The 115,343-nt window shown below is 33.3% G+C and carries 111 protein-coding genes, 3 riboswitches and 1 other annotated feature (2 of these 115 only partly in view); of the genes, 22 read left to right on the plus strand and 89 right to left on the minus strand.

Going from position 1 to position 115,343, the window contains the following annotated elements; all coding sequences use genetic code 11:
• The 3 genes from AC4CVH_RS04425 to AC4CVH_RS04435 all read right to left on the minus strand — a co-directional run.
• Positions 1–1,102: the 5' portion of a YibE/F family protein gene (locus AC4CVH_RS04425; protein WP_490786527.1), read on the minus strand. 77 nt of this gene lie to the left of the window's left edge; the window shows 1,102 of its 1,179 coding nt (coding positions 1–1,102); its start codon is at positions 1,100–1,102; the stop codon falls past the left edge of the window.
• 69 nt (positions 1,103–1,171) lie between these two features.
• A complete protein-coding gene (clpA, locus tag AC4CVH_RS04430; protein ID WP_490786528.1) occupies positions 1,172–3,400 on the minus strand; it encodes an ATP-dependent Clp protease ATP-binding subunit ClpA in 2,229 nt (742 codons plus the stop codon).
• Between the two features lie 2 nt (positions 3,401–3,402).
• On the minus strand, positions 3,403–3,702 hold the full coding sequence (locus AC4CVH_RS04435) for an ATP-dependent Clp protease adaptor ClpS (protein WP_490786529.1): 300 nt from the start codon (positions 3,700–3,702) through the stop codon (positions 3,403–3,405).
• Positions 3,703–3,976: 274 nt separating this feature from the next.
• Between AC4CVH_RS04435 and AC4CVH_RS04440 the strand changes: the two genes are divergently transcribed.
• The gene (locus tag AC4CVH_RS04440; RefSeq protein ID WP_490786530.1) at positions 3,977–4,705 is read left to right on the plus strand and encodes a TerC family protein; all 729 of its coding nucleotides are present in this window, start codon (positions 3,977–3,979) and stop codon (positions 4,703–4,705) included.
• A gap of 63 nt (positions 4,706–4,768) precedes the next feature.
• Here AC4CVH_RS04440 and AC4CVH_RS04445 read toward each other — a convergent pair whose 3' ends face one another.
• From AC4CVH_RS04445 to AC4CVH_RS04470, 6 genes are all read right to left on the minus strand, one after another.
• Positions 4,769–5,221: a PadR family transcriptional regulator gene (locus AC4CVH_RS04445; protein WP_490786531.1), complete on the minus strand. Its 453-nt coding sequence runs from the start codon at positions 5,219–5,221 to the stop codon at positions 4,769–4,771.
• A 6-nt stretch (positions 5,222–5,227) separates the two neighbouring features.
• A complete protein-coding gene (locus tag AC4CVH_RS04450; protein ID WP_490786532.1) occupies positions 5,228–6,079 on the minus strand; it encodes a DegV family protein in 852 nt (283 codons plus the stop codon).
• A gap of 134 nt (positions 6,080–6,213) precedes the next feature.
• Positions 6,214–6,966 carry a hypothetical protein gene (locus tag AC4CVH_RS04455; RefSeq protein WP_490786533.1) on the minus strand — a complete coding sequence of 251 codons (753 nt, stop codon included), beginning with the start codon at positions 6,964–6,966 and terminating at the stop codon, positions 6,214–6,216.
• On the minus strand, positions 6,966–7,664 hold the full coding sequence (locus AC4CVH_RS04460) for an ABC transporter ATP-binding protein (RefSeq protein ID WP_490786534.1): 699 nt from the start codon (positions 7,662–7,664) through the stop codon (positions 6,966–6,968). The genes AC4CVH_RS04455 and AC4CVH_RS04460 overlap by 1 nt, the downstream gene beginning before the upstream one ends.
• Positions 7,665–8,054, minus strand: a complete 390-nt coding sequence (locus AC4CVH_RS04465) for a GntR family transcriptional regulator (protein WP_490786535.1) — start codon at positions 8,052–8,054, stop codon at positions 7,665–7,667.
• A 164-nt stretch (positions 8,055–8,218) separates the two neighbouring features.
• Positions 8,219–8,482: a hypothetical protein gene (locus AC4CVH_RS04470; protein ID WP_490786536.1), complete on the minus strand. Its 264-nt coding sequence runs from the start codon at positions 8,480–8,482 to the stop codon at positions 8,219–8,221.
• Positions 8,483–8,734: 252 nt separating this feature from the next.
• On the opposite strand from AC4CVH_RS04470, the gene AC4CVH_RS04475 reads away from it, so the two are divergent.
• Together AC4CVH_RS04475 and AC4CVH_RS04480 are read left to right on the plus strand one after the other, a co-directional pair.
• Positions 8,735–9,757, plus strand: coding sequence for an AI-2E family transporter (locus tag AC4CVH_RS04475; protein ID WP_490786537.1), 1,023 nt, complete (start codon positions 8,735–8,737; stop codon positions 9,755–9,757).
• Between the two features lie 80 nt (positions 9,758–9,837).
• Positions 9,838–10,167: a hypothetical protein gene (locus AC4CVH_RS04480; RefSeq protein ID WP_490786538.1), complete on the plus strand. Its 330-nt coding sequence runs from the start codon at positions 9,838–9,840 to the stop codon at positions 10,165–10,167.
• 51 nt (positions 10,168–10,218) lie between these two features.
• On the opposite strand, the gene AC4CVH_RS04485 is transcribed toward AC4CVH_RS04480, so the two are convergent.
• The 10 genes from AC4CVH_RS04485 to AC4CVH_RS04530 form a co-directional block, all read right to left on the minus strand.
• Complete coding sequence (locus AC4CVH_RS04485; protein WP_490786539.1) at positions 10,219–12,105, minus strand: LTA synthase family protein; 1,887 nt, start codon at positions 12,103–12,105, stop codon at positions 10,219–10,221.
• 99 nt (positions 12,106–12,204) lie between these two features.
• Positions 12,205–13,758, minus strand: coding sequence for an ABC transporter permease/substrate-binding protein (locus AC4CVH_RS04490; protein ID WP_490786540.1), 1,554 nt, complete (start codon positions 13,756–13,758; stop codon positions 12,205–12,207).
• Entirely contained in the window at positions 13,758–14,885 is a 1,128-nt protein-coding gene (locus AC4CVH_RS04495) for a betaine/proline/choline family ABC transporter ATP-binding protein (protein ID WP_490786541.1), read from the minus strand. The genes AC4CVH_RS04490 and AC4CVH_RS04495 overlap by 1 nt, the downstream gene beginning before the upstream one ends.
• Positions 14,886–15,536: 651 nt before the next feature.
• A complete protein-coding gene (locus AC4CVH_RS04500) occupies positions 15,537–17,066 on the minus strand; it encodes a sensor histidine kinase (protein WP_490786542.1) in 1,530 nt (509 codons plus the stop codon).
• A 15-nt stretch (positions 17,067–17,081) separates the two neighbouring features.
• Complete coding sequence (locus AC4CVH_RS04505; RefSeq protein WP_490786543.1) at positions 17,082–17,762, minus strand: response regulator transcription factor; 681 nt, start codon at positions 17,760–17,762, stop codon at positions 17,082–17,084.
• 95 nt (positions 17,763–17,857) lie between these two features.
• On the minus strand, positions 17,858–18,418 hold the full coding sequence (locus AC4CVH_RS04510; RefSeq protein ID WP_490786544.1) for a DUF3867 domain-containing protein: 561 nt from the start codon (positions 18,416–18,418) through the stop codon (positions 17,858–17,860).
• 103 nt (positions 18,419–18,521) lie between these two features.
• Positions 18,522–19,508: an ROK family protein gene (locus tag AC4CVH_RS04515; RefSeq protein WP_490786545.1), complete on the minus strand. Its 987-nt coding sequence runs from the start codon at positions 19,506–19,508 to the stop codon at positions 18,522–18,524.
• 141 nt (positions 19,509–19,649) lie between these two features.
• Positions 19,650–19,838, minus strand: coding sequence for a hypothetical protein (locus tag AC4CVH_RS04520; protein ID WP_490786546.1), 189 nt, complete (start codon positions 19,836–19,838; stop codon positions 19,650–19,652).
• A gap of 124 nt (positions 19,839–19,962) precedes the next feature.
• Positions 19,963–20,415 carry an MBL fold metallo-hydrolase gene (locus AC4CVH_RS04525; RefSeq protein WP_490786547.1) on the minus strand — a complete coding sequence of 151 codons (453 nt, stop codon included), beginning with the start codon at positions 20,413–20,415 and terminating at the stop codon, positions 19,963–19,965.
• Positions 20,416–20,530: 115 nt separating this feature from the next.
• Positions 20,531–22,708, minus strand: a complete 2,178-nt coding sequence (locus AC4CVH_RS04530; protein WP_490786548.1) for a methyl-accepting chemotaxis protein — start codon at positions 22,706–22,708, stop codon at positions 20,531–20,533.
• 269 nt (positions 22,709–22,977) lie between these two features.
• On the opposite strand from AC4CVH_RS04530, the gene AC4CVH_RS04535 reads away from it, so the two are divergent.
• The gene (locus AC4CVH_RS04535; protein WP_490786549.1) at positions 22,978–23,361 is read left to right on the plus strand and encodes a NusG domain II-containing protein; all 384 of its coding nucleotides are present in this window, start codon (positions 22,978–22,980) and stop codon (positions 23,359–23,361) included.
• A 17-nt stretch (positions 23,362–23,378) separates the two neighbouring features.
• On the plus strand, positions 23,379–23,897 hold the full coding sequence (locus AC4CVH_RS04540) for a Gx transporter family protein (protein ID WP_490786550.1): 519 nt from the start codon (positions 23,379–23,381) through the stop codon (positions 23,895–23,897).
• A gap of 58 nt (positions 23,898–23,955) precedes the next feature.
• On the opposite strand, the gene rnfB is transcribed toward AC4CVH_RS04540, so the two are convergent.
• The 7 genes from rnfB to AC4CVH_RS04575 all read right to left on the minus strand — a co-directional run bounded on the left by rnfB (position 23,956) and on the right by AC4CVH_RS04575 (position 29,536).
• Positions 23,956–24,816, minus strand: coding sequence for an RnfABCDGE type electron transport complex subunit B (gene rnfB / locus AC4CVH_RS04545; protein WP_490786551.1), 861 nt, complete (start codon positions 24,814–24,816; stop codon positions 23,956–23,958).
• A gap of 24 nt (positions 24,817–24,840) precedes the next feature.
• Positions 24,841–25,422 carry an electron transport complex protein RnfA gene (locus tag AC4CVH_RS04550; RefSeq protein WP_490786552.1) on the minus strand — a complete coding sequence of 194 codons (582 nt, stop codon included), beginning with the start codon at positions 25,420–25,422 and terminating at the stop codon, positions 24,841–24,843.
• A complete protein-coding gene (gene rsxE, locus AC4CVH_RS04555; protein ID WP_490786553.1) occupies positions 25,422–26,072 on the minus strand; it encodes an electron transport complex subunit RsxE in 651 nt (216 codons plus the stop codon). The genes AC4CVH_RS04550 and rsxE overlap by 1 nt, the downstream gene beginning before the upstream one ends.
• Before the next feature lies 1 nt (position 26,073).
• Positions 26,074–26,625, minus strand: coding sequence for an RnfABCDGE type electron transport complex subunit G (locus AC4CVH_RS04560; RefSeq protein ID WP_490786554.1), 552 nt, complete (start codon positions 26,623–26,625; stop codon positions 26,074–26,076).
• Positions 26,626–26,629: 4 nt separating this feature from the next.
• Complete coding sequence (locus tag AC4CVH_RS04565; protein WP_490786555.1) at positions 26,630–27,628, minus strand: RnfABCDGE type electron transport complex subunit D; 999 nt, start codon at positions 27,626–27,628, stop codon at positions 26,630–26,632.
• 29 nt (positions 27,629–27,657) lie between these two features.
• Positions 27,658–28,980 carry an electron transport complex subunit RsxC gene (gene rsxC, locus AC4CVH_RS04570; RefSeq protein WP_490786556.1) on the minus strand — a complete coding sequence of 441 codons (1,323 nt, stop codon included), beginning with the start codon at positions 28,978–28,980 and terminating at the stop codon, positions 27,658–27,660.
• Positions 28,981–29,122: 142 nt separating this feature from the next.
• Entirely contained in the window at positions 29,123–29,536 is a 414-nt protein-coding gene (locus AC4CVH_RS04575; RefSeq protein ID WP_490786557.1) for a SoxR reducing system RseC family protein, read from the minus strand.
• A 520-nt stretch (positions 29,537–30,056) separates the two neighbouring features.
• Between AC4CVH_RS04575 and AC4CVH_RS04580 the strand changes: the two genes are divergently transcribed.
• The gene (locus AC4CVH_RS04580; protein ID WP_490786558.1) at positions 30,057–30,551 is read left to right on the plus strand and encodes a hypothetical protein; all 495 of its coding nucleotides are present in this window, start codon (positions 30,057–30,059) and stop codon (positions 30,549–30,551) included.
• Between the two features lie 6 nt (positions 30,552–30,557).
• Here AC4CVH_RS04580 and AC4CVH_RS04585 read toward each other — a convergent pair whose 3' ends face one another.
• On the minus strand, positions 30,558–31,661 hold the full coding sequence (locus tag AC4CVH_RS04585; RefSeq protein WP_490786559.1) for a D-alanyl-D-alanine carboxypeptidase family protein: 1,104 nt from the start codon (positions 31,659–31,661) through the stop codon (positions 30,558–30,560).
• 277 nt (positions 31,662–31,938) lie between these two features.
• Here AC4CVH_RS04585 and AC4CVH_RS04590 point away from each other — a divergent pair, with 277 nt between their 5' ends.
• Both AC4CVH_RS04590 and ytfJ read left to right on the plus strand, forming a co-directional pair.
• Complete coding sequence (locus tag AC4CVH_RS04590) at positions 31,939–32,370, plus strand: DUF2953 domain-containing protein (protein WP_490786673.1); 432 nt, start codon at positions 31,939–31,941, stop codon at positions 32,368–32,370.
• A gap of 19 nt (positions 32,371–32,389) precedes the next feature.
• Positions 32,390–32,818 (plus strand): GerW family sporulation protein, encoded by a 429-nt coding sequence (gene ytfJ, locus AC4CVH_RS04595; RefSeq protein WP_490786560.1) that lies wholly within the window; start codon positions 32,390–32,392, stop codon positions 32,816–32,818.
• Positions 32,819–32,878: 60 nt separating this feature from the next.
• Here the strand turns inward: ytfJ and AC4CVH_RS04600 are convergent, their stop codons facing one another.
• From AC4CVH_RS04600 to recQ, 18 genes are all read right to left on the minus strand, one after another.
• Positions 32,879–33,985 (minus strand): amidase domain-containing protein, encoded by a 1,107-nt coding sequence (locus AC4CVH_RS04600; RefSeq protein ID WP_490786561.1) that lies wholly within the window; start codon positions 33,983–33,985, stop codon positions 32,879–32,881.
• Between the two features lie 46 nt (positions 33,986–34,031).
• On the minus strand, positions 34,032–34,970 hold the full coding sequence (locus AC4CVH_RS04605; RefSeq protein ID WP_490786562.1) for a M15 family metallopeptidase: 939 nt from the start codon (positions 34,968–34,970) through the stop codon (positions 34,032–34,034).
• A gap of 90 nt (positions 34,971–35,060) precedes the next feature.
• A complete protein-coding gene (locus AC4CVH_RS04610; protein WP_490786563.1) occupies positions 35,061–37,088 on the minus strand; it encodes a methyl-accepting chemotaxis protein in 2,028 nt (675 codons plus the stop codon).
• A gap of 144 nt (positions 37,089–37,232) precedes the next feature.
• A complete protein-coding gene (locus AC4CVH_RS04615; protein ID WP_490786564.1) occupies positions 37,233–39,038 on the minus strand; it encodes a GTP-binding protein in 1,806 nt (601 codons plus the stop codon).
• Between the two features lie 14 nt (positions 39,039–39,052).
• Positions 39,053–39,853 carry a sulfate adenylyltransferase subunit CysD gene (gene cysD / locus AC4CVH_RS04620; protein ID WP_490786565.1) on the minus strand — a complete coding sequence of 267 codons (801 nt, stop codon included), beginning with the start codon at positions 39,851–39,853 and terminating at the stop codon, positions 39,053–39,055.
• Positions 39,854–39,896: 43 nt separating this feature from the next.
• Entirely contained in the window at positions 39,897–40,640 is a 744-nt protein-coding gene (locus tag AC4CVH_RS04625) for an ABC transporter permease (protein ID WP_490786674.1), read from the minus strand.
• Complete coding sequence (locus tag AC4CVH_RS04630) at positions 40,606–41,445, minus strand: ABC transporter ATP-binding protein (RefSeq protein WP_490786566.1); 840 nt, start codon at positions 41,443–41,445, stop codon at positions 40,606–40,608. Before AC4CVH_RS04630 ends, AC4CVH_RS04625 begins: the two co-directional genes overlap by 35 nt.
• Positions 41,446–41,459: 14 nt before the next feature.
• The gene (locus AC4CVH_RS04635) at positions 41,460–42,497 is read right to left on the minus strand and encodes an aliphatic sulfonate ABC transporter substrate-binding protein (RefSeq protein WP_490786567.1); all 1,038 of its coding nucleotides are present in this window, start codon (positions 42,495–42,497) and stop codon (positions 41,460–41,462) included.
• A 30-nt stretch (positions 42,498–42,527) separates the two neighbouring features.
• Positions 42,528–42,842 carry a 4Fe-4S dicluster domain-containing protein gene (locus AC4CVH_RS04640; RefSeq protein ID WP_490786568.1) on the minus strand — a complete coding sequence of 105 codons (315 nt, stop codon included), beginning with the start codon at positions 42,840–42,842 and terminating at the stop codon, positions 42,528–42,530.
• Positions 42,826–44,517, minus strand: coding sequence for an adenylyl-sulfate reductase subunit alpha (locus AC4CVH_RS04645; RefSeq protein WP_490786569.1), 1,692 nt, complete (start codon positions 44,515–44,517; stop codon positions 42,826–42,828). The genes AC4CVH_RS04640 and AC4CVH_RS04645 overlap by 17 nt, the downstream gene beginning before the upstream one ends.
• Entirely contained in the window at positions 44,514–45,101 is a 588-nt protein-coding gene (cysC, locus tag AC4CVH_RS04650) for an adenylyl-sulfate kinase (protein WP_490786570.1), read from the minus strand. The genes AC4CVH_RS04645 and cysC overlap by 4 nt, the downstream gene beginning before the upstream one ends.
• 115 nt (positions 45,102–45,216) lie before the next feature.
• Positions 45,217–45,327: riboswitch (SAM riboswitch) on the minus strand.
• Between the two features lie 36 nt (positions 45,328–45,363).
• Positions 45,364–45,597, minus strand: a binding site (T-box leader).
• A 98-nt stretch (positions 45,598–45,695) separates the two neighbouring features.
• A complete protein-coding gene (locus AC4CVH_RS04655; protein WP_490786571.1) occupies positions 45,696–46,160 on the minus strand; it encodes a YbaK/EbsC family protein in 465 nt (154 codons plus the stop codon).
• 84 nt (positions 46,161–46,244) lie between these two features.
• Positions 46,245–46,349: riboswitch (SAM riboswitch) on the minus strand.
• A 73-nt stretch (positions 46,350–46,422) separates the two neighbouring features.
• Complete coding sequence (carB, locus tag AC4CVH_RS04660) at positions 46,423–49,611, minus strand: carbamoyl-phosphate synthase large subunit (RefSeq protein WP_490786572.1); 3,189 nt, start codon at positions 49,609–49,611, stop codon at positions 46,423–46,425.
• 20 nt (positions 49,612–49,631) lie between these two features.
• Positions 49,632–50,696, minus strand: coding sequence for a glutamine-hydrolyzing carbamoyl-phosphate synthase small subunit (carA, locus tag AC4CVH_RS04665; RefSeq protein WP_490786573.1), 1,065 nt, complete (start codon positions 50,694–50,696; stop codon positions 49,632–49,634).
• Positions 50,697–50,710: 14 nt separating this feature from the next.
• Complete coding sequence (gene argF / locus AC4CVH_RS04670; RefSeq protein ID WP_490786574.1) at positions 50,711–51,718, minus strand: ornithine carbamoyltransferase; 1,008 nt, start codon at positions 51,716–51,718, stop codon at positions 50,711–50,713.
• A gap of 243 nt (positions 51,719–51,961) precedes the next feature.
• Positions 51,962–53,002: a DUF362 domain-containing protein gene (locus AC4CVH_RS04675; RefSeq protein WP_490786575.1), complete on the minus strand. Its 1,041-nt coding sequence runs from the start codon at positions 53,000–53,002 to the stop codon at positions 51,962–51,964.
• Positions 53,003–53,626: a class I SAM-dependent methyltransferase gene (locus AC4CVH_RS04680; RefSeq protein WP_490786576.1), complete on the minus strand. Its 624-nt coding sequence runs from the start codon at positions 53,624–53,626 to the stop codon at positions 53,003–53,005. It abuts the gene before it with no gap.
• 20 nt (positions 53,627–53,646) lie between these two features.
• A complete protein-coding gene (gene recQ, locus AC4CVH_RS04685; RefSeq protein ID WP_490786577.1) occupies positions 53,647–55,815 on the minus strand; it encodes a DNA helicase RecQ in 2,169 nt (722 codons plus the stop codon).
• 234 nt (positions 55,816–56,049) lie between these two features.
• Here recQ and AC4CVH_RS04690 point away from each other — a divergent pair, with 234 nt between their 5' ends.
• Positions 56,050–56,406, plus strand: coding sequence for a tetratricopeptide repeat protein (locus AC4CVH_RS04690; RefSeq protein ID WP_490786578.1), 357 nt, complete (start codon positions 56,050–56,052; stop codon positions 56,404–56,406).
• A gap of 21 nt (positions 56,407–56,427) precedes the next feature.
• On the opposite strand, the gene AC4CVH_RS04695 is transcribed toward AC4CVH_RS04690, so the two are convergent.
• The 3 genes from AC4CVH_RS04695 to AC4CVH_RS04705 all read right to left on the minus strand — a co-directional run bounded on the left by AC4CVH_RS04695 (position 56,428) and on the right by AC4CVH_RS04705 (position 59,801).
• Positions 56,428–57,618, minus strand: a complete 1,191-nt coding sequence (locus AC4CVH_RS04695; RefSeq protein ID WP_490786579.1) for a transglutaminase-like domain-containing protein — start codon at positions 57,616–57,618, stop codon at positions 56,428–56,430.
• A gap of 61 nt (positions 57,619–57,679) precedes the next feature.
• The gene (gene recX, locus AC4CVH_RS04700; RefSeq protein WP_490786580.1) at positions 57,680–58,522 is read right to left on the minus strand and encodes a recombination regulator RecX; all 843 of its coding nucleotides are present in this window, start codon (positions 58,520–58,522) and stop codon (positions 57,680–57,682) included.
• Between the two features lie 46 nt (positions 58,523–58,568).
• A complete protein-coding gene (locus tag AC4CVH_RS04705; protein WP_490786581.1) occupies positions 58,569–59,801 on the minus strand; it encodes a M16 family metallopeptidase in 1,233 nt (410 codons plus the stop codon).
• A gap of 160 nt (positions 59,802–59,961) precedes the next feature.
• Here AC4CVH_RS04705 and AC4CVH_RS04710 point away from each other — a divergent pair, with 160 nt between their 5' ends.
• Positions 59,962–61,548, plus strand: coding sequence for a DEAD/DEAH box helicase (locus AC4CVH_RS04710; RefSeq protein WP_490786582.1), 1,587 nt, complete (start codon positions 59,962–59,964; stop codon positions 61,546–61,548).
• 21 nt (positions 61,549–61,569) lie between these two features.
• Here AC4CVH_RS04710 and AC4CVH_RS04715 read toward each other — a convergent pair whose 3' ends face one another.
• The 3 genes from AC4CVH_RS04715 to AC4CVH_RS04725 are packed head-to-tail and all read right to left on the minus strand — an operon-like array spanning position 61,570 to position 63,515.
• A complete protein-coding gene (locus AC4CVH_RS04715) occupies positions 61,570–62,514 on the minus strand; it encodes a diguanylate cyclase domain-containing protein (protein WP_490786583.1) in 945 nt (314 codons plus the stop codon).
• Positions 62,507–63,148 carry a chemotaxis protein CheC gene (locus AC4CVH_RS04720; RefSeq protein ID WP_490786584.1) on the minus strand — a complete coding sequence of 214 codons (642 nt, stop codon included), beginning with the start codon at positions 63,146–63,148 and terminating at the stop codon, positions 62,507–62,509. Before AC4CVH_RS04720 ends, AC4CVH_RS04715 begins: the two co-directional genes overlap by 8 nt.
• Positions 63,135–63,515: a response regulator gene (locus tag AC4CVH_RS04725; protein ID WP_490786585.1), complete on the minus strand. Its 381-nt coding sequence runs from the start codon at positions 63,513–63,515 to the stop codon at positions 63,135–63,137. The genes AC4CVH_RS04720 and AC4CVH_RS04725 overlap by 14 nt, the downstream gene beginning before the upstream one ends.
• A gap of 341 nt (positions 63,516–63,856) precedes the next feature.
• Between AC4CVH_RS04725 and greA the strand changes: the two genes are divergently transcribed.
• Positions 63,857–64,321, plus strand: a complete 465-nt coding sequence (gene greA / locus AC4CVH_RS04730; protein ID WP_490786586.1) for a transcription elongation factor GreA — start codon at positions 63,857–63,859, stop codon at positions 64,319–64,321.
• A gap of 183 nt (positions 64,322–64,504) precedes the next feature.
• A complete protein-coding gene (locus AC4CVH_RS04735; RefSeq protein ID WP_490786587.1) occupies positions 64,505–65,350 on the plus strand; it encodes a YitT family protein in 846 nt (281 codons plus the stop codon).
• Positions 65,351–65,386: 36 nt separating this feature from the next.
• Here the strand turns inward: AC4CVH_RS04735 and AC4CVH_RS04740 are convergent, their stop codons facing one another.
• From AC4CVH_RS04740 to AC4CVH_RS04755, 4 genes are all read right to left on the minus strand, one after another.
• The gene (locus AC4CVH_RS04740; protein ID WP_490786588.1) at positions 65,387–65,617 is read right to left on the minus strand and encodes a glutaredoxin family protein; all 231 of its coding nucleotides are present in this window, start codon (positions 65,615–65,617) and stop codon (positions 65,387–65,389) included.
• A gap of 104 nt (positions 65,618–65,721) precedes the next feature.
• Positions 65,722–66,336: an ABC transporter ATP-binding protein gene (locus tag AC4CVH_RS04745; protein WP_490786589.1), complete on the minus strand. Its 615-nt coding sequence runs from the start codon at positions 66,334–66,336 to the stop codon at positions 65,722–65,724.
• Positions 66,337–66,371: 35 nt separating this feature from the next.
• A complete protein-coding gene (locus AC4CVH_RS04750) occupies positions 66,372–67,130 on the minus strand; it encodes an ABC transporter permease (protein ID WP_490786590.1) in 759 nt (252 codons plus the stop codon).
• Complete coding sequence (locus AC4CVH_RS04755) at positions 67,093–68,088, minus strand: ABC transporter substrate-binding protein (RefSeq protein WP_490786591.1); 996 nt, start codon at positions 68,086–68,088, stop codon at positions 67,093–67,095. The genes AC4CVH_RS04750 and AC4CVH_RS04755 overlap by 38 nt, the downstream gene beginning before the upstream one ends.
• 468 nt (positions 68,089–68,556) lie before the next feature.
• Between AC4CVH_RS04755 and AC4CVH_RS04760 the strand changes: the two genes are divergently transcribed.
• Genes AC4CVH_RS04760 through AC4CVH_RS04770 form a run of 3 tightly spaced genes read left to right on the plus strand, consistent with a single transcriptional unit; the run spans position 68,557 to position 71,890 of the window.
• Positions 68,557–69,618 carry a nucleotidyltransferase family protein gene (locus tag AC4CVH_RS04760; RefSeq protein ID WP_490786592.1) on the plus strand — a complete coding sequence of 354 codons (1,062 nt, stop codon included), beginning with the start codon at positions 68,557–68,559 and terminating at the stop codon, positions 69,616–69,618.
• Positions 69,619–69,643: 25 nt separating this feature from the next.
• Complete coding sequence (locus AC4CVH_RS04765; RefSeq protein WP_490786593.1) at positions 69,644–70,813, plus strand: glycosyltransferase family 4 protein; 1,170 nt, start codon at positions 69,644–69,646, stop codon at positions 70,811–70,813.
• Positions 70,814–70,816: 3 nt separating this feature from the next.
• On the plus strand, positions 70,817–71,890 hold the full coding sequence (locus tag AC4CVH_RS04770; RefSeq protein ID WP_490786594.1) for a glycosyltransferase: 1,074 nt from the start codon (positions 70,817–70,819) through the stop codon (positions 71,888–71,890).
• Between the two features lie 22 nt (positions 71,891–71,912).
• Here the strand turns inward: AC4CVH_RS04770 and AC4CVH_RS04775 are convergent, their stop codons facing one another.
• From AC4CVH_RS04775 to AC4CVH_RS04855, 17 genes are all read right to left on the minus strand, one after another.
• The gene (locus AC4CVH_RS04775; RefSeq protein WP_490786595.1) at positions 71,913–72,629 is read right to left on the minus strand and encodes an SDR family oxidoreductase; all 717 of its coding nucleotides are present in this window, start codon (positions 72,627–72,629) and stop codon (positions 71,913–71,915) included.
• A 27-nt stretch (positions 72,630–72,656) separates the two neighbouring features.
• Positions 72,657–73,667 carry an SPL family radical SAM protein gene (locus tag AC4CVH_RS04780; RefSeq protein ID WP_490786596.1) on the minus strand — a complete coding sequence of 337 codons (1,011 nt, stop codon included), beginning with the start codon at positions 73,665–73,667 and terminating at the stop codon, positions 72,657–72,659.
• Positions 73,633–74,460, minus strand: a complete 828-nt coding sequence (locus AC4CVH_RS04785) for a 5'-methylthioadenosine/S-adenosylhomocysteine nucleosidase family protein (RefSeq protein ID WP_490786597.1) — start codon at positions 74,458–74,460, stop codon at positions 73,633–73,635. The genes AC4CVH_RS04780 and AC4CVH_RS04785 overlap by 35 nt, the downstream gene beginning before the upstream one ends.
• Positions 74,461–74,538: 78 nt before the next feature.
• Positions 74,539–75,741: an NAD-dependent dihydropyrimidine dehydrogenase subunit PreA gene (gene preA / locus AC4CVH_RS04790; protein ID WP_490786598.1), complete on the minus strand. Its 1,203-nt coding sequence runs from the start codon at positions 75,739–75,741 to the stop codon at positions 74,539–74,541.
• Entirely contained in the window at positions 75,738–76,061 is a 324-nt protein-coding gene (locus tag AC4CVH_RS04795; RefSeq protein ID WP_490786599.1) for a hypothetical protein, read from the minus strand. Before AC4CVH_RS04795 ends, preA begins: the two co-directional genes overlap by 4 nt.
• 33 nt (positions 76,062–76,094) lie before the next feature.
• Positions 76,095–77,459 carry a dihydropyrimidinase gene (hydA, locus tag AC4CVH_RS04800; protein WP_490786600.1) on the minus strand — a complete coding sequence of 455 codons (1,365 nt, stop codon included), beginning with the start codon at positions 77,457–77,459 and terminating at the stop codon, positions 76,095–76,097.
• A gap of 29 nt (positions 77,460–77,488) precedes the next feature.
• Positions 77,489–78,976 carry an NCS1 family nucleobase:cation symporter-1 gene (locus AC4CVH_RS04805; RefSeq protein WP_490786601.1) on the minus strand — a complete coding sequence of 496 codons (1,488 nt, stop codon included), beginning with the start codon at positions 78,974–78,976 and terminating at the stop codon, positions 77,489–77,491.
• A 65-nt stretch (positions 78,977–79,041) separates the two neighbouring features.
• Complete coding sequence (locus AC4CVH_RS04810) at positions 79,042–80,268, minus strand: Zn-dependent hydrolase (protein ID WP_490786602.1); 1,227 nt, start codon at positions 80,266–80,268, stop codon at positions 79,042–79,044.
• A gap of 67 nt (positions 80,269–80,335) precedes the next feature.
• A complete protein-coding gene (locus tag AC4CVH_RS04815; protein WP_490786603.1) occupies positions 80,336–81,685 on the minus strand; it encodes an aminotransferase class III-fold pyridoxal phosphate-dependent enzyme in 1,350 nt (449 codons plus the stop codon).
• A 28-nt stretch (positions 81,686–81,713) separates the two neighbouring features.
• Complete coding sequence (locus AC4CVH_RS04820) at positions 81,714–82,862, minus strand: iron-containing alcohol dehydrogenase (protein ID WP_490786604.1); 1,149 nt, start codon at positions 82,860–82,862, stop codon at positions 81,714–81,716.
• A 158-nt stretch (positions 82,863–83,020) separates the two neighbouring features.
• Positions 83,021–84,262, minus strand: a complete 1,242-nt coding sequence (locus AC4CVH_RS04825) for a PucR family transcriptional regulator (protein ID WP_490786605.1) — start codon at positions 84,260–84,262, stop codon at positions 83,021–83,023.
• Positions 84,263–84,383: 121 nt separating this feature from the next.
• Entirely contained in the window at positions 84,384–84,971 is a 588-nt protein-coding gene (locus AC4CVH_RS04830; protein WP_490786606.1) for a protein kinase, read from the minus strand.
• A 77-nt stretch (positions 84,972–85,048) separates the two neighbouring features.
• The gene (carB, locus tag AC4CVH_RS04835) at positions 85,049–88,255 is read right to left on the minus strand and encodes a carbamoyl-phosphate synthase large subunit (RefSeq protein ID WP_490786607.1); all 3,207 of its coding nucleotides are present in this window, start codon (positions 88,253–88,255) and stop codon (positions 85,049–85,051) included.
• A 23-nt stretch (positions 88,256–88,278) separates the two neighbouring features.
• Complete coding sequence (locus AC4CVH_RS04840; RefSeq protein ID WP_490786608.1) at positions 88,279–89,328, minus strand: carbamoyl phosphate synthase small subunit; 1,050 nt, start codon at positions 89,326–89,328, stop codon at positions 88,279–88,281.
• A 348-nt stretch (positions 89,329–89,676) separates the two neighbouring features.
• Positions 89,677–90,018 carry a hypothetical protein gene (locus tag AC4CVH_RS04845; RefSeq protein ID WP_490786609.1) on the minus strand — a complete coding sequence of 114 codons (342 nt, stop codon included), beginning with the start codon at positions 90,016–90,018 and terminating at the stop codon, positions 89,677–89,679.
• A 240-nt stretch (positions 90,019–90,258) separates the two neighbouring features.
• Positions 90,259–91,704: an MDR family MFS transporter gene (locus AC4CVH_RS04850; protein WP_490786610.1), complete on the minus strand. Its 1,446-nt coding sequence runs from the start codon at positions 91,702–91,704 to the stop codon at positions 90,259–90,261.
• A gap of 56 nt (positions 91,705–91,760) precedes the next feature.
• The gene (locus tag AC4CVH_RS04855; protein ID WP_490786611.1) at positions 91,761–92,678 is read right to left on the minus strand and encodes a ribonuclease Z; all 918 of its coding nucleotides are present in this window, start codon (positions 92,676–92,678) and stop codon (positions 91,761–91,763) included.
• Positions 92,679–92,839: 161 nt separating this feature from the next.
• Here AC4CVH_RS04855 and AC4CVH_RS04860 point away from each other — a divergent pair, with 161 nt between their 5' ends.
• Both AC4CVH_RS04860 and iadA read left to right on the plus strand, forming a co-directional pair.
• Positions 92,840–93,826 (plus strand): biotin--[acetyl-CoA-carboxylase] ligase, encoded by a 987-nt coding sequence (locus AC4CVH_RS04860; RefSeq protein WP_490786612.1) that lies wholly within the window; start codon positions 92,840–92,842, stop codon positions 93,824–93,826.
• Positions 93,827–93,904: 78 nt separating this feature from the next.
• Positions 93,905–95,077, plus strand: coding sequence for a beta-aspartyl-peptidase (iadA, locus tag AC4CVH_RS04865; protein ID WP_490786613.1), 1,173 nt, complete (start codon positions 93,905–93,907; stop codon positions 95,075–95,077).
• Between the two features lie 14 nt (positions 95,078–95,091).
• On the opposite strand, the gene AC4CVH_RS04870 is transcribed toward iadA, so the two are convergent.
• Entirely contained in the window at positions 95,092–95,817 is a 726-nt protein-coding gene (locus tag AC4CVH_RS04870) for an ATP-binding protein (RefSeq protein WP_490786614.1), read from the minus strand.
• Between the two features lie 126 nt (positions 95,818–95,943).
• On the opposite strand from AC4CVH_RS04870, the gene AC4CVH_RS04875 reads away from it, so the two are divergent.
• Positions 95,944–96,618, plus strand: coding sequence for a Crp/Fnr family transcriptional regulator (locus AC4CVH_RS04875; RefSeq protein WP_490786675.1), 675 nt, complete (start codon positions 95,944–95,946; stop codon positions 96,616–96,618).
• Here AC4CVH_RS04875 and AC4CVH_RS04880 read toward each other — a convergent pair whose 3' ends face one another.
• The 6 genes from AC4CVH_RS04880 to AC4CVH_RS04905 all read right to left on the minus strand — a co-directional run bounded on the left by AC4CVH_RS04880 (position 96,619) and on the right by AC4CVH_RS04905 (position 103,304).
• On the minus strand, positions 96,619–97,377 hold the full coding sequence (locus AC4CVH_RS04880) for an iron-sulfur cluster-binding protein (protein WP_490786615.1): 759 nt from the start codon (positions 97,375–97,377) through the stop codon (positions 96,619–96,621).
• A complete protein-coding gene (locus AC4CVH_RS04885) occupies positions 97,361–98,632 on the minus strand; it encodes a dihydroorotase (protein ID WP_490786616.1) in 1,272 nt (423 codons plus the stop codon). The genes AC4CVH_RS04880 and AC4CVH_RS04885 overlap by 17 nt, the downstream gene beginning before the upstream one ends.
• Positions 98,629–99,849, minus strand: coding sequence for a M20 family metallo-hydrolase (locus tag AC4CVH_RS04890; RefSeq protein WP_490786617.1), 1,221 nt, complete (start codon positions 99,847–99,849; stop codon positions 98,629–98,631). Before AC4CVH_RS04890 ends, AC4CVH_RS04885 begins: the two co-directional genes overlap by 4 nt.
• Before the next feature lie 22 nt (positions 99,850–99,871).
• Positions 99,872–101,071, minus strand: coding sequence for a PucR family transcriptional regulator (locus AC4CVH_RS04895; RefSeq protein ID WP_490786618.1), 1,200 nt, complete (start codon positions 101,069–101,071; stop codon positions 99,872–99,874).
• 74 nt (positions 101,072–101,145) lie between these two features.
• Complete coding sequence (locus tag AC4CVH_RS04900) at positions 101,146–102,369, minus strand: MFS transporter (protein WP_490786619.1); 1,224 nt, start codon at positions 102,367–102,369, stop codon at positions 101,146–101,148.
• A 32-nt stretch (positions 102,370–102,401) separates the two neighbouring features.
• Positions 102,402–103,304: a dihydroorotate dehydrogenase gene (locus tag AC4CVH_RS04905; protein ID WP_490786620.1), complete on the minus strand. Its 903-nt coding sequence runs from the start codon at positions 103,302–103,304 to the stop codon at positions 102,402–102,404.
• 801 nt (positions 103,305–104,105) lie between these two features.
• Between AC4CVH_RS04905 and AC4CVH_RS04910 the strand changes: the two genes are divergently transcribed.
• Positions 104,106–104,921: a methyl-accepting chemotaxis protein gene (locus AC4CVH_RS04910; protein WP_490786621.1), complete on the plus strand. Its 816-nt coding sequence runs from the start codon at positions 104,106–104,108 to the stop codon at positions 104,919–104,921.
• Positions 104,922–104,960: 39 nt separating this feature from the next.
• Here AC4CVH_RS04910 and AC4CVH_RS04915 read toward each other — a convergent pair whose 3' ends face one another.
• Genes AC4CVH_RS04915 through thiS form a run of 4 tightly spaced genes read right to left on the minus strand, consistent with a single transcriptional unit; the run spans position 104,961 to position 107,709 of the window.
• The gene (locus AC4CVH_RS04915; RefSeq protein ID WP_490786622.1) at positions 104,961–105,578 is read right to left on the minus strand and encodes a thiamine phosphate synthase; all 618 of its coding nucleotides are present in this window, start codon (positions 105,576–105,578) and stop codon (positions 104,961–104,963) included.
• A complete protein-coding gene (gene thiH, locus AC4CVH_RS04920; protein WP_490786676.1) occupies positions 105,578–106,687 on the minus strand; it encodes a 2-iminoacetate synthase ThiH in 1,110 nt (369 codons plus the stop codon). The genes AC4CVH_RS04915 and thiH overlap by 1 nt, the downstream gene beginning before the upstream one ends.
• Before the next feature lie 18 nt (positions 106,688–106,705).
• Complete coding sequence (locus AC4CVH_RS04925) at positions 106,706–107,473, minus strand: thiazole synthase (protein ID WP_490786623.1); 768 nt, start codon at positions 107,471–107,473, stop codon at positions 106,706–106,708.
• 38 nt (positions 107,474–107,511) lie between these two features.
• The gene (gene thiS / locus AC4CVH_RS04930) at positions 107,512–107,709 is read right to left on the minus strand and encodes a sulfur carrier protein ThiS (protein ID WP_490786624.1); all 198 of its coding nucleotides are present in this window, start codon (positions 107,707–107,709) and stop codon (positions 107,512–107,514) included.
• Between the two features lie 120 nt (positions 107,710–107,829).
• A riboswitch (TPP riboswitch) is annotated at positions 107,830–107,939 on the minus strand.
• Positions 107,940–108,095: 156 nt separating this feature from the next.
• Here thiS and AC4CVH_RS04935 point away from each other — a divergent pair.
• On the plus strand, positions 108,096–108,647 hold the full coding sequence (locus AC4CVH_RS04935; protein ID WP_490786625.1) for a GNAT family N-acetyltransferase: 552 nt from the start codon (positions 108,096–108,098) through the stop codon (positions 108,645–108,647).
• Between the two features lie 43 nt (positions 108,648–108,690).
• Positions 108,691–109,587: a DUF2156 domain-containing protein gene (locus tag AC4CVH_RS04940; protein WP_490786626.1), complete on the plus strand. Its 897-nt coding sequence runs from the start codon at positions 108,691–108,693 to the stop codon at positions 109,585–109,587.
• A gap of 56 nt (positions 109,588–109,643) precedes the next feature.
• Here the strand turns inward: AC4CVH_RS04940 and AC4CVH_RS04945 are convergent, their stop codons facing one another.
• The 3 genes from AC4CVH_RS04945 to AC4CVH_RS04955 all read right to left on the minus strand — a co-directional run bounded on the left by AC4CVH_RS04945 (position 109,644) and on the right by AC4CVH_RS04955 (position 112,035).
• Positions 109,644–111,302 (minus strand): glutamine--tRNA ligase/YqeY domain fusion protein, encoded by a 1,659-nt coding sequence (locus AC4CVH_RS04945; RefSeq protein ID WP_490786627.1) that lies wholly within the window; start codon positions 111,300–111,302, stop codon positions 109,644–109,646.
• A gap of 162 nt (positions 111,303–111,464) precedes the next feature.
• Positions 111,465–111,662, minus strand: coding sequence for a hypothetical protein (locus tag AC4CVH_RS04950; protein WP_490786677.1), 198 nt, complete (start codon positions 111,660–111,662; stop codon positions 111,465–111,467).
• A 115-nt stretch (positions 111,663–111,777) separates the two neighbouring features.
• Positions 111,778–112,035: a hypothetical protein gene (locus tag AC4CVH_RS04955; protein ID WP_490786628.1), complete on the minus strand. Its 258-nt coding sequence runs from the start codon at positions 112,033–112,035 to the stop codon at positions 111,778–111,780.
• 182 nt (positions 112,036–112,217) lie between these two features.
• Here AC4CVH_RS04955 and AC4CVH_RS04960 point away from each other — a divergent pair, with 182 nt between their 5' ends.
• A complete protein-coding gene (locus AC4CVH_RS04960; RefSeq protein WP_490786629.1) occupies positions 112,218–112,796 on the plus strand; it encodes a flavin reductase family protein in 579 nt (192 codons plus the stop codon).
• A gap of 3 nt (positions 112,797–112,799) precedes the next feature.
• Here AC4CVH_RS04960 and AC4CVH_RS04965 read toward each other — a convergent pair whose 3' ends face one another.
• The 3 genes in view from AC4CVH_RS04965 to AC4CVH_RS04975 are tightly spaced (at most 14 nt apart) and all read right to left on the minus strand, a layout consistent with a single transcriptional unit that may run on beyond the window.
• The gene (locus AC4CVH_RS04965) at positions 112,800–114,194 is read right to left on the minus strand and encodes a sensor histidine kinase (protein ID WP_490786630.1); all 1,395 of its coding nucleotides are present in this window, start codon (positions 114,192–114,194) and stop codon (positions 112,800–112,802) included.
• Positions 114,185–114,844: a response regulator transcription factor gene (locus AC4CVH_RS04970; RefSeq protein ID WP_490786631.1), complete on the minus strand. Its 660-nt coding sequence runs from the start codon at positions 114,842–114,844 to the stop codon at positions 114,185–114,187. The genes AC4CVH_RS04965 and AC4CVH_RS04970 overlap by 10 nt, the downstream gene beginning before the upstream one ends.
• A 14-nt stretch (positions 114,845–114,858) precedes the next feature.
• Positions 114,859–115,343 carry the 3' portion of a lantibiotic immunity ABC transporter MutG family permease subunit gene (locus tag AC4CVH_RS04975; RefSeq protein WP_490786632.1) on the minus strand. 295 nt of this gene lie beyond the right edge of the window, so 485 of the gene's 780 nt are visible here — the last part of the coding sequence; its start codon lies off the right edge, out of view; the stop codon is at positions 114,859–114,861.

Below are 115,343 nucleotides of genomic sequence, written 5' to 3' on the forward strand. Positions count from 1 at the left end.
CATCATTTTCTTTCGTTGGACTTTTTGTCATAAAAAATGCTGCAGCAAAAGCAGTTATTGGTATTGAAAATATAAGCCCTATACTTCCAGCAAGTGCCTTTAATATTTCTGATGCAATTATGTCCTGATTTATCGCAGTAGAGATTGATGTTGTATAAGAATATGAAGCTATCATTATCATAAGATACATGGCACCGCCTGCATAAGCCAGTATCAATGTATTTGACATACTGCCCATTACATCCTTTCCCACATTCATCCCCGACTTTACAAGTTCCCGCATATTCATACCTGGATTGACTTCTTTTAGTTCCTTTATAGAAGATGCTATGGATATACTTGTATCCATTACCGCACCAAGTGCACCCATTATTATTTCAGCAAAAAGCAGTCCCTGAAAGTTGAAATGTGAATTCTGTACTGTATATATTATAGTCTGCATTTCATCGTCCGTAAGGCCTGTAACACGCAATATTGAATTAGAATATACCGCTATTGCTCCTGCAATTATAACTCCTCCGGATGTACCAATAATGGCCGCAAGCGTTTTTTTGTTTCTGCCACTTATTATAGTAAGGTTAACAACAATGAGAAAAATACATATGGCGGAAGATGTATATACCGGATTAAACCCGTTTATCACAAGAGGTATAAGTACCTTGATTATTGCAATACATGTTATTCCAAGAGTTATAACTGATTTAAGCCCCTTGAACCCGCCTATAACAATAAGCAGTATTACAAATACACCTGAGAGCTCATAAAGATACCTGTATCTTACGATTTCATATATATATGCACTGCTTGGATCTCCTGTCTTATATTTATCCAAATTCACAAGAACATTGTCGCCTAATCTCGCAAAGCCCTGGGTATTGCTGCTCTCGTCATTTATTTTTCCGCTTACTGAATTTTGAACCTTTATTATATTCCCTTTCATTTTTCCAGATGTTATCTTTATATCAACATAAGAATACCTTATAGAATTTTTGTCCTTGGAATTCGATGTTTTATAAACTTTTACCACTTTTCCATGAACAGAAGCATTGGTTGGATTGCTCCTACTGTAAAATCCAAAAGCTTCAAAAATTATAAAAATCACACCTAAAACTATAACAGCAAAAATTAGTTTTTTCTTGAAATTAGAAATTTGGAACACCTTCTCAAAAGTTTAAATTATTTTTATCTTTTCATCTTCCACATCTACAACTACAGTTTTAACTGAATTTATTTCGTTAAAAAGCACCATATCAACAAACTTCGGTTTTATATCCCTGTTTATTATTCTGTTTATTTCCCTTGCTCCATATTCCTTTGACATACCTTTACGTGCAAGAAACTTAAAACACCTTTCTGTGACCCTGATATTTATATTTTTAGATTTAAGCTTATCCGAGAACTCATCAAGTGCTTTTCTTACAACCAGAAGCGACATGTCCTCATTAAGTGAATTAAATATTATAATATCGTCAAGCCTGTTTCTAAACTCCGGTGAGAATAACTTATCAACTTCCCTATCTACTGCATCACTTTTCATGATCCTGTCTCCAAAACCCATGAGTGATTTACCCAAATCCCTGGCTCCTGCATTTGAAGTCATTACGAGTATTACATTTTTAAAGTCTGTTTTTCTCCCAGAATTATCCGTCAAAGTCGCGTAATCCATTATCTGAAGAAGTACATTTAGAACATCTGGATGTGCCTTTTCTATTTCATCAAGAAGCAATACGCAATATGGCGTTTTCCTTATAGAATCCGTCAAAAGTCCCCCTTCTTCATATCCAACATATCCAGGAGGTGAACCTATAAGTCTGGCAACCGTGTGTTTTTCCTGATATTCACTCATATCAAATCTCAAAAGTTTAATTCCAAGTACCTTTGAAAGTTGTTTTGTAAGCTCCGTTTTTCCAACTCCCGTAGGCCCTACAAAAAGAAAATTTGCTACAGTTCTATTTTCTTCGTTAAAACCTGCTCTTGATCTTTTTATGGCCATTGCAACTGACTTTATCGCCTCATCCTGCCCAAATATTTTTTCCCTCAAATTCTCCTCAAGGCACCTTAATTTGCTATTTTCATCCTCGGACACACTTTCCTTTGGAATTTTTACAATCATCGAAACTGTATTTTCTATATCACTCCGGGAAATACATATCCTTTCTTTTTCTTTCCCATGAAGCCTTCTATAAGCCGCAGCTTCATCTATTATATCTATGGCCTTGTCAGGAAGGAATCTGTCATTTATGTATTTGCTTGAAAGTTCAACTGCAGCTTCAAGTGCCTCTCTGTCGTAAACAACATTATGAAACTTTTCATATTGCAACTTTATACCCTCGAGTATAACTAGAGTATCTTCCTTTGATGGTTCGCTTACCTCTATTTTTTGAAACCTTCTTGAAAGAGCTTTATCTTTTTCAAATACTTTCTTGTATTCATCATACGTTGTAGAACCTATAAATTTTATCCTTCCCTTTGTTAAAAATGGTTTCAAAATATTAGCTGCATCAAGAGAGTTTCCTGACACAGAACCAGCTCCTATTATTGTATGAATTTCATCTATGTACACGATTGGATTATCTTCTTTTTCTATTTTATTAAGAAGGCTTTTTATTCTCTCTTCAAAATCCCCCCTGTACTTTGTACCTGCAAGTATCGCTCCCATATCCAATGAATATATTTTGCTGTGCTTTAAAATATCTGGTACACTGTCATCTGCAATCATTTTTGCAAGTCCTTCTGTTATAGCTGTTTTGCCAACTCCAGGCTCACCTACATGAATCGGGTTATTTTTAGTCCTCCGCGTAAGAACCTGCATTGTCCTGTCAAGTATATCCTCTCTCCCTACAAGCGGGTCAATTTTTCCATCCCTTGCTCTTTCTACAAGTTCCACGGAAAAATCCCGAAGATTTATCCCTGTACTTTGTGAATTCTCATCAAGGGTATGACCTGACTCATTTTCATATTGAAGGCCAGAGCTTTTCTCCGAGATTCCATGAGTTATATAATTTAAAATATCAATTCTCTCTATTCCCTGCTTTTTCATAAAATAACTTGCAAAACTCTTGTCTTCATCATATATGGATATATATATGTCACCAAGCCTTATAATTTCTTTTTCTGCAGATAAAACATGTTCTCCTGCAGCGGAAAGTATTTTCTGCAGTAGTATACTTTCAACCGGCTCTGTATTTTCAGCAGTTACCATATGTTCGTTAAAATACTGCATAAGGTCTGTTTTCATTTCCTTTACATTCCCTCCGCAGCCTTCTATTATGTCTATTCCTTCAAGAAAGAAAATTGAGGAATAGAGAATATGTTCCGGTGTAAAATATTCATGTCTGCGGTATTTTGCCTCATCATAAGCAGCATTTATAATTTCATTCACTATTTTATCTAATTTCATGGTTATTCCTCTTCCATACTAAATTTTAGCGGGAATCCACTGCTTCTTGCCATTCGTCTTGCCTGAAACATTTTTGTCTGTGCTATGTCCCAGCAGTAAGTACCTGCAATGCCACTGCCAAGATTATGTACATTATACATGATTTGAATAGCTTCTTCCCTGTTTTTATTAAATATTCGCATCAATATCATCACCACAAAATCCATGGTAGTGTAATCATCATTATATATTATCACTCTATACAACTTTGGTTCTTTAACTTGAATTTCAGGTTTTTTATGCTCTTCAACCTTAAACTGCATTAATAACAACTCCAAAGAATAATTTATTTAGAATCATTTTATCACAGTTTTCAATAAAAGTGTATAAAGTACGATTTTGTAAAATTTAAATACTATCTTAGTATTTTCCATGCATATACATATATTAAAAATCAGGATACGTATATAGTTTAAAAAAACTTATATGCAATACAGTATAACTATATTATAAGTTATTTGCTTTATGTATTTATGAATTTATGATAAAATATATTTAAACAATTTAAAATAAAATTTAACAAGGAGTTTTAGGAATATGGAAAATTTAACTGCTTTTATTTTAAGCGCCTTTCAAATTACACTGCTTGACATAGTCTTAAGCGGTGACAATATCGGCGTAATTGCACTTGCTACAAAAAATCTCCCTAAAAAACATGCAAAAGCAGCATCTTTAATTGGAGTAATTTCCGCAGTAGTTTTACGAATAATCTTTGCATGTCTCATAACCTACATACTTATGATAGAGTGGCTTCCTATAAGACTTGTAGGCGGAATTATACTTATATACATTACTGTGAGCTTTATAAAACCCCAAAAGGTACATGAAGACAGTACAAACATACATATGCATACTTCAAATAAATTCACAGGTGCTGTTTTAAGCATAGTCGCAGCAGATGCAACAATGAGTCTTGACAACGTACTTGCCATAGCAAGCCTTGCTCATGGAAACAACGCACTCATAGTATTCGGTCTGATACTCAATATACCTATAATATTCTTCGGAAGTCAACTTGTGGCAGACCTAATGAACAAATATCCAATAGTAACGTACATAGGCGCCGCAATACTTGCACATACATCATTTAAAATGATTTTTGAAGACTCTCTGACAAAAAATCTTCTATCACCTATTGGTGTAAATGTAGTAAGTTATGGAGCTGCAGTACTCACTATAATATATGGAATATATTGCATAAGAAAATCCTCCTCCTATTCATTTAAAGAGTACAAAGAAAAAAATTCAAAAAGAAAATACAGCTAAATAAAGTATTTGAAAACAGGAAAGAAATTTTTCTATGATTTCTTTCCTGTTTTCTATGAATTTTTACTTGTAAAGGTCACTGTACACTATTTTAAAAACATCCAGTGCCTCTTCTATTTTCTTTTTGAGCAGAAATTTTCTGTGTTCAAGTTCGACTTTTCCATCATCGGTTAAAGTATATATCTTTTGCATCTTATTATTTTTTGAATCATCCCATTTCCCATCTACCATATTGGCTTTTTCAAGCTTCTTGAGAAGAGGATAAATTCCACCGGTACTTGGAATCCATTTTCCATTTGTTCTTTCACCAATCTTATGGGATATATCATTTCCATTTGTGGGATTGAGACTTAAAATATACAACACATACAGAGGTAGAAGTCCTTTTGTAAACACCTGGCCTACAGCTTCGCTTTCCTTTTTTACTTTTTTTAAATCTCCAGCTTTCTTTTTATACTGCTTATATAAAAACGTTTTTTCATCTTCATAATCCTTTGAAAATCCTGAACTTGACATTTTAATCTATTCTTCCTCGAAAAGCACAAGTCCAACAAGTCCCGGCCCGCTGTGTGCACCTGCCACAGGGCTTAATATTCCACAGAATTTAGAAGCAATTATATTTGCATGTTTTTTTACCTCATTATATATTCTCTTTGCATCTTCAATTGCATTTCCGTGCACTATGTAGAAACTGCACTTTTTTGCATCAAGTATCTTATTCGATATTTCTATCATTCTCGTTATTGATTTCTTTCTGCCTCTCACTTTATCATATGTATAATATTTTCCATCTGTAGGATCAATAGCTACAATTGGTTTTATATTTAAAAGTTCTCCTATTGTACCCGACACTTTTCCTATTCTTCCGCCTTTTTTAAGGTATTCAAGTGTGCCTACAATAAAAAAGAGATTTATTCTTTTCTTTATTCCTGGAATCTTACTTACTATATCATCGAATTTAAATCCCTTCTCTATAAGTTTTGCACATTCAAGTATTATTACTCCTTCTCCCACTGATATTGACTTTGAATCACATATGTACGTTTTTATTTTAGGATGATTTTCACTCACAATTTTTATACCGTTGTAAAACCCAGTAAGTCCACTTGACAAAGTTACAACTATAGCATGAGTATATCCTTCCTTCTCAAGCCTTGAAAAAGTTCCTTCCATTTCATCTACAGGCGGCATTGAAGATGTTGGTATTTCTTTATGTAGATCTTCATAAACCTTCTCCGAAGTTATACTTATCTTGTCTAGGTACTCTCTATCTTTGTATATGATTCTATAATGCATAACATTTATATCATATTTTTTCAATATATCATCAGGCAAATCACTTGTAGAGTCTGTTATAAGCGCTATTTTTTCCAAAGTTTATTCCTCCTACAAAATCATAATATATAATTAATTATATCATTTATAAGTTATATATCAATACTGACATATATCAGTACTGATATATAAAAAAAGTACAGCTTTAAAGCTGCACCCTTTTTAACTAAAATCTATAAATCCAATTTATTCTCAAGTAAATATGCCGTGATATAAAACATAATACATGCAATTACAATACCGAATATTGTGCTGGCAATATTTATGTCAATATATCCCGAATTATTAATCATCTGCATTCTGAATGTTGCCGGGAATATGTCCTCTACAATGAATTCCAATTTTCCCTGTACAACTACAAGCAGTACAAAAATAATGAAACTTCCAAGTTTACCAAATTTCCTGTCTTTAATTGCCACTTTGCTCAGTGTTATTGAAAGATACACTGTAAGCAGAAAAGTTACATACACAACTATAGCAGAAATCAACAAAAACAGCATAAACTTAAAATGCACTTCATTTATCATGACATCAAATATATCTCTTACATAAAATACAAATCCAGAAGTCACCTTCAAAAGCTCCGCCCACAAAAACATTGTGAAAATGGCTATGAACCCTATTATAAGGCACTGAATAAGAGAAGTTACAATCTTGCTTCCAACTATTGAAGCACCGCTTTTCGGGGTAGTAAACAAAAGGTACCCGCTGTCTCCATATATATCTCTTGAAAAAACGAGTATGTTCCATATGAACACTACCACAAATGCCGCAAAACTTATAGCCATATTAATTCCAAGTATCCCCTCATTCGGCCACTTGTTTATTTTAATGCAAAGTGCCAGATTTAAAAGTATTATGGCACCTGCCATTATTATAAAATCTTTATAATAAGCTTTTAGATCATATTTTACAAGTTTAAACATTACTTGAACACCTCCCTGTATATTTCATCTATTGACTTTTTATGCTCTGACCTGAGTTCTTCTGCATCGCCCTGCATAACTATTTTACCATTTGATATAAATGCTACGTCGTTGAAAAGCCTTTCTATATCATGTACAAGATGTGTAGTTATGAGTATTGAACTGTCCTCACTGTATATATCTATTATAGCATCAAGTATCCTTTCCCTTGTTGTAGGATCCACCCCACCAAGAGGTTCATCCAATATATAAAGCTTTGCATTTCTAGAGAGTACAAGAGTCAAATATAATTTTTCACTCATTCCCTTTGAAAGTGACTTGACTTTGCTTTCTATATCAAGATCCATAAACTTCAAAAGCTCTACTGCCTTGTCATAGTCGAAATCTTTATATACATCATTGAAGAAGTCAAAAGCATCCCTTATTTTCATCCATTTAAAAAGATAATCCTTATCTGGAAGATATGATACCTGAGCTTTTGTTGTCACTCCCGGCTTATTTCCATTTATCAATATCTCCCCTGAAGTCTGTCTTAAAATTCCCGCAGCTATTTTTAAAAATGTAGTCTTTCCACTTCCATTAGGTCCCAAAAGTCCTACAATTCTTCCTTTCCTGACTTCCAGGTTAAGGCCGTCCAACGATGTCTTTTTAAAATATTTTTTTCTGAGATCTACAGCTTTTAAAATTAAATCCTCCATTTAAACTTCCCCCTTTCTATTAATCTCTGCGTCTTCCACTTTTTCTTTTACAGTATTAACTATCTCATTCTCCGAAAAACCCAAACCCTTCATTCCAGTTATAAACTGGTCAATAATTTTTTCAGCCATTTCAGATTTAAGCTTTTTAACCATACTGATATCCTCCTTAACAAAATTTCCAGTTCCTCTTTGTGTATAAGTTATTCCATCCCTTTCAAGTTCCTGATAAGTCCTCTGAACAGTGTTTGGATTAACCTTGAATTCTGATGACATTTCCCTTATAGACGGAAGTTTATCTCCAGGGTTTATATTCCCGAGTATTATTTTCCTTTTTATTATACTCATAAGCTGTTTGTAAATTGGTATATTAGGATCAAATTCATCCGACATATATACACCTCCATTTTTAAAGTAACTCAAAAGTAAAGTTCTTTAATATAATTACTGTACTACTAATATAGTACACCATTATTCTGTATTAATCAACCTTTTTTATTTAAAAAAATAAAAAAACTATCGATAATTTCAATCAATAGTTTTACAAATAAACTTGTTTATATACTTTTTGGTATTATACCAACCTTATAGTTTATTGATTCATCTTTAAATAGCGAATGGTTCATAGTGATATCCCTTATTTCTCTCATTGTCCTTGCCCTATATGTAATATTGCCAACTCTTTTGCTTATAAATCCACTGCCTATCAAATACTTCGTGGGATCTCCACTTATGCTTTTTATTTTAATACTTTTTCTATTATACTTCGCGGTAGAATTTCCACTAAAATTCATATTAAGGAAAAGATTATACTTGTTCATGCAAAACCCTCCAATGCAAATCTCATAATAATAAATTATATGCCCTGTTTTTGTAAATATGATAAAATTTATTTTGTTATTTCATTATAGCGAACATATGTTCTTATGTCAACAATGTATTTCATTTTCCATGATTATTTAACATTTTAAGAATTTTTTAAAATATGTCTTGAAATTTCAGACAACTAATTATTATAATATCATTATAATGATAATTACACCCTAGTTACATCAATAGTGAGAGGAGCTCTTATGAATTTTATCTTGGACTTTTTTTCAAAAGAATCTACAAAAAGAGTATTACTATTTGTTCTTATAATAATATTCTTTTATAAATTTCAATCTATGCTTGATCTGTTTCTTTTAACTTTTCTTTTCTGCTACATAATGAATAGTCTTCAAGTTTTAATCTTAAAGAATTTCAAAAACGTAACAGTTTTCAAGGAAAACATAGTTACGGCTGTATTATATGCTATATTGTTTTCTTCTATAGTATTTATAATAATAAAATACATACCTCAGCTTATAAATCAAACCAAGTCCATGCTGAGTTATTTTTCAGAATTGCAGTTTTCAGATCCACATACTCAAAGCAATGGTATTATTCAGAAATATTTAGCAAGTGCCTTAAATCACATAGATATAAAAAGTTACATAAAATCCGGATTCAATGCATCAATACAGCTTGCCTCCGATATAGGAAAATGGAGCGTAAATATATTTATAGCACTAATGCTAAGCTTGTTTTTTCTTCTGGAAAAAAGATCTATTACAAAGTTTGTTAAAAAATTTAAATACAGCAAGGTCTCGGGAGTATATAAATATTTAATATTTTTCGGAAAAAACTTTTTAAATTCATTTGGAAAAGTTATACAGGCTCAAATAGTAATTGCTTTTGTAAATACTGCTTTATCTGTTATAACACTATCATTTTTAAATTTTCCACAGCTTCTAACTCTGGGATTCATGATATTTGTTTTAAGCCTTATACCGGTTGCCGGAGTTATAATATCTCTTATTCCACTTACACTCATAGCTTTTAGTATAGGCGGTATACAAAAAGTACTCTATGTGCTTATAATGATAGCCATAATTCACTGTGTGGAAAGCTACATATTGAATCCAAAGCTTATGTCTTCAAAAGTTAAAATTCCTATATTCTTCACCTTTATAGTTTTAATAGCATCAGAACACATACTTGGCATGTGGGGCCTGCTCATAGGAATTCCTTTATTTATGTTCATACTTGATCTCCTGGATGTTAAAATACATTAAAATTTCAAAGCTCAAATATTGTAACAAACCAAATAGGATAAACATAAATTATATTGTATTAAATTATTTGGAGGATTTAAATGGACTGCAAAGACCAGGAAAACCAATATGACCAGGAAGATGAGCTTCAGGAACCTGACTACACAGAGGACAACAATATTGATGAAAATTATATGCCCTATGGCATGATGCCCTACGGTATGATACAGTATCCTTACATGATGATGCCTCCCGTTCCATACGAGGATCCATATTATTACTACGACGATGAAAACAGTGTTAATGATAGTGAAGACGAAAATGAAGATTTAACACGATCCAGAAGACATAGGAGAAGAAGAAGAAATTCATGTTACGGAAGAAACTGCTACCCATGGGGATTTCCTTTCTGGCTCTGGTGGTTTTTATAGCTTAATAAAAAAAGGTACTATCCTTGGAGATAGTACCTTTTTTATTAATGCTTACTTGTTTAGAAAGTCTTTCATTAAATTGTGATTCAAAAAGTCATCTGAATATTGAAGTTCCTTTGTATATTCATCTTTTTCACTCTTTAGATTTTGTGTCTCTGAAACAGTTTTTCCAGTCTTGAGATCATAATAACTATTTGTCCACGATACATATAGATTCTTTCCATCTATAAAAGATCCATTTCTGAATAAAACTTTTCCGCTGTTGTTGTTAAACATATCCTTTCCAAACATGTATTTATTCTTTATATCAAGTAAATTTGCAATTGTAGGATATAAATCCATCTGACAAGTATAATCATTATTCACAACACCTGAATTCATATTGTCAGGGAAATGCATTATAAGCGGTACTTTCTGATACATAAACCAAGTATAATCATTAGGATTTTTTACACCTTCAAAATTGTACAACTGATCCATTTTATCCTTAGGTATTGCAAAATGATCACCATATATGGCAAGCACCGAATTTTTAAGCGTACCATCTTTCTCGAGAGTATCCAAATAATTGCCAAGCTGTTCATCTGTATAGTGTATTGCTTTTAGATAATTTCCTATAAATGTTCCTTCATACTTTCCTGTATTGAAATCTCCATATTTATCCGCAGCATCATACGGAAAATGACTCGTAAGTGTAACAACAAATGAATAATAAGGCTGCTTGAACTTTTTCATCTTCGTAATGGACTGGTTCAAAAATGACTTATCACTTAATCCCAAACCTATTACTTCATTTACATTGTAACTGTGCTGACCAAAGAAATCGTCAAATCCTTCCGCCTTGTACATTACATTTCTATTCCAAAAGCCTTCAGTATTTCCATGAAGCGCAGCTGTATAATATCCTTTATTTTTGAGTGCAACTCCAAGGGAGTCATAGGTGTCTCCACTGTATGTATAATAAGCTGCCCCAGATTGTGCAGGATACAGTGAATTGTTTGACATAAATTCCGCGTCAGACGTTGTCCCTCCCGCAACCTGATAATAATAATTATTAAAGTACATACTCTTTTTAATCCATCTGTTAAGGTTAGGAGTTATCTCCTGTCCATTTACTTCCTTATTTATCACAAATTGTTGAAGGGCTTCAACCTGTATTACGATTAAATTTTTCCCTTTATATTTTCCTGTCATGACAGCAGCCTGTCCATTCTCTTTGCTGTTTTTCTCGAAATATTCTTTTATATCATTTACCCTGTCATCTGGAAGTTTTTGTGAATTCTTTATATCGGTACTTATAAAATTGTATGCGTCCACTATGTGAAAATCTATGTTTCCTATCATCTTTGTAAGATATATTCTGTTACTCATTGCAGTAAGCAGTGTTGGTTGAGCCTTTGAAACTCCATATAGAACCCTCGCATTAACTCCTATGCCGACTCCAAAGAGAATAAGGAAGCACAAAATTCTGTATGAAAATTTAATAGTATTTTTCCTAATCCTTCTATAGGACCTTTGAAAAGGTATTAATATAAAAACATCCAGAATATAAAAAATATCTTTTATATTAAACAAACTCGTGACACTATCCGAAACTCCAGTTAAAAGTTTTGCATTTCTTACTGCTGAAATTGTAGTTATATCCTTGAAGTACCTGTAATACATTATGTCCACAATTAAAAGCAAACTTATGACTATATCCATAATATAAAGGAATCTTACCCTGGACTTTTCCTTGAATATAAGAGAAATTGCAATCAAAGTTATTATGGAGGCAGCTATTGGTATGACAACTGCAGAATACAAATACTCCGGCGATATTGACTGTTCGTATTTGAATAATTTTATAAAAATCAAAATGCTGAATAATATTATATCTATATTGTTAAATACAATGTTGAATATAAAATGAAATATTTTCTCACCTGATGCCCTCATCTTTTCTCCTCTTTCCAAATTTGAATATCAAATAAAACAAGTTTGATTTTATCATAGTAAGATGGCACCTTGGTGTCAATTATATTAACAAAATGTTAATTATTTTACAAGTCCGTTACTTTTCAAGAAGTCATGTGCAACGGTTTTAGGTTCCTCTCCAAGACTGTCAACTTTATAATTGAGTTCCATCATTGTTTGATCATCTATCTTTCCGCTCAGCCTGTTTAAAATCTCTTTTAACTCAGGATGTTTCAAAATAACTTGTTTCCTTACTAAAGGAACTGCATAATACGGTGGAAATGCATTTTTGTCATCTTTCAGCACTTTTAATTTAAATTGTTCCAGTAATCCATCCGTAGAAAAAGCATCAATGACATCAACTTTTTTCTGATTTAATGCAGTATATCTAAGTCCTCCATCTATACCCTTCACGTCTTTAAATTTTGCTCCATATACGCTCTCGATGGCCTTCAAGGTATCCGGCCTTTCAGTAAATTCCATTGTAGCACCGAGAGAACAATCTCCACTTACATTTGAAAGATCCGATATGCTGTTAAGGTTATATTTTTTTGCAGTGTCCTGTGATACTGCAAGTGTATACGTATTATTGAATCCAATAGGTTTGAGCCATTCTATTTGAAAATTTTTATCATAATATTTCTTTACAATATTATATACTTTATCCGGATCTTTTATGAGTTTGTGTTTCATAATATCTACAAGTCCTGTACCCGTATAATCAACACTTATATCCACATCTCCAGACTTCATTGCACTAAAGACAACACTTGTTCCCCCAAGATTAGGCTTGTATTCTACTTTTAAATCACTGTTTTCTTCAATAAGTTCACCTACAATATTTACAAGTATTATTTGTTCTGTAAAATTTTTTCCTCCAACCGTTATCTTATTATTGGAATCTTTATAATACACAAAGTATCCTCCCGCAACTACAATGCACAATACAGCTGCAATTAATTTCTTTATTTTCGGAGAAATACGACTTTTTGTTTTCTTTTTTTTACGCATAGCAGCCTTTTCAATCTTGCCAATTATAAAATCTATCAAAAGTGCCAGTATGCAAGCTGGTATGGCACCTGCAAGTATCATGTCATTATTTACACTTTGAACCCCTGTAAACACCATATATCCAAGTCCACCTGCACCTACAAATGCAGCTATTGTCATAAGTCCCACTGCAGTAACTGCTGATATTCTTATTCCTGCCATTATTACAGGAAGTGCAAGTGGAAGTTTAACCATCTTAAGTATCTGTGATTCAGTCATTCCCATTCCTTCAGCAGACTCTATAATATTTGGATCTATACCAACAAGCCCTGTATGCGTATTTTTTATAATTGGCAGAAGTGAATACAGTATAACCATAACTATTGCAGGTTTACTGCCTATGCCTATTACAGGAATCAAAAATCCAAGAAGCGCAAGACTCGGTATTGCCTGTACTATATTGGCAATTCCAAGTACTATAGAAGACAATTTTTTATTTTTTTGTATAAGTATGCCGAGAGGTACGCCTATGAGTACCGCTATTATTACAGACAATAATGTAAGTTGTATATGCTGCATAAAAAGCTTGAATATATCCCCTGATCTATTCAAAACAAAATTGTAAAATTGTAAAATTGAATTCATCAAATATCATTCTCCTCATCCAAAAATTGACTGCTTAAAACTGTTATAAGACTGCTTCTTGTAATAAGACCTTTTAATTCCCCATTTTCATTAACAACAGGAACATAGCCTATGCCATTATCACTTATTTTTTGAAGCACATCTACTATGCTGTCATTTTCCCTTACAGTAAATATATCTTTTTCCATTATATTTTTTAGTTTCATAGTTCTATCAAGACTTTTCCTTATGTCTTTAAGTGTAACTATACCTGTAAGTTTTCCATTCTTATCAACTATCATAAGACTGTCTACCTTGTTGCTTCTCATTATTTGAAGTGCTTGTATTATATTTCTCTCGGAATTTGTCATTATTGTATTTGTTATCATTATATCCTTGGCCTTTATAAATTCAGGTTTGTTCCATATTCTATTTTTTCCTATGAACTCTTCCACAAAACCATGAGAAGGATTCTTAAGTATTTCTTCAGGTGTATCAAACTGTAGTATATTTCCATCCTTCATTATGCATATTCTGTCACCAAGTTTTATTGCTTCATCCATATCATGAGTAACAAAGACTATAGTTTTTTTAAGTTCCTGCTGTATGCTAAAAAGCTCATCCTGAAGCTGCCCTTTATTTATTGGATCAAGGGCGCTAAAAGGTTCATCCATTAAAATTATGTCTGAATTCATTGAAAATGCTCTTGCAACACCCACTCTCTGCTGTTGTCCGCCACTAAGTTCATGCGGGTATCTTTCCATGTATTTATCCGGTTCCATATGTACCATCTCCAAAAGCTCGCAAACTCTGTTTTTTATTTTTTGCTCAGGCCACTTTTGAAGTTTAGGTATTAATCCTATATTTTCAGATATCGTCATATGAGGAAAAAGCCCCGTTTGCTGAATTACATAACCAATACTTCTTCTCAAACTTATTGTGTCTTCATCCTTTATATTTTTATCATTTACAAATATATTTCCAGATGTAGGCTTCACAAGTTTGTTTATCATCTTCAAAGTAGTTGTTTTACCGCATCCGCTCGGTCCTATCAAAACAACAAATTCTCCACTGTTGATTTCCAAATTTATATTTTTAAGTACTGAACTATTTTTAAATGACTTTTTAACATTTTCAAATTTTATCATACATTTTCCTCCTTTTTTACTTCAAATTGCATAATTGTCCAATTAATTTTTAATATTTATAAACAAATAAATATTGCATTTATAAATATTATTCAGACTATATTCCAAATGATAATTAATTTGTTTTGAGCTTTTGTACCAATTATTTTAAAGATGATATAAATGATAATTTTTTTAGAAAAGAACATTGAGTTCTGACATCTTCCGTAGTATAATTAAGGTGCTAAAATTACACTGCATGGATACATTTTTAGTTGGAAATTTAACTTGGACTTAAAAATTCCACTTTGTGAGTCCAATTTGTGAGTCCAATATGTTAAATTAATATTATATGATTTATAAAAACACCTAATTCTTTTATTAAGCATTGTATTTTTATGTATATTATGGGATATATACATAAAAAATTTAACGTGCATTAAATTAAGCTACTTTTATGTTAACATAAAAAAGTACAATTAATCAAATTTCCATCTTGAAAAAAATGCAAAAATAAAATCCTCAGTGTTAATAAAGCACGTATTGTTAATAAAACAGCAATACGTGCAAGCTAACTTATATCAATTTATAACAACTATTTTATAAGTCTCAAGTGAATATATAAAATTTATATAAGTTTTATATATTGTTAACATAAAGTTTATATTTTCCTCAATCAATTGTATTAACTATAAAATAAAACTTCACTCCAATTTTTGTATTTTGAACACCATATTCATATTTGTGAAGCGTCAGTATGTTTTTAACTATGGCGAGACCAAGTCCACTTCCACCAAGTTTTCTGCTCCTGGATTTATCTATTTTATAGAAATTATTCCACACCTTGTCAAGTTCGTTCTCAGGTATGTGACTTCCATCATTTTCAACAGATATACAAACTTTTCCGCTTAAAACATTCATCGAAAAAATCACACAGCCTCCAACTTTTGTATATCTTATTGCATTGGTCAAAAAATTGGTTATTACCTCTTCTATCATATCCCAATCCGCATAAATCCTAACATTTTTTAATATATTCTTTTTAAAATCAATATTCTTTTTATCCATAATGACAAAAAACTTATCTATAACCGAATTTATAAGATTATCTATAAAAAAATACTCCTTGGAAAGTTTGAAAGCTCCTGATTCAAGATGTGAAAGATTCAGCATATCATTTACAAGGTCAGTCATTTTCCTGCTTTCATCTATTATTATATCTATATAATATTGCTTCTTATCCGATTCAAATACGCCATCTTTGAGACCTTCAGCATATCCTCCGATTAAATTTATAGGAGTTTTTAATTCATGCGATACTGCATTTACAAAATCTTTTCTTGTCTTCTCAAGCTGCCGTTCTTTCTCTATATCATCTTCAAGCTTTTTATTGGCCTCTTTCAATGATGTCAATGCATTATTTAAATTGTCCGATAAAAAATTAAGTGTATTAGACAAGTTTCCCATTTCATCTTCAGTTTTGATATTGGACTTTTCGGAAAAATCAAGTGTTGCAATCTTTTTCGCCACATTATTCATCTTAACCAAAGGATTCGATACCATGCGTGTATATATAAACGATAGAATTATTATTAATGCAATAGATCCTACATAAAAATACACATAAAATTGCTTAATTACAGATGATGCTTCATTTACAGGTTCAAGGGAAGTTATTGCAAATATTACCTCACCTTTTTTATTGTCAGGAACAGCACTCAAAATATTTTTTATGCCCCTTATCTCCATTTCCGTAACAACTGTCAGTGATTTATTTTTCTGCCTTATTTCATCCAAAACGCTAGAATTCATACTCCACTGCATTATAATATCATTTATAATCTTTACCCTCGATTCGTCATATCCTCTTGTATCCTTGTTTGTTATAAATATTATTCTTCCGTTCTTATCTACTATCACAAGTTTGGCATTGTTATTTTCTTCGAACTCTTTCATGAGTTCAATTACATCATACTGGCTTTTTGTATTATTGTAATTTGTTTTAAACTTTTCAACCTTATTCTCAAGATATCTCTTCTTTTGAGCTATATAAAACTTTCCAAAAAACACCGACTGAAATATCAAGGTACTGCTTATAAACAATATAAAAACAAATGTGGTTATTATAAACAATTTCCAAGTTATATTTCTTCTTATCCTTAAAATCAACTTATTTTCAAATAATATATATTTCAGTTTCATTTTCTACCTCACAAATCAATCATCATTTACAGTAAATTTATATCCTACTCCTCTTACCGTACTTATGAGATATGCCTTATCACCAAGTTTTTCACGCAGTCTTTTTATGTGGGTATCCACGGTTCTTAAATCTCCATAATAATCTACCCCCCATACATAATCCAGTATTTTCTCTCTTGTTAAAACTATATTTTTATTTTTTATAATATAGCTTAAAAGTTCAAATTCCTTGGGTGAAAGGTATACATTCTTCTCATCAACTGTTACTTCATGCGCTTCCTCGTTTACATAAATTCCGTCATAGCCCTTCTTGAGATCAACGTTTATCTCAGAGTAAGTTCTTTTAATAAGTGCCTTTATTTTTGCAACAAGTATACTTGGACTTACAGGCTTTGTAACATAACTATCCGTTCCAAGCCTAAACCCGAGAAGCTGATCCTCGTCTTCCGACCTGGCAGTTAGCATTATTATAGGCACATCCGAAATCTTTCTTAATTCTCTGCAGACCGTCCAACCATCCATAACAGGCATCATTATATCAAGCACCACAATATCCACCTTGTTGTTTTTAAACTTTTCCAGGGCATCCACCCCATTTTCTGCCAGAATTACTCCAAGACCCTCTTTCTTCAAATATGCCTCCATCAAAAATCTCATCCTGTCTTCATCATCCACCATCAAAACATTTCTATTCATATCCTACGTATTCTCCTTGTATACAAACTTTTACAACCTTATATAAAAAATACCACGTAAATATATTTCGTTACGCGGCTTCATGTGCTATTTTATCAATATTCAAAATTTCTAACATTCTCACATAAATATATTTTTATTTTTTTGTCTTTTACCACATTTTTATATGAACACAGAAATTCATTCAAATCCATGTCCTGTAAATTTATTTTGCCTTCACTTGTTAAAAATACTTTTTCTTCATTTAAATATATGTTTACATCATTTATACTGTATGTTGTCATTACTTTGCTTCCAATCTTATCCTTGTACTTATCTTGAAAGCTTATAGTCTTTCTCACAGCCTCATAATCAGAGTTCTGATTTACAAAAGGAACATCAAACCCCATATTCTTCATCTGCTTTTCAACATCATCCATGTTAATTCCATATCTTTTCATAAGTTCTTTTTGTATATTAAACATTTTTTCCTGTGATATATTGTTTTCTTCCATATACTTTTGAAGATCTTTAGAGAAATCAGCCATGCTGAGCTTCCCTTGAGCCATATCGTAACAGAGTCCATATACGTAATCTTCGATTTTCTCTACATCTTTTTCTCTGGCCCTATTCTTTAATTCATTAAAACTTACAATCTTATCATCATTATCACTCATGAAAATCCTCCTAAAATCACATATGATATCTTAAAATATACCCTTCTTTATATTTTATCAAATTTCATTAAAACATGCCACTTGAACATCAATTATAAAAATGCTATATCTTATTATCAATGCACTGTTCAAGTACTATGGAAGCCGCCCCAAGCGAAATAGTATCTTCGTGAAATCGTCCAATCCTTTTTAACTCTACATACCCGGGCATGTTTTTTAAACACGTTTTACAAAACATTTCGGAATTTGCCATAGGTCCCGCAATTATAACACAATTTAAATTCAAAATATTTATATAAGACCTCAATTCTTCTGAAAACTCCAATGCAAATTTTGAAATTATATCTTCTGGATTTCTATCAAAAGCAGGAATCTCATCGAACTTTGATTTTGAAATCATCATTTGCTCAAAGGCAAACTCGTTGTTTTCTATTGGTCGTACAAGCATTCCCTTCAAAATCAATCCATGTCTTATTCTCTGGCCGCAGTTAAAATATGCTATATTTTCAAATTTCCTTCCATCGCCATAAAGATTTTCCGCAATAATGGCACAGTTTGCCCCATTCTCAACAATAACATCACATTTCAATTCATTTTCAAATATTTTTTTTGCCTCTACACCATCCCACATTCCCGTTTCAAGACCAACACATACACCTATAAGATCAAGGAACTGAAAATTGAGTTCTATATATGCACGATCCATTATGTATTTTACTTTTCCGGCAATTTCCCGTGGAGAACTGTAATCATCGATTTTAAAAAATTTCTTATAGAAGATCTCCATTCTCAAATTCAGTATAGAAACTTGTACATAATGTCTCGATACCTCCACACCTACAACATAAAACCTGCATATATTCACATCATATAATACTGGCTTTCTGCCGCCATGGGACTCACCCATGCTTTTTTGAATTACTATCTTGTTCTTCTGGAGAGGTTCCATAACACGATTTAAAGTTGTCAATTTCATATTCGTTGAATGAAGTATCTCATTTTTAGTCATAGCACCATTTTTCTGAATAAGATTAAATACATATTTTTGTTTCACACTCAAACTTTTAAATAACTTATACGCATCCGTCACAGCAAAATCATACCTTTTCAATTTTTTTGAATAACAAATTCCATCTAACTTTTTTACTATATCATCACAGGTTTTAATATGTCAATATTCCATGGATATATAATTAACAGCCGGGTAAAAATCCCGGCCTTATTTTTTAACTTACTCTTCAATTCTTTTTATTAAATCCTCGATACAATCCAGCTTGATTCTCTGTTTTATACCATTAAATATTTCATCTACATTCCATATGCCGTTTTTAATACATAAACTGTCTTTTATAAATATATCTTCCCTTATATTCCTCGCTTCATCTTCAAGTTCTTCTTTTAAATTTATAATATCTTTCATATTATAAAGCCATCACCTTTCTGGTGCCCTTATAATATTAAAATATTCTACTTTCTTAAATATGTTATAAATTGAGTCAACTTAAACCACATCCATATATGAATTCAACATATAAAAATACGTTTCATATAAACAGGATGCTATTGTTTACTATATAGGAAATTGAGTTTTTCTTGTGATTTGGAATAACAATGGATTTAACCTTTATTCCCCCTGTTTTCACAATATCTCCATCATCCAGCCTGACACATTTTATATTACAACTATTTTCAATGCGCGGAAAGAGTTTTCCTGCTTTTCTGGAGGGTATATTTTTAGATACATATATATTTGCATTTTTGAATATCTTAATCCCGCCAGTATTTTTGAAATCTGCATCCGTTAAAAATATATCCGAGATTGATTCAGGATTAATGTTTATTTTTCTCAATTCCTTATGTATTATAAAAGGTATAAAACCAGTATTAAAACATATAAAAGTACCATTGTTGGAATATATAAAAAAGTTTGAAACAAGTGTTTTTACTACAAAAACATTTTCTGTTATTTTGCGTGTTTTACTTAATCTAAATAGCATAATTCTACCTCTAAATATCGATTTTAAAAATATTGAAGCTGTACTCTTATTCTATAATCTCCAGAATCAAATAAAATTATACATATAAACACAGCCCGGTAAAATTTCTGCTATTTTAGACAACTTTGAAAGCTCCAACCATTTCTTTGAGATTATTTGATGAGTATTCAAGATTATCAGTTATATTCTTTAATCTTACAGTTTCATCAAGCATCTTTCCAATAAGTTCTATGGAATCTTCACTACTGCTCTGGCCTTTTGTTGTTTTTCTGTTCATCTCAGCTGCAGACTCATTTATTCCAGAAACCATATTGGATACATTCTTACTTTCTCTTCCAGTTATATCAAATATGTCTCCCATATTTTTATCTATATTTTCTATATCCTTTATAACATACTTGAATAATTCTATATTTTCTTTTATATTTTCAGTTGAATTTTGAACCTTTGAATTTATATTCTTTATTTCATCAAATGTATTTCTTATTTCATTTTGAATATTTGATATCAAGCTTCCTATTGACTGTGTTGCATTTTCTGTTTCAACGGACAATTTTGATATTTCTACGGCAACCACTCCAAATCCCTTTCCATATTCGCCTGCTCTTGCAGCCTCTATAGTGGCATTTAATGCCAGAAGCTGTGTCTGCTTGCTTATATCTCCTATAGTAACAACAGCTTTTGTTATAGAGTCCGAATGTTTTTTCAATTGTGTTATCCTCTCAAGAGTTGTCTTCATGGTTCCTTCAAGATCATTTATAGAATCTAGAACAATACCTGTAGATTCATTAGCTTTTAGAGCCTGAGTACTCGTATCGGAAACCTCTTCTGTAACTTGATTTATAAGTCCTTCCATTTCCTGTATTGAGGCAGAAAGATCATTAAAATGATTTTTGGTGCCTTGAAAAGCATCATTTTGATTTTCAGAGACTTTAAAAAGTACATTTACAGTACCTGCCACCTTTTTCATACTGTCTTTTATCCTGCCTGTAAGTTCAGATACTGTCTGAATTGAATTTTTCGATGTTCCGGAAGATGTACCAACTCTTTTTATCATAGTCATTTGATTATTTATAAATTTATTGAACCACCTTGAGAGCTCACCTATTTCATCATATGAAAGTTTGTCAACCCGTTTTGTCAGATCTCCCTCTCCCTCTGCAAGCACATGGAGCATGTCTACAGTTCTATTCAAAGGTTTTGTTACAAATTTCTTGCAGGAAATGTAACTTGTAAAGGTAATTACAAGCCAAGATGCAAATGTCATCCAGACTTCCGCACCGACACTCATGGAATGCACCAGACGGCTCAATATTAAAATCAACGCTGAAACTACAGAAATTATAAACGGTATTTTTAAATTTATACTTATAAAATTGTATATCTCTGCTATATCCCCTTCACACATCATGCCCCATACTTCATCGCTATGTGGCGGTCTTATAAGTATCCCCTTTCCTCCTACAATTACATGTCTATAATCTGGATAACCCGGCCAGCAGTCGAGATTTTCTCCATTTTTTATGGTATTTTTAACTCCAGTGTGAAGATCACCTGTTTTGGGGTCTGTAAATCTTATTTCAAACTCCGTATGCTTTTTTATTTTAACCGTACCCCATTTTGAAGTCTTAACACCATCTTTTAGATTATCACCTTTCGTAAAAGTATTATCTTCAAACCTGCTTCTTGAAATGGCTGTACCAGGAAATATATTTCTATCTGTTTTTACCATAAAAAGATAATTATCTCCGGAATCCTTATAAACGTGTGTATCTTCATCCTGAATTACATTGCTCATATCATCATTCAATACACGTCCAAATAATATTCTGCTTTCCCCTTTTGAATTTTTATACGGTATTGAAAACATAAGTGTAACTTCATCTGCAAATTTTTTCTTGGACAGATCAATATCAGTAGTCATAGGGTCTTCATATGGACCATACATAAACTTCCTGCCGGAGATTCCCATCTCATATCCCTTCAATTTTGACATATCAAGTCCAATATGTTTTTCACATGTCGACACAATTGACATTCCCTTGCTGTCCAGTATGAACAACTCACAAAAATCTTCATACTGAAGAAGATAGTGTTCAAGTTCATCCTTCTCGGCATTGTAACCTGTACTTGAACTTTTAAGTATGTTGCTCATGTTCTCAATCTGCATCCATTTATCCCTGAACCAATTGTCTAAAGCTTTTTTCCTACCTCGGGATATGCCTTCAAAGACATTCTCAGACTGTACCTTAATTCGTCTGTTCAACAAATACATAATTTTCAACATTAACATATACTAGCCCCCAGTTTCGTACATTATTATTAAAATTCTTATTTCAATTATAACACGCATTATGTATTTTTTTATTGTTTTTATAATTTTTTCACATCTTTAATGACAATATTACCTATTAATTAATTTATTTTTATCATATTCTGATATTTTGATTGTTTTCAGCAAATTTCACAACGAGTACATTCCTCGTTGTAAGTTTATTTGTAATGTAGTAAACTTTATATGATATTCTATTTTATAATATATAGAAGAGAAGGAGCAATCACATGAAAAAAGGCGACAAAATAGTGATGTTAATTATGATATTACTTGTGATCATAAGCTTGGCCGGAGTACTTATATATAAAAAACATGTATCCGGGACAAAAAAAATAGCAGTTATAAAACAAAATTCAAAAGTAATAAGAACCATCGACTTGAATAAAGTTAACAATACTGAAACTTTCACAGTAAAATACAACAAAATTCATTTTAACAAAATTGAAATCCAGCATGGAAAAATACGCATATTGGATGCAGATTGTCCCGACAAAATATGTGTAAAGACCGGATGGATATCAAATCCAGGCCAGAATATCGCCTGCCTTCCCCACAAACTTATAATAGCAATCGAAGGTAATGACGACAATATTGACAGTATTACACAGTAAAGGATAGGAATGTTGTTATGTACAATGATAAAATAAAAAAATTAGTTCTTCTGAGCTTTATGACAGGCATAGCACTTGTCATATATATAGTAGAGGCACAGATTCCCGTTATATTCCCAGGCATAAAGCTTGGTCTTGCAAACATTGTTTCACTGTCCGCCCTTATTATTCTCGGATGGAAGGAAGCCCTCGTAATAATGTTCTTAAGAACACTTCTCGGTTCAATGTTCGGCGGAAGCATGTCTGCATTTATTTTCAGCATATCCGGCGGAATATTGAGTAATATAATAATGATTTTATTATATAAATATTTGAAAAACTCGATAAGCATTTTTGCAGTTAGCATATGCGGAGCTGTATTCCACAACATAGGACAACTTTTAGCCGCTTCATTTATAATACAAGACTTCAGAATATATGTATATCTTCCCATACTCCTTGTATCCGCTATAATTACAGGATACTTTATAGGGATCTGTACAAACTATCTTACTTTGCATCTCAAAAAAATACCAACATTTAAAAACATGTTTTGACATATTTAAAAGCCGCCGTCGTAATTTTTTACGACGGCGGCTTCATATTCATACCGAGTCAGCTGTTTGCTGCAGCTTCCTGCTTGCTTTTCTCATGATCATTTAGATCTTTCAATATATACTTGATTGCACCAGTTGGACATTTTGTCAAACACTTTTCTTCCGAGCATTCGTTTATACAAATATGCGGATCAACAACTGCAACATTATTTTCCACTTTTATTGCATTATGATCACAGTTTCTGGCACACATACCACATCCAAGACATCCAACTTTACAGTTCTTGCGCACTTTGGCACCTTTGTCTTTGGAATTACATTCTATTTCAATCTTTGCACCTAAAGGTATAAGTGAAATTACGCTCTTAGGACACACGCTTTCACATTTTCCACATCCCGTACAAATATCTATATCTACCACAGGTATTCCATTTTTGCCCATCATCATGGCACCAAACGGACAATTTTTTACACAAGTTCCAAAACCTATACATCCATATTCACAGGATTTTGGACCTCCCTGAAGAAGATTTGCAGCAGCACAGTCTTTAACTCCTACATAATCATATTTTCTAGATGCATTTTCATGAGTTCCCTGACACATAATATGTGCCACCTTAGTTTCAAGTTTTTCTGCAGTTTTTCCAGTTAATTTTGCAACAGCTTCAGCTACAGCAGCCTTTCCCGGTACACACAAATTAGGAGCAACATCCTTGTCCAAAACAACAGCTTCAGCATATGCACGACATCCTGCATATCCACAACCTCCACATTGTCCTTTTGGGAGTTCTTCTTCTACAAGATCTATAAGTGGATTTGATTCTATTGCAAATCTTTTATTTGCATAGCCGAGTATAACTCCAAATATCAAACCCGTAATAGTCATTACAACCAAAGTCATAATTGCTATAGTTAACATTTAAAAGTCTCCTTTCTAAAAATCCTATGATACAGCTATCATTCCCGAGAATCCAAGAAATGCAAGTGCCAGCATTCCAGCTAATATAAATGCAATTCCAAGTCCCTCAAGAGGTTTAGGAACATCTGCAAGTCTAAGTTTTTCTCTGAGACTTGACATCAAAATTATAGCCAAAGCAAATCCCATACCTCCACCAATAGCATTAACCACACTCATCAAAAATGAGTAATTTGAATCTACATTCAAAAGAGGAACTGAAAGTACTATACAGTTAGTCGCAATAAGAAGCAGATAAATTCCCCACATATTATAAAGTGCCGGTGCCTGTTTCTTTATTATCATTTCAAGCAGCTGTACAAAACTTGCTATAAGCAGTACAAACACTACTGTCGTCAAAAACGTCAAATGGAAAGGGATAAGCACAAAATGATATATAAGCCATGCAAATATGGAACTCAAGGTCAAAACTGAAGTAACAGCCATACCCATACCAATAGATGCATTTAAATTCTTTGAAACTCCAAAGAATATACATAATCCCAAAAACCTAGTCAAAACAAAGTTGTTTATAAGTACAGAACTTATAAATAATGTAAGATACGCCATTACATTTCACCTCTACTCATTTTTAACTTTTCCTGATGCTGATTATAAACTTTTACTATGGCCACAAGATATCCTATAAGTATAAAGCCTCCCGGTGGGAGTATCATTATAAGTGCCGGATCATACCAAGAACCAAGAACTTTAAGTCCAAATATCGAACCCATTCCAAAGAGTTCACGTACTATTCCTATAACTACAAGTGCAATACAAAATCCAGTTCCCATTCCAAGTCCATCAAGGAAGGAAGGTATTACTGAATTCTTGGAAGCAAACACTTCTGCTCTTGCAAGTATTATAGCGAAAACAACTACTAGTGCAAGATATATTCCAAGCTTTTTATAAAGTATTGGTGCAAAAGCTTCAAGTATCAACTCAACCATTGTAACTATAGTTGCTATGGATGTTATATATACAGGTACACGTACCTTTGGATTTACAAGATTTCTTACTATTGAAACTACAGTGTTGTTTGCAGTTATGACAAACATTACAGAAAGCCCCATTGTAAGCGCCGTAGCTGCCTCACCTGTTACTGCAAGTGCAGGACAAAGACTCAGTGCAAGTACAAAGATAGGGTTTTCCAAGATTATACCCTTGCTAAATATACCCCACAGTTCCCTGCCGCTATATTTTTTAACACTATTACTCATATTACTTACCTCCTGTATACTTTGTAACTTCATCAACTGCCTGCTTTATCCCCTTTGTAACAGCCCTTGACGTTATTGTAGCACCCGTCATAGCCTGAATATCATCTTTATCAGACTTGTCCTTCGTGACTGTTAAGTTTTTAGAAGCTTTTCCTTTAAACTGACCTCTAAAAGAATCCTCGGATGCATTTGCACCAAGTCCTGGTGTTTCATTATGGGATACAATGTTAAAATCTATAACTTTTCCATCAGGAGTTACTGCAACGAGCATTGTTATTGCTCCACCATATCCTTTGCTATCTGCCGGTACTACATAAGCAATGGTTTTGCTTCCTTTTTCAGCCGCATACCATTCACTTTTTCCACTAACAGCTTTAAAATTATCTGCACCTTTTACAAGTTCCTTCATGGAATCATTCTTTAACTGTACTTGCTTTTTTGCCGCAACTGGTGCAGTAAAATAGTATGTAGCTGCAATTACAATTCCAGATATAAAACAGGCACATGCCAAATTCCTGGCAATACTGAAAATAGAATATTTATCCTTTGCCATAAAACTACCTCCCTGCCTCTTCACCAAATTTTTTCGGTTTTACTATACGATCGATAAGTGGTGTAGCAGCATTCATAAGAAGTATAGAATAACAAACTCCTTCTGGATAGCCACCTTTTAATCTTATAAGTGTTGTAATAAGTCCAGCACCTATTGCAAAAATAATTTGACCTTTTACCGTTATAGGTACTGTTACCATATCCGTTGCCATAAAAAAGGCTCCAATTATAAGTCCGCCTGCCATCATATGGAATATAGGATCTCCTGTAAATGCGCCATTTGGTCCGAAAACCCATGTAAGTATTCCAACTGTTGCAACCATTACAACTGGAATCTGCCAGTTTATATAATGCTTGTATATAAGATAAATTCCTCCAATAATAAGAAGTATTGTTGAAGTTTCACCTATACATCCATTTCTATTTCCTAAAAATAGTGCCTTATAAAGATTTCCTTGTCCACCAAAAGTCTGTATAAGTTTTGAATATCCATCAAGCTTTAATATACTAAGCGGAGTTGCCGAAGAAACTACATTGGCACTTGTAGTCATTGTACTCCATGCTGTCATTGCTGCAGGCCATGAAGCCATAAGTGCAGCTCTTCCTACATGTGCTGGATTGAATATATTATACCCAAGTCCACCCATTGAATGTTTTGCTATCGCTATAGCAATAAAAGAACCTATTGCTATCATATACGGCGGCATTTGAGGAGATACTGACATTGCAAGTAAAAGTCCTGTTAAAAATGCACTTCCATCTTTTATAGTTACTGGTTTATGTCTTATTTTTTGTACAAAAACTTCGGATAACACAGCAGCAATTATACTTGTTACAATTATTTCAAATGCTGGTAATCCAAAATGATAAATACCAAATATAGCTGCAGGAGCAAGAGCTATATTTACACTCCACATTATTTTTGATATAGATTCATTACATCGTACATGCGGCGATGTAGAAACAGTAAGAATTTGTTTTTTAGCTAATTCTGTCTCTGCCATTTTTTCACAACCTTTCTTCCATTCTTCCATCATTTTGCAGCTTTTGCTTCAGCCGCATTTTTAGCTTTACAATATTTTATATACTGTACAATATTTCTCTTAGCCGGACATGTATATACGCAACTGCCGCATTCTACACAATCAAGAAGATTATAATCTTCTTTTGCTTCCCTGTACAAGTCATTTTGTCCAAGTATACTCAACATGCTTGGATTGAGTCCCATAGGACACGCATTTATACAGCGTCCACATCTTATACATGGAGATTCTGTTCCATAGTTTATGTCTTCTTTTGTAAGAACAAGTATTCCGGATGTACCTTTTATTATAGGTATGTCCAAATTTGACTGGGCAGCTCCCATCATAGGTCCTCCCATTATAATCTTTGCAGGATCTTCTGAAAATCCTCCACAAAGTTTTATAACGTCTTCAAATTTTGTACCTATTCTTATGAGAAGGTTTTTAGGTTCCTTTATAGCTCCCCCTGTTACAGTTGTTATCCTCTGAATCAAAGGAATTCCTCTTTCAACCGCATCACTTATTGCTATAAGTGTTCCTACATTTTGAACTACAACTCCAACATCAACTGGAAGTCCACCTGATGGAACTTCTCGTCCTGTAATAACTTTTATGAGAGTTTTTTCTGCTCCCTGTGGATATTTTGTAGGAAGTGCAGCTACTTGAACATCAGTTCCTGAAAATGCTTTTTTCATGCTCTCTATGGCATCAGGTTTGTTGTCCTCAATTCCCACATAACTTTTTTTAGGCTTTAGAAGCTTCATTACTATTTTCATGCCGCTTACTATTTTGTCCTCATACTCAAGCATTGCCCTATGGTCAGCTGTAAGATAAGGTTCGCATTCAGCCGCGTTTACAATAAACGTATCCACTGTTTTACCCTTTGGAGGAGATAGCTTGACATGTGTAGGGAATGTAGCTCCTCCCATTCCAACAATTCCGCTTTCCTTTATTATGTCTAAAATTTGCTGTTCGCTCATGTCTTCAAATTTGCGAACAACCGGAATACCTTCCATCCACTCGTCTTTTCCATCATTTTGTATGACTATTGTACTGCACATTCCAAAACCCGGATGTGGATACATTCCTATATCTACAACTTCCCCGGAAATTGATGAATGAATATTGCTGGATACAAATCCTCCACTTTTCGCAATCAGCTGTCCTTTCTTTACTAAATCTCCCTTTTCTACAACAGGAGAAGCTGGAGCTCCTATATGCTGTCTTACAGGTATAAATACCTTTTCTGGTATAGGTGCCATCTCAATAGATTTACCTGCTGTATATTGTTTGCTTCCATCAGGGTGAACTCCACCTTTAAAACTCTTTATCACTCATAACACCTCTTTCAATAAATTTTGTTACAGGAAAATTTCCTGTAACAAAATAATAATTATTTATATTGAATTATAGAATTAAAATATTTTAATATTTCTATAATAAAATATTTTCAATTTAAAACAAAAATGCAGCAAATTATATAATACTTTTAATCACCGGTTTTATATTATCATTCTTGCTTGCGGATTTGTCAAACATTTTTACATACAAAAGTGAAAGAGCAAATAATACGATACCAAATATAATCTGAAATACCTTTATATTTCCACCCACGCTTTTTCCAATAAAAGTTCCTGCAAGTACACCAACAAAAATCGCAATAAGCGGAAGAATATAAACAACAAAAGCAGCCTTTAGCATATTTGTCTCCTCTATTTCAAACTTAACATGTTGTCCAAGTTTAGCTCCAACTGGATTCATTGCATCTACTACAGATGCAGCAGAACCAGGGCATGCTCCACAATTGTCACAGTCACCATGATTGCTAGTCCTAACTTTTGCCATACCACCATTTACTTCAATTACGATACCCGAAGTTTCATTTTTCATTTATATCACCTCCATAAATATTTCTTCGTCATTTTTAAGTGACAATTTATAACTGTGCTTTATTATATATAATTATATCACAAATTAATTAATTGTCATGCTGTATTATTAACCTTTTTAATCCTGTACCAGTTATTTTGTTAATAAAATATTGCCAAATATAATTAATATACAAGTTTCCATTTAAATTCTAATTTTTCCTTGAAAACAATGTCATATATTTACATGCAATAGGTGTAAATTAACATTAATACTATTGTTCATAGCTATTATATGCTTTATTGAAAATTTTGGCGTGTTTTCTAGCATATATTATGAAAACGAGTCACACATTTGCAGTCTGCAATCAACACAGTATATTATATATTATGCAAATTAATCTAATGTTCAATATGCGTAAACTCTGTACTATATTGAATTATTATCTGTTATATCACGTTGCAGTATCATAAAACTGCTTGTCTTAATTATCTTCAAAAGCTATAATTATAGAAAATAACTATTTTTCAAGGTGGATGTCATGAATAAATCCGAAAAAATATTTTTAAGAGATACATGTATATATTGTATAAAAAACTACAGCATACTCAACAGCTCCCCAATTATATCTTCTTTGATATACCAAATTTGTAAAATGTCAAACATCGATTGTATGCCTGTTCGTGGAATAGTTAAAATACGCATAAATCAAAATATCACCAGAACCTTTGCACATTGTTTCAATGTAGGGGATGGTATTATAATAGATGCCAGCATTTATGAATACGCAATCATGCACAAACAGATATCAGATTCAATTCCCTTTTATGTAGTTGAAAATATCCCCTGCAGCATAGAATATATTGTTGAAAGTGAACTTCCCCGAAATCATCAATTTAATTTTCCAGATACATTTTTAAAAAATATAATTAAAAATATAAAGTCTGCAAAAAAACTGTCATTATATAAATTCAACATGATAGATGATTCTAAAAAAAGCAATCTCTTTTTTTGCAGACAAAATTTCAATACATAATATATATCAAAATGGTAATTTCATAAATATACTTAATTTCAGCTTGTTTCCCGCTTTAAGATAATTACTATATATCTTCATTCCATCTTTATATATGCATATCTTTCCAATTTTATCACCTTTGTTTATATCATATCTTATTTTTCGAGGTTTTATAATTTTTGATGTGTATTTACTTGAACTATCTACAGGTATTATTACATCCTCCGAGTACTTTAGCTTTAACTTTTTTTTGCCCACATTGACTTCAAGTGCCGTATCATCCTTCGAAAAAATCTTCTTGAATTCATATTTTTTATTGACATAATCATATATTTTTTTTGTCTCATTCCATCTTCCCGGACAGTTAAGTACGATTATTATTATCTCATTTCCCTTTAAATTCATTGAACTTACAAGACATTTTCCTGCATTACCAGTATATCCTGTTTTTACTCCGCTTGCTCCAGCAATTTCCCATAGGATTTTATTTATATTTCGATAGCTTCTTGTAAATCCATTTGTTTTATTATCTATACATTTTGAACTTACGATATAATTGAATACTTTATTTGACTTTGCCACACTGGTAATTACAGCAAGATCATATGCAGTCGTATAATGCTCTTCTTTATCAAGTCCGTGCGGAGTTTCAAAATGTGTATTCAAAACACCTATTTCAGCTGCATATTCATTCATAAGCTTAACAAACTCTTCAACGCTTCCACTTATACCTTCAGCTATTGCTATGGCCGCATCATTTCCCGACCTCATCATAAGGCCGCACAAAAGTTCTTTTAGTTTTATCTCTTCACCTTTTTTATACCCGACTGTAGATCCCCTTATTTCCGCAGCTCTTTTGGATATCTTTACTTTTCTATCAAGTTTTCCATATTTTAATGCTACAAGAGAGGTCATTATTTTAGTGGTACTTGCCATAGGCACCAGTTCATAAGCATTCTTTTGATAAAGTACAACTTTCGATTTCCTATCCACAGCAACTGCACATCTGGCATTTATATAAGGACAGTCCTTATTGTCATTGTGTGCTTCAACACTTGAAGTACATATATTAAACGCAAATAGAAAAACAATAAAATATACGATATATTTTTTTAATCTTCTGTCCATGTTTTTGCCTCCAGATATCAATTTTTTATTTTTCTATAGTATTTTTTACTTAAATACTTAAATTACCCTAAGAATTAATGGCATCAAAGTATATAAATTTATATTTAGGGCATAATTACCATGTACAAATTAACTTGAAGGAGGAACTGATTGCTGTTAATATCCGCCCTCTGTAATCAGAACTAAAATGATTATTTTATTTACTGCAATAATAATTTTTATATTTATCCCCCTGCCAATAAAAATTCATGCAAAATATTTTGATAAAAAACTTCGCATGTTTTTTTTTAACATAGACATATTAAATAAAATTACATCAAATAGAGAAGTCTTCAATCTTGATAAAAGATCTCAAAGAAGCTCTCTTACCCGTACACTAAAAAAATTCACAAGACTAACACAACTTATTACAAACATAAAGCCCAAATCAAAAATTGATATATTTGCAGATATACGCTATGGGACTTGCGACGCAGCTTATACTGCCATATTGTATGGTTTTATAAATTCCCTATTTCCATTTTTATTTCAAATTATTTTAAAAATCTTCAAACTTGGAAGACACAATATAAATATAACTCCCGACTTTAACAGAGCTTACTTAGAAATGGAGATAAATTGCATAATTCATATAAGTTTTGCAAAACTTATTTATGTGATTATATTAATAACCACACATGAATCAAAGTTCCGAAACTTTAAAAATTAATATAAAGGAAGTGATTTTGATGGATGGTCATCCTATAGAAAATTTATTAAAAAGCACCATGGAAAATCTAAAGGAAATGATAGATGTAAACACTATAGTTGGAGATGCAATAGAATCAAAAGATGGTTCTCTAATAGTTCCAATTTCTAAAGTTTCCTTTGGATTTGCATCAGGTGGAAGTGAATTTAATTCAAAAAACACTGACGGTTCAAAAGCAAATTATCCCTTCGGTGGAGGTTCCGGAGCTGGAGTTACTGTAAAACCCGTTGCTTTTTTAGTTACAAAAGGGGATTCTTTAAGGCTTATGTCTCTAAATCAGCATAATACTTATGATAAAATAGTTGATTCTGTACCTCAAATAATGGAATTTATAAAAGAAATGCATTGCAATAAACACAAGTGCAATGAAAGTGACTTTGAATCTGACAACAAATCTTCCGATATTTAAAAAAATTCTGGACTATAAAAGGATTTAATACGGGATCAACCCTATTAAATCCTTTTGCTTTCAATAATTTACCCTTACAAGCCAGAATTTTATATTTTTATCATTCCACCCAAGATCCCAGGGAACTTTGTCTCTGTCTGTATTATGGCATGTTACGAGTGGATAACCTTTTGAATCAATTCCAGTAACTACGGAAATGTGTGTAACGTCTCCTTTTTTTTCATAAGCAACAAAGTCTCCCGGCAATAATTTAAAAGAACTTTTATAGACTTTTTCATACCCACCGTGGGATATTACACTTCCTCTTCCGCTGTATATCATATAATCTTTAAAACCATCTGCGTTGAGCCATGGCCTGGTAGCTCCTTTTCTATCATAACTCCACGATGAATTCTTTTTAAATTTTCCGCCTTCAAAAAGTATTTGAGATGCAAAATTTGCACAATCTCCACCCTGATAATTATAATTTCTGTATTTTTTATTATATCTGTATCCATATTTTTCTTCACTTGAAAGTCCACAATACATTTCCGCATACTCTACTGCAGATTTTCTTCTTGAATTCATAGAAGAGAGATCCTCTGCTTTTTGTGAAAGTATATATTCCTTTATATATCCAACTTTAAGCCTGTTGATTTTGAGTGAATCAGCAAACGGATCTTTATACCATTCTTTTGTTATAATCCAATTTCCATTTAAATTTTTAACATTGAGTACATGAGATGTACCTATTCTAAACACATTAATATCTTTTTTATTATCAATATAATTATATCTATACTGTGTACAGCAATTTAAATTTACCGAAAGATTACCATCACTTTTTTTCCTTATTCTTTTTATCTTCACTTTGGGAACTATATCTATAAATTTTATGCCCTGTTTTTCCTCCCAATTTGAGATATACTTCATTTTGGTTTCTTCATATTGATATGCCCATCTTCCATACTTTGTTCCTTTGTCATATATGTTATCTACAAGTTTTAGATTACCTTCAAGTATTGCTTTGTTTCTGTCAGTAAAAATTTTTTCAACGGCCTTTTCTACATGAACCTCATCAAAAGAATCAGAAGCAAAAACCGGGAAATTGAGTATATTTAAAACAACCAAAAAAATTATAATTAAATTCAAAAAGAATATATTGGTTTTTCCTAGAATAGATTTCATAGTAATAATCCCTGCCTAAATAAATTTATTTTTAATCGCAGATGTATTATTCCCAATTAAAAAACACTTCACCCTGTAAATTGTATCCAGATAATTTATTTATCTTTTCCACATACGATTTTACTTTGTAATTGTCCATAGGAACATTTTTGTACCACTTTCCATCGTTATTCGAAGATTTTCCAAAGTATTTTGATTTCAATATTATTTCAGGTCTGTATTCAAAATGTAAAATATCAAAGTGGTTCCATTTTCCACCCCACACAAAATTATTCTTTTCAAATATCTTCACAAGCTCTTTAGGATAACTTTTTATTCTCATACTCCCTTCGGATTTTTGAACCCATTTCCAATAATCCCTTTTATCTCTTGCAAGATCTATTGCTATACCGAATGAATGCGGGCTCCTAAGACCTGTTCCCGATATATTCCTGTAGTTAAATGTTCCACTGCTCGGGAAAAGACATTCACCTATTCGAGGCTCCTTTTTAGATGCGGACATCGCTTCCCTTACGGCATTTTCAAGAGACTTTGATGCATTGTTGTTGCCATTAAATTGAAACCTTTTATATCCCAGGTTTGCCATTTTCAAATTTTTTTCTACACTGTTTTTAGACCCTCCATATACCTCTTCAAGAATTGGATATACACGTATCCTTCCAGGATCGCAGCCTTCATCCATAACTTCTTCTATAGAATCCAAAGGATATATTTGTTCCATCATATCCTGTACATCAGGCTCTAAAAATTTTTGCTGTGAATTTTTTTGTCTTTTATCATCATAAATTATCTTTCTACCTGATTTCATAACAATATAAATATTGCCGTCTTCTCCTGAGGCAACATCTTTTACATATTCCGGATATGCCATCATTATACATAATATATCCCTCTTCATATTTGTATCATATTGTTTTATACTTTCTGCTGAAACACCTTGCGAAAAAAGCAAAATAAAAGAAAGTACAAGTACTACCTTTTTCATGAGCAAATCACCCCATTAATCCTAAATTGAATAGGTTTATTTTTGCCCAAGGGATAATACTTATACCTTAATTTAAATTCCTAATAAAGATTATATATGAAACTTTTCAATTATATTCTTAAGCATATCAACGCTCTCTTTATTTCGCTGAGTAGTTTCTTTTATACCCTTTACTCTATAATATATATTATTATTTCTCTCTGTAACAGTCTGAACCTCCTCAGCACCGCCACTTACAGTCTCAGCTATTTCATTCACAGCTTTTACAACACCTTCAATAGATGCATTCAGTTCTTCAGATACTGCACTAAAATCGCTCATAAAATCATTTATTGTTTCTGAATCCTTACTGTACTGCAGGGCCACATCTCCAAGTTTTTCATAATCTTTTGAAACTGTTTCTTCGAGAAATTTCAATATATTACTGGAATTTTCCACAAGCCCTCTAACAGAACGTTCTACTATATCAACTATACTCTTTATATCATTTGCAGTTTTCCCGGACTGTTCTGCAAGCTTTCCAACTTCATCGGCTACAACCGAAAATCCCTTTCCTGCATCTCCTGCTCTTGCAGCTTCAATAGACGCATTAAGCGCAAGAAGATTTGTCTGACCCGTTATTGAAATTATAGCTTCCGTAAGATCATTTATTTTACTTACGGTTCTGCTTTCTTTTATAGACTTCTCAAGACTGACCTTAACATTTTCATAAATATTCTTCGCCTTTTCTTTAGATTCAGTAGACGAAATTTTAAGATCATCAGCCCTTTTTGCAATACCTTCGGACGTTTCCAGTCCCTTTTGAACTTTATCGACCATACTATTTACTGCATTTCCCATTTCTCCCGAAGATGCTGCAATTTCCTCTGCTGTAGCAGAATTTTCCTGCATACCCGCCGAAAGATTTTCTGTCTGCTTTAAGGTTTCATCAACATTTTTTTCAACTTCTCCGGTAACACTATTCAAGGAAACCGCACTATTTTCTATTTGTGTCGATACATTTGCAATATCACTCACAATACCTTTTAATGCATCCCTCATGGATACAATTGCCTTGTACATATCTCCTATTTCATCTTTCGAATCTATTTTAAATTCACTGTCATCTTCAAGATTAAGCCTTGAAATTTTTTGTATTATACCTTTTATTTGTTCTATTGGTTCTGTAATCTTCCTTGATAAAATCAATCCTACAATCAAAGCTGCAACTGCCATTAAAAACATTGCTGCTATAACTAGAAATGTAATTTTTCTTGCACCTGAAATTATAGCACTTCTATCAGCGGAAAGTACAAAAGTCCACTTAAGCTCCGGAACTACACTGCAATAAGCTATTTTTTTAGTATTATTAAAAGTGTAATCTACATAATTTCCGAGAGACGCTTTTCCCGACTTCAAGCTGTCTATAAAGTTTTTTATCACAGTATTTCCCACAGGCTTCCCTATCTTCTTACTTTCTGGGTGAAATATTATGTTACCGTTTTCATCAATTAAATAAGCATAACTTCCTTTTGATTCAGAAACCGTCAAATTTTGAAAGGGTTTTGAAAATGTTTTCGCAATAACTGCAACTGCAGCATACCCTGTTACTTGATTGTTGATTTTTATAGGATTTGTAAAAATTATTATTTGTTCTCCCGTAGATTTTGATGTCATCGTTTCACTTATAGTAGCTTTTCCTTGAAGGGTTTTATAATTATATTCCCTGTCACTTATATTCTGATTTACAAGGTGCTTGTCGCTATCTGCTATTATAGTCCCTGTCTTATCTACAACAAATGCGTGTTCAAGATTTCCCTGATCTTTAACATATTTTACGAGTTGAGTTCCCATCTGTTGTACAGAACTTCTATACTCACTTGAATTATATGATTTTTCCCTAAAATTAAGTAAATCATAACTAGATTTTTTTTCAGACAATCCAATAACCTTTACTTTCTCTTTATCAACCATATCCTCTAAAGTTCCAACATAACTTTTAGTTAAAGACTTCATTTCAATCTTACTCGAATCGTACAATTTAGATGACGTCTGATAATATACCAGTATAGCTGCAAGCGTCATAGTAGTAAGAACAATTGTACCTATAAGCAATGATACCTTTCTTTTTATAGTCATTTTTATGCCTCCTTAATTAGTATTTATTCTATATTATATATATCGTTTACCTTTCCCAATTAATAAGCATATTTGTCTAAATTAACCTTAATATAAAAAAATAAGCAACTACAAATCTGTAATTGCTTATTTTTTTGTACTTTTTTAATATCCAAGCATATTTACTATATCTTCAATTCCAGCATCTGAATTGAAATTCTTTTTGTCTACATATACTGTTATTATAGGGTAATTTGATCTTTGATAATCAAAATTTTGCTTTCCATCTTCACTGAATACGTATGAATTTGTATTTTTGCATACCTCATCGCCTGCATCTATAAAAATCTCTGAATAATTATTTTTTCCAATTACATTTCTTGCGCAAAGCCTGTCATCTCTGAATCTGCTTACAGAATTCACTATTGCTATCATTCCGCTGTCTGCAAAAAGATTTGCAATTTCTGCAATTCTTCGCGTCTGTTCATGAACATCTTTAGCAGTAAAAAATCCAGATGAATCAATATAATAAACTTTTTTTCCAAGATCCATTATCTTCTTTTCAAGCTTTGCTGCAATATCATCTTTTCCACATTCAGGAAGTCCTGTAAGCCATATTACCCTGCCCTTCTGTCCAAGACTTTTTTCCCTGTCCCTCCTTGATACAAATCTCTTTTTTATGGATATATTTTTACTCCTTACAAATTTAGCTTCTGTTTTTTGTAAATCTTCAACATTTGAAATTATTCCGCCCCCGCTTATATCATATTCATCTACTATTACAAATCTTCCAGTTGACTGAAATTCTGCAAACTTATCAAAACAAATTGGTTTTTTTGTTTTGATTGTAACTTCTGCAACATCATTCTTCTTTATATAATCTCTAGTTTCATTATAATCAAGCGTTGCAGCATCTGTTATTTTATCTATAGATATAATTGTACATTCCTCTTCCTGAGTTTCCATTTTCAACTTATATTCCTTGTCTTTAACAAGATTATTATTCCCAAGCCAAAATACATTTGCACTAAAAATATTTCCTACAGTAACAGTTGAATCCTTATGGCATATGAATTCTCCCCTTTTGTTGTAGAATTCATCATCTACCGTAATGCCAACAGACATTCCTGCAGTTGCCACATCTTTCTTATCAGTTTTCTGCCATGACTCTATTGATTTGACCTTTGTAGTTTTTTCTGAAGGATAAATTACAATTTGGTCACCTTTTTTAAGTGTACCCGATTCAATTCTACCTGCAATTATTCTTCTGCTGTCAAATTTGTATACATCCTGTACAGGAAATCTTAATTCTTTTTCTTCAATTCCCTTTTCTTTCTCTATACTATCCATACTTTCAAGTATATTCTGTCCATTGTACCAGGTCATATTTTCCGATTTGCCCGCTACATTGTCTCCATTTGAAGCACTGATTGGTATATAGCTTTCCGGATATATATCTATATTGTTTAGAAACTCATTGAACTGTTTCTGAAGCTCATTGAATCTTTCCTCTGAATAACCGACAAGATCCATTTTATTTATAGCTACAAATACTTTTTTAATTCCAAGAAGTGAAAGGAGATACCCGTGTCTTTTTGACTGCTCCTGAACTCCTTCCTTTGCATCCACAACAAGAATAGCAGCTTCGGCACTTGCTGCACCGGATATCATATTCTTTAAAAATTCCTTATGACCTGGAGCATCTATTATTACATAATCCCTCTTCTTTGTAAAAAATTGAAGCATGGTTATATCTATAGTTATTCCTTGTTTTTGTTCTTCCTCAAAAGCATCAAGAAGATATGCATATTCAAATTTTTTTCCATTTTCTTCGGAAATCTTCTTTACTTTTTCGATTTCCCCTTCTGGAAGGGAGCCTGTATCGTAAAGAAGCCTTCCTATCAAAGTTGATTTACCGTGGTCTACGTGTCCAACAACTACTATATTTAAATTTTCCCTATCCTTCGTCATAAAAAAGCCTCCTTCTACATATATCCATTCTTTCTAAGTTTCTCAAGAGCATGCGGATCTGCCTTGTCCTGTGCCCTTCCTGATCTTTCTGTTTCATTCGTATTTTTAAGTTCAGATATTATTTCATCAAGTGTAGCTGCCTCTGAATCTATAGGATCCGTACAAGGTGCACATCCAAGACTTCTGTATCTTTTTCCGTTTTTTGCAAAATACAAGCTTACCACTGGAATACTTTCTCTCTTTATATATTCCCATATATCAAGTTCTGTCCAGTTTATAATTGGATGTACCCTTATATGGTTGCCTTTCTTGAAATCAGTTTTGAACTGATCCCAAAGTTCAGGCGGCTGGTCTGTATAGTCCCATTTCGATTCGGAATTCCTTTCGCTGAAAACCCTTTCCTTTGATCTCGATCCCTCCTCATCCCGTCTTATCCCCACTATAAGCCCTTCAAACTTATACTTGTCTACAACTTGTTGAAGGCCATCTGATTTTAATGCCTTACAGCATACGAGTCTTCCCCGTTCAGGGCCCATCCCTTCATCCAAAGCTCTCTGATTTGTATGGACTATAAGTTTCAAATTGTATTTTTTGGCTACCTCATCTCTGAATTTTATCATTTCAGGTATTTTAAACGTAGTATCTACATGAATTAAAGGAAACGGACAATTTCCAAAAAAAGCTTTCTGTGCAAGCCACAGCATTACAGTAGAGTCCTTTCCTATTGACCAGAGCATTCCAAGTTTTCCAAGCTTCTTGTAAGCTTCTCTGAGAATATATATACTTTCTGCTTCCAATCTCTCTAAATGATCCATTTTTATTCCTCCCAAAACAGTTAAATTTTTTAAATAGTTGATTTTAATGTTGTATTTCCAAGCCACGTTTGTACCTAATGTTTGTTTCAATTTTTCCAAAAATGAACTTGTCGAAGAGCAATCCCAAAACAAGTATTACTACCATGACACACATTACCTGGCTTATATCTGCAAGATCCCTTCCAACCATAAGAACCTGTCCAAGTCCCTTGGTAGCTGACATCATCTCTGCAGACATTAAAGCTCTCCATGCAAAAGACCATCCTTGCTTCATTCCTGAGATAATTGATGGAAAAGATGCCGGGAAAATCACATTTAAATATAGTTTTCTACCACTGGCACCCATTGTTCTAGCAGCTCTTACATATATAGGATTTATATTTTTTATTCCAGATGCTATTGATATTGAAATTGCAAAAGTCGAACCAATTATAACAACAAATAGTATTGCTTTTTCATTAAGTCCATACCACAGTATTGCAAATGGCACCCAGCAAATACTTGGTAAAGTCTGCATTCCGAGTACAAGAGGGCTGAAATTTTCATCAATATATTTGTATTTTACAATCAAAAGTCCTATAATGCCTCCTATAACAAGTGATATGAAATATCCCTCAACAATCCTTCTCAAACTGACAAACACTGCAATTTGAAGTGTATTATCTTCTGCAAGTGAAACCATAGTTTTGCAAACATCTATTGGAGATGGAAAAGTATATTGTTTCCATACTTTTAAGACATCCACCCCTAGTTTATATACCACCTCCCATATTATTATGAGAATCATATAAAACATTATTTTCTTGAATACTCCACCCACTGTCATATTCTGATTTCGCAACTTTCTCCACCTCTTCTTTCAAATCTTTCATTACCTGAGCCACTACATAGGCAAGATCAGTATTTTCAATAGTTCTCGGCCTGGCAAGCTTAATATTAAACTCGCCTTTTATTTTTCCTGGATTTGCCGCCATAACAACTACCCTGTCTGCAAGAAGCACTGCCTCCTCAACATTGTGAGTCACAAAAATTATGGTTTTCTTTGTTTCCATCCATATTTTTTGAAGTTGAATTTGAAGTATGGTTCTTGTCTGACTGTCCAATGCGGAAAATGGCTCATCCATTAAAAGCACTTTTGAATCCAGGGTCAGTGCCCTTGCAAGCGCGACTCTCTGCTTCATTCCTCCAGAAAGTTCATGTACATATGCATTTTGAAATTTTGTAAGATGTACCATTTTCAGATACTTGACAGCTTTCTCTCTCCTTTTCTCCTTAGACACGCCTGCCATTTTCATTCCAAATTCTACATTGTCTATAACCTTAAGCCATGGAAACAGTGCGGAATCCTGGAACATCATTGCCCTATCCACTCCAACACTGTCTATTTCCTTGCTATCTAGAAAAAGTTTTCCCGAAGTTGGTTTTTCAAGGCCTGCTATTATATTTAAAAGCGTTGATTTACCACATCCAGAAGGTCCAAGAAGACATATGAACTCGCCATCTTTAAAAGAAATATTCACGTTGTCCAAAGTCAAAATGTTTTTCGTTTTAGTAACAAATCTTTTGCTTACATCCTTTATAGTTAAAGACACTACAAGTCCTCCTTTTAATTTATCTGAGATTTTCCTTGTGATTTCAATACTTTATTCAATAATTCCAGGTTGATTAGGTTTTTTGCATCCGGTTTTTCTTTTATAAAACCTGTGCTTACTGAAAGATCTATCATTTCATCTGTAGCCTGTTTTTTAGGATCATTCGTTACTGTTATCCTATTAAACGAAGATGTAAGAATACCCTTGGAAAGTTTTTTCTTCGTAAGCTCATAAATTTGATTATTTATCTCGTCGCTGGCCTTTTCCTTGTTTTTGTTTATATAATCAGTTAACTCCACATGTGTCTTCAAGAATTTCTCTACAATATCGGGATGATCATTTAAAAATTCTTTTCTTACAAGAACAACTGCAGTTGGATAGTTTCCTTGTCTCCAAACTTTATTGTAATCAAGAACAATATTGGCATTAGCTTCAAGTACCAACCTCGAGCCCCATGGTTCCGGAACAAGTGCCGCATCAATTTGTTTGCTCTCAAGAAGTGTTTTTATATCTGGATTGGCAGCTTGTATTATCTCCACATTTCCACCCTGTGTCTTATCTTTAAGACCATTTCTGCTTAATAGATTTCTGAGACACAAATCCTGTGTGTTTCCAAATTGAGGTACGGCAACTTTCTTATCGGCCAGTTCTTTAACATTTTTTATATTTTCATCTTTTCTTGAGACAAGTATTGCTCCTGCATCAGTAGCTCCTGCAATTATCTGTAAATCACCTTTTGATTTTGTATATCCGTTTATTGCCGGTCCAGGCCCTATATATCCTATATCAATAGCTCCTGCAAGAAAAGATTCTATTTCAGAGGATCCTGCATTAAATTGTTTCCACTGAACTTTTGCAGTGCTTCCAAAGGCTTTTTCAAAACTTTTGTTTTGTTTTGCAACAAGTGCCTGTGAATGCGTTATATTTGGGAAATATCCTATATGGACCGTTATATTACTATCATTTTGTCCACTATTTCTATTCTGACATCCTGAAAATGCACCTAATAATACTACTGTACATAGAATAGCTGTAGCTTTCCTGAACTTCATACCAATTCCTCCTTGTTTTTAAGATATGCTTTAATACTTATTGGACTTGCACCTGCTGGTACTTATTACATATTCATCACCTCGTCTATGTTTTATATGCCAGTCAAGTTCATTACCATTCATGCTTATATGCATTTTAGACCCCATCCCGCCTATATCAGCTCCAAGATAATATTCAATGGCACCTTCAGCGCACTCCTTCAAGCATGCAGTACATCCCCAGCAATCTTCTTCATATCTTATATAGGCTCTTCCCTCATCTGAAACACATATCAGATTTCCAGGGCACACAGACTTGCACTTGAGACATCCTATACATTTATTCATGTCAATCTTTATGCTCATATACCTCATTCCTTCCAACGATTTTTCTGAATATGATATTTACTTTTCCATCCTTATAAATGGAATTAACATACTTTTTCCAGTAATTATCATTGATTTCAGGAAAATCAGCATTCTCTTCATAACATCTCCACCTTGTCTCACGCCTCGCTATAAGGTGCGCTATGAGTATCACACATACATACAACCTGTCAATAAGTTCACATATAAACATTAATTCATGACAGTCACTTGCATTAAGTTTATAAGACATCTTTATAAGTTCACGGATTTTTTTATCTGCTATTTTCAGTTTTTGAGAATTATAACTGTAACTTTGTGATATTCCTCCTGCATATTCATCCATGGTCTTTTGCATTGCTTCTTCCAACTGTTGTACTGTATATATGTTTTTACTATTTTGGAAAAAACTATTTACCTCAGAAAGTTTTTCCTGTACTTTAGCTTCAGAAAGCTTCCAAAGTTCTTTCCCTTTTATATATTCAGCAGCAGAATCTGCAGCTATTTCACCTTCCGCAAAACATCCTGTTGCATATTTTTTAGGACTTCCACCGCTTACATCCCCTGCTGAAAACAATCCTTCCAAGGTTGATTCTCTTTTTGTATCTACCCAATAACCGCTGGCGGCATGCCCACCAACAATATACGGTTCGGTACCTTCAATCTCTACATTACTGCAAGACGGCATTTCTCCACTATCAATCCACTTTAGCGCCTGAGAAGGTGCCATATTTAAATATGCCTTTACAAGATCCGTTTCAACCATTTTGGAAATATGTTTTGTCCTTAAAAAACATGGCCCTCTCCCTATCTTATTTTCCATGACAGTTGAGTAGAGTCTATTTATAGTTGTAGGCTTTCCATACTTTAGAACATATTCCTCTCCATCTGAATTTATCTGGACAGCTTTTACTCCTTGTGCTATGGTTCCCGTAGGTGCTATAGTATCCTTGCACCTCAGTGCTATAAATCTCATTTCAAAAGTTGTCATCTCGGCACCAGCCCTTATTCCCATAGCATAGCCAGATCCAGTATTGAAAGGTGAATACCACATCTTGTGCCTTGAAAATCCTGGATTATTTGGCTTGTATATTCCTGAAGCTCCCCCCGCTGCACATATTACGGCTTTAGAATAAACCGCATAAAATTTATTCTTATCTACCGAAAATGCATATGCGCCTATAACTTTACCTCCTCTCGTAATATAATCTATGACATTTGTTTTATTCATGACATCTATATTTTTAGTATCCAGAACCTTGGAAGCAATTACAGGCTTAATATTTTCTCCATTTATTTTTATGCTTCTTCTTCCCCGTGTGACATACTTTCCTTCCGAATTTTTCAATATGGTTAACCCCATTTTTTCCATTTTAGACGTAACTTCATTTAATTTTTTAGCTACTGTATAAACGAGGTCTTCTCTCACAACTCCATTAAATTCATCTCTAACATAATCTACAAAAGACTCTGGAGTTTCATCTTCGTTTATATATGCATTAAGTGCATTTATTCCTGCTGCAAGACATCCGCTTCTTTTTATATTTGCTTTTTCCAGTATTAAAATCTTAGGTTTTTCAGGTGAATTTGCAGCCTCAAGAGCCGCAAAACACCCGGCTGCACCTCCACCTATTATTAAAATATCCGTAGAAACTTCTACAAGATCAAGTTTCACAAAAGCACCCCCTGTAAATAATTAACTATTTTCTTAACACATTCATCCGCAGTATTTAAATTAGTATCTATTACAATTTCAGGATTTTCCGGAAGTTCATAAACAGCACTTATACCTGTAAATTCGTTTATTTCACCTTTTACCGCCTTTTTGTAAAGCCCCTTTGGATCACGCTTTTTACACACTTCAACTGGACAACTTACATAAACTTCAATAAAATCCTTCAAAATAAGATTTCTAACCTTATTCCTATCTCTCTTAAATGGTGATACAAAGGTTGCAATTACAACTACTCCACAATCCACAAAAAGTTTGCAGAGTTCGGAAATTCTTCTTATATTTTCACTCCTGTCACCCTCCGAAAATCCAAGATCCGAATTAAGCCCGTGACGCACGTTATCTCCATCTAAAACATAGGTGAGTTTTCCCATACTGTACAGTTCTTTTTCAAGTAGTGCTGCAACTGTAGATTTTCCCGAACCTGACAAACCTGTAAACCATATAAGCTTTCCTTTTTGTCCAAGCAGATTTTCTCTCATTTTTCTATCTACAAACATTTTATGCCAAACTATATTATTTTCCATAACCACCCTCCCTTGTTTCATAAGCGATTCAATCTTTAATATAATTTATTACGACCATTTTCCGAAATGAAAAATGGTCGTAATAAATTTGAAAATAAATTTTTGCAATCCATCTTTCTTATCTTCCAGAAAAATCATTCCGTAGGAATTAACACCGATACACTCACATAAAAGTGCCGGTTGTCGGGTTTCACAGGGCCAGTCCCTCAACCTCTCTTGATAAGAATATATTATAATTTTAGATAAAAAAACTTCCGCCTCATACAGAGGCGGAAGTTTTTCCGCGGTTCCACTCTGTTTACTGTATCTTCAAGATACAATAACTCAAAATACATTATTCTACTGTTTTAACGTACAGCATCCGCATAAACCTACTTAATTTCAATTACAGAACTCATAAGCGCATTTTCCACTACTTAATCCTGAAATCTGTCTCAGCTAAAAGATTTCTCTCTTTAGGACTCCATAGTATACTTCTCTCAATCACAGTTTTGGTCTTATTTAATTTTGAACTTATTATACTTTTTAAATTATGGCTTGTCAAGAAATAAATTCAATTAATTATATAAAATAACTTTTATACATAAATTTGTTTTATGGATTATTGCATACATCAACCCACTCCCCATACACAAGTTTATACATTTTTAACGGCGAAATCTTAAGGGCATAATCTTTCGATCCTGCTGCTGGATAAACATATTCAAAGTCTTTTATAGAAAGATCCAAGTAAATTTTTACAGCATTTTTCAACCCAAACGGACAAAGTCCTCCTACTGGATGCCCTATTTCCTTCAAAACCATTTCACTTTCAAGCATTTTTGCCTTCACTTTAAAAGTATCTTTAAATTTTCTATTATTTACTTTTAGATCTCCGCGTACAACAACAAGTATATTCCGATCCTTCAGCTTGAAAGCCAGAGTCTTTGCTATGTACTTTGGCTCTGTATGTATCGTCTCTGCCGCCTGCTCAACAGTAGCTCCGCTATCATCTAGTTTAAAAACCGGATTTTTCAAACCTTTATCCTCAAAATATTTAATCACATTTTCCACACTCATAAGCACCATTTTCCTTTCTGATTAAAATATTAAAAACCTTCCTGCAGATAAATTCAGGAAGGTTTGAAATCATATCTCTTTTATTTCTCATCTTTCAGGTTTCACCTGCTGGAATTGGCACCGTTGAATATAAACTATTCAGGTTGCCGGGCATCATAGGGCCAGTCCCTCAGCCACTCTTGATAAGAGCGTATTAAATTTTAAAATTTGTTAAACAATTTTAGTATAAATTTTTGAAGTTGATTTGTCAATATGCTTAATTCTATATCAAATACTCCTTCATTGATCTATAATCTATTTTTTCACCTGATTTTTCTATTTTTACACAAAGCGCATACACTTTCGCAGTATCAAGGCACGTAAAGAGCACTCTATCGTGTACTAAAGAAACATATCTTAGCTTAAATCCATATGTTTCCCCATTGTACCCGGTGGTTACAGTATTTATTACAATATCTATCTTTTTATCGCGTATTTTATCAAGTGCATCTTCTATATCAAGCTCACTGCAGGCTACCTTATTGTCATTTAGAAATTCCCACGTTCCACGTGATGCGTATATAGAAAATCCAAGTGCCTTATATGTCCTGCTTATCTCAAGTACATCTTTCTTATCCCTGTCGTTTACCGATATATAAATGTTTCCTCCCGTATAAACCTTCACACCTGCTGCCTTGAATGCCTTATACATTGCTTTTTCTTTATTGAAATCAACTCCAAGAACTTCTCCCGTTGATTTCATTTCAGGTGCAAGAGCTGGATCAACTCCTGGAAGTTTTTTATTTGAAAATACAGGCATCTTCACTGCATGTATTTTATTGTATTTATACATATCCCTCTTATACCCAAACTCTCTTATACTTTTCCCAAGCATTACAGAGACTGCTATTTTTATCATCGGTATGTCTGTAACCTTACTGAGAATAGGCACTGTTCTGGATGCTCTCGGATTAACCTCGATTACATAAATTTTACTTCCATCAAACGCATATTGAACATTTAAAAGTCCAACAACATTCAATCCTCTTGCTATTTTCAATGTATATTCCTCTATTTTTTCAAGCACTTCATCCGGCAGGCTTACAGTAGGATACATTGCTATGCTGTCTCCTGAATGCACCCCTGTTTTTTCAACATGTTCCATTACTCCTGGAATTATAATGTCTACCCCGTCGGATATTGCATCAACTTCAATTTCTTTTCCAACTATATATTTATCTACAAGTACAGGGTACTCTTTTGAAAGATTTACTGCCTCATTTAAATACTTTGACAGTTCAGCATCACTGTAAACAACTTTCATGGCCCTTCCACCTATAACGTAAGAAGGCCTTACAATTACAGGATATCCTATTTTTTCAACGAGATTTCTAGCTTCTTCGATGCTTGACACAGAGCCTCCAATAGGAGAATCTATGTCAAGTTTTTCAAGCAGCACTCTAAATTTCTCCCTGTCTTCAGCAAAATCTATTGATTCAAAAGATGTTCCAAGAATATTTATTCCTCTGTCATTAAGTTTTTTTGCAAGATTCAATGCAGTTTGGCCTCCAAATTGAACAATTACGCCATATACATTTTCTTCATTTATGACATTCATCACATCATCTATATAAAGAGGTTCAAAATAAAGCTTGTCTGAAACATCAAAATCCGTACTTACCGTTTCAGGGTTGTTGTTTATTATAATCGCTTCAAGTCCGGCATCTTTTATTGCCCATACACCATTTACACAACAATAATCAAATTCTATGCCCTGCCCAATTCTTATAGGTCCTGAACCTATGACAAGTACTTTCTTGTTGTTTGAAACCACATTATCACTTTCAAGGTCATAACATGAATAATAATAAGAAGTTTTCGCCTCGAATTCACCGCTGCATGTATCTACCATCTTGTATACTGATTTTATGCCGTTTATATCTCTAAGTTTTTTCAAATCACACAATTTCATTCCTATAAGTTCGCATATATACTCGTCTGTAAATCCCATTATTTCAGCCTGACTTATTGTCTCTGCATTCGGAACATTTGCTGTCAGCTTGTTTTCCATATCAACTATATTCTTTATTCTATATACAAACCATTTGTCTATACTCGTTATTCTGTTAATTTCCTCTGCATCAATTCCTCTTCTAAGTGCCTCTGCAAGAGCAAACAACCTATCATCATCATGCTCTTTCATCTTTTGCAGTATATCCGGGGTTTCCATATTGTCAAACTTGTCAAGTCTAAGTCCTATTATCTTTCCCTCAAGGCTTATCACAGCTTTCAAAAGAGCACTCTCAAAATTTCTGTCTATAGACATTACTTCCCCAGTAGCTTTCATCTGAGTTTGAAGCGTCCTGTCCGCGGACTTGAACTTATCAAAGGGCCATTTCGGTATTTTAACAACACAATAATCAAGCGCAGGCTCAAATAGTGCACTGGAATTTCCTGTTACATAATTTTTAAGTTCATCCAAAGTGTATCCGATTGCTATTTTGGCCGCTATCTTTGCTATAGGATACCCTGCAGCCTTCGATGCCAGAGCACTTGATCTACTTACCCTTGGATTAACTTCAATAACTTTGTAACTGTTGCTTCGTGGATCAAGTGCAAACTGAATATTGCATCCGCCTTCAATTTTAAGGGTTCGTATAATCTTCATGGCAGAATTTCTAAGCATCTGATATTCCTTGTCTGTAAGTGTCTGGGAAGGAGCGACAACTATGCTGTCCCCTGTATGTATTCCCACTGGATCCAGATTTTCCATATTGCAGACCACCATGCAGTTGTCTTTTTTATCCCTCATAATCTCATACTCAAGCTCTTTCCATCCAAAAAGGCTCTGTTCAAGAAGTATCTGGTGAATCGGGCTTTCTTCAAATCCATTTTTGCATATCTTTATATATTCCTCATAAGTATTTGCAATGCCTCCACCTGTTCCTCCAAGAGTATACGCAGGCCTTATTATCACAGGAAGACTCACCTTGTTTAAAAATTCCCTGCATTGTTCGATATCAGTAGCTATGGTTCCTGTTGCTATAGGCTCGTCAATTGATTCCATGAGATTTTTGAATTTTTCCCTGTCCTCTGCATTTTTGATGGAATCTATTTTTATACCAAGAAGTTCTACATCATATTTCTGTAATATTGAGTAATCATAAAGTTCCATGGCAAGATTGAGAGCTGTCTGTCCACCAAACCCTGCAAGGATTCCATCAGGTCTCTCTTTTTTGATTACCCCTTCTATAGCTTCAACCGTAAGAGGTTCTATATAGGTTTTATCTGCAATATTCTTGTCTGTCATTATAGTCGCAGGATTACTGTTTATAAGAATAGTTTCTATTCCTTCACTTCTTATAGCCTCACAAGCCTGAGTTCCAGAATAATCAAACTCTGCAGCCTGACCTATTATTATAGGCCCGGAACCTATAATCAAAATCTTTTTCAAACCTTCTTTAAGTGGCATTTTATCACTTCTCCTTGCTTTTATATTGTCATATATTTCAAAAATTTATCAAAAAGATATGATGAATCAGTAGGACCCGGACATCCTTCAGGATGAAACTGGACTGAAAACACCGGCAGATGCTTGTGCCTTATCCCTTCTATGGTATTATCATTTAAATTTACATGAGTTACTGAAATTTCATTTTCGTTCAAACTATTTTCTCTTACTGCATAACCATGATTCTGTGAAGTTATATATGCCTTATCAAGTTCTACATCATATACACCATGATTTCCTCCCCTGTGTCCGAACTTCATCTTGAAAGTATCTCCACCAAATGCAAGGGAAACAAGCTGATGTCCAAGGCATATTCCAAATACAGGTACGCCGCTTGTTACAACCTTTATTAAATTAGGGACTATATCTTTTAGATCCTTTGGGTCTCCAGGTCCATTTGAAAGAAGTATACCCTGTGGTTTTGTCTCCATTATTTCATCGAAGGAACTATCATATGGAAAAATCGTTATATCGCATTTTCTGTCAGAAAGGTTCTTTATTATATTTTTTTTCGAACCAAAGTCTAAAAGTGCAACCTTGGGACCGGTACCGTATATGTGCTTTATCTCATTCGTGCTCACCTCAGATACAAGATTACTATTGCTATATGAACTTAAAAGTTTCTTTATTTCATATATAGATTCATTTTCACTGCAAATTACGCATTTCATGGTACCCCTTGACCTTATCTTCTTTGTAACACTTCTTGTGTCGACACCGCTTATACCCACTATTTCATTTTCCACAAGGAAATTTTCAAAGCCATTTTCACTAAGGTAATGTGACGTATCACTATAGCTGTTTTTTACAACTATGCCTTTTGCCTGTATCCCGCCTGACTGGCTGTTTTTATAATCTATGCCATAATTGCCTATATAAGGATAGCACATGTTTATTACCTGTCCTCTATAAGACGGATCCGTAAGTATCTCCTGATATCCTGTCATGGAAGTATTGAACACAAGTTCACCTGCTGTTATGCCCTTCTTTCCTATGGCTTTCCCCATAAATACAGTTCCATCCTCCAAATACAAAATAGAATTCATATTATACCTTCTTTCTAAATATTGTCATCTCCAAGTGTTGCAACCATCACTGCCTTTATAGTATGAAGTCTGTTTTCAGCTTCATCAAATACCACAGAATTCTCGCTTTCAAATATATCATCTGTAACCTCAAGAGATGAAATTCCAAATTTATCATATATACTTTTTCCTGTAGTAGTATCTAAATTGTGAAAGGATGGGAGGCAGTGCATAAACTTGACATCATCATTTCCAGACATACTTAAAAGTTCTTTATTTACCTGATAAGGCATAAGAAGCTCTATTCTATCCTTCCATAATTGTTCAGGCTCTCCCATTGACAACCATACATCTGTATATACAACATCTGCATCTTTTATATTTTCCTGTATATTACTGCTTATAGTTATGTTACCATGTGACTTTTCAGCCTGTGCTCTACATTTTTCAACAAGTTCTATATCAGGAAACAATTTCTCAGGAGTTATTATTCTGAAATTCATGCCAATCTTGGACGCCCCTATCATAAGAGCATTTGCCATATTATTTCTCCCGTCTCCTATATAAACAAAGTTAACTTTATCAAGTGGCTTTTCAACATGTTCCTGCACAGTCATAAAATCTGCAAGCACCTGTGTCGGATGGTCCTCATCTGTTAATCCGTTCCATACTGGAATTTTTGAGTATTCGGCCAGTATCTCCACATTTTTCTGAGAAAATCCCCTGTACTCTATACCGTCAAACATCCTTCCAAGCACCCTTGCAGTGTCTTTCAAAGACTCTCCAACACCTATATGACTCTGGGCTGAATTTATATATACTGCATTTGCTCCCATATCATGTGCACTTACTTCAAAAGAACATCTTGTTCTTAAGGATTCTTTTTCAAATATAAGTGCAATATTTTTATCTAAAAGCCTTTTTTTCTGGCTGCCGCTTTTCTTTTCTTCCTTTAACTTCTTAGACAGAGAAAGCAGAAAATTTATTTCATTAGAATTAAAATCATTTAGCGTTAAAAAACTTCTTCCTTTTAGACTTATCATTTTTTTCCTCCCAAACAGCAATGTCGTAGAATTCGTACATGCATATTATTTTTAGTATTAAACTATCCAAACACGATTATATTTGCTTATAATTATACATTTAAATTTATAAAAATTCAATATTATGTTTTAATATTTTGGACTCAAATATCAATGAAGTCCAGTATATATAATAAAATAGCAGGATACTGGTTTTAAAACCTCATCCTGCTATTTGCATATTTACACTTCAAAAGATTAAATTTATTCTAATGTTACAAGTTTGTATTCCATACTTCCCAATCCTATTTTTTCTCCATAATTCAAAGTTTTTACTCCTCTTAAAAAGAAAAGCCTGACACCTAAATTCAGCTTGTCAAGACAAGCTTTATCAACAGCTACAGGATCGGTTGATCCGAAAATGCCTATATCCCCTGTTACAGGCATCATCTTATGTCCCTCACAATCACAGCCTGCTGTTATATTTACAGCAAAATTTATATATATGTTTTTCTTGTTAATGGATGATCCAAGAGCATACTCTGCAAGTCTTTCATTGAATGACGCAGATAATGACTTAAACCAGTTGCTTGTAATCGCATGATACGGACAAAGTGCCTGACAGGAAGAGCATCCTATACATTTATTTTTATTTATCTTGGCGGTTCTTTTTATAGTTATTGCATCTACAGGGCAATTCTTACTGCACGTTCCACATGTTCTACACATAAACGGTACTATTATAGGTTTTGAATTTGCATGCTGGTCGAGCTTTCCCCCTCTAGCCGCGCATCCCATAGCAAGCTGCTTCACCGCACCTCCGAATCCAGCAAGTGCATGGCCTTTGAAATGGCTCAAAACAATAATCTGTTTGCTTTCAGCAATTATTTTACCTATTTTACATTGTTTAAAATGCTTCTTCCCTATATCTACAAGCTCAAACTTTTCTCCCCTTTCCCCATCTGCTATAACTACTGGCAACCTCGTAAAGCCATGACTTTCTGCAAGCTTAATATGATTTTCCTTTACAGTTCTCTGACCCCTGTAAAGCGCATTTGTCTCAATAAAACAGCTCTTTATTCTTCTATCTTCAAGCAAATCTATAATTCCATCGAAACTTTCAGGTCTTACGTATGTCCTGTTTCCTTTTTCACCAAAGTGAACTTTTAAAGGAACCTGACTCTCAAGATTCAATTTTTCACCCTTTAAAAGTTCTTCAAGCACCTCTTTTGAGATTTTGCTTACTTCACAAGGACTTGAATGGGATTTTACCGGTTTAAAGTATACATTAGACAACCGATTCACCTACTTCCTGCAAACATAACATATCCAGTGCTTATCGGCATCTATCTCCATATCAACCTTATTATATCCCGATGATAATATTATTTTCTTTAGTTCTTCGGGTGTATATAAATCCATATTTTTTTTATACTCTTCATATTCTTTCTCCATACTTTTATCCATATACATTTCATTTATGATAATAAATGTGCCTTCTTGTTTCAATATTCTTTTTATTTCTCTCAAACTCTTGTCTAAATTCGGCCAGAAATATATTGTTTCCACGGCAGTTACAAGATCAAACCTGTTATCATCAAAAGGAAGATGTTCAACACTTGCATTGTATACTTCCACTTTTCCACTTTCCATCATATTTGAATTCAGCTGTTTCGTCCATTCAACACAATCTTTTGAATAGTCCACCCCTATAACTTTTCCATCTTGAATCATTTTGGCCATTCTATTGACAGTTCTGCCGCCGCCGCAGCCAACATCCAATATCTCGAAATTGTCTTTTATATCTATCTTATTAAGTCCCCAACCGGTAAGTTCAAAGTGGCTTACATTCATCTCCCCCGCTACAGCTTTTCCCAAATCTCCTGAAGGTTTCCTGCACTGTCCAAGTTTTCTTGAAACTTCACTCATTTTTATACACTCCCACCTTTTTAAGTATTACTCCATAATTGATTCTTAAGTATCACTGCTCTTATTTTATCATAATCTATACTTTCTGGAATCTTTTCCTTTATTGGATAAAGTCTGTCACTTCCAACCTCTTTTACCGCAAGCATGACAGCTTTCTCTTCCTCACAAGTAAACACTCCTTCAAAATCAATACTTAAATTTGAAACAACATTTTCTTGTATTCCCTTAATAATATGTGTTAATATAGTCGATATTTTTAGATTTCTCTTTTCGGCTACGTCAAGTACTTTCATCTCTTCAAGCATCTTCAGTGTTATTTCATGTGTCTTGACCTTGTTTGACTTTTCCCTGCCCACATGCGCTTTATATATATCTTCACTTTTATGCTCAACCTTGGTTTTATCTATATTGTTTTTAAAAACATATTCTTTTATTTCCTTTATGAAATCAGAAGCATATTTCTTTAATTTCATACTTCCAACACCTGAAATTTCGCCCATTTCTTCCAAGCTGCACGGATATACTGTACTCATACTTTTCAATGTACTGTCGGAAAATACAAGATAAGGCGGTATTCCTTCCCTCTCTGAAATATCTTTTCTTAATTTTCTTAATTTCTCAAAGAGATCATTATCACTTGAAAGTTTTCTAACCTTTATAGTTTCCTTGAGAGTAACCCTGTTATTTCCTTTTAATATGTCAAGAGATTTACGATTCAGTATAACTGTAGGGTATTCTCCCTCTTTAAGCGACATATATCCATGAGCAATAAGCGTATTTATAAAATTTGACAGATTTTCTTTTGAATACTCCCTCATTATCCCATAAGTAGATATATTGTTAAATCCATTTTGGAGTACCTTCCTCTGCTGTGACCCACGAAGTACATCAACTATCATATTTACTCCAAAAGGCTTCTTCATTCTATATACACACGACATAACCTTCTGCGCATCAACTGTCCTATCCACAAGTTCCCCCTGTGATGTACAATTGCTGCAGTTTCCGCATTCTTCCCATTCAACATTTTCTCCAAAATATTCAAGTATATATTTCCTGAGGCATCCATTATAATGCACCAAATCTACCATCTGCTGCAATTTTTTATACTCGCTAAGTTTACGCTCCTCAGACTGTACACTGGTCTCGATTAGATACTTCTGCGTAATTATATCCTGCGGTGAAAACATAAGTATGCAATCACTTTTCTCGCCGTCTCTTCCTGCTCTACCTATCTCTTGATAATAACTTTCTATATTTCTTGGAATATTGTAATGTATTACATATCTCACATTTGACTTGTCTATTCCCATTCCAAAAGCATTAGTGGCAACCATGACATTTATTCTGTCATACACGAAACTTTCCTGTGAATCTTTCCTTTTTTCATCAGTCAATCCTGCATGATACTCCCCTGCCGCTATTCCATTTTTCACAAGAATTTCATATATTCTGTCCACATTTTTCCTCGTGGATGCATATATTATACCCGACTGTCCCGAATTCGCCTTGACATAATCAACTATGTAAGACATTCTATTTCCAATCTTAAGGCAGTTTATTTTTAAGTTTTTTCTATCAAAACCCGATATGAAAATAGATGGATTCACAAGTTTTATCTGCTTTACAATATCATTTCTTACTTCCTCTGTAGCTGTAGCGGTAAATGCAGTTACAACAGGTCTTTCACTGAGATTTTTTACAAATTTCCATATGTATCTGTAACTGCTTCGAAAATCATGGCCCCATTGAGACACACAGTGCGCTTCATCTACAGCCACCTGTGACACCTTTATGTCTTTTACTGCATCCAAAAAATCCAATGACTCCAACCTTTCAGGAGCAATATACAGTATTTTTACAGAATTGCTTTTTAACTTTGAGGCTATATCCATTATTTCTCTTCTCTCAAGAGAACTATTTATATAATATGCCTGTATTCCTGCATCTCTTATACTGTCCACCTGATCTTTCATAAGTGAAATAAGTGGAGAAATAACTACTGTAATGCCTTCAAAAATCAATGCTGGAATTTGATAACATATTGACTTTCCACCGCCTGTAGGCATCACTGCAAGTGTATCTTTCCCTTCAAGTATACTGTTTATAACATCTCCTTGTGACTTTCTGAAATTTTTATATCCATAATATTTATGTAAAATTTCCAGTGGCTTTTCAAACAATAACATTTCACCTCCAATATGGATTCTCTATGCCAACCGTTTATTTAACAGATCTTTTAAATATTCACAAACTCTAGCATATATTATACCTTCACATTCCAGGATTATCAATTCCATACCCCCTCCTTCCAATATTTTAAGAAGTTCAGGAATATTTTTTAAAAAAATGGATATAAATTACTATAGAATATCAATATAAAAATTTCATTGAATTTTAAAGCATATCACGGGAGGTTCAAAATGAAATATTTTCAGAAAGCAAATGATTATTACAATGAAAAAGACTATAGAAGAGCAATAACTCTATATGAAAAGGCAATAGCTGTAAAAGACAACGAAATATCTTCTCTCTATAATTCAGCAGTATGTCTTATAAAACTCAATGAATATTTAAAAGCAATCCCTAAATTAAAATCAGCAATAACATTAAAAAAAGAAAGCAAATATTTTTTCAATTTGGGCTACTGTTATACCATGCTGAAAGATTCAAAAAAGGCCCTTTTAGCTTTCAACACTGCCTGGGCTCTTGATAATTCGGATTGTGACTGCAAAAGAGCTATCGACCTGTTGTTAAAAAACTGTTCAAAATCAAAGTAGAGTTCCTCTACTTTTTTAATTTTACCATTGTCCCGCTATTTGGGCATTTTTATGATCAATTCCAAATCTTGAACTATCAAAATAGTTCCCTCCCTTATAAAATGTAGTATCTACATTTATCCACCTGCTTTTTTCCGGAATATATACCTGATTCCATGCATGACTGACCCAGCTTATTCCATTAAATCCTTCGCCTGTTACAAGCCTTACCTTTATTTTATTTGCCCTTGCCATTGCAACATACAGCGACGCATAATCAAAACATATGCCCTTCTTAGTATCGAAAGTAGGTATTGCTCCTGATTTTACATCAAAATCATTGTTAAGTACCTTATTTGCCTTGTCATAATCATATGATATATTCATACCTATCCAGTTATATAGCATTTCTGCTTTTTGTGTAGTATCACTACCTTCAGAGCCGAGATCTCTTGCAAATTTGTCAATACTGGAATCAGACCTCACACCCTCGTCAAGTGTAACTCCGTTGTAATATACAACAGCCTTTCCCTCATTAATCTGCTTAATAGGAATAGATGTATTCTGGATTTGTTTGTCAGAATCACCTTCCCTTATTACCACTCTGAAAGAATTATTCAATATATTTGGAAGCTGTTTTGCAATTGTGGAATTTGTAACCGGTATTATAACACTTCTGCATATAGACTCATAAGTTTTCGATTCCTGAAGATATGAACTGAGCTTGCTGTTCACATTGAATATCGACATTATATTAAATATAAATGCAACTAGAAGAACATAGCAAATAGACCTTGGAATTTGAGACACCATTCCTGTTATTCTTTTAAAAAAGTTGCTCTTTGACCTTACAAACTTCTCCATGCTGTCAAGTGCCGGATAAAATGTAAAATAATTTATCAAATCAAAAACAAGCTTTATGATTCTGTATATTATAAATACAAGCAGCGGTATAATTATTACATATATTATAAGATTGTTGTTTTGTATATAATTCAACAAATGCTGGGGTATATAAAAATATATTTTCTCATATATTCCGCTCTCATGTTGTATAAGTATTTTTTTTCCAAAATATATGCCTGATATTATAGATATGATAAAAGATATATTTCTACTCATTTCATCTATGTCTTCTTTTAAATCTCTCGAAGAAAATTTAAACAAAAATCCCCTTAAAACCGGGTATAAAAAAACCGCAAATATTATAATCGTCACGGGATTTACTCTCATAACAACAACCACCTTTTAAAGATTATATCGTATAAGTTCAAGCCTTTAAATTCCGGACCTGTCAGCTATCAACATCTTCCTTTAAAATTTCCTTTATGACAGATTTTACATCATCCCACTTGTAGCCCCTTCTTAACATATACTGTCCTAAATTTCTTGCAATTTTCATATCATCATTACAAGAACCTGCTATTATATTATACCTTTTTTTTGCAATTGCATATATGTTATTTATATCTTTTTTGCAATTTTTTTCCTCCTGGCTAAAATCTTCCTTATTTATTATCTCATGTAAAGTTTTTTTAACGGTATGTATATCATATCCTTTTCCAGCCAGATAATTTCCAAGTTTTCTGTAAGCATCACCCTCACTGGTGCAGTTTTTTAATATACTTTTATATTTTTTAACCCCTATTTGAAGTGCATTCTCTTCATAAACAGTTCCATCAATATCTTGAAGCTGATCATCTATTATATTTCGGGATATCCCTTTCCTCAGGAGTTCGTATTTCATTTTTTCTTTTCCCCAGCAGCCAAGTTTCCGTCCTATATATATTTTGACATATTTCAGATCATCCACAAATTTATGTTTCTTAAGAAACTCCAGTGTTCTTTCTATAGTATCAGCATCGTATTCTTTTTTTAACAGCTTATCCCGTATCTGTTTTTCCGTCTTGAAACTTCTTTCTATAATTTTAAGACTTGAGTTCTTACATCTTATATAGTTGTCTTCCTTAACTATATTCTCAAGATATTCTTTATCTATCTTTTTTCCCTTTTCTATGCCGTATTTATAAACTATCTGTATACTGCATGAAAACAAAAATTTACCATCCACGCATACATTGACCCTTTTTTTATTCTTAGTCTGAATCTTTATATTGGTAACTAAATTCTCGTTCATAAGATCAACTATATCTCCCTTTCAAATGATAGTGAAAATCGAGCACCTACAGTGCCTTCCTTAGAACATATACAGTAGGATTGTCAAATACTTTTCTTGAAACATCATATAAATCATCCTGTGTTATCTCATCCATTGCTTTTATGTCGTAATTGAATTTGAATATATCCTCACCTTCCATAGATTGAACCAGAACATATTCTCCAATATCAGTACTATCTTCAAGTGTAAATACAACGGACGTCTTAAGCGACTTTTTCATAAGTGAAATAGTACTGCCGTCAAATACTATTTTTTCATTCTTTACATCCTCTATGCACTTTAATACAGTTTCAATGGCAATTTCAATGTTTTTTTCATCAACCGCAGTATATATATACAATGTCTTTATATTATTTGTAAGATCAAGGTCTGTATATACATCATACGCCAGCCCTTTCTCCTCCCGTAATTTACGGAACAATATCGAATTCGGACTTTCACCCAGTTTATGATTTAATATTCTAAGAGCCAGCTCCTGCTTCTTGTCGAGTCCATAAAGAGTAAACAGAAACATTACACTGCTCTGTTCTATATCTCTTCTATATTCATCCTTTCTATCAGGAATGTTTCTTTCAAAAGATACCTTGTTTCTTGAAAACTTTTTGAAATTCCATTCTTTAAAATATTTTAAAACAAGATTGTATACAGTATCATGATCATAGTCCGATACTATAGATATAAAGCAATTGTTTGGTACATAATACATATCATGAAATGAAACTAAATCTTTTCTTGAAAAGTTTTTTATACTGTTTTCACTCCCACATGTATCATATCTCAAAGGACTATTTCTAAATGCCATTTTGTTTATTTGTCTGAAACTAAACTGCTCCATATCATCCACACTTGCCCGTATCTCCGAATTTATAACTTTCTTTTCTTTTTGAATTTCGTCTTCTTTAAAAGATGGATTCATTATCATATCGGACATAATCTCTATAGAATTTTCAAGTTCTTCTGAAAGATTCGTACTACTATATACGGTACAATCATAATTTGTATAGGCATTGTACTCTCCCCCCAGATTTTCCAAATCCTCATTCAGTTTTTCATTGCTTCTTTTAAACGTGCCTTTGAAAAGCATGTGTTCAATAAAATGTGATATTCCTCTATTTCCCTCCGACTCATACATAGATCCTATCTTAATTCCAATATGAAGGGCAGATATTCTGGTGTTGTTTCTTACAGTTGTCAATCTTATTCCATTTGGCAAAATTCTCTGTACAGCGTCAAACATATATGTCTCCTCTAAAAACAATAATTTTAAAATACTTATATTACATTATATCATACAGCCGCCAAAGTACTTATTCCATGCACAATTAAATTTGATATTATTGAAATACTGTGTTATGATAGGATTTGCTTTGTAATATAAAAAAGAAAGAGGAATTTTAATGAGTAATATTAGTTTCAGTGATTTAAACTTACATCCCAAAGTTCTTCAGGCCATAGATTCCATGGGATTTGAAGAACCATCTCAAATTCAAGCCGAATCAATTCCTGTAATTCTCGACGGTCATGATGTAATAGGTCAGGCACAGACAGGTACCGGTAAAACTCTGGCATTCGGTGCTCCTATGCTTAGTAAGATAAACAGCGTCGATAAGAATATATCAACTTTGATACTCACTCCAACACGTGAGCTTGCAATACAGGTCAATGATGAACTCAGCAGACTTGGAAAATTCAGAAAGATAAAATTTCTTCCGTTATATGGAGGTCAACCAATCGAACGTCAGATAAGATCCCTTAAAAAAGGAATAGATGTAGCCGTCGGTACTCCCGGAAGAGTAATAGATCATATAAATAGACGTACACTTGATTTAAGTAAAATACAATTTTTAATAATAGATGAAGCCGATGAAATGCTTGATATGGGATTTATAGATGATATAGAAAGCATACTAAAAAGTGCAAACAAAGACAGGCAAACTCTCTTATTTTCAGCAACCATGTCAAAACAAATAAAAAAATTAGCTTCAAACTACATGAGCAGCGATGCAAAGTACATAAAAATACAAAAAAGTACTTTAACAGTAGAAAAGATTAAACAATACTACTATGAAATAAAACACAAGGACAGATTTGAATCCCTATGCAGGATACTTGATGTAGATGAGCCTTCAAGTGCAATAATATTCTGTAAAACAAAAAAAGGCGTTGATGAACTTGTGGAATCAATGCAGTCAAGAGGATACAACGTAGAGGGTATGCATGGTGACATGAACCAAAACCAGAGGATGAACACCCTTAGAAAATTCAAAGATGGAAGTCTTGAATTCCTCGTTGCAACTGATGTAGCTGCAAGAGGAATCGATGTTGAGAATGTATCCCATGTAATAAATTACGACTTACCTCAAGATACGGAATATTATGTTCATAGAATTGGAAGAACTGGAAGGGCAAACAAAGATGGAATAGCCTATTCACTTGTAACTCCAAGAGAGTATATACTCTTGAAACAAATAGAAAAATTCACAAAGAGCAAAATAAAAAGAAAAGAAGTTCCAACTATAGACGATATATTTGAGGCAAAATACAAACACATCATTGAAAAAGTAAGAGATACAATTTCTGAAGATGATTTCAAAAAATTCATTCCAATAGCTACGGAGCTTGATGATGATTATAATCTTGTGGATGTTGCAGCCGCCCTCATGAAAATGTTATTCGATAACGAGATAAGTTTTGATTATAAAGAAAACTCAATAGACAGGGATATAGATGAAGAAACAAGATTATTCCTATCTATAGGAAGAATGGATAATTTAACTCCAAGAAAACTTATTAAATTCATACATGAAACTGCTTCGGTAGAAACACATGAAATTGGTGATATAGATATATTAAACAAATTCACCTTCGTAAATGTTACAGAGAGCATAGCTTCCGTGATCCTCAAGAGGACAAACGGGAAAAAGTTCCAGGGAAGACGTGTATCCGTACAAATTGCAAAGGGAAAGAAAAACACCCGTAAATAATCACGGGTGTTTTTCTTTGCTCTATACAAATTCCCTGCGGCAAAAGTTGTCATCGCCATATCTGCCCTTTGCATTGTACATTGCTCTATCTGCATTTATTATCAATTCGTCTACACGTTTCCCATCTCCGGGATAAAAACTAAAACCCATGCTGAGTGATATATTTATATCTACTTCATTCACTCTTACGCTCTTATTTTTGGTATTTATAATTCTTGATGCAATCAATTTATAATTATCTACATTTTTTATATAAGGCAGTAATATTAAAAATTCGTCTCCTCCATATCTCGCAACTATGTCATTTTTCCTTGTTGACTTTTTTAATATGTCGGCTACTTTTACAAGTACCTTGTCCCCTACCTCATGTCCATATGTATCGTTTATATTTTTAAATTTGTCAACATCTATAAACATAAGTCCAATCAAATAGTTGTTTCTTTTGGCAACATCCAGAACTTTCTCTGACATTTCATAAAACAAAGTTCTATTTGCAAGACCTGTAAGCTGATCATAATAGGCAAGGTTTTTTATTATATTCTCCTTGTCTTTTAACGCTTTATTGGCTTTAAACAATTTTTTCAAATACTCTTTAAGTTTATTTATTTGTATAAATTGATTTGTAACATCTATAAACTCCATGAGTATTAAAGTCTCCCCAGATTTCTGAATATTGCTGCTTATTTTTAGATTCATGTCATACTTGTCATTTATAAATCTTCCATGCATTGCGGCAGCAAAAAACATATTATATTGCTTACTTTTTATTTGAGTCATTACTTTTTTAAAATATCCTTTATTTAAATTCGGAAAGATGTGGTAAAAGTTCTTGCCAATTGCAAAGTCACTTTTGATACTAGTTACAATTTCCATATTCCTGTTCCATAGATGTATTTCAAACTTTTCATCAAGTATAACTATTCCTTCATCAATATTATTTAAAACATTGAAAAAAGTTCTATTCATATAATTCATCCTTTACCATGTCTATCTTTTTCATAACCTCTTTCAGTGATGCAAGCGTTAAATCAACTACCACGGCACCCTTCACCTCAGTATCATCTATAAGAAACGTTATATATAATACCAGTATGTATTTAAATTGATTACTGCATATATGTTTATTAAAATCATCTCTATCAAATAAATTCACTTCCGGAAGTGTATAATTCAAACTTATAGAAAGATTGTTTGCAATTTCCCCGACCATTGAATTTAAAATGATATTTCCAACTTCCTTTATAATATCAAAATCAACATCTGTAAACTTGGTTTCACAATGTTCTCCAATATCTTCCTTATGCAAACACAAGTTTATAAATTTCCTCATCTTTTGAGCTTTGAAAATTAAGTTTGCTTTTCCAACCAGCTTCTCTTCAAAAGAAATAGAGGATACCATAAGTGTACCCTTTAGTGTTTCCGGAATAAATCTATCTAAATTTAAATTTTCCGTTTCTATATCAAAAATTTCTATATCAGGTACATCGAGAAGTATTCTTCTGTTTGTTATTTCCGATAGCATGCTCGCAGCTCTTCCAAAACTTATATTGAACATTTCCTTAAGTATATCATACCTTAAACTACTCTTATCTATTTTCATGTCCATCATTCCTCATATAATCGCATATATATTTTGCCTTTTCTTCATTAAACGGCTTATTTATAAAAGAGATTACATCAAGAGATTCAATCTCCTCTCTCACATTTTTTTGAACATCTGCTGAAACTACAAATATTTTAGCATTGCCATCCTGCTCTTTTATAAGTTTTATAAGCTGTCCTCCATTAACCTCCGGCATTAATAAATCGAGTAATATATAATCCGGATTTATTTCCTTGTATTTTTCAAACCCTTCTTGTCCATCTTTTCCGAAAAATATCTGCGTATCTGGTAAATATTTTTTTATCAAATTTCCCGTTATATTTTGAGAAAAAACCGAATCATCTACAATCAAAATCTTTATCATAACAATTACATACCTCCAATTGTAAGAACATATTTCTAAATTCAATGTGAAATGTTCAAATATACTTTATAATACTATCTTTACCAGTAAAATTATAGCATTAAGTCAGTGAATTTCACAGTAAAATTCTGTGCATTTTTCCTTTAATTAAGTACCTATAAATTCAAATCTCTAAAACTTGAAATCATAATAGTTATTATAACATATGTAAAATTTAATCATAGTTCATACATTGAAATAAACCTTGTATTATTTTATTACTAATACTATAATAAAATAGTTGATAGTATAGTTTTTCCATACTTATATATATCACAAATTTAGAATAGTAGGTGATTTTTATGCAGAATATAATATTGACAGAATCCGGCAAGAAAAAGTTGGAAGATGAACTTGAATACTTGAAAACGGTAAAAAGAGTAGAAATAAAAGCTGCTTTAAAAGCTGCCCGTGCGCAGGGAGATCTTAGTGAAAATGCAGACTATAGTGCTGCAAAAGACGATCAATCAATGACAGAGACAAGAATACAAGAATTGGAAAATCAACTTAAAACTGCCGTAATTATAGAAAGTTCTTCCGAGGCAGATTTATTCGATATAAATAAAACAGCCTTGGTAAAATTTTATGATATAGATGAAACTGAGGAAGTCACTCTTGTAAGTTCCGTAGAAGCAGATATGAAAAACATGAAGATAAGTATCGAGTCACCTCTCGGTAAATCATTATTCAGACGTAAAGTAGGAGAAAAAGCAACAGTTCAATCTCCTGATGGAAATTACGAAGTAAAAATTGAAAAGTTATTGTAACAAAATAGATTATTGACACATACATATATTAAACTTATAATATTTAAATATGTTAAAAGAAATTCTACAATTTTGATCGCATAGAATGGAGCATATATAAATCTGAGCATGGTTTTAGCTTTAGATTTTTGTATGTTCTTTTTTAACCTATCAATTGTCCTAATATTCAGGGAGGAATTGACAATGAAAAATTTAAAAGACATATGTCTTCTTTTATTGGGATGTTTTTTTGTTTCTTTTGGAACCTATTTTTTTCTTGCACCATGTCATATAGCCGCAGGTGGATTAAGCGGTGCCGCCATAATTGTAAACAGTATATTTACCAATATACCAATTGGACTCTTCATGATGTGTGCCGAAGTAATACTTTTTATAGCTGGAGTAATACTTATAGGCCCAGTCTTCGGCGGAAAAACGGTTCTATGCAGTTTTTCAGTATCTGTTACAATACTTATAATGCAAAAGTTGTATCCAAATGTAAAGCCTTTCAGCAGTGATACAATGCTCCAGCTCGTATTCGGCATATTAATATGCGGTGTCGGAATGGGAATTGTATTTGACAGAGGTGCCTCCACAGGCGGTACTGACATAATAGCAAAAATAATAAACAAATACACAAAAATAAGTATAGGCAAATGTATATTGATTCCAGACATAATCGTAACCATAGCAGCTTTATTGATCTTTGGAGTAGACAGAGGAATGTATGCCATCCTTGGAGTAATACTGAATGCCACTTTAATAGACAGGATAATCTTATCTCTAAATACATATAAGCACGTAGCTATAATCAGTTCAAAATGTGATGATATAAAAAATTATATAGTAAATGAACTTGACAGAAGTGCCACTATATACTATGCAAGAGGAGCATATAAAAACAACGATAATGAAGTTATAACCACAGTGCTCAGCAGAAAACAGTTTTTAAAGCTTAAAGAGTTTATAATAAAGACCGACAGTAAGTCATTTATAACTGTAAATGAGATAAACGAAGTTCTTGGAGAAGGTTTTTCCAGCATAATATAAAAATCATGCACAGCCTGATGCCGTGCATGATTTTTTTTATAATCCCAAAAGATTACTAACCTTACCTTTGTCAAATCCAACTATATACTCACCATTTATAACTATAACAGGAACTCCTCTGTATCCTTTCTGAATCAGTTCCTTCTTTGCCTCTGGATTTGTAGTTATATTATGTTCCACAAAATCCACATTATTTTCTTTGAAGAACTCTTTTGCCATCTTGCAATACTGACACGTACTGCTTGTAAATATATCAACTTTTTCCATTAATATCATCTCCATTATTAAACTTTACATAGTATATTATAATTGTTTCTATATTTATGTTAACATACAAAGCATGTTTAATCAATATCATCTAATAATTTTTATTAATCAAGCGAATAAATATTATCTCCCATGACTTTTGCTTCATCTCCATCATGCGTGACCATTACAATACTATTATTTCTCTCTTCATGAAGTTTTAAAAGTCTTTTCATAATTCTCTGTTTTAATTCGTGGTCCATACCTTTGAAAGGTTCATCCATAAGCAAAAGATCACCATTATATGCAATTGCCCTCGCAAGAGCAATTCTCCTTTTCATTCCGCCGCTAAGTTCATCTGGAAATTTTTCAGCATAATCTTCCATCTCTACAATTTTAAGATACCTCAAAACTTCAGGTTCAATGTCTTTCTTTTTTAAGATTGATTTCAATACAAAAGCAATATTTCCAAACACATTGGAGCTTTTTATAAGTCTGTCTTCCTGAAATATATAAGCTATTTTGCTGCTTCTCACTATTATATTTCCACTATAATTTTTATCTATTCCAGATATCAAATTAAGAAGGGTTGTCTTTCCACATCCTGATTTTCCAAGAATAATCGTAATTTTACCTTTTATGAATCTCATGTTGAATTCATAAAAAATTTTATTTTTTCCATAAACTTTATATAAGTTTTTTATTTCGATTTCAATATTTTCTTTTAAATTCCCGTTCAAAAATACCCTCCTTCATTATAATATTTTCTCATAAATCAACAATGCATCTTAAATTTATTTAAAAACATTTTAAACAACTTTTCAAACAAAAAACTTAATATTACAACTATAGCCGTCCATGCAAACAGGTCCTGAATATCGAGCATACTTTTTGAATCAAGAAGATTTATCCCTATCGAATATTTCGGTGTGCTAAGCACCTCTGCCGCAACCGAAACCTTCCACCCTATTCCAAGACACATAAATATACCTGACACAATGTAACTTCTAAGTTGAGGCATATACACATATCTTATCACATACCTCTTTTTCACTTTATATATATGTGCCATTTCCATTAATTGCTTGTCAACATTTTTTATTCCTTCAAGTACATTCGTATATACTATAGGAAAGCATATAAGAACCGCGGTAAACACCACAACATTGGAAGAACTAAACCACACAAGAGCTATTATTATTACAGATATTATAGGTGTTGATTTTACAAGTACAACAACAGGATTCAAAAATATTTCTACTAAATTATTAAGTCCTGAAACTATTCCAAGTAAAATTCCAAAAACTATTGATATAATTATTCCCTCAAGAACTCTTAAAAGGCTGAATAAAATACTGTTCCAAAAATATGCTTTTCCTGAAAGGAGAACAAGGGCTTTTATAACTTGAAAAGGCGATGGCATCAAAATTACATTTCCTATGAGGAGAGAACATATCTCCCAAAGCACCACCCAAAATAAAATCACACAAATTTTTTTAATTGTTTTTGCCTTCACTATAATAGAAATTTTCATCAGGCAATTTCCCTCCAATAGACTTAGGATTGTCCTTCATCAATACATTGTAAAAATTGTCAAGCATACCTTTGCCTTTCTGTGCATTTATATAAACTATATTGCATCTTGGTATAGCAATGTTTGCAATCGTGGCTTTCGGAATTATTCCATATTTTTCAACAAGTTTTGAGGCAGCCTTTGTATCCTTATTTACAAATTTAACTGACTCCTCATATCTTTTTAAAAATTTGTCTGCCGCTCCATCTTTATTGTCTGCAAAATTTTTGCTGAAAATAATAGTCCCCATAATCAAGCTGCTCTTTCCCTTGGACACTTTGTCCCATTCTTTTGTAAGGTCAAGAGCTACATTAAGGTCTTTGTCCTTTATTTTAGTGGTAGTAACAAAAGGTTCCGGGAGAACGGCAATATCTACCTTTTTGGAAGCCACTGCTGCTGAAAGATCACTATGACTCATTTTATAATTTATATCTACATCTTTTTGTGGATCTAATCCATTTTGTTCAAGTATGTAATTAAATGCAAACTCGGGAACAGAGCCTTTTCCACTTGCATAAACCGTTTTACCCTTCAAATCGCCGATACTCTTAACCGAATTTCCATTTTGAACAACATATAAAACTCCAAGCGTGTTTATTCCCGCCAGCTTCACATTTTTTTTGGTCTTGTTATATAAAACAGACGCAATGTTTGAAGGTACCGCTGCTACATCAACTTCTCCCTTTACCACTTTTGAAACTATCTGGTCCGCCGAATCATATACAGAAATATCATAATCGGATTTATAGCTTTCCATAAGTTTCACCATTCCGATTCCCGTTGGCCCCTTCAATGCAGCAACTTTTATCTTTGGTTTAGCATTATTATTCGAAGCCGAATTTCCAGAGCATCCTCCTGCAAATAATGAAAATACAAAAACAACCATCAAAATAAAAACATATTTATATCTATTCTTCATAATATTCCTCCAATTTTAACATGAGTATTTAATCTACAGGTATATTATATATCAACTTAATTTCCATTTCTATGAGCAATATGTACTTTTATCTAATTATATTTCATATTCATATAATAGGGTTATAATGATAAATTTAACAAAAACTTGACATCATAATGTACATGAAGTAGAATATATTCATTAGCAGTCACTGCGTTTGAGTGCTAATGTACCGTCAAGATATATAAATTGACTTACAACTTAAATACCATATCTTAACTGATATTATTACTCAACAGTTTGATATCCAGCATTTATCTTGGTAATTTTCTACTTTAAAAGATCTTTTAAATCATTCTAAAGACCTTCATAAACTATATAAAAATTCAAAATTAATACCATTTGATATTTTTTCTGACATAGTCGTTATAATTCATATGCTTTGTTCGGCATACAAAAAATTATTTTCTTATAGGGGGAATTTAAATGAAAGCATTACTTTTAGCAGGTGGCAGAGGTACACGATTGAGACCATTAACTGATAATCTTCCAAAACCTATGGTGCCAATCATGGGTACTCCTCTCCTTGAAAGGACTATATACAAATTAAAAAAATGTGGTGTAGATGAATTCATAATAAGTACATGTTATAAATCAGACTATATAAAAAACTATATAGGTGACGGCAAAAAGTTCGGAGTAAGGATATACTATATTTCGGAAGATATTCCTCTCGGCACCGGCGGTGCCATAAAAAATTCAGAGAGATTTTTTAACGATACCTTTCTTGTTTTAAATTCCGACGTAGTATGTAATATACCTTATGACAATTTCATAAAATATCATAAAAGCAAGCACGCCAAAATTTCAATAGCCATGACAGAAGTTTCAGATCCTTCACAATACGGCGTTATAGAATTCGATTCATCAAATTATATAACTGCATTTAAAGAAAAGCCAAAAAAAGGTGACAGCAATTCAAAATGGATAAATGCCGGAGTATATATTTTTGAACCGGAAGTATTAAAAGAAATACCAAAAAACAAAATTGTATCCATAGAAAAAGATACATATCCTCTTCTTTTAAAAAAAGGGTATAAAATGTGTGCCTATAAATATTCCGATTACTGGCTTGACATAGGCACTCTGAAAAAATATATAAAAGCTCATGAAGATATATTCTTAAGCCAGTATAAAACTATAATGAAAAAAAATCCTGATTTTGAAATAAATAATTTAGTAATAAAAGGCAATAATATAAATATAAGCCCAAATATAGACATGACGGGTCCTATATTTATAGGAAACAATGTAACTATAGAAGAGCATTGTAATATTGGACCTTACACAATTATAGGAAGCAATTCAGTAATACACTTAAACAGCAGTATATATAAAAGCATATTGTGGAATAATGTAAATATAGCAAGAAATGTAAATCTTACAAACACTGTAATTACATCAAGCTATAATGTAAAGCCCTACTGCAGTATTGAAAACAAAGTTTGTTCTTCAAGCGATTACAACAACGATTTACTTGCTATATGAAATTTTTAAGAACATATTTAGAGGAGTGATTTATTTGGATAAAAATATAGTGTTTCTAAGCACATATTCTCCAAGACAATGTGGAATAGCAACCTTTACCGAAGACCTTGTAAAAAATTTAAAAGCCGAATATCCGCTAAATTCATATAAAATAGCTGCTATAAACGACAAATACTATGAGTATGGAAATGAAGTACTTCTTACTTTAAATCAATTTAAAAAAAGTGATTATATCATGTCAGCTAAAAAGTTAAACGAATCAAATACCGACCTTGTAGTTATAGAACATGAATATGGAATATACGGAGGCAGCGCCGGAGATTACCTGCTTGATTTCATAAATAATCTCAAAATTCCTTTTGTCACAACACTTCATACAATACTCTCAAACCCAGATGAAAAACAAAAAGAAATAGTGCATGAACTTGGAGTGAAAAGTCAGAAATTGATAATTATGTCCAAAAATTCAGAGAACATACTTGAAAGTGTCTATAATATACCAAAAGGCAAAATCAAACTCATACATCACGGCGTACCGGATCTAACTGTGGACAGTCGTAAAAATCTAAAGAAAAAATTCGGTTATGAAAAAAACAGCATAATAAGTACATTTGGACTTATTAGTCCAGGCAAAGGAATAGAATATGCAATAGAGTCCATGGGGAAGGTTGCAAAAAAGCACCCTGAAGCCATATATCTCATACTTGGTAAGACTCACCCCTGCATACAGGAAAAATACGGTGAAACATACAGGGACAATCTAAAGGATATTGTAAAATCCCTTTCAATAGAAAATAACGTAACATTTATCAACAAATACCTTACAAAACAGGAAATAGTGGACTATCTTGCAATGTCCGACATATACATGACACCCTATCTCGGCGAAGAACAATCGGTGAGTGGAACTCTTGCATACGCTGTAGGATATGGAAAAGCAATAGTTTCAACACCTTATAGATATGCACGGGAAATGCTTAAAAACAGGCGGGGCGTTCTTGCAGAATTTAAAAATTCGGACTCACTTTACAATTCAATCGAGTACTTGCTTGATAATCCGGAAAGAAGACTGTATATGGAAAAAAACATGCTTAATCTAGGTAAAAACATGAGGTGGCCAAAAATAACAGAAAAGTATAATGACCTATTCAATGAAATTATAAAAAATAACGAATATAAAAAACAGGTGGTGTAACAAATGTTTACTGAATCAGATGCTTATCCTCTTTTTCTGATGACGGATGACACTGGAATGATACAACACAGTAATTTCGCCGTACCTGATCCCAAATCCGGATACACAACAGATGACAATGCGAGAGCGCTTATATGCGCTGTAATGTTGTATGAAAAATATAGAAGTACTAAATATTTAAAACTTATATTTGTATATCTCTCATTTTTGACATATGCTCAAAACGATGACGGTTATTTCAAAAATTTTATGAACTACAACAGAAATTTTATAGAGGAAAGAGGCTCCGAGGATTGCTTTGGAAGATGCCTGTGGAGTCTTGGATTTACAATGAATTCAAAATTTCTTGATAAAAACATAAAATATTCTTCACTTAAGCTTGTAAAAAGTGCCATAAAACAATCAAATAAACTATCTTCGCTTCACGGCATGGCTTATTCATTAATTGGTTTATGCCTAGTTTATGCCTCTATAACCTCCAGCATTATAAATGATTTCGGGTGCAAAAGAGATAAACTGATTTCAATTAAAAATACTTCAATGCAGCAAATAACTTCATTGTCCGATCATATCTGCAGCAGTTTTACAAAAAACTCAGATGAATGCTGGTCATGGTATGACAGCCAACTTACCTATTCAAATTCAATAATACCGTTCAGTCTGATAAAAAGTTATCATATAACAAAAGATAAAAAATACCTTTTAACAGCCACTAAATCATTAAGCTTCTTGGACAAAGTTCATTTTAAAAATGACTTTTTCAAGCCCGTTGGGTGTAAAGGCTGGTACAAAAAAGGTGATACATCACCTGCTGAATTTGATGAACAGCCTGTGGAAGCCTGCAGCAGTGCATTACTTTACAAGGAAGCTTATAAAACCACCGGTAATACACTCTACAAAACAAGATTGAATCTTTGTTTAAAGTGGTTTACCGGAAAAAATTCAAAAATGACGTCCCTTGTAAATCCTGTAACGAAAGGTTGTTTTGATGGAATAACGGAATCTGAAATAAATCTCAATTCCGGTGCCGAAAGTATAATTTCAAAAATACTAACACAACTTGTATGTGAAATCTAAAGTAGTCTGCACTCCTGGGATTTTACTCCCTCTGGTGCACCTTCTTTCTCTTTATCTTGTGTTTCTGAGGCTTTAGGCTTATATCTGTAACTACCATATTTGGATTCATTTCAATTATATATTTCACAACCATTGCAACATCCAAAGCCTCCATATATGCACACTTGTCACTAGAATCTTCCATAAAATTAGAACTTCTATAGAAATTCGATCTTGTAATATCCGGATGAACATTTATTATCTTAACTCCAGTCTTTCTCACTTCTGCAAAAAGACTTTCTCCAAAATGAGTAATCCCTGATTTTGTTGCAGAATATGCACATCCATATGTACTTGTTTCATTTGCAGTAACTGACGATATATTTATTATGGTACCCTTGTTTTTCTTTAAATTTCTAAGCAGAATATTTGAAAGTATCATTGGGGCTTCAAGATTTACACATACCATGTCATGAATTTTTTCTGGATTTAATTCTTCATGCGGACCAAAATATCCAATTCCTGCATTATTTACAAGAAGTTCTATACTCTTATCCTTTAATTTTATATCATCAACAATCCTGCACAGTTGATTGATTTCCCGAAGGTCACATACCTCTTGAATAAAATTCCGATTTTGTACATTTGACTTTGAAAAATCCCTTCCAAAACCATAAACCTTATATCCCTTTAAAAGAAGAAGCTTTGATATCTCCTCCCCTATTCCAGAAGACGCTCCTGTTACAATTGCGGATTTCATAATGTCCACTCCTTAACTTCATTCATTCTATATGAATATTTTATCTTTTTCAACAATTTGTGATAAAATGCTGCTCATAAAATTCATCATTTCATCCGTATGCTCTTTCGAGTATGTAAACACTCCCTGTTCATTTACAAATGGATACGCAAGTATCCGTGATGTCGGATTTGACTTTTTCATATTTTTAAAATATTCCTTTGAAACTCTGAATGTACCTACGCTTATATCCCTGACATTTTGGCATGGTATAACCTTGAAGGTATTCTCCACACACTTTGCATAAATTGTTTTCCAATCTTTCACATACAGAAGTGGATCAAAGCATATTCTTATTTTCCATCCTGCATCTACTGCCTGCTTCGCACTATAAAGCCGTTTGGTAAATGATGGTGATCCAACTTCATATTCCTTTGATATTTCCTCTGGTGAAAATGTCCATGCAAGTATTACCCTTTCATATGGTGAGAAATCCTTTATGCTCTTAAAATTCGTACTTTTCGTCCTTATCTCTATGCTCAGTCTCTCATGTTTTCGTACAAAATTAATCCACCTTGATACAAATCCGGTTATATTTTCAAACGCAAGTAAATCTGTATCATAAGATATACAAAGATATACTGGATGTTTCTCTAAAATTTTCTCTAATTCCAAAAACACATCTTCAATATTTACAAACACAACTATGTTTGCAGAAGGATACATTCCTCTAAGATAACAATACTCGCAATCGTACAGACAGTTCATTATAGATGATGTATAATAAAAATACTGATTTCCAAAATCTTCACATACCTTTGCTCCTCTGTATATTAAATTTTGATCTTTAACTGCCAATATAAGCTTCGGGGACTTCTTTTGCATGGAAAAGTCCTGATTTTTTCTATTAAATACATCTTTATAATGGTTTATTTTAATTACCGTGGATGTTTTGAATTTTTGCAGTATTTTTCTTGCCACATTGTACTTAAGAGCCTTTTCTTCAACATATATATGTGAAAAACTAGAGTACTTCAAATTGTTTTTTAAGTTGTTCAAAGTATATCTTTCCTTCCTGCTTAGACTCGCACATAATTTGAGTAAATGGTTCCAGTGCAAGAACAAGGTTGCCTCCGAGAACTTTGTAATTTGTGGAAAGTTTTTTCAACTCATGCTTCATTGTAGTTGAAAGTTTTAAACTTGCTGCAGTATCTTCTATATAGTCCATATCACGTCCATCCAAAATATTATTTGCCCTTATGGCACTGTTCTTTAGCTGCATAATCCAATTAACTATGGAAGTCGATGCCATTCTCAAAAGTTTTTTGACATCATCTCCTGTAATTTTACAATTCTCCATGTAATCAGATACAATTTTTATACAATAAATTCTATGTGGAGGTATGAACTTTGATACTGATTGAAAAAATCCTGCAGACTCCATATCCACAAAATCTGCTTTTACGTCCTGTTTATACTTCACAGGCACACTAAAACTTTCAATAGAACCCTCGAGAAAAGGATGTTCAAATAGTATATCCGGATAAAATGCCTTTTTGCTGTCACCATCCATTATTTTATTTACAAGAATGGTCTTCCCAAGTGCTGCATTCTTTGAAATGCTTCCACATATTCCTACATTTATAAAAGTATCATATTTTTCAACATTAAATCTGCTTATTACATACGTACAGGCACATGCCGCATTTATTCCTCCTGTACCTGTAATAACAAGGACAATATCCTCATTTTTGAATACCTGAAACTTGTTTATTTCACTGCACCTTTTCAATGAAAATTTTTCTATAAAAATTTTTGCTTCATTATATAGTGCTGCTGCTAAAAATATCATTTTATTACCTCTTTAATTTTTATTAAAAATAATACACCATTTTATTATAATATAACAAAATGATGTGTTAGACAAATTTTACTTTTTATAAACTTTTTCTCCAAAGCCTATGTCTTCTACTGGACACACGTTACTGCACAAATGGCATCCAACACATTTATCTTTTAAAAGATTCGGCTTTCTATTTTGAAAATCCCACTTTATAGCTTGATGTCCTCCATCATAGCAGGAAATATAACACCTTCCGCATCCAATACAATTATAGTCCTCAAATTCTGGATATATTATATATGACCTGTCAAGTTTGTCTGTAGATACTATATTTTTATTTGCAATACCTACCATATCACTTAGATTTTTAAAACCCTTTTCCTCCATATAATTGCTTAATCCATCTTTAAGATCGTATATTATTCTGTATCCATACTGCATAACTGCTGTTGTTATTTGTATGTTTGAAGCTCCAAGAAGTATAAATTCAACAGTATCTCTCCAAGTCTCAATTCCGCCCATGCCGCTTATTGGTACATTTTCAAGGCTTGGATCAACTGCCATTTCATGTATGAATCTAAGTGCAATAGGCTTTACTGCTTTTCCAGAATATCCAGAAACAGAAGATTTTCCGTTAACAGTTGGATATGGAGTCAAATCATCAAGATTTACTCTTGTTATACTTTTTATAGTATTTATAGCAGCCAGTGCATCTGCTCCTCCTTTTATTGAAGCTTCAGCCGGAACTATCATATTTGTTATATTTGGAGTCATCTTCGCAAGAATTGGAATATTTGTTCCCTTCCGCACAGCTCTGCAGTATTTTTCTACAAGTTCAGGACTCTGACCTACATCTGCACCCATGGATTCAAGTATCATCTGGGGACATGAAAAATTACATTCTATCATATCACAGCCTGCCTCTGTAACCATTTTTGCAAGTTTTGTCCATTCCTTTTCAGTTTCTCCCATTATTGAAGCAACGATAACTTTTTCAGGATAATTCTCTTTTAGTTTTTTCATACATTCCAAATTTTCTTCCAAGGGATGGTCAGAGATCTGTTCTAGATTTCTGAGTCCTACAAAGGGCGTATTTTCTTTTCCCATTATATCAAATCTTGGGGACACCTCATCTGGAATATAAAATCCTATGGTTTTAAATACAATACCAGCCCAGCCCATTTCAAGAGCCTTTTCACACATTTCATAGCTGCTTGCCACTACTGAAGATGATAAAAAAAATGGATTTTCACATTTCACTCTGGAAAATTCTATTGACATATCATTCATTTTTCTACCTCCTCGGCTATATCTCCACTACAAAGTATTTCTTGAACTATTCTTACTTTTATAGGGCTGTCCATTTTTCCCCTTATACAATTTCTCTGACAATACATTTGATTGTTACAGGCTTCCCCACATGGTCCTTTGTCTTTGAAACTCTTACTTGCCTTTAAAAAAGCTCCTTTATAATTTTTAAACCTCAAAGACATTATAACTGAGGCGGGATCCCTTTCTGCAGGACACATTTTGCTGCATGGCGGATCATAGCATAAAAGGCATCTTGATGATTCCTCTATTAATTTTGTAAATCTCATATTATTAGCCATATTGAAAGCCTCCTTGAATTAGTTCTAGTATGTCTACTTTCTACTTCTCTTTATAAATTTTCCCCATCCAGGTTTTCCAAGGAATTCTCCATCTTTAAACACAAGTTTTCCTCTTGAAAATGTCATAACAGGATATCCCTTTAACTCAAGACCTTCCCAAATGGTATAATCAACATCTGAATGCATATTATCCTTTGACACCGTAAACTTTTTATTAGGATCGTAGACAACTATATCGGCATCGCCGCCAACTGCAATACTTCCCTTTTGTGGTACACAGCCATATATCTTTGCAGGATTATATGCACAAAGTTCAATTGCCTTATTGAAAGATATTTTTCCCTCATTTGCTTTACTTAACATATATGGATACATATTTTCTATACCCATGCATCCATTTAGTATCTTTGTAAAATCATCTATACCCCAGTCTTTTTCATAGGACTGGAATGGACAGTGGTCAGTCGCAATAGTTGAAATATCTCCTGTTTTTATACCATCCCAAAGTGCTTTTTGACTTTCTGCTCCCTTCATCGGAGGAGAACATACAAAATTTCTTCCGTCTTCTCTTTTGAATACTTCATCTGTAAAATGAAGATACTGAGGACATGTCTCTGCATATATTTCATAGCCTTCGTCTCTAGCCTTTTTTACTTCTTCCATACCTTCCTTGTTTGCAAGATGAACTATATAAAGAGGAGCATTTAATTCCTTTGCCCAGTGTATTGCTCTCTTGTCCGCTTCAGCCTCTACAAATTCCGGCCTTGACAAGTAATGATACCATGCAGAAGTCTTTCCTTCTTTTAAAAGCTTTTCTGTTCTTATGTCTATCAAATCAGGGTTTTCTGCATGAACAGCTATTATTGCCCCGACTTCCTTTGATTTTTCAAGAACCTTGTATAAAAGTCCATCATCTGCCATAAGCCCTTCTTTTTTATATACCATATAAACTTTAAAACTTGGGATTCCAAAATCTACAGCAGTTTTGAATTCATCCAGAACTTCCTGTCTAAGGTCTGATATTACAACATGAAAAGCATAATCCACACATGCTTGTGGAGCACAAAGTTCATCCCTTTCCTTTGCAATTTCAAGTATTCCCTGACCCTTTCTTTGAAGTGCAAAATCAAATACAGTAGTAGTTCCCCCACATGCTGCAGCTCTTGTACCAGCTTCATAGTTGTCAGCAGATACAGTTCCTCCAAAAGGCATTTCAAGATGAGTATGTCCATCTATAGCTCCTGGAATAACATATTTTCCAGATGCATCCACAATTTTTGCACCTGCATCAGTCAAGTTTGAAGCTATAGCTGTTATTTTTCCATTTTCTATGCCTATATCAGCTTTATAAGTATCTAAAGCAGTTATTACAGTACCATTTTTTATAATTGTATCCATATTATAAAACACTCCTCTACAAAATATTTTTAACTAGAAACTTTGTCAGTTCCCTTGCTTCCTAAGTTCAAAAGATAATAAATCACAAACGCAAGTCCAAAACCTACAAACCATGCATAACTTGAAACAGCTGAAAGTGAAGGAACTATCTTTCCTATAAATGCTCCAAAAATTCCTATTGCAAGTGCAATTATTGCTTTTATGTTAAATCCTTTGTAATAGGAATATATACCCTGTGAAAGATATAAATCTTTTAAACTTATTTTTGTCTTTTTTACAAGCCAGTAATCGCATATTATTATGGCCGCTACAGGTCCAAGTATTCCTGAATAAGTATCAAGCCAGTTATATACATAGCCACTTGGATCTGCAAGAAGCTTCCATGGCATAATAAGTATTCCTATAATGCCCGTTATAAGTCCACCGATTTTAAAACTTATGTGCTTTGGTGCTATATTCGAAAAATCATTTGCCGGAGACACTATATTTGCAGCTACATTAACAGAAAGTGATGCAACAATTATTCCCAAAAAACCGATGAACATGGCAATAGGATTTGTAAACTGTGATATTATATCTACAGGGCTCCACATGCTTTTTCCATATATAACTATAGTTGCCGAGGTTATTATTATACCTATAGCCGAAAATATAGTCATTGTTACTGGAAGTCCTATAGCCTGTCCTATAGCCTGTCCTATAGCCTGTTCTTTTTGCCCCTTTGAATATCTGGTAAAATCCGGTATATTGAGAGACAATGTGGCCCAATAACCTATCATACTTGTAAGTGCTGCTGGAAATACAGACATAAAACTTCCAAAACTTTTAAGTTTTCCTTCTGAACTCAAAAGTGGTCCAAATCCATTCGCTGACTTTATTGCCCATATCATAAGAAAAAATGCAAGAATCATTACAAGAGGCGCCGCCCAGTTTTCAAATTTCTTTAGTTGTTCCATACCTTTGAAAATTATAAACATCTGAATTGCCCAAAATATCATGAAAGTTATACCCGACGGAAGGCTGAGGCCTGCTATCTGAAAATTCCCACCGAGAGTTTTCCAGCCTGGAATCATGGCCGAAAATAAAACATTCAGCGCACTTCCTCCTATATATGTGTTTATTCCAAACCATCCACATGCAACAATTGCTCTAAGTATTGCAGGAATATTTGCTCCAAATACTCCAAAAGATAATCTTGAAAACACAGGAAAATTAATTCCATATTTAGTACCTGGATGTGCATTCAAAAGAATTGGTACGAGTACTATAAGATTTCCAAGGGTTATTGTAACGAGTGCTTGTTTCCAGTTCATCCCAAGGGATATAAGACTTGCTGCAAGCATATACGTAGGTATGCAGTGAGCCATTCCAACCCAAAGAGCAGTAAAATTATAAGTATTCCATGTTCTCTCTTTTACAGGCACCGGTGCATTATCTGAATTGTAGAGCTTACTGCTTTTTATTTCATTTTGTTCAGTATCCAATTCATATATTTCTTTTGATATAGAATCTTCCATTTTTAATTCCCTTCTTTCTTGAATATTTTTATAGGCTCCACCTACGAATTTCAATTGGTAACTTATTATTTTTCATCAATATCTAACACTGTCTGAAGAAGTACATTTGCACCCTTAAGGCAATTTTCTAACGGAGTTTTTTCTATTTCACAATGACTGTGACCTCCTATGCTTGGTACAAATATCATAGTTGTAGGAAGCATATCTGCTGCAAATTGTGCATCATGTCCAGGTCCACTGTACATTCTCATGCTGGAATATCCGTAATTTGTTGCATTTTTCTCAACAATATCTACAAATTCTTTGTTAAAACTTATAGTTTTACGTGCCCAGAGTTCTTTATAACTCACCTTACATCCTGCAAGTTCTTTAGGTATATTTTCTATAACTTCAACCACCTGCTCTATAACCTCAGGGTCTTGATGTCTTGCATCCAATGTAAATTTGACATCATCAGGTATTATTGTATGAACATTAGGCGAACAGTTTATTCGTCCTGTTGTGTAAACAAGTTTATTATCAAGTTTGTCAAGTTCCCTGTGAAGATATTGAATGGCCTCTGATGCTGCAAGCAGTGCATCTTTTCTCATTTTCTGAGGAACTGTTCCCGCATGGCCTGCCTGTCCCAAAAACTTAAATTCATAATTTACCATTCCAACAACACCTTCAACTACTCCAATATCTTTTTTCTCAGCTTCAAGTACAGGACCCTGCTCAATATGAAGTTCAAGAAGTGCCATATAATCTTTAGGATTTATTCTGCTTTTCTTTTCTCCCTTATATCCGCTTTTTTCTAAAGCTTCCTTAAAAGTTATTCCTTCTGCATCTTTTGAAGCAAGCATTTTTTCTTTATCAAATTTTCCAGTTATAACTCCGGAAGACATCATTGCAGGATCAAATCTTGCACCTTCCTCATTAGTCCATATCATTACAGTTATAGGGTGTCTGTGAGGTATCTTTTCAGTAACTATTGTTTCAGCTACTTCCATTGCAGTCATTACTCCAAGTATTCCATCATAGTTTCCCCCTTGTACAACTGAATCACAATGGGAGCCCATTGCTATATGCGGAATATCCTCTGAGCCCTCAAAAGTAGCATAAATATTGGCCATATCATCTGTTTCTATTTTTGCTCCAAGTATTTTCATTCTTTTCGAAAATTCATCCCTTGCACTAATGTCTTCATTTGAAAGTGCAAGTCTTGTTATTCCACCATTCCCTGTATCACCAAATTTGCTGAATGTAACTATTTTATCTTCCATTCTATTTAAATCACAACTAATATCTCTCATTTTTAAAACTCTCCTTTATATTTTTAAATATTCAATATTTTTAAAATAAAATAAATTTAGTATGAACTTATTTTTTTATATATTCATCTACAAAGTATAAAACTTCATCCAATATGCTCATTGCCTCTTTAATCTGATGTTCATTTATTATAAGTGGTGGAGCAATCATTATGCAGTTTTCATGGGAATACGTCGAGAACCCTTTTTTCTTAAGCATACCTATTATTCTAGGCATTATTCCTTCTGGATCTTTTCCATACTCTACAATAGGTTCTCTTGTTTCCTTGTTTTTGACAAGTTCCACCGCAGAAAAAAGTCCTATATATCTAACATCTCCAATGCTTGGATGATCTATTTTCATTTTTTCAAGTATTTTTCCAAGAACAAATCCCATTTTCTTCGAGTTTTCTACAAGTCCTTCTTTTTCATATACATCAATGGTGGCACATCCTGCCGCACAAGATATTGGATGTGCACTGTAGGTAAGTCCACACATAAGTGTATTATCATCAAAATACTCCGCTATTTTCTTGCTTACAATTACTCCTCCAAGTGGAACATAACCGCATGTAATTCCCTTCGCAAAAGTTATAATATCCGGCTGTACATCCCAATTATTGCACGCAAACCATTCTCCAGTTCTTCCCCAGCCTGCCATAACTTCATCACAAACCATCATTATTCCAAACTCATCACAAAGTTTTCTTATTCCCTTAAGATATCCCCCTGGAGGTATTATAACTCCATTACTTCCAGTTACAGTTTCTACAACTATTGCTGCTACACTGTCCGCTCCTTCATATATGAGCTGTTCTCTAAGTTTGTCAATATAAAACTTTGAAGCAGCCTCTTCACTTTCAAACTTTATTTTTTCCCTGTATACATAGGGATCAAAAAATTTTACAAATCCAGGTATTCCTGGCTCACAAGTATACCTTCTAGGTTCGCCTGTCAAATTTGCAGCGCCAAAACTTGCACCATGATATGATCTGTATCTTGAAAATATTTTGAATCTTCCAGTTACCATTTTTGATATTTTTATAGCATTTTCATTTGAATCTGCTCCACCCAAAGTAAAAAATACTTTTCCCATATTGTCTGGAGCCTTTTCTATTACTCTTGAGGCAAGCTTTGATCTTACATCTACGGCATATGACGGTCCTATAAAAGGAATCTTTTCAGCTTGTTTTTTTATAGCCTCTATTACTGTTTTGTTCCCATGTCCTATATTCAGGTTCACAAGTTGAGACGACATATCTGTATACCTGTTTCCGTCACTATCCCAGAAATAAATTCCTTCAGCCTTTACAATCACAGGCGGATCAAGCTTTTTTTGTGCACTCCAGGAATGCATATTGTATTTCTTGTCATATCTCTTTATATCCTCTAGATCTATACTTAATTTTGATTTTTCCATGATATCCAACTCATCCCTTCTTCATAAATTAATATACTTTTCTGTATATTTCTATAATCTCTTCAATCTTTGGCTGTCTTGGATTCAAAGCGGTAGTTTTACTTGCCTTTGCATCTTCTGCCATTTTCTCGAAGTTCTTATCGTCAACCCCTACATCTCTAAGCCTTACTGGAAGTCCTGTTTCAAGAAAAGTATTTTGCACACTCTCTATAGTTCTATAACTTGCCTCTCTCACAGATAATCCTTTTATATTTTCACCCATTGCCTTGGCCATGTCCCTAAACTTGTCTGCACATGCTGCACGATTGAATTTCATAACCTCAGAAAGTATCAATGCATTGGCAAGTCCATGAGGTACTCCATAATAAGCTCCAAGCGGCCTTGACATAGAATGTACTAAAGCCGTTGATGAATTACTGAATGCAAGACCTGCATACATCTGACCCATTAACATGTTCTCTCTTGCACAAATATCCTCTCCGTTTAATACCGCCTTTGGAAGATTTGCACTTATCATCTCTATTGCCTTTAAGGCATATATTTCCGACATAGGTTGTACAGCTTTTGATATGTACGCTTCTATTGCATGTGTAAATGCATCCATTCCCGTTGCAGCTGTAACCTGGGGCGGCATCATAAGTGTAAGTATCGGATCAAGTACCGCTATTTTAGGTATTATAAGTTCGCTTGCAATAAGCATTTTTATTTTTCTTTCAGTGTCTGTTATTATTGAATATTTGCTAACTTCACTTCCAGTACCTGCAGTTGTAGGAACTGCTATTATGGGTATCACTTCTTTTTCTGGAAGTTTGCTTTCATAATCTGTAATATCACCACCATTTGCAACTACCATGCTTATGGCTTTTGCAGCATCAAGTACGCTTCCTCCTCCGAGTGCTAAAATCACATCAGCATTTGATTTTTTGAAAGTTTCTACTCCATATCTCACAGTACTTACACTTGGATCAGATTCTACCTTGTCAAAAACTGTGCATTCCAAATTTTCATTTTTTAAAGAATTTAATACTTTGTCCAAAGCTCCCGTCTTTTTTGAGGAACTCTTTCCTGTAACAATCATAACTTTTTTTCCAAATTTCCTAGTCTGCTTTCCCACTGCTTGTACTGAATTCTTCCCATAAATTACATTTCCAGGACTTTGAAATATAGATAATTTCAAAAGCATCGCCTCTATTCTTATATGTTAATTTATATTGTATTTATTTAATAAATTATCAATTAATTTATATATAATTTATCATATTGTAAAATATTTATATATATCCACAGTGTACAAATATATTCTAATTCTTTTGTACACTGCATTATTTTTTATAGTTATAACTTTATTAAATCCAAGAAAATGCCTATCCTTATGCTTAGTTTTATATTAAATATAGTTTTTCCGTCTTTTAAATCACAATTTAATATTTCCTCTATTCTCTTTACTCTATATTTCATTGTATTTCTGTGAATATAGAGTTCTTCAGAAGTTTTTCCTAAATTTCGATTGTTCGTTAAATATGAATTTAATGTTTTCACTAAATAAGAGGAATTCTTGTCATCGTACTCTTTGAGTTTCAACAAATTTTCATTAAATAGCTTCTTCATTTCATCGTAATTACTCATCTCAAAAAACAGCCTAAATATGCCAAGTTCCTTATAATCTACAATACAATTGAATCTTTTTAATCTTTTTAGTATCTGAAGAACTTTTTTACCTTCTGAAATCGCCTGCTTGAATTCACTTAAATCACTGCATATTCCACCTATTCCTATACTTACAGTAATAGAATTTATCTTTTTTTGTATCTCATCCTTTAACAATTGTGCTGTAGCTGATACGTATTCTTTAATACAAGCGCTATCTATATTCTTATCTTTCTTCACTGGAAGCATCAAGGAAAAGCTATCACTTTGCATAGCAATAAAATATCTTCTATTGCTTCTGCCTATCAAATTATCAATAATAGAATAAATATGATTTTTAACATTCATTATTGAATACTCATCATTTAATTTATTTGACATTATGTATGATGAAAAATCATCAATGTCGATTACCATTGCACAATAATACATGTTTATACTGTAACCATATAATATAGCTCTATTTAGAACTTGTTGGGTAATATCTATATCTCCAATAATTACATCTTTTATAAAATTATTCATAGATTCTATTTCAATCTTCTGTGAAAAAATTGTTTTACATATGATTTGTGTTACATCTATGAGTCTTACTTCAAAAGGCAGTTCAAATACAGGAAACTCAATTCTATCTGCAAATTCTAAAACCTCTTTAGGTGTTGACTTTATATATGGTCCAATATTTATTACAAGACCGGATAATTTTCTTGAACTTATATCTTTAATAAATTTTAAAAGCTGCTTTGAGTCACTTCCTATAACAACTCCTGTCATAAAAAGAAGTTCTCCACCTCTCAGATAAAGGGCTGCATTTGGTATTTCAATAATATGAACCCAATTTATAACCTTGTCGAGTCCATCTTTTCCAGCTACCAGTTTCATTTTTTCAAGTCCTGGTATCTTCAACATATTTCTACAAGTTACAATCATTTTTTCGCCCCTATAATTTATTTTATATTAAATTTTCTATATTTATTTTGTAAATTTCATAAAATAATACGCCATTTTATTATAATATAATAAAATGGCGTATTAAACAATCCTTTAGTATTCACTTTATTCCACGTTTCAAATACCTTTCTATTCTAAAACTCCAATCATCATATACTTCACCATATTCCAGGCGAACTACATTTAAAAATTTTCCAAGCACTCCAAGTTTATTAAGCCCCTTCATCAAGTGTCTTGGATACATACAACTTCTCGAATAGCTGTTTTTGGGATCAATAACATTTATAAAAAATTTTTTATCTAAGTACAAATCTTTGCATCGTATGTCCAGCTTTGTAAACTTGAGTCTTTTAAATTCTTTTAAAAGTTCAATCATATTATGAGCAGTTTCATAATTAAGTCCATTTTTTTTGATGTAATAGTCAAGTCTGGTCCCTTTTACATAACTTCTTACTATATAATAGGAACCATATGCATATACGTCCGGGAAATATTTGCTTATTGAAGCTTTTTTGAGTATATCACACTCGGTTTGGCATACCTTACTATCCTTGAATACTTTTATAACTTTGTTATCTTGAAGTACATATACAATACCATTGTGACCTGCTCCCAAAAACTGTCCCTCTCTTAAAAAATTTTCACCTTCATCATCAAGTTGAATATAATAGCCTGAATTTTTACCCATAAAACTATCCTTCCTAATTACTGCTAGTATATTCTATGAAAAGAGTACGTGTTAATTTACTGAAAAAGCAATTAATTTTATCTGTACCTTGAAAACACTTCAAGATCTTTATGATTCCAGCTGCTATTTTTTACATACGTCATTGCTCTAAAAGTATCCAGAGATGTTATTACTTCTATATTTCTTTCAACTGCCGCTCTTCTTATATGAAAACCATCTCTCGAAGAATCATTTCCTTTAGTAGGAGTGTTTACTACAAGATCAACTTCCTCGTTCTTTATAACATCTATTATATTTGGTTTTTCCTCTTTCATCTTTCTAACTTCTTTTACTTCTATCCCGCTGTCTCTCAAAAGCTTAGCTGTATTTTTAGTAGCTGCAAATTGTATTCCTGCCTTGTTTATTTCCCTGGCAATAGGTAAAAATTCCTGCTTGTCATGATCGCTTATAGTCGCGAGTATTGTTTTAATTTTGTTTTCCGTAAACATATTTGCTCCAACAAACCCTTTATACAATGCCTCAGTTAGATTTTTACCCACACCTAAAACTTCACCTGTAGACCTCATCTCTGGGCCAAGTGACACTTCAACATTAGGAAGTTTTTGAGTCGAAAACACAGGAACTTTCACTGCACAAATCTCAGGTTCTCTAAAAATTCCAATTCCATATTCCATATCTTTAAGCTTTTCTCCAAGCATTACCCTTGTCGCTATGTCAACTATAGGAACGCCACTTACCTTGCTTATATACGGAACCGTCCTTGATGCTCTTGGATTGACTTCTATTACATACAAAGTATTTTTATATTCTATAAACTGTATATTTATCATGCCTTTTATTCCTATGCCAAGTGCAAGTTTTTTTGTATAATCAAGTATTTTTTCTTTAATATCACAACTTACATTTTGACTTGGATACATGGTTATGCTGTCACCTGAGTGCACACCGGCTCTTTCCAAATGTTCCATAACACCTGGTATCAAAACTTCCTCACCGTCACATATGGCGTCTACTTCTATTTCTCTTCCCATAAGGTATTTGTCTATAAGTATCGGATTTTTCTTGTCTTTGTCAAAAGCTTTGGACAAATAGTAGGTTAACTCCCTGTCGTCATATGTAATTTCCATCCCACGCCCACCAAGAACATAAGAAGGTCTTACAAGTACAGGGAAACCAACTTTTGCGGCTTCTTTGAGCCCGTCTTCCACAGACCAAACTCCTTTTCCCTTAGGTCTTTTTATATCAAGTCTTTCAAGCAAATCATCAAACTTTTCTCTGTCCTCCGCCATATCTATCTGATCCGCTGTAGTACCAAGTATTACTATATTTTTTTGTTTTAGAAATTCTGCCAGCTTTATCGCAGTTTCGCCGCCGAACTGCAATATTACCCCATACGGTTTTTCCTTGTCAACGATGCTTAGAACTTCTTCTTCCGTTATAGGTTCAAAATACAATTTATCTGAAACATCAAAATCTGTGCTTACCGTTTCAGGGTTGTTGTTTACAATAATTGTTTCTATGCCCATTTTTCTGAGTATTTTTATACAATGTACCGAAGCATAATCAAACTCTATCCCCTGTCCTATTCTTATTGGACCCGAACCTACAACAAGTATCTTCTTTTTGTCAGATACTTGAACTTCATCTTCCATCTCATAAGTAGAGTAATAATAAGGAGAAAGTGCTTCAAATTCACCTGCACACGTATCTACCATCTTGTACGCAGGATATATACTCCATATATTTCTTAGCCTGTATATCTCATCCGGTGAAACATTAAGCATGCAGGCTATTGCTTTGTCTGAAAATCCTTTTTTCTTTAAAAGTGTAAGCCATTTTTTATTTATATCCTCTACAGTACTACTTTTCAATTTTTCTTCCTGATCTATAATCCATTTGAACTTGTATATAAAGAACTTGTCAATTCCAGTTACGCTGGCAAGCATGTCAACTCTATATCCCCTTCTTATCATTTCTGAAAGAGCGAATATTCTTTCATCATCCGGATACTTAATCCTATTTTTAAGTTCCTCAAGACTGGAGCTTTTAAACTTTTTATAGTCAAGTGAGTAACTTCCAATTTCAAGAGATCTAACTCCCTTTAAAAACGCTGCTTCAAAATTGCTTCCTATTGACATGATTTCACCTGTAGCCATCATCTTTGTGCCAAGTTCCCTATCGGCATCCTGAAACTTATCAAATGGCCATTTTGGTATTTTAACTACTACATAGTCAAGAGATGGTTCAAAACAAGCATAAGTTTTCTTTGTAACTGCATTTTTTATTTCGTCAAGTCCATATCCAAGAGCAATTTTTGCCGCAACCTTTGCAATAGGATAACCTGTTGCTTTTGATGCAAGTGCCGATGATCTGCTCACTCTCGGATTTATCTCTATTACAGCATACTCAAATGAATTCGGATCAAGCGCAAGCTGTACATTACAGCCTCCTTCTATACCAACTTCATTTATTATGTCAATCGATGCAGTTCTTAGCATCTGATATTCCTTATCTGACAAAGTCTGGCTCGGTGCTGTAACTATGCTGTCTCCCGTATGGATTCCAACCGGATCTATATTTTCCATATTACATACAGTTATGCAGTTGCCATAACTATCTCTCATAACTTCATACTCTATTTCTTTCCATCCTTTTATACTTTTTTCAAGAAGAACCTGCCCTATTGAGCTTAATTCAAGTCCTGATTCAAGTATCTCATTCAGCTCTTCCTCGTTTTCCGCAATTCCGCCTCCTGTGCCTCCAAGTGTATATGCCGGTCTCACTATGACAGGATATCCAATTTGTCTTGCAAATTCTTTTCCACTTTCCACATCTGTTATTATTGCACTTTCAACAACAGGTTGATTTATTTTCTTCATTGTATCTCTAAAAATCTCCCTGTCTTCACCCTTCTTGATAGATTCTATGGAAGTTCCTATTATCTTCACATTATATTTTTTTAGTATTCCTTTTTCATATAATTCAACTGCAAGATTTAGTGCCGTCTGTCCTCCCATTCCTGCAAGCAGGCTGTCTGGTCTTTCTCTTATTATCACTTTTTCTACAAACTCAGTTGTAAGAGGCTCTATATACACTTTATCAGCAACTTCATGATCTGTCATTATAGTTGCCGGATTGCTGTTTATAAGTACAACTTCAATCCCCTCTTCTCTAAGTGATTCACATGCCTGTGTACCGGAATAGTCAAACTCTGCAGCCTGACCTATAATTATCGGTCCAGATCCTATAACCAAAACTTTTTTTATATCTTTATTTAAAGGCATATCTCATTTCTCCCTTCTCGTCTCTAATTCATATACTTCACAAATTCATCAAATATATAGTTATTATCTACAGGACCCGGCGATGCTTCCGGATGAAACTGTATCGAATATACAGGAAGATACTTGTGCTTCATGCCTTCTATAGTTCCATCATTCAGACTTATGTGAGTTGTCTCCATGTTCTCCGGAAGTCTGCTTACATAATATCCATGGTTCTGTGATGTTATATGAACTCTGCCTGTTTTAAGATCCTTCACTGGATGATTGCATCCTCTATGCCCGAATTTCAGTTTTGAAGTAGTGCCTCCAAAGGCCAGTGCAAGAAGTTGATGTCCAAGACATATCCCGACAGTAGGTTTTTTAGTTGCAATTTCTCTTATATTGTTTATTTCGTATTTCAAGTCCGACGGATCTCCCGGTCCATTTGACAAGAAAACCATATCCGGATTCACCGACAGTATCTCTTTCGGATATGTACCTGCAGGAAATACTGTAACTTTAAATCCTCTATTTATAAAATTTTCAAGTATACTTTTTTTTGCTCCAAAGTCAAGAACTGCTATATGCCTTTTTCCTTTACCTATTGAATAAATTTGTTTCGTTGTAACATCGGAAACAGCACTGGAATTTGAATAGCAGTTTATCTCATCTTTTATTGTGTAAAAATCAATATCCTTTACTGTTATCATGCCCTTCATAGTACCTTTGCTTCTTAAAAGCTTTGTGAGAGCTCTTGTGTCAATCCCTGAAATTCCAATTATCTTGTTTAATTTCAAATAATCCTCAAGCTCGAGTTCAGACCTGAAATTACTTGACTCATTTGAGTTTTCCCTCACAACAAAGCCCCTAACTTTTGGTGAATTAGACTCCATATCATTTAAGTTTATTCCATAATTTCCTATGAGAGGATAGGTCATAGTCACAATCTGTCCATAATAAGATGGGTCAGTCAGTATCTCTTCATATCCTGTCATTCCGGTATTAAAAACTACTTCTCCTAAAGCATCTCCCAAATATCCAAAAGCCTCTCCATCAAAACTGCTTCCATCTTCTAGTATCAATTTTGCCTTCATAAATATTACCTCCCGTATTTTCACAGTAAAAATACACTCAACAATCACTTTAACAAAAATAAAGGTAACGGGAAAATTAACCATGGATACTTTTCCTGTTACCTTTGTCTACATTCAAATATAAAAGCATTCAATTTTTTTGATACGCCAAAACAAAAATACATACTCATATTTTATACCTCTTTCTGGCCTCACAGGACCAATTTAAAGTGTATTTTTCACTAAATTCTTAATGACTATTCTAATTTAAAAATATGATTGTGTCAAGTCAAAAATATCGCCAAAAAATTTAAAGAGGACAGCACAGCCGTCCTCAGTCCTCCTACTTTTGTATTAGGATAATTCTATTTAAAATGAACATCTTTCACTTTTTTTCACATTTTTAATCGTAGTTATATTTATGATCTCAGCCTGAAATGCCTTCAAAAGAGCCTTTTCAAGAACTTTTTCATGATCAAAATTTTCAACATCATTGCACACTGCATATACTTTACTTACATCGCCATATAGATTCTGATAAGTTAAAGTTACATTAGGCTTGTCATACTCTACATCAATAATTTTCAATCCCCACGATATCTTAGCAAAATTATCTTTTACTTCAAGTTTAGTCAAACTTTCAAGTTTCTTTGCATCCTCAGAAGGATTTGTAACTATTATTAATTCATCTCCAACTTTATACTTGCTCATAATACCCAACTCCTTTTTTAAATCTTACTTTAATATTTCTACAAAATTTATTATATGCTTTTATATATGATAAATACAAAACACTTGAGAAACTTTTAACAAACTTCTTTATAAAAATACTTCCAATCGAAATATAATTGAACTGTATAACACTTTTTATCTTTCTTCAGCTTTATTATATTTATTATAACACATTTTTTCCAAAAAGTATAGTTATATAAATAACAATATTGATAATATTTATTGAGCCTTTTTATTGTCAGGCAGCATAAATGCCGATATCATAATACTCAAACTAATTAAAATCATTCCAATAAAAATTACATGAAGTCCATAATTTAGGGAAGATTTAACCATATCCTCTGATATAGATACTTCTTGATATTTGGAATACAAATCATTGGGATTTATATTGCTTATATTTAGATGTTTTAAATATCTCATTATAAAAATATTGAACACACTGCCAAACACGCTCACCCCTATTGTTTGTCCTAGATTACGCAGAAGCGTATTTGAAGCTGTTGCAACTCCTCTCATATTGTAATCAACCGACAGCTGTATAAATATAGTAAGTGTAGTAAAACTTGTACCAAAACCAATTCCAAGCAAAGCAGAAAAAAGTATTACAAAAAATATTGAGGAATCCGTTCCAAGAGAAAGAAGTAGAAAACTGCCTGTAAGAGTAATAAATCCACTAATAATTATAATACGCTTTTCACCAAACCTGACAATTTTGTCTCCTATGAATATTGTAGACAAAAGCCATGTAAGCGACATAGGTGCCATAACAAGTCCTGATATTGTAGCATTATATCCAAGTACATTTTGTATGTATATTGCCATATAAACGTCAATACCCATTAATATCGCAGAAAGCATAAAACTTATCGCATTTGTAAAAAAACTTGCTCTATCGAATATCTCAAAGGGTATAATCGGATCATCCGCTTTTTTCTCAACCTTATAAAACAAAAGCATTGACACGACAGATATGGTACAGAATATTCCAAGTCTAATATAGTTCATTCCATAGTCATTATTCTTTGACATAAATCCAAAAAGCAGTGACACAATTGCAATGGAAAGCACAACAACCCCTTTATAATCCAGCTTGACCTGCTTTGACTCAAGATTTTCAACTATATTTTTCTGTAAAAGTATTATCGAAATTATACCAAAAGGAACATTTATAAAAAATATCCAGTGCCATGACAGAACATCTATAAGAGCTCCTCCTATAAAAGGCCCTGCAAGACTTGCTATTCCCCACGTACTGCTTAACCATCCCTGAACTCTCGCTCTTTGTGAAATTGGAAACTGATCTCCAACTATGGTATATGTAATTGTATATATTGCTCCAGCTCCCATTCCCTGTACACCTCTAAACAATATAAGCTGATGCATGCTTTGTGATATTCCACATCCGGCACTCCCTGCAAGAAATATCATTATTCCAACTGAAAGTATATTTTTTCTTCCATACAAGTCCGCAAGTTTTCCATAAACAGGTGTAGTTACAGAAGATGTAAGAAGATACAGCGAAAACACCCAGCTTACAAGCTCAAAACCATTCAAATCTCCTACTATGGTAGGTACTGCTATAGTAACAACGGTACTTTCTACAGCTGCCAAAATCATTGCCAGCATGACAGCTACAATAATTCCGCGCTTAGATTTTTCCATTTAAATCACATCTCCAGATCTCTTTATTAAAATTTTACACTCAATTATATCATATATTAGCCTCGTTTCTCAAAATTAAAAGTCTTTTTAAGTCCGTTACTGCCTAAAACCGTATTATAAAATACATTTTTGGCATTATCTATATATATGTCAGGATGTGGCATCGATGTACTAAAGTGCGTAAGCCAAAGCTCGCGTACATTTCCTTTCTTTGCAAGATGCGCCGCTTCTCTGAAAAGCATATGCTTGTATTTAACGGCTTTTTCATATTTTTCTTCATCTCCATAAGTGGAATCACACACAAACAAATCCGATTTTTCTATGAAACTTTCAAGCTCCTTTGTAGGTCTTGAATCAGTACAATATGAAATTTTAATACCCCTTCTGGTTTCTCCAAGAACCATATCCTGAGTATACACTTTTCCATTTAATTCTGCCGTTTCTTTCTGCTGAAGCCTTTTCCACAACTTTAAAGGAACGTTGTTTATAATTGCCCTTTCTCTATCAAATTTTGGCTTTCTTTCAATATATATTGAATATGCAAAACATTGTATTCTATGGTCTGCAGGAAGTATTTCTATATTGAACTGGCCTTTTTTTATTTTGCCTGATACTCCGTCTGAAACTTCAACAAGTTTCAACTCATATGGCAATTCCGGCACAATTACCATAAGGCCCTGCATAATTTTCGAAAGTCCCTCCGGACCTACTACAACGAGAGGATCAGTCCTGCCGGAATTTGCTATTGCAAGAAGCATTCCCGGAAGTCCTGCAATATGGTCGGCATGAAAATGAGTCACTAAAATTACATCTATAGATTTAAAACCAAGTTTGTTGAGTTTCACGCTTACCTGAGTTCCCTCGCCGCAGTCTATAAGTAGTTTTCTGCCGCCTACTGAAACTAAAAGAGCTGTCAGAAACCTTTCAGGTGTTGGAACACTGCCGCCGCAGCCAAGCAAACATACATCCACCATAAAAACGCCCTCCAAATCAAATTGTGTCTTCAATAATCTAATTATAGACCAATCCAAAATAAAAATACAAAACAAGGTCCTGTTTTTAGAAGTGTCTTGCGACTTCTATATTTGAGTCTACTGTAGTATAATACGATTAGTATAAAGGTGGGATAATTTTTATGAAAGAATCTGTATTAGCTCTATTAAAGCAAAATCTGAATGAATTTACCTCTGGCCAGGTAATAAGCGAAAAACTGGATGTGAGCCGAACCTCAATATGGAAATACATAAATAGTCTTAGAAAAGACGGCTACAAAATAGAATCCTCTTCAAAAAAAGGATACAAACTGGTGTCGTCCCCAGATATTCTGACTTTTGAAGAAATAAAGGAAACTTTGACTACTAAATATATAGGAAAAAACATTCTCCACTTCGACAGCATAGCCTCAACAAACCTAAAAGCAAAAGAACTTGCTGAAAAAGGAGAAGCTCATGGTTCCGTAGTTATATCGGAGGAGCAAACCCTTGGTCGAGGCAGACTTGGACGACAGTGGCTTTCCCCAAAATACAAGGGGATATGGTTTTCAATAATACTAAGGCCAAAAACCGAACCTATAAACATTCCAAAAATAACTCAAGTAGCTGCAGCTTCCATTGTAAATTCTCTGGCAAATCTAAATATAGACGCATACATAAAATGGCCGAATGACATAATCGTAAACCATAAAAAAGTATGTGGAATACTTACAGAAATGAGTGGTGAACTCAACAGAGTAAATTACGTAGTTCTTGGAATGGGGGTAAATGCTAATCTTGACCCTTCTGATTTCAATGAGGATATATCGCTGAAGGCAACTTCACTTAAAATAGAAACAGGCCAAAGTATAGATAGAAAACTGTTTATATCCTCAATTTTAAACGAATTTGAAAAACTCTATGAAGAGTTTTCAAAATATAACACAGTAAATAAATCACTTGAAATATGCAAAAAACGCTCTGCAATACTTGGAAAAAACATAAAAATAATATCATGTGGCAATATATCTTACGCCAAAGCTGTGGATATACAAAAAAACGGGGAACTCAAGGTTGAATATCCCGACGGCTCCACGGACAATCTTATATCAGGCGAAATATCTATCCGTGGATTGAACGACTATATATAGAATACTAAACTTGCAAATGAATACTTTTTTACAGATTACGCATACTAAATTATAAAAATCGTCGGGAGTGATCTTAAAATGCTTCTCATAAAAAATGCAGACATATTTTCACCTGAACATCTTGGGAAAAAAGACATATTAATTTGCTCCGGCAAAATAATATTCATATCCTCAAATATCACAATACCAAAGAATAATTTTCCTGAAACAACCACAATAGACGCAGATGGTCTTACTGCAATTCCCGGTCTCATAGACCTCCATGTGCATATAAACGGTGCCGGCGGCGAAGGTGGTTTTACAAACAGAACACCTGAGATGGAGCTTTCAAAACTCACTTTAAACGGAATCACAACCTGTATAGGACTTCTCGGAACAGATGGTACAGGAAGAAGTATGGGAAGCCTTCTTGCAAAATCCCGAGCCCTTCAGGAAAAAGGGCTCACAACCTACTGCTGGACAGGATGTTATGAAGTGCCTACAAGAACCCTTACAGACACCGTAAGGAGTGATATAATACTTGTTGATAAAATTGTTGGTGCAGGTGAAATTGCCATATCCGACCACAGAAGCAGCTGTCCTTCTGTAGAGAGTCTCATTCATATAGGAAGTGAATGCAGAGTCGGAGGACTTCTCTCTGGAAAATGCGGTATACTTCACCTTCATGTCGGAGACGGTAAACTTGGACTTCGTCCTCTTTTTGATGTGATAGACGCCTCGGATATTCCTCTCGAAAACCTTCTTCCGACTCATGTAAACAGGAATAAAAAAGTTACGGATCAATCAATAGAATACGCAAAATCCGGCGGTCATATAGATATAACCACCGGAATAAAAAATGAAGGTGACACCGCAGTATCCGCCTCGGATCTCTATATAAAAATGCTTCAAGAAAAAATATCTCCGTACAATATAACAATGAGTTCGGACTCCGGAGGAAGCATGCCCCTGTTTGATTCATCAGGAAGACTTACACAACTGACAGTTGGACTTCCAACCACAAATATGGAGGCAATTCATGAAACCTTTAAAAAAGGTATTCCTCTGGAAGATGCCCTTATCCCAATGACCTCCTCACCTGCAAAACTGCTTAAACTGGCCGACAAGGGTCATATCAGGGAAAACTTCGATGCAGATTTGCTTCTTATTGATAACAATTTTAATATATCACATGTTATATCCAAAGGTAAAATAATGGTTAAGGGACATAAACCAACTGTATATGATACCTTTGAGCCCAGAAATCTATAAAAGCATTCATCTGATTACTTCATAATATTTCCATCGGTTGTTACAACAACTTCATTGTATGGAACTATTGTGCCGGATTTTAGCATGGCACTTTTCACCGCTGCCACAATTCCCTTACAGCATGGTACTTCCATCCTTACAACCGTTATGCTTTTCGGGCTGTTTACTTTAAGTATCTCAGTGAGCTTTTCTTCATAATAAGCTACATCATCAAGCTTTGGACATCCAATGAGTGTAATACGCCCCTTTATAAAATCCCTGTGAAATGCTGCATAGGCATAAGCAGTGCAATCTGCTGCTACAAGAAGATTCGCGCCCTTTAAATAAGGTGCCCTGGAATTCACAAGTTTCAACTGTACAGGCCACTGCTGAAGCTCTGAAACCTGGAACTTGGAACTATCAACTGGCTTTTCAACTCTTTGCCTAGCAGGAACTGCAGGCCTTCTTTTTATAACTCTTGCGGCAGTTCCCGGACATCCGCATGGCATTTTCTCATGGCTCTCCGAATTCTTTTTCTTCAATACCATTTCTTCATCATAAGCTGCACTTTCCCTTTCAATTATTTCTATTGCTCCGGCACTGCATTCTGGAAGACAATCTCCAAGCCCATCACAATACTCGTCACTTATAAGTTCAGCCTTTCCATCTACAAGCCTTATTGCTCCTTCGTGACAGGCATCTATGCAAAGTCCGCATCCATTACATTTTTCTTTATCTATATTTACAATTTTTCTTATCATATTTTATTCCTCCCCAAAGTTTATTATTGATTTTATGTGATCATTATAATATAATGATTCAATAAATTCCGTAACATAAGTTACTATTTACGAATTTTATTATGGAAGGCGGTAAAATCATATATGATAAAAGATTTAACTTGTATTTTAAAAAAGTGCATATTAATGCAAAATTTCTCAGCTAAAGAAATAAACTCCCTTATAAGCAGCGTAAATTATGATTTGTTGCAGTATTCAAAGGACGAAGTTATAGCAATCGAAGGCACTGCTTGTTCAAAAATAGGCATTGTAATATCAGGCAGTATTGAAGTTCAAAAAATATATTCCTCCGGCAAAATTATAACCTTAAGTAAGTTGTCCTCTGGAAACATATTTGGAGAAGTCATTCTTTTTTCAAACAAAAACACATATCCTGCAACAATAGTAACCTCCCAAGATTCAGAAATATTGTTTATCTCAAAAGATAATGTATCAAAACTGTGTACCATCTCAAATATATTTTTAAATAATTTTATGTCTCTTTTATCAAACAAGATACTTATGTTAAATAAAAAAGTTAAAAATATATCTTACCAAACATTAAGAGAAAAAATAAGCTCCTACATTGTAGATGAATACAATATTCAAAAAAGCAATATCATAAAACTTCACATTACAAAGAAAGAGCTTGCAGATCAGCTTGGTATTCCAAGGCCTTCCCTTTCAAGAGAACTCGTAAACATGAAAAATGAAAACATAATAGACTTTTCAAAGCATGACATAACAATAAAAGATTTGGATTATTTAAAAAATCTGATTTAACTAAATGACGGTTATTTCATCTACACTAAAGCACGGACCATCCTTGCACACTCTTTTATATCCATTTATAGTTTTAATCGAACAGCATACGCACGCACCAAGTCCACAGCCCATTTTTTGCTCCATTGATACATACGCCCTGCAATCAAGGCTTTGAACCATTTTTATTATTCTGTTTGAACCTCCACAATATACTACATCAGGTTTTGACCTTGCCACAATTTGTCTTATATTTAAAACATCACTCGTATTATCTTCATCATATACACAGGAAAGTTCACTGGAAAACCCTTTTATGTAGTCATCTATAAAGTTAACACCTTTATTTCTAAAACTTCCTATGGTTACAACTCTGCAATTTGATTCACGCAGTTTTTTTCCAAGATTGGCAAGAGAAGCAAGACCACATCCTCTTCCTATCAACACAGAAGTTGTGCCTTCAAATATTTCAAATGTATTTCCAAGAGGACCAAGTACATTTATGAATTCTCCCTTTTTTAAAGTTGAAAAAAGAATTGTTCCCTTTCCTACAATTTTGTACAATATTTCAATGCAATCTCCAAGTATCTTATATATGGTAAAACATCTTCTAACAGGCATGTTTTTTTCCATTCCCTTTATAGACAGAGATAAAAACTGACCTGGTTTTGCCCCGGCCATATCTTCGCACTTAAATCCCATTATAAAATATCCTGGAACCACCTCTCTATTATATAAAATTTCGTGTTCTGTGACACAAACCTTATCTTTTGTCTTCATATACAACTTCTCCTCTGTATATTGTGTTTTTTATCCTTCCGTATAACCTCTCCCCGGTAAAAGGAGAATTTGATGATTTTGACGCAAAGGAACCTACTACATACTCTTCCTCCGGATTAAATATTACAATATCCGCCCTGTGACCTTCTTTTATGTAACCTCTATCGAGATTATACAGTCTCGCAGGATTCAAAGTAAGTTTCTTCAAAATCTCCATATAACTTAGACGCCCTGGTTTTACCAAATTTGAAACAGCAAGGGAAAGTGCAGTTTCAAGTCCTATCATTCCGCTTGGAGTTTTTACAATTTCACCTTGTTTTTCCTTCTCCGAATGAGGTGCATGGTCTGTTGCTATAATATCTATTGTTCCATCTGACAGTCCTTTTATTATTGCTGACCTGTCGTCTTTTGTCCTTAAAGGAGGATTTAGCTTTGCATTTGAACCTTTTTTTATAATTTCATCTTCTGTTATACTAAAATGCTGTGGAGTAGCCTCGCATGTTATATTCGCCCCAAGTTTTTTTGCATGTCTTACAAGTTCAACTGACAAAGCAGAGCTTATATGCTGTATATTTACCTTTGCCCTGGTTTTTATTGCAAGAACTGCATCCCTTGCAACAAGTACACTCTCAGCCTCTCCAGGAGAACCTTTTATGCCAAGCTTCTTGGCTATTTCTCCTGAATTTATTCCGTTTTCACATATAAGGTCTGGATCTTCCTCATGAAAACTCAAAGGTACATCAAGCTCCTTTGCCATAAACATGGCATCTTCGGCAACCCTTGAATTTTTAATAGGCTTTCCGTCATCTGAAAAACCTACGGCTCCACATTTTTTAAGATAATCCATGTCTACAATTTCCTTTCCGCAAAGGCCTTTTGTAATAGCTGCCACCTGAAGTACTTCTATTTTTGCTTTTTTTGCCCGGTCTAATATATATTTTAAAGTATCCTCGTTGTCTACAACAGGATTTGTATTTGCCATGCATACAACTGTAGTATATCCGCCCTTTGCTGCAGCTTCGGCTCCTGTAAATATGTCTTCTTTGTATGTATATCCAGGATCCCTGAAGTGGCTGTGCACATCTACAAAACCAGGGGATACAATACTTTTTGATGCATCTATAATCCTGTCTGCCCTGGTTTCTTCTACTATTTTACTTATTTTAACTACATTTTCTCCATCTATAAGTATATCCAGTTTTTCATCTAAATTGCTAAGCGGATCAATAACACGTCCGTTTTTTATAAGTATCACTTAAAATCCTCCTTTATATATTCATAAACTATTTTACATCCATTTAAAAGATCTTCCAAATTAATATCTTCATCGGGATTGTGACTTATTCCCTCTCTGCACGGTATAAATACCATTCCTGTTTTTGCTATGCTGGCAAATTCCATTGCATCATGACCTGCCCCACTTGGCATTTCAATACTTTTTATATTTAAGCTGTCTGCAGATTTTTTCAGTCCCTGAATAACTTCCCCATTAAGTTCAACAGGTTCTCCCGATGATATCTGGATAAAATCGTAGGATACCTTACGTCTCTCCATAATCTCTTTTATTTTATCTTTAAGTTTTGATATAAGAGAATTTATACTGCTTGTCCTTATGCCTCTTATATCTATACCAAGCTCTACAAATCCCGGTACAACGTTTAAAGCATTTGGAGTCTCATATATTTCTCCTACAGTTGCTACTGTAGAATGCCTGGATTCCTCATTTCCAAGTCTCTCGATTTCTATTATAACCTCTGAGGCTGCAATTAATGCATCTTTTCTCATTGACATTGGTGTGGCACCAGAATGGTCCTGTCTTCCGTGTACTTCGAGCCTAAACCTTTTTGAACATGCAATAGCATTTACTATACCTGCCTGTATGTTCCTATCATATAGGACCCTTCCCTGCTCTATATGAATTTCTATATATTTATTTAAATTCTTTATCTTATAATCTTCTTTTAAATAACCCCTGGCTTTTAAAATTTCATACATGCTCTCTTCTCTAACACCACTGAATTTTTTAAGTTCATCTTCTTTTATATTTCCAGTTATAAGCCCGCTGCCAACTGTAGCTTTTCCAAAAGCGCTGGATTCTTCACATCTCAGTCCAACTACTCTTAAAGGTATGTCAAGTTTGTTTTCCTTTATCCATTTTAAAATAAGAAGACCTCCAAGTACTCCTGAAACTCCGTCATATTGTCCTCCATTCGGTACAGAATCAAGATGGGAACCTATTAGATAAAATTTTCTTTTATCTCCCTCATTTAAGTATGCAAAAGTATTTCCAACACTATCCACTTTCGTGTTGATTCCAAGTTTCCTGCAAATTTTCTCAAACATATGATGCATACTGTCTTCTTCCCTACTGTAACCCATTCTTGTAACACCAGGACCCACATCATCCCTGCCTATTTTATAAAATCCTTCAAACCAGTTCTTCAATATAGCCAAGTCATCATTCATTTTCATCAGAACATCTCCATTAATACAATTAATTTCTTTTTTTCCAACTTTCTATTTTATAAGCAACAACTCCAAAATACAGTTTTATCTTGTCATTGATTTTTTTCATATCCAACCCTGTTATCTTTTCAATATTTTTCAATCTATATTTAAGTGTATTTTTATGTATAAAAAGTCTGTTGCTTGTATTTAAAATATTTTCATTGCACTCAAAATACATCGAAATAGTTTCCATAAGTTCATTATCCTCTACAAGTTTTCCCAAAGCGATTTTTCCAAAGCATGAAATATTTTCAGAATAATTTTTGTAAAATATACTATACAATTCTACGTCTTTGTAAAAACAATAGTTTTTATCTCCATTTATAACCCTTCCAAGCCTTATAGCATTTTTGGATTGTTCATATCCTTCCTCCACTCCAGCTATTCCATGTAGCACATTTCCAATACCCGTATAAATGTGATCACCTTTATAATTTATATCTATATGGTTCAAAATTAAATTTAGAACATACCTTCCTGTTTTTTTACAATTTTCTCTGTCTTCTGCCTGTATAAGCACCGTTGCATCTTCTATATTTCTCACAACTGAATAATTTACAGTTTTATTGTCTTCCCTCAATAAGCACATGGTATTGTTTACAAATTCGCATATGCTGTCTTTTACATATATAGAATTATATTTTTGTTGTGAGTCAATTTTTCCCATATCCACACATATTGTATATATAAATTCTCTTTCTATGTTATATCCAAGACTCTTCCCTCTGTCTATAATATTTTCAATATTTTTATAGGTATGAAACATTATAGATTTTATGTATTCTTCAACTAGATTAAAATGTTGTTCTATTTCAAATATTTTATGATTCAAAGGTGTCATTATATCAAGATAAGTTACATTATCAGGTATTTCAACAAGTGGAAATTTCATACGATTTGCTTCTTTAATAACATTTTCGTGTATAGATTTTCCACCATTTATCTTAATTGCAAGGCCTGCAGCATTAAATTTGCTGAGTTGATGTAAAATATCAAGCTGTACATTAACATCTTCCATAAAATAAAAACTGGTTATTAGAAATTCCCCCCCTTTTATCCAATGAACTATATCGGGTACTTCCATAACAGTTACACTTTTTATTACATTATCAATACCTTTTCTTCCTCCAACCAGTCTTGTTTTTATCAAAGGGCTGATTTTCATAGCCTCTCTAATTGTAAGCATTACATCACTTCCATATTTTTCTCAATACCAATTATAATATATTAAGAGATACTTTTGGCATCTCTTAATAAAAATTACACAGTTTCTTCACTAATCTTTGGAATTTTCATGCAAATTACAACAGTAAATGAAATAAGATACAACACTGACAAAAATACCATAGCTATAGTCAAACTGTAATGATCAAGGAAGAATCCTATAAAAAACGGTGAAAACCCTCCGATTGCCCTTCCTACATTAAATATAGTATTATTTGCAGTACTTCTTATAGTAGTTGGATATAAATTGCTTATAAACGCACCATATCCTGCAAACATACCATTTGCAAAGAATCCAACTATCATTCCTCCTATAAGAAGTTCAATGGAATTTGATGCATAAACGTACAAGAAAACTGAAATTGCAGAAGCTGCTAAAAATATTGCATAGGATATTTTCGCGCCAAACTTGTCCATAATTCTTCCAAATAGAAGCATTCCAAGACTCATGCCTATTATTGTACTTATCATCCATATGGATGAACCTGTTACACTAAGTCCCATCCTTTTCTGCAATATAGATGGCAGCCAGTTCATGAGTCCAAAATAACCTGCAATTTGAACAATACACATTATCATAAGCGACAGAGTTGTAACTGCTCTTTTTCTTGAGTTAAAAAGTTGTTTTACAGATACCTTTTTTTCAATCTTAACATTATTTTTATTTGCCACCCAGACTGGAGATTCCGGAAGATGTTTTCTAACCAAAAATGCCAGAACCACAGGTATTATTCCAATTATGAAAAGAGGTCTCCATCCTCCTATAGGAAACACAATTGCAGCAGCTACTGCAGCTACTATACTTCCAACCTGTCCTCCTACTCCTATGTAAGAACTTATCTTTCCACGCTTTTCTTTTGGAAAAGCTTCTGCAGCAAGACTCATTCCAATACCATACTCTCCTCCACCGCCAATACCAGCTATAAAACGAAGTACATATACAACATATATATTTTTTGCAAATACCATAAGACCTGTAGCTACTGCAAATATAAGTATGGTGTATGTAAATACCTTCACTCTCCCTTTCTTGTCAGCAAGTATTCCAAAAAATACACCGCCTATAAGCATTCCTATGTTTGTTATTGATGATACAAGTCCTCCATAAGCAGAGCTTATGTTAAAATCCTTTATGATTGCAGTTAAAACAAATGAAAGTATCATAATATCAACCATTTCCACTGCAAATCCTAGTATAGATGAGAGCAATACTTTGTTTTGATATTCCTTTGTAATTACTACGTTTGACTCTGTACTCAAATTCCTCACTCCTCGTTATATTTTCTAAAACTCTATTCCAAACTTCCAATAAAATCATTTATATCGTCAATATGTTTTTTAAACATAAACTTTTCAATACCTGATGCTATATCTTCCATAACATTAGGCCTTACAAAGTTTGCAGTCCCAACCTGTACTGCACATGCACCAACCATAAGATACTCAAGTGCATCTTCAGCTGTAAATACTCCTCCGCAGGCAATTACAGGAATGTCCAGATTCTTTTTTATATTATAAACAAGCCTCATCGTTAATGGCTTTATACTTGCTCCTGAAAACCCTCCTATTGTATTTCCAAGTACGGCCTTTTTGTTTTCAATATCAACTTGCATTCCTATATATGTGTTGGCAACAGTAAGTGCATCTGCTCCAGCTTCTACAGCAGCTTTTGCAATTTCAACTATATCTGTAACATTTGGAGTAAGCTTTACAAATACAGGTTTATCGGTATATTTTCGTACATTCTTCACAACCTCGTATGTCAGCTCCTTTGACATTCCAAAAACTTTTCCTCCCTCTGATATGTTAGGACATGATATATTGATCTCGTATGCAGATATTTCACTTGATTCCTCTAAAATTTTTATGGAGCTTTCATAATCATCTGTCGAATTATTAGCCACACTTGCGATTATATTTGTATCTATTCTTTTAAGTTTTGGAATTTTATTTTTTACAAAATCAACTACACCTTTATTTTCAATTCCAACACAATTTAATATTCCACCTTCAACTTCCGTTACTCTCGGAGGTGGATTTCCTATCCTTGAATTTAAAGTAACACTTTTGGGAATAAGCGCTCCAATTTTACTGAAATCTATATATTTTTCGTATTCGTCAAGTCCAAAAGTTCCAGATGCATTCATTACTGGGTTCCTAAATTTTAAGTCTCCAATTTTTATCGAAGTATTCATTATTATTACATCTCCTTGACTTTTTATAATTAAAACGCATTTTTTTTTATGAATGTAATAAAGTATACCAAAAATAGTTTTGTTTGTCTTTATTAAATTAAACAAAATTTGATTATAATTTTTGTTATTTTTAACAGTATATAAAAAATAAGTTGTATATTTTATAAAATACATACATAGTTATACTTACTTTTACAATTTTCCAACTCAGCATCAATATTATTTAAATAAATCTTATTTTAATCTATTAAATTCATCATACAAAAAAGGAAAACGAGAGACTCGTTTTCCTTAAAGTTATAAATTCCTATTGCTTTTTATCTATTGCAGCCGCAACCGCAGCATAATAATAATAGAATTATTATTATCATAACTTCGTTTCCGCCACAAAATCCTCCTCTTCCACCATAGCATCTGTTAGACATAAAGAACCCTCCTTATCATCTTAAATTTTAAGTTGCCTTATTTTTAATCCTAAGTTAAATTTCCACGTATAAATTGGTTACTACTAGCATCTTCTTCCGCAACTAGAGCCACAGCAAAGCAGCAACAATATTATAATCATTATTACTTCCTTACCTGTTCCATTGCCACCACAACATCTACGTGACATAAAGACCCCTCCTTGTTTTCTTTACTATTAGGTATCCTGATTTTTCATCATGTGTTCTATACTTCTATAATATTAACCAGAGCCTTAAATGTTACTTTTTCTAAAAACATTTATAAATTGATGGACAATCATATCCAAAGGACTTAAAATAGTAGTAAAATATATATTCAATCCCGAGGTGAAATATAGTGGAAATAAAAAACGAATTGCAAAACGCGTTCAATATAATGATTCCATATATGTACTACTTTTTTGACGATGAGATAGCCTTCACCATGTCAAATACAACGCACTTCATAAAAGTTGTAAACAGCAAGAATATAAACATGAATGCAAAACCGGGAGATCCTCTAAGACCAAAAGGTGCTGCTTATGAATGCATAAAATCCAAAAAAACTGTTACAACAATAGTTCCAAAAGAAATTTTCGGTACAGAAATAAAAGCCATTGGTATTCCAGTTAAAGAAAACGATATCATAATTGGAAGTATAGTGCTGGTTAAAAGTTTAGAACGTCATTACAAATTTATAGAGTCATCAAAAATACTTTCAAATGCAATTTCAGATATTTCAACTACCTCTGAAACCTTAAAATCTGGTATAGAAGAATCTGTGAACTTCAACAATAACATCTTAAGTCAGATAAAAGACACTGCACAAAAAACCCAAAATACTGATGAAGTACTTATATTTATAAAAAACATAGCTTCAAAAACCAATCTTCTTGGGCTAAATGCTGCAATTGAAGCTTCCCGGGCGGGGGACAAGGGAAAAGGATTTTCAGTAGTAGCAAATGAAATACGAAAATTGTCAAATTTCATAAACAAATCAGTATCTGAAATAAATTCTATACTTGAAGAGATAAATGAAGAAGTCAAAAATGTATCGGAAGAAATAGACTCTTCCTCAATCTCCAAAGAACAACTTGATCAAATTCAAGAATTAAATTCTTCCATAAGCAATCTCAATATATTAGTGAAAAATATAAATGATCTTTCAGAATAAAAGCAGTGTGCAAAATTCTATTTGCACACTGCTTTTATTCTAATCTTCTACATTCATGGCATAGGACATTATAGCAGCTCCATATACACCAGTATCAAAAACATTTATTATATTTTCCGGTCCAATTCCACCTATTGCAATAACAGGTATTTTTACTTTTTTATTTATTTGGTTTAAAAATTCAAGTCCTTTTCCCTTTAATCCTTTTTTACAATCAGTTTCAAATATATTTCCGACAACTATATAGTCTGCATTCATCTTTTCCGACTCTTTAGCTTCATCCAAACTATGCACAGATACACCAATCTTCATTTTTGAATTTTTAATAATCCTTAAACTTGAATGAGATCTATTCATACTTTTAAACTTTTTAAAACTTGTGTGAAAAGCAAATGCTTCCGATTTTAAAGCTGCCTCTAGATCATCATTTACTATAAGCAATGTTCCATACTTTTCTATTATGTTCTTTATTCTTTTTGCCATTTCAAGTATTTTCTCGTGCGGCAGATCTTTTTCCCTGAGCATAATTGCATCCGTACCGAGTTCTGCACATCTCTCTATTTTTTTGTAGAAATTATTTTGTCCACAAATACTCCTGTTTGTAACAGAAATTATCCTGTTATTTTCCTTCAACTTGAAAATCATACTGTTCTTCATCAACAAAACTGCCAATCTTTAAACACCGGATTATACCCTTTGCTTTCTATTTCCGCTCTTATTTCATCCACAGATCTTCCATCGGATATTACAAACTGACCATCACCTTTTTCATCTTTTCCAAGAGAATGACCTCCAACTTCCGTTGTTACCCCCGCCGACATTTTTGTAACTCCAAGAGGTATCATATTGTTTCTCATATATTTACCTTCCCTTGTAGTTATATTTATTCCTGCTCTTTGAAGAAATATCTTGTATGCAAGTGTAGCTTGTACTAAATTTCTGTCAGTGACATCGTATATCTTTATTTCACTTCCTGCATGAGGTCTTATCCTTGGCACAGACATGCTTATTTCCACAGCCGGATATTTTTTTGACATATAAGCTGCATGAATTCCTGTCAAGAACACCTCATTTCTCCATTTATCAAGTCCAAGAAGTGCACTCATTCCAACAGAATGTATTCCAGCCCTGCATCCCCTGTCAAGAGCTTCAAGCCTGTATCTATAATCCCTTTTCTTGCCTGCAAGATGAACCTTTTTATAAACTTCTTGATTATAGGTTTCCTGATAAACCGTCAAACTGTCCGCCCCAAGCTCCACAAGTTCCCTGTACTCGTTCTCCTCCAAAGGGTAAATTTCAAGGCATATGGAATCAAAATATTTTTTAAGTATTTTCACTGCTCCTTTCAAATACTCCATAGGACAATAATACCTTGATTCTCCTGTTAAAAGTATTATGTGTCTTAGACCTGTTTCTGCTATAGATTTCGCCTCCTCTTCAATCTCATAAAACGTCATCTTCTTGCGCACAATCTTGTTTTCAACATTGTATCCACAATATATGCACTTATTCGTACAATAATTTGCAATGTATATTGGAGTATACAAAACTATGTTTTTTCCAAAATTTCTAACAGTTATTTCATGGGCTTTTGCTGCCATGGGTTCAAGATATTTCTCAGCCTTTTCAGACAAGAGTGCCAAAAAGTCCATTTTATTTATTCTGTCCCTGCAAAGTATATTCTCAATATCCGAATCCTGAACATTTTCAAAAAAACCTTCAAAATCAAAGTCGTCATATTTTCTTATCTCATCATAAATTCCTATTTCCATATCACAATCCCCCTATCTTAAGAAACCTGTAAGCGGTGAAGATGCCGAGGCTGAATCTTTAACTTCTCCAAGTCCCGAATTAAAAGCCTCCCTGCCTGCTTTTACAGCATATTTAAATGCCTCTGCCATACGCACCGGTTTTTTTGATGTTGCAATTGCAGTATTTACAAGAACAGCGTCAGCTCCCATTTCCATAACCATTACTGCATCAGAAGGTTTTCCTATACCTGCATCAACAATTATAGGTACTTCATCTATTTCGTCTATCAGTATTTTTAGCATCTCTCTGGTTCTTATACCCCTATTTGATCCTATAGGTGATCCAAGTGGCATAACAGCAGCTGCTCCGACATCCACAAGTCTCCTTGCCGTCGACAAGTCAGGATTTATATATGGCAATACTACAAATCCATCCTTTACAAGTATTTCTGCAGCCTTCACTGTTTCTATATTATCGGGCAGAAGGTACTTATTGTCCTGAATAGCCTCTATTTTTATCCAGTTCCCACATCCTGCAGCCCTTCCAAGTCTGGCAAGTCTCACAACTTCATCTGCTGATCTTGCCCCAGACGTATTTGGGAGAAGTGTATATTCATCTCCTATAAAGTCAATAACATTACCTGTTTTAGAATTCATATCAACACGCCTAAGTGCAACCGTGACTACATTTGTACCTGAACTTTTTAACACCTCCGGAAGTACACTGTCGGAAGAATACTTGCCTGTACCTAAAAACAATCTGCTTTCCAGTTCTTTTCCACCAATAACTAACTTGTCCATAAATTAATTCCTCCATTTATACTTTTTTATTTTAATTCTCAACATCCCCCGCCTACAAAGCGGATAATTTCAACTGATGAATTTTTTTTTAATCTGCATGCTTTAAAAGCATTCCCTTCGACTATGTTTAAATCAACTTCAACCGCAACTTTTGTAGAATCCACATTTAAACTTTGTAAAAGTTCAAATACAGTTGTTCCCTCAGGGAAACTCATATCTTTCCCATTTATTTTCATAATATCTGCCCTCCTTTATTTGTGAATATTCTATAAATATAAAAAAGAGGCATATAAATGCCTCAGTAAAAAAATACTCTATCAAAATAAAAACACACAAATTCTAGGAGAATCTGCGTATAGATATATATATTACTCTCCCTACGTTGGCATTACCCAAATCAGGTTATAAGAATAAGGAATAACATTCCACTCTCAGATCATCACTATGACCTCTCCTCGTATTTAATATTAAATTGTCACAAGTACTTGCAGTTTTTATTATATCACTTAAATAAATTAAATCAACGTACAATTTTCAATTTACATTTGAACTATATTGCCTATATAAGTTATAATATTATAAAAAAGTTATTATTATTTAATTTTTACAAGGAGGAACTTTCTTGATAAAAAATTTGCTAAAAAGCTCAAACATAACACTGACGTCCTTCAAAGAGGATGATATTTCTACACTTGAAAACTGGTATAATGATCAGTTTTTTCTCAGGAACTATGACATGATTACATCTTTTCCAAGATCATGCAGCGAATTGAAATCCATGGTAGAAGATACAAAAAAATCTCCAGACAAATTCATGTTTGCTGTAAGAGATATTCAAAGCAAAAAACTAATAGGTGTCACAGGATATGAGAATATACTATGGAACAATGGAACTGCAACTATATATATAGGAATAGGATCTGCTTCAAACCGAGGACATGGACTTGGATATGATGCACTAAATCTTACCATACAATTTGGATTTCAAGAACTTAATCTTCACAAAATACAACTTACGGTTTTAAGCTATAATACACCTGCAATAAACTTATATGAAAAAACAGGCTTTAAAAAAGAAGGTACCTACAGAGAATTTATACACAGAGATAATAAAAGATTTGACATGTATCTGTACGGGCTACTAAAAAACGAGTGGAACTTTTCAAATAAATAATTTCACTAAAAAAATAATCATAGGATTGACAAGGAGAATTTTTATGCTAAAATTTAAACCCCTGACCATTGACGACAAAGCTGTCTTTGACAAATATCTTCAGGGATATCACTTTGATACCTGCGAATATAACTTTACATCTTTACTAATATGGAGAAAAGGCTGTGATATAAGCTATACTTCAATTGACAATTCAATAGTCATAAAAAAACAAGGCTTCGATGGAAAATATCATTTTATGCAGCCAATCGGCTATACAAAAGATAATCTCAAAAGCATAATAGAAGAACTAATAGAGTACTCTATGTCAGCTAATATGGAAATTTTATTTTGTGATGCAGAAGAAGCTTTTGTAAGAGACCTTAAAGAACTGTATGCTGAAAAATTTACAATAAGAGAAGATGTTGATAATTTCGACTACATATATGATACTCAAAAATTAATGACATTATCCGGTAAAAAACTTCACTCAAAAAAGAATCATTACAACAAATTCGTTAAATCTTATAATTACGAAATAAAAGATTTTTTCGAACCAGGAGTGAAGGACGACTTTCTGAAAGCCGCTGAGATATGGTACAACGAAAGAAAAAGCAGCGATAAATACTTGTATTATGAACTCGATGGAATAAAAGAACTGTGCAGTAACATGGAATTTTTGAACTTAATGGCTCTCGCTGTATATGTAGACGGTAATATATCCGCTTTTACAATAGGAGAAAAAGTAAATTCAAATATGGGAATAATACACATAGAAAAAGGTCTTCCAAACATAGACGGAATTTACACCTTTGTAAACAAAACTTTCCTCGAAAATTATATGTCGGATATTCCATATATAAACAGAGAACAGGACCTTGGTCTTGAAGGACTCAGAAAAGCAAAAAAATCATACCATCCAGTTAAAATGGGCAAAAAATACTGTATAAGCATAAATTAAAAAAAATCAGGTAAACTCCAAACATTAGTTTACCTGATTTTTTTACTATTTTTTTACTATTTTTTTATTTTAAAAGAACTTTTAAGAGAAACTATTCTATTAAATACAATCTTGCCATCTTTTGAATCTTTGGGATCCATATTGAAATATCCATGTCTGAAGAACTGAAACTTTTCTCCCGGCCCTGCACTTTTTATATTAGGCTCCAAAAATCCTTCAAGAACTTCAAGTGAATTTTTATTGATATTATCAAGAAAAGAATCATTTTGCTCAACTTTTTCATCAAGTATCAAAGGTTCATAGAGCCTTACTTCAGCCGGAACCGCAGTACTTGCATTAACCCAGTGAATTGTTCCTCTTACTTTTCTTCCATCAGGGCTGCTTCCACCTCTTGACTCCGGATCATAAGTACAGTGTATTTCAACTACATTTCCATTTTCATCTTTAACCGCCTCATTGCATTTTACAAAATAAGCACTCTTGAGTCTTACTTCATTTCCTATAAACAATCGATAATATTTTTTAGGAGGCTCTTCCATAAAATCTTCCTGCTCAATGTATATTTCTCTTGAAAAAGGCACTTTTCTCTTTCCTGCATTAGGATCATCAGGATTGTTTTCGACTTCAAATTCTTCAACTTTTCCCTCAGGATAATTGGTTATAACAAGTTTGAGAGGTCTAAGCACCGCCATTGTTCTTGGTGCCTTCTTTTCAAGATCATCCCTAAGGAAATAGTCAAGCATTTGAGAATCAACTACACTGCTTGCCTTTGACACACCTATGGCATGACAAAAATTCCTTACCGATTCAGGGGTGAATCCTCTTCTCCTAAGTCCTGCAATGGTAGGCATCCTCGGATCATCCCATCCATCTACAACATTTTCATCTACAAGTTTTTTAAGCTTTCTCTTGCTCATAACCATATTTGTCATATTCAGCCTTGCAAATTCTATCTGCCTTGGTACATTATCCATTTCACACTCACGTACGACCCAGTCATATAAAGGTCTATGGTCTTCAAATTCAAGTGTACATATGGAATGTGTCACTCCTTCTATTGCATCCTCAAGAGGATGTGCAAAATCGTACATTGGATATATACACCATTTGCTGCCAGTATTTTGATGAACAGCATGTGCTATACGGTATATTACAGGATCTCTGAGATTTATATTAGGCGAAGCCATGTCTATTTTAGCTCTCAACACCTTTTCCCCGTCCTGAAATTTTCCATCTTTCATTTCATTGAAAAGCCTCAAATTTTCGTCTACAGTTCTATTCCTATAAGGGCTTTCTATCCCTGGCTTTGTAAGAGTTCCCCTGTACTCTCTCATTTCATCTGCACTCAAGTCGCAAACATATGCCTTTCCTTTTTTGATAAGAAGTACTGCACGATTATACATCTCATCAAAATAGTTCGATGCAAAACGAATCTCGTCCCATTTAAATCCAAGCCAGCTTACATCTTCTTTTATTGACTCAACATATTCTGTGTCTTCTTTTATAGGATTCGTATCATCAAATCTCAAATTTGTCGTTCCATTAAATGCATTTGCCAGGCCAAAATTTAAAACTATGGATTTCGCATGGCCTATATGTAAATATCCGTTGGGCTCCGGTGGGAACCTTGTCATTATACTTTTATACCTGCCGGACTCCAAATCATCTTCTATCATGTTTTTTATAAAGTTTGAAGCAACTTTGTTTTCACTCATAGAATCATTCCTTTTCTGTTATGTTGTTTATAAATCTAATATAAATCAGTTTAAAACTATGTTTTCTTATATTATGTTCAAATATGTATATCTTATAAAACAAACAACAGAAGGCATTCAAATGTTAAATGCCTTCCAATTTCCTACACAAAGCCCTTGTTTCTAAAATATACCCTGAAGATTACATCTTCTGCAAAAGAAAATACACTTGAAGATATAAAATACAGTCCTATGACTACCGGAGCCTTTATTGTCATTCTTATACTCGGCCTTTATTTTTTCTATTTTGGATTGGACTCCCTGCTGTTTAAAAATGCTAATCTTTTGTTTAAAAGACAGTGGGGAAAGTACAAACTTCACAAGCAAAGTAAAGATAATGACAGCAATACCCCAATCCCCCGTGAAACTAAAAATACACTGGAGAAGTTCAGTAAATAAATTCAAAATAATATTCAATGTATAATCTCCTTTAAAATTAATATTTTATTGGCTGAATATTATTTGAATACGGTTGAATACAGAATCTCCACATATTATATTTTTCATAACATATATATTTTACCATACCAAATTTTTTCACGTGAATAGTCATATCTAAAAAAACGTTTTTTACAAGACCATTTTCAATTGAATTCTTTAAAGTCCTATACGAATAAAATACGATAAAAACAGTTATGTAAATAAGCATACAAGCTGAAATATAATTAAAAACATTTATAAAATCAAAATTCATAATTAATACATCCTTAAATAGCCTTTAAATGTATAGATACATTATATATTACAATATTTACTGATTATATGCAACCAACTATAAAAAGCGCTTTGTCCTACTACTTTTATATGGACATTGGAATTGAAAAATTATAAAATAAAAAAGGTATAAAATAAGCAAGACATTTTATGGAGGGCAAAATGAAAAAACTAAATTTTAAGGGAAGCGCAATGCTAAATCCCACACCTGTGGTACTTGTAACGTCAAAAGACAAATCTGGAAAATTGAACATATTTACAGCTGCCTGGGTTAGTACCGTATGCACAAAAGAACCAATTATAGCAATGGGAATACGTCCTGAACGTCTTTCCTACAAATACATAAAAGAAACCGGCGAATGTGTTATAAACCTGCCGACAAAGAACATGGTAAAAATAGTTGATTACTGTGGTGTAGTTTCAGGTAGAAAAGAAAACAAAATAAAACATTTTGGTTTGGAGACAAACAAAGGAATTGCAGTATCGGCACCTTCTCTTGAAATATCTCCTGTAGCCATAGAATGTCGTGTAAAATCAATCGTTCCACTTGGAACTCATGATCTATTTCTTCTTAAAATAATGAATATAAAAGTAAATGAAAATCTTATCGATTCAAGCGGTAAAATATGCCTTGGAAATGCAAATCTCATGTGCTACTGTCATGGTGAATACTATGGTATAAATTCAAAGCCCCTGGCGCATTTTGGATATTCAGTGAAGAAAAAAAGGAAGAAAAAATAATAACTAAACATTTCTTGAACTGTCATTCAAATAGTTTTCCATATTGAGTGGTATACAAAGCAATACTTTTGCTCCACTCATTTCCTTTGAATTTGAAATTTGTAAAACTCCTCCATGAAGTTTTACAAATGAATCCGCAATATAAAGTCCCATTCCATAATGCCTCTTTAAATTTCTACTCTTATCTCCCATGTAAAACTGCTCTACTGCATGACAAAGCTCTTCTTTTGAAAAACCGCATCCGCTGTCTTCAATCGAAAACTCAATATTATTTTCGTATGTATAAATTTTTAACAATATCTTTTCAGATTCAGGCGAATAATCAATTGCATTTGAAATAACATTCATTGCCGCTCTATATAAAAGCTCTTCGTCTCCATAAAAAAAATCCGGTATCTTATAATCCTTAACTACAACTTGAATATTTTTTTTAGATGCCAATGCCTTTGCCTTATACAGCATTTTATAAAAAAACTCCCTCGTATCTATCCTTGTATTTGACAAAGTGAGAACACTTTCTGACTTTGTTATATCTATAAGCATGCTTGCATATTTTTCAATTTCATCTATACTTTTCAAAATATAATTATTGTATTTTAAGATATCCCCCAAGCAATTGTTTTCGTTAATAAGTTCCGCATTACCTTTTATGATTGTAATAGGCGTTTTTATATCATGTGCCAATGAAGAAATTTGATTTTTCCTTGTTTCCTCCATATTCCATTGTTTCTCTAAAGAAGTTCTTAATTCATTCTTCATGTCATCAAATGCTGCTATTACATCTTCAATTTCACGTATGTTTGAATGCTTAGATTTAAAATCAAGATTTCTCCTTTTAACATTATCAGCCGCTTCCATTAAGATTTTCATTTCTCTGGAAATATATTTTCCAAACACCGCTGACAGCAAAACTATTTCCAGCATAATAAATAATATAAAAACAATAAGTCCCATATAGCCAGGCTCTGGCAAATATTTTCTTAGAATTTGTGAACTAAATTGGACTCCTATAGAATATTTTGCAATACAAATATCATTTTTCCTATAAAATACCTTGTAATAATTATTATCATACAATTCGCCTTTAACTGTCTTCCATGCTTTTTTTGATTGATTAATTGTAAAATCACCATAAAGCATAGCTCCATTTTTACTATATACGCCATAACTGCAGCCATCCGGTATCAAATCTTGTGTGACTTTATTCGCCTTTACAATTGCATCTTTACTTTTCTCAAGTTTTTTTTCAAAATAATCGGCGCGCAATATAATCCCATTTTTAATCATAATATTAAATAATGAAAAATGTAACCCCATAATTAATATTGCTATAAAGCCAAAACCAACAATATATCTAATGAATATGCCCTTTAAGCTTTTCTTAAACCTTAAACCCACTTGTATCCAATCCCCCAAACTGTTTCAATTGGATGCACATTTAACTTTGCAAACTTTGCCCTTATGTTTTTTATATGTTCAACAACGGCTGAACTGTCACTTTCACCATCAAAACCGAATACAGTCTCATATATTTTTTCCTTAGAAAACACCTGACCATGATTTATAGCAAGAAACTCGCTGATTTCATATTCACTCTTTGTCAAAAGAGTCTGCTCTTCTCCTATAAATACCTCTTTCGATGATAGATTAAACTTTATTCCAGATACAATAAAACTATTGTGTTTTTCTCTTTTCTCTCGTCTAAGGTGTGCTGCCACTCTTGAACGCAGTTCATTTATTCCAAAAGGCTTTGTAATATAATCATCGCCGCCCATACCAAGTCCTTTTACAATATCTTCCTCCAATGCTTTTGCCGTCAAAAACAAAATAGGACAATCCACGAGTTCACGAAGTTTTCTGCAAATGGTAAAGCCATCAATACCCGGCATCATAACATCAAGTAAAATTAAATCATAATCGGTACACTTTTCAAGCTTAAAAGATGAAAAATCACTGACAGCAGTTACCCCGTGACCTTCTTTTAAAAGTGCGGCCTTTATTATTTCAAGAATATCCATTTCATCGTCAATTGCAAGTATATTCGCCATAATCTCACTTCTTTCTAATTTTCACTTCTTCCTTCGAAATAGTTATACCATATCAAACTCAACAAAAACAATACGATAGTTTCAGCCACACATACATATATTCCAATTTTAAATTCATTCATATACAGCCCGTTAAATTTATTTAACATTACATTAACATCATTTATATTACTATTTAACATTATATAAGATTGTATTATCCTCGCTCCAAAGCTGCAAGGAAGCCATTTGCCAATTACATCTCCAAGTCCTGTAAGCATAAGTGCCGAAACTAAACTTTCTGTTATTCCAAGTCCTATAGATGCCCCACTTCCATAGCGAAAGCTTAATAATAAATGCAGTATATACAAAAATACCTCACTTAATAATAAAATTAAAATCACCTTTACATAAATATAAAAACTAAATATATTTTCATGAGTTAAAAGTTCTAATCCTAGTGCAAAAACACCAATTGCAACAGTAAGAGAAAAAAACGCCATAATAAGCAGCATACATA

This window comes from Clostridium pabulibutyricum (assembly GCF_058242705.1).

Coding starts and splice junctions, on each gene's coding strand:
- clpA (WP_490786528.1), bottom strand. CDS start 3,400: ATGAAATTAGATAAAATAGTGAATGAAATTATAAATGCTGCTTATGAT.
- AC4CVH_RS04435 (WP_490786529.1), bottom strand. CDS start 3,702: ATGCAGTTTAAGGTTGAAGAGCATAAAAAACCTGAAATTCAAGTTAAA.
- AC4CVH_RS04440 (WP_490786530.1), top strand. CDS start 3,977: ATGGAAAATTTAACTGCTTTTATTTTAAGCGCCTTTCAAATTACACTG.
- AC4CVH_RS04445 (WP_490786531.1), bottom strand. CDS start 5,221: ATGTCAAGTTCAGGATTTTCAAAGGATTATGAAGATGAAAAAACGTTT.
- AC4CVH_RS04455 (WP_490786533.1), bottom strand. CDS start 6,966: ATGTTTAAACTTGTAAAATATGATCTAAAAGCTTATTATAAAGATTTT.
- AC4CVH_RS04460 (WP_490786534.1), bottom strand. CDS start 7,664: ATGGAGGATTTAATTTTAAAAGCTGTAGATCTCAGAAAAAAATATTTT.
- AC4CVH_RS04465 (WP_490786535.1), bottom strand. CDS start 8,054: ATGTCGGATGAATTTGATCCTAATATACCAATTTACAAACAGCTTATG.
- AC4CVH_RS04470 (WP_490786536.1), bottom strand. CDS start 8,482: ATGAACAAGTATAATCTTTTCCTTAATATGAATTTTAGTGGAAATTCT.
- AC4CVH_RS04475 (WP_490786537.1), top strand. CDS start 8,735: ATGAATTTTATCTTGGACTTTTTTTCAAAAGAATCTACAAAAAGAGTA.
- AC4CVH_RS04480 (WP_490786538.1), top strand. CDS start 9,838: ATGGACTGCAAAGACCAGGAAAACCAATATGACCAGGAAGATGAGCTT.
- AC4CVH_RS04485 (WP_490786539.1), bottom strand. CDS start 12,105: ATGAGGGCATCAGGTGAGAAAATATTTCATTTTATATTCAACATTGTA.
- AC4CVH_RS04490 (WP_490786540.1), bottom strand. CDS start 13,758: ATGAATTCAATTTTACAATTTTACAATTTTGTTTTGAATAGATCAGGG.
- AC4CVH_RS04495 (WP_490786541.1), bottom strand. CDS start 14,885: ATGATAAAATTTGAAAATGTTAAAAAGTCATTTAAAAATAGTTCAGTA.
- AC4CVH_RS04500 (WP_490786542.1), bottom strand. CDS start 17,066: ATGAAACTGAAATATATATTATTTGAAAATAAGTTGATTTTAAGGATA.
- AC4CVH_RS04505 (WP_490786543.1), bottom strand. CDS start 17,762: ATGAATAGAAATGTTTTGATGGTGGATGATGAAGACAGGATGAGATTT.
- AC4CVH_RS04510 (WP_490786544.1), bottom strand. CDS start 18,418: ATGAGTGATAATGATGATAAGATTGTAAGTTTTAATGAATTAAAGAAT.
- AC4CVH_RS04520 (WP_490786546.1), bottom strand. CDS start 19,838: ATGAAAGATATTATAAATTTAAAAGAAGAACTTGAAGATGAAGCGAGG.
- AC4CVH_RS04525 (WP_490786547.1), bottom strand. CDS start 20,415: ATGCTATTTAGATTAAGTAAAACACGCAAAATAACAGAAAATGTTTTT.
- AC4CVH_RS04530 (WP_490786548.1), bottom strand. CDS start 22,708: ATGTTAATGTTGAAAATTATGTATTTGTTGAACAGACGAATTAAGGTA.
- AC4CVH_RS04535 (WP_490786549.1), top strand. CDS start 22,978: ATGAAAAAAGGCGACAAAATAGTGATGTTAATTATGATATTACTTGTG.
- AC4CVH_RS04540 (WP_490786550.1), top strand. CDS start 23,379: ATGTACAATGATAAAATAAAAAAATTAGTTCTTCTGAGCTTTATGACA.
- rnfB (WP_490786551.1), bottom strand. CDS start 24,816: ATGTTAACTATAGCAATTATGACTTTGGTTGTAATGACTATTACGGGT.
- AC4CVH_RS04550 (WP_490786552.1), bottom strand. CDS start 25,422: ATGGCGTATCTTACATTATTTATAAGTTCTGTACTTATAAACAACTTT.
- rsxE (WP_490786553.1), bottom strand. CDS start 26,072: ATGAGTAATAGTGTTAAAAAATATAGCGGCAGGGAACTGTGGGGTATA.
- AC4CVH_RS04560 (WP_490786554.1), bottom strand. CDS start 26,625: ATGGCAAAGGATAAATATTCTATTTTCAGTATTGCCAGGAATTTGGCA.
- AC4CVH_RS04565 (WP_490786555.1), bottom strand. CDS start 27,628: ATGGCAGAGACAGAATTAGCTAAAAAACAAATTCTTACTGTTTCTACA.
- AC4CVH_RS04575 (WP_490786557.1), bottom strand. CDS start 29,536: ATGAAAAATGAAACTTCGGGTATCGTAATTGAAGTAAATGGTGGTATG.
- AC4CVH_RS04580 (WP_490786558.1), top strand. CDS start 30,057: ATGAATAAATCCGAAAAAATATTTTTAAGAGATACATGTATATATTGT.
- AC4CVH_RS04585 (WP_490786559.1), bottom strand. CDS start 31,661: ATGGACAGAAGATTAAAAAAATATATCGTATATTTTATTGTTTTTCTA.
- AC4CVH_RS04590 (WP_490786673.1), top strand. CDS start 31,939: ATGTTTTTTTTTAACATAGACATATTAAATAAAATTACATCAAATAGA.
- ytfJ (WP_490786560.1), top strand. CDS start 32,390: ATGGATGGTCATCCTATAGAAAATTTATTAAAAAGCACCATGGAAAAT.
- AC4CVH_RS04600 (WP_490786561.1), bottom strand. CDS start 33,985: ATGAAATCTATTCTAGGAAAAACCAATATATTCTTTTTGAATTTAATT.
- AC4CVH_RS04605 (WP_490786562.1), bottom strand. CDS start 34,970: ATGAAAAAGGTAGTACTTGTACTTTCTTTTATTTTGCTTTTTTCGCAA.
- AC4CVH_RS04610 (WP_490786563.1), bottom strand. CDS start 37,088: ATGACTATAAAAAGAAAGGTATCATTGCTTATAGGTACAATTGTTCTT.
- AC4CVH_RS04615 (WP_490786564.1), bottom strand. CDS start 39,038: ATGACGAAGGATAGGGAAAATTTAAATATAGTAGTTGTTGGACACGTA.
- cysD (WP_490786565.1), bottom strand. CDS start 39,853: ATGGATCATTTAGAGAGATTGGAAGCAGAAAGTATATATATTCTCAGA.
- AC4CVH_RS04625 (WP_490786674.1), bottom strand. CDS start 40,640: ATGATTCTCATAATAATATGGGAGGTGGTATATAAACTAGGGGTGGAT.
- AC4CVH_RS04635 (WP_490786567.1), bottom strand. CDS start 42,497: ATGAAGTTCAGGAAAGCTACAGCTATTCTATGTACAGTAGTATTATTA.
- AC4CVH_RS04640 (WP_490786568.1), bottom strand. CDS start 42,842: ATGAGCATAAAGATTGACATGAATAAATGTATAGGATGTCTCAAGTGC.
- cysC (WP_490786570.1), bottom strand. CDS start 45,101: ATGGAAAATAATATAGTTTGGCATAAAATGTTTGTAGATAGAAAAATG.
- AC4CVH_RS04655 (WP_490786571.1), bottom strand. CDS start 46,160: ATGAGTGTGGAAAATGTGATTAAATATTTTGAGGATAAAGGTTTGAAA.
- carB (WP_490786572.1), bottom strand. CDS start 49,611: ATGCCACTTAAAGAAGGTTTGAAAAAGATTTTGATTATAGGTTCCGGG.
- carA (WP_490786573.1), bottom strand. CDS start 50,696: ATGAATTCTATTTTGTATTTGGAGGATGGAACTGTATTTATGGGGAAA.
- argF (WP_490786574.1), bottom strand. CDS start 51,718: ATGATAAGTCTAAAAGGAAGAAGTTTTTTAACGCTAAATGATTTTAAT.
- AC4CVH_RS04680 (WP_490786576.1), bottom strand. CDS start 53,626: ATGAGTGAAGTTTCAAGAAAACTTGGACAGTGCAGGAAACCTTCAGGA.
- recQ (WP_490786577.1), bottom strand. CDS start 55,815: ATGTTATTGTTTGAAAAGCCACTGGAAATTTTACATAAATATTATGGA.
- AC4CVH_RS04690 (WP_490786578.1), top strand. CDS start 56,050: ATGAAATATTTTCAGAAAGCAAATGATTATTACAATGAAAAAGACTAT.
- AC4CVH_RS04695 (WP_490786579.1), bottom strand. CDS start 57,618: ATGAGAGTAAATCCCGTGACGATTATAATATTTGCGGTTTTTTTATAC.
- recX (WP_490786580.1), bottom strand. CDS start 58,522: ATGAACGAGAATTTAGTTACCAATATAAAGATTCAGACTAAGAATAAA.
- AC4CVH_RS04705 (WP_490786581.1), bottom strand. CDS start 59,801: ATGTTTGACGCTGTACAGAGAATTTTGCCAAATGGAATAAGATTGACA.
- AC4CVH_RS04710 (WP_490786582.1), top strand. CDS start 59,962: ATGAGTAATATTAGTTTCAGTGATTTAAACTTACATCCCAAAGTTCTT.
- AC4CVH_RS04715 (WP_490786583.1), bottom strand. CDS start 62,514: ATGAATAGAACTTTTTTCAATGTTTTAAATAATATTGATGAAGGAATA.
- AC4CVH_RS04720 (WP_490786584.1), bottom strand. CDS start 63,148: ATGAAAATAGATAAGAGTAGTTTAAGGTATGATATACTTAAGGAAATG.
- AC4CVH_RS04725 (WP_490786585.1), bottom strand. CDS start 63,515: ATGATAAAGATTTTGATTGTAGATGATTCGGTTTTTTCTCAAAATATA.
- greA (WP_490786586.1), top strand. CDS start 63,857: ATGCAGAATATAATATTGACAGAATCCGGCAAGAAAAAGTTGGAAGAT.
- AC4CVH_RS04735 (WP_490786587.1), top strand. CDS start 64,505: ATGAAAAATTTAAAAGACATATGTCTTCTTTTATTGGGATGTTTTTTT.
- AC4CVH_RS04740 (WP_490786588.1), bottom strand. CDS start 65,617: ATGGAAAAAGTTGATATATTTACAAGCAGTACGTGTCAGTATTGCAAG.
- AC4CVH_RS04750 (WP_490786590.1), bottom strand. CDS start 67,130: ATGAAAATTTCTATTATAGTGAAGGCAAAAACAATTAAAAAAATTTGT.
- AC4CVH_RS04755 (WP_490786591.1), bottom strand. CDS start 68,088: ATGAAGAATAGATATAAATATGTTTTTATTTTGATGGTTGTTTTTGTA.
- AC4CVH_RS04760 (WP_490786592.1), top strand. CDS start 68,557: ATGAAAGCATTACTTTTAGCAGGTGGCAGAGGTACACGATTGAGACCA.
- AC4CVH_RS04770 (WP_490786594.1), top strand. CDS start 70,817: ATGTTTACTGAATCAGATGCTTATCCTCTTTTTCTGATGACGGATGAC.
- AC4CVH_RS04775 (WP_490786595.1), bottom strand. CDS start 72,629: ATGAAATCCGCAATTGTAACAGGAGCGTCTTCTGGAATAGGGGAGGAG.
- AC4CVH_RS04785 (WP_490786597.1), bottom strand. CDS start 74,460: ATGATATTTTTAGCAGCAGCACTATATAATGAAGCAAAAATTTTTATA.
- preA (WP_490786598.1), bottom strand. CDS start 75,741: ATGAATGATATGTCAATAGAATTTTCCAGAGTGAAATGTGAAAATCCA.
- AC4CVH_RS04795 (WP_490786599.1), bottom strand. CDS start 76,061: ATGGCTAATAATATGAGATTTACAAAATTAATAGAGGAATCATCAAGA.
- hydA (WP_490786600.1), bottom strand. CDS start 77,459: ATGGATACAATTATAAAAAATGGTACTGTAATAACTGCTTTAGATACT.
- AC4CVH_RS04805 (WP_490786601.1), bottom strand. CDS start 78,976: ATGGAAGATTCTATATCAAAAGAAATATATGAATTGGATACTGAACAA.
- AC4CVH_RS04810 (WP_490786602.1), bottom strand. CDS start 80,268: ATGAGAGATATTAGTTGTGATTTAAATAGAATGGAAGATAAAATAGTT.
- AC4CVH_RS04815 (WP_490786603.1), bottom strand. CDS start 81,685: ATGGAAAAATCAAAATTAAGTATAGATCTAGAGGATATAAAGAGATAT.
- AC4CVH_RS04825 (WP_490786605.1), bottom strand. CDS start 84,262: ATGATTGTAACTTGTAGAAATATGTTGAAGATACCAGGACTTGAAAAA.
- AC4CVH_RS04830 (WP_490786606.1), bottom strand. CDS start 84,971: ATGGGTAAAAATTCAGGCTATTATATTCAACTTGATGATGAAGGTGAA.
- carB (WP_490786607.1), bottom strand. CDS start 88,255: ATGCCTTTAAATAAAGATATAAAAAAAGTTTTGGTTATAGGATCTGGA.
- AC4CVH_RS04840 (WP_490786608.1), bottom strand. CDS start 89,328: ATGAAGGCAAAATTGATACTAGAAGATGGAAGCAGTTTTGATGGAGAG.
- AC4CVH_RS04845 (WP_490786609.1), bottom strand. CDS start 90,018: ATGAGCAAGTATAAAGTTGGAGATGAATTAATAATAGTTACAAATCCT.
- AC4CVH_RS04850 (WP_490786610.1), bottom strand. CDS start 91,704: ATGGAAAAATCTAAGCGCGGAATTATTGTAGCTGTCATGCTGGCAATG.
- AC4CVH_RS04855 (WP_490786611.1), bottom strand. CDS start 92,678: ATGGTGGATGTATGTTTGCTTGGCTGCGGCGGCAGTGTTCCAACACCT.
- AC4CVH_RS04860 (WP_490786612.1), top strand. CDS start 92,840: ATGAAAGAATCTGTATTAGCTCTATTAAAGCAAAATCTGAATGAATTT.
- iadA (WP_490786613.1), top strand. CDS start 93,905: ATGCTTCTCATAAAAAATGCAGACATATTTTCACCTGAACATCTTGGG.
- AC4CVH_RS04870 (WP_490786614.1), bottom strand. CDS start 95,817: ATGATAAGAAAAATTGTAAATATAGATAAAGAAAAATGTAATGGATGC.
- AC4CVH_RS04880 (WP_490786615.1), bottom strand. CDS start 97,377: ATGAAGACAAAAGATAAGGTTTGTGTCACAGAACACGAAATTTTATAT.
- AC4CVH_RS04890 (WP_490786617.1), bottom strand. CDS start 99,849: ATGAAAATGAATGATGACTTGGCTATATTGAAGAACTGGTTTGAAGGA.
- AC4CVH_RS04895 (WP_490786618.1), bottom strand. CDS start 101,071: ATGCTTACAATTAGAGAGGCTATGAAAATCAGCCCTTTGATAAAAACA.
- AC4CVH_RS04905 (WP_490786620.1), bottom strand. CDS start 103,304: ATGAATACTTCGATAAAAATTGGAGACTTAAAATTTAGGAACCCAGTA.
- AC4CVH_RS04915 (WP_490786622.1), bottom strand. CDS start 105,578: ATGAAGAACAGTATGATTTTCAAGTTGAAGGAAAATAACAGGATAATT.
- AC4CVH_RS04925 (WP_490786623.1), bottom strand. CDS start 107,473: ATGGACAAGTTAGTTATTGGTGGAAAAGAACTGGAAAGCAGATTGTTT.
- thiS (WP_490786624.1), bottom strand. CDS start 107,709: ATGAAAATAAATGGGAAAGATATGAGTTTCCCTGAGGGAACAACTGTA.
- AC4CVH_RS04940 (WP_490786626.1), top strand. CDS start 108,691: ATGCTAAAATTTAAACCCCTGACCATTGACGACAAAGCTGTCTTTGAC.
- AC4CVH_RS04945 (WP_490786627.1), bottom strand. CDS start 111,302: ATGAGTGAAAACAAAGTTGCTTCAAACTTTATAAAAAACATGATAGAA.
- AC4CVH_RS04955 (WP_490786628.1), bottom strand. CDS start 112,035: ATGAATTTTGATTTTATAAATGTTTTTAATTATATTTCAGCTTGTATG.
- AC4CVH_RS04960 (WP_490786629.1), top strand. CDS start 112,218: ATGAAAAAACTAAATTTTAAGGGAAGCGCAATGCTAAATCCCACACCT.
- AC4CVH_RS04970 (WP_490786631.1), bottom strand. CDS start 114,844: ATGGCGAATATACTTGCAATTGACGATGAAATGGATATTCTTGAAATA.